This is a genomic window from Erythrobacter sp. SN6-5, from assembly GCF_057364945.1.
The window spans coordinates 2,787,242-2,902,584 of sequence record NZ_CP200282.1; the positions used below are offsets into that span (position 1 = coordinate 2,787,242).

Sequence of the window (115,343 nt, forward strand, 5' to 3'; positions counted from 1 at the left end):
TGATAGCGATTGTGATCAAACTGAGCGCCGGTCAGCTGGTCCTGAATGCTGCGCCGCAGAACCGCGTAATCGATCTGCAAGTCCTGCGGCAATTCATCCGCATTGATCTGATACAGCCGGGCGAGAAAACCCTCCGCCTCGATATTCGCACGGTCATATTCTGCAAGAGAGAGATCGCCCAGCTTGCCATCGCCGCGCCGATCGCCAACACTCGTCGCAAGCTGAGGATCGCTGTCCAGCACCGCCTGCCACACTTCCTCACGCAGCGCTTCATAATCCTCTTTCGGCCCCGCGTAAGCAGGCGCGGTCAGCGAGGTTGCAGCAAGCGCGAAAGCGGCGATCATGGAACGCATGAAAATCTCTCCTGTTTGCGCATTCCATATTGCTTGGACGAGCCATGGTCCAGTAAGACTTAGCCATGCAAAAACCCGCACTTCTGTTCGTCTGCCTCGGCAATATCTGCCGCTCTCCCTTGGCCGAAGGCGCAATGCGCGCTGCGGCGGAAAGGGCAGGACTGGACCTGGAAATCGATAGCTGCGGCACCGGAGCCTATCACGTGGGTTCGCCGCCAGACCCTCGCTCAATTGAGACCGCAGCGGCCCATGGCATCGATATTTCCGGGCTACGCGGACGGCAATTGGCGGCAGAGGACTTCACCCGCTTCACCCATATCTTTGCGATGGATCACCAGAATTTGCGCAATATCGAGGCCGTGAGGCCCGCTGGCGCGAGCGCGCAGGTTTCACTGCTGATGGACGCAGTGCCAGGCCGCGAAGGCGCAGCAATTGCCGATCCTTACTACGACGGCGAAGAGCATTTTGAGTTCACATGGGAGGATGTAAACGCCGCCGCCCATGCGATCGCGGAGCGCATTTCCGCTTAGCCTCCGCGCAGCAGCTGCACGCCCCAATCGCGCTCCATCAGATAAAGCAATTGGCGCGACGCCTCGCCGCGTTTGCTGGATTGCCAGCCGCCGTCTTTGTCTGACCCTTCGATCAACAGCCGCGCATCTGCATGGGCGGCAGGCAGCAGGCGCTGAACCTGCTCCAGATTGGCGATGCGAAAGGCGGCATCGCCTGATTGCCGCGTACCAAGCAGCTCGCCGCCGCCGCGCAGCTCTAGGTCTTCCTCGGCAATGCGAAATCCGTCCTGCGTCTCGCGCATCAGAGCCAGCCGCTTGCGCCCCGTCTCTGACATTTCATTTCCGCGCAGCAGCAGGCACACGGATTTGTCCGCGCCGCGCCCGACGCGCCCGCGCAGCTGGTGCAATTGCGCCAGACCAAAGCGTTCTGCCTGCTCGATCACCATTAGGGTGGAGCTGGGTACATCAACGCCAACTTCAATCACGGTGGTGGCGACCAGCAGTTTTGCTCGGCCACTGGCAAAGGCCTCCATATTGGCGTCTTTTTCCTCTGGCTTGAGCTGCCCGTGGACCATCACGACGTCATCGCCAAAGCGCTCTTTCAGCGCCGCATAACGTGCCTCCGCCGCGGCGATATCGGCCACTTCGCTATCGCGCACCATTGGGCAAACCCAATAGGCCTGTTGCCCGGTCGCAATATGCCGCGCCACCCCGGCAACAACGTCATCCATCCGGTCCTGCGCGACCACGCGCGTATCAATCGCCTGCCTGCCCGGCGGCAGTTCATCGAGGCGGCTCACATCCATCTCACCATATTGCGCGAGGGTGAGCGTGCGCGGGATCGGCGTTGCGGTCATCGCAAGCGTATGCGGCGCGCGCTTGCCCTTGGCGGCCAATTGCAGACGCTGGGCCACGCCAAAGCGGTGCTGCTCATCAATCACGACCAGGCCGAGATCTTTATACCCCACCGTGTCCTGAAAGATCGCATGAGTGCCGACCAGAATATCAATCGAGCTGTCCAGCAATCCCATCAGGATGCCCTCGCGCTCCTTGCCCTTGGCACGTCCCGTGAGCAGCGCGACCTCGGCCCCGGTTGGCCGGGCCATCGTGCGCAAAGTCTCATAATGCTGACGTGCGAGAATTTCGGTCGGAGCAAGCAAAGCCGCTTGCTTACCTGCTTCATTCGCGATCAGCATCGCCTCCAATGCGACCACAGTCTTACCCGCGCCGACATCGCCCTGAAGCAGGCGCAGCATCGGTGCCTCTTGTGCTAAATCGCCTTCAATCTCACCAATCGATCGCGTCTGCGCGCCAGTCAGCGCGAACGGCAGATCGAGCTTCGCCCGCAGCGTTCCGTCGCCCGCCAAAGGCTGGCCTTTGCGCCGTCTGCCATCGGCCCGCACAAGCAGCAGCGCCAGCGAGTTTGCCAGCAGCTCGTCATAGGCAAGCCGGTCTCGCGCACTTGCATTCACATCCTTATGCGCCAGCACCAAGGCATCGCGCCATGACGGCCAGCCTTCGCGTTCAAATTGGCTCGGCTCGATCCATTCGGCCAGCTCTGGCAAGCGCTCCAAGGCCTGCGCCGTCAGCCCAGCCATGCGTGGCTGCGTCAGCCCTTCAGACAAAGGATAAACCGGCTCATTAAGGCGCGTGAGATGCGCCGAGGCGTCTTTCTCAACATGATCGGGATGAACAATCTGCAGCATATCGCCATAGCGATCCACTCGGCCCGCGATCCAGCGCTTCTCCCCGACCGGCAGCAGCTTCTTCGCGGTGTAGGCCGCGCGTCCAAAATAGGTGAGCGCGCAGATATTGCCCGCATCATCCGCCGCCAGCACGCGGTACGGACCGCGCCCGGGATTGCGAGGGGCGCGGTGCTCTGTCGGGGTCAGGGGAATGATGACTTGCTCGCCCTCACCAACCGCATCGAGGTCCTCAACCGTACGGCGCGTCACAAACCGTTCTGGCAGGTGATAGGCCAGATCGCGCACGCGGCTTAGGCCGAGCTTCTCCAGCGGCTTCATCAGCTTGGGGCCGACACCTTCCAGCGCGGTCGCTTCGACAAACAGGGGATTGAGAACCTCGGGGCGCATGCCGCAGCGCTACCATTACTGTTTCGCCATTGCGAGGAGCCAAAGGCGACGCGGCAATCCATCGCCCATTTTTTCAACAATTGGGGGCCTAAGAAGCTGGATTGCTTCGTTTCACTCGCAATGACGAGTTGAAGATGCCGCGCACTACAACTACTGCGCCGGGCATGACCGAAAAACCAGATTTCCAAGAACGCCTAGCCCGCGCAAAATTTCGCAGTTGGCACCGCGGCACGCGTGAGGCCGACTATATGATCGGCGGTTTCTTTGATCGTTACCACGAAAGCTGGGGTGAGACGGAGATGGCATGGTTTGAAGACCTGCTGGCAGAGGACGATGTCGATGTGATGGCCTGGGCGCTGAAGTCTCAGCCAACGCCGCCGCGTTTCCAGGGGCCGCTGATCGAGCTGATGCAGCGCCTCGACTATGTCGATATGAGCCGTTGAGTGCGGTTCGGAACATTCCTAGCTGCCAAGATTTGACCCGACACCATGCCTGATCTCTCGCGCATATTAGCGGCGGATGCACCGCTCACTCTATCCTCGCTGGTGCGGGGCAGCCTGCCCTTGGTGCTGGCCGATCTGGCGCGCGCGGCGCGGCAGCGCGCGGTGTTCATCGCGCCGGATGATGCGGCGATGCGCTCTGCCAGCGATGCGGCGAAGTTCTTCGCGCCCGAAGTGGAAGTGATCGAGTTTCCGGCGTGGGATTGCCTGCCCTATGACCGCGCCAGCCCGGCTCTATCGGTCAGTGCAAAGCGGCTGGCCGCGCTCCACGCGCTGCAAAATCCGGCCTCTGGCTCGCAATTGTTGATCACCACAGTCAATGCCGTGCTTCAACGCGTGCTGACCCCGTTTCGTATTCGCGAGAGCGTGCGCGAGTTTAAGCAAGGCACAACGATTGGGCATGAAAGCCTCGCCGCGCTGCTGACACGCCAGGGCTATTCACGCACAGACACTGTGATCGACCACGGCGAATTTGCCGTGCGCGGATCGATTGTCGACATCTTCCCATCCTCGCTGGATCAAGGTCTGCGGCTCGATTTCTTCGGCGAAGAGCTGGAGAGCCTGCGTCTGTTCGATCCTAGTACTCAGCGTTCGACCGGCACGCTGGGTTCTCACCTGCTGCTGCCCGCCTCAGAGGCGTTGATCGATGAAGACAGCATTGCGCGTTTCCGCAGCCGCTATCGCGAGATGTTCGGCGCGGCCGCCACGCAAGACCCGCTGTATGAAGCGGTCAGCGATGGCCGACGCCTTGCCGGGATGGAGCATTGGCTCCCGCTCTTTGAGGAGCGGCTGACTACTCTATTCGATCACTTTGCGGAAAACGATTTGGTGGTGATCGACAATGGCGCGATTGGCGCGGCGTCAGAGCGGCTTTCCGACATTGCAGACTACTGCAAACAGCGCACCCGCACGGCTGGCGAAGCCGCGGGCAGTTACCGTCCGCTGGAGGCCGAAGCGCTCTACCTATCCAGCGAAGAATTCGACGCAGCCGTCGCCAGCGCCCCGGCGCATCGCAGCCAGATATTTGCCGCACCGGACAGCGATACAAACATCGACTTCGGTTTCAGCTCCGCGCGCGATTTCGCACCAGAGCGTGCCCGCGGCGACAATGTCTATGAAGAGGGCGCAAAGCACTTTGCTGCGCTGGCCAAGTCCGGCAAGCGCGCATTGTTTGCGGCCTATTCCACCGGCAGCCGCTCTCGCATCACCTCAATCCTATCCGAAGCGGGCGTCAAAACGCAGGTCGCCGACAGCTGGCAAGAGGCGCTGGGCGCATCAGTCAAAGGCGGCGTTGTGGCGATGGTCCTGCCGCTCGACACCGGTTTCTCCAACGAGCAAATGGAGGTCCTCACCGAGCAAGACGTGCTGGGTGATCGGCTGGTCCGGCGCAAGAAGAAGCGTAAGGATTCCGATGCCTTCCTCGCCGAACTACAGGCGCTGGGCCGAGGCGATCTGGTAGTCCATGTCGAGCATGGGATCGGCAAATATCTCGGCCTCGACCCTGTCCCCGTGGGCAAGAGCCAGCACGATTGCGTCGCGCTGGAATATCGCGGTGGTGACAAGCTGTTCATCCCGGTTGAAAACATTGATGTGCTGTCGCGCTATGGATCGTCCGAAGATGCCGTCATGCTTGACAAGCTCGGCGGGGAAGCCTGGCAGCGGCGCCGCTCAAATCTAAAAGAGCGCATTCGCGAGATCGCTGGCGAGCTGATGAAAGTGGCCGCCGAACGCGCGCTTAAGAAAGCGCCTTCGCTGGCCGCAGACGAGGCCAGCTACAACCAGTTCGTTGACCGCTTCCCTTGGGAAGAAACCGACGATCAGGATGCGGCCATCGCCGATGTACTGCGCGATCTGGAAAGCGGGCGTCCGATGGACCGCTTGGTTTGCGGCGACGTTGGCTTCGGCAAGACCGAGGTTGCCCTGCGCGCGGCATTTGTTGCTGCCATGAACGGACAGCAAGTTGCCGTGGTCGCACCCACCACCCTGCTCGCCCGCCAGCACTATCAGAACTTTACAGAGCGCTTTGCCGGCTTCCCGCTGAATGTTGGTCGCCTCTCGCGCCTCGTTTCGTCAAAAGAGATGTCAGAGACCCGCGATGGCCTAGCCAGCGGCAATATCGACATTGTTATCGGAACTCATGCGATCCTGTCCAAATCGACCAATTTCAAGAACTTGGGGCTTGTGATCGTCGATGAGGAACAGCGCTTTGGCGTCACCCACAAGGAGAAGCTGAAACAGCTTCGCTCCGACGTGCACATGCTCACCCTCACCGCCACACCGATCCCGCGCACCCTGCAAATGGCGATGGCGGGCCTGCGCGAACTCTCCACCATTCAGACCCCTCCTGTCGACCGCCTTGCGGTGCGAACCTATGTGATGGAGTGGGACGATATGGTGATGCGCGAGGCCTTGCTGCGCGAGCATCACCGCGGCGGGCAAAGCTTTATCGTCGTGCCCCGCATTTCCGACATGGCCGATGTCGAGGAATGGCTGGCCGAGCATGTGCCAGAGGTGAAATCTGTCTCCGCGCACGGCCAGATGAGCGCGGGCGAAATCGAAGAACGCATGAGCGCCTTTTACGAGGGCAAATATGAGGTATTGCTGTCCACCACCATCGTCGAATCCGGGCTCGACCTGCCCAGCGCGAACACCATCATCATCCACCGCGCTGACCGATTTGGCCTTGCTCAACTGTACCAATTGCGCGGACGCGTGGGCAGGTCGAAACTGCGCGCCTACGCGTACCTAACCTATGCGAAAGACGTGCAGCTCTCTGAAATTGCAGAGAAACGGCTTAAGGTCTTGAGCGATCTCGACCTCGCTTGGCGCGGGCTTCCAACTGGCCAGCCATGATCTCGACATTCGCGGCGCTGGCAATCTGCTGGGCGATGAGCAGTCCGGCCATATTCGCGAGGTCGGCTTTGAGCTGTACCAGAGCATGCTGGAAGACGCGATCCTCGCGGCGAAGGCTGGCGAAGCGGGTCTGACCAGCGAACGCAGCGCACTTTCACCGCAGATCACCGTCGATGCCCCGATTATGATCCCAGAGGACTACGTCCCCGATCTGGCCGTGCGTATGGCGCTCTATCGCCGCCTCAACCAAGCGGCCGACAAGGCTGAGATTGAAAGCATGGCAGCAGAAATGATCGACCGCTTTGGCGACCTACCCGATCCGACCAAAAACTTGGTCCGCCTGATCGAGATCAAACACCAAGCAATCGAGGCCAATATCGCCAAGATCGATGTCGGCGCGCGCGGCACTCTGGTGACCTTCCATGAGGACAATTTCCCCGATCCCGCAGGGCTGCTTGCCTATGTCGACCGCTTGGCTGGCACCGCCAAATTGCGGCCCGATATGAAGCTGGTGATCAACCGCGCCTGGGCCGACCCGCGCAGCCGCCTCAACGGCCTGTTCCAACTTACGAAGGGTTTGAGCGGGGTTGTGCGGAAGGCTAAAAGCAAAGCGGCTTAGCTCTGTGCGACAATGTGATGTGAAACTCTGGAAAGGAAAACGATATGATTCCGGAACTGGACCCAATCCCCGACGGTTCTCCTTGGTTATATGTTGATGGCGAGTTGTCCGACGGCATCACTCAAGAATTGAGGAAAGAGGTCAGCCCACAGCACATGCTTTACCCTTGGATTGAAAACTTGGTCGCAATTGCAAAGTGCAGCGCAAATGATGACGTGATTGTTGCTGATAAGGATGACATCCAAAACATGTTTTGGGTTCACCTGACTTGGTCAGGAAAAATCGATCAGTATCCTGACAAGTACCCAAGCGCTGCTCCGATACAGAAAGCCCATCTCCAGCGTTTTTTCTTAGAGTACTAAGTCAGCTTACACCAAACGGCGAGTTTCTACCGCCGCGCCGCTCGTGCAATTCCAAGCATCTCATCGCTCTTCATTGGCTGTGCGCGCAGGAAACCCTGCCAGTAATTGCAGCCTTCGCTGATCACGGTCGCGCGCTGGATCTCGCTTTCGATCCCCTCGGCGACCACGGCAAGGCCAAGAGCCCTGCCCAGCCCGACAATCGCGCGGAACACGGCCAGATCCTTGGCATCGCCAGGAATGCCCTCAACCATCACCTTATCGAGCTTTAGCGCGTCCAGCGGCAGCTCTTTCAAATAGCGAAAGTTGCAAAAGCCCGCGCCAAAATCATCAAGCGCGGTCTTAAAACCGAGGGTGCGCAAAGCGCTAAGCGCCTCTGCCGCTTGCTGCAAATTGCGCAGCAGCACGTCCTCTGTAATCTCCAGCACAAGCCGTGATGGCGCAATTGCACTGCGCCCAATCAGCTCCGCAAAGTCAGCGGCAAAGCGCGGATCGCCCAATTCCTCCGGCGTGATATTGAGCGAAAGATGCAGGTTCGTTGGCCACTCGCTCGCATCCTCCAGCGCCCGCGCCACCACATGGCGAGATAACGGCGCAACCAAAGCAGCACGCTCTGCAATCGCGAACAAATCGCGGGCACCAATTTCGCCCAAAGTTGGATGCCGCCACCGCGCCAGCGCCTCAGCCCCGACAACGGCCCCATCAGAGCAAGCAAATTGCGGCTGAAACAGCACCTCAATCTCGCGCCGATCCAGCGCGCGCAGCAAGTCCGCCTCCAGCATACCAGGCTTTACCCCAGGCAGGGCACCGCGCCCAGAAATTGAGGGCGCACCGCGCAAAGAAGGCCGCTTTGAATCCATTTTCGCCGCCTACCTTAAACTGAGCGTCGCGCCCATGCCAATTGCAATCCGCCCAGATTTGGAACATCAGGACAAGTGACTAGCGCGCCGCTGTGGATAGCCTCGGTTACGAGCGCGAAATTAAGGATGGAAAGCTTGCCAAAAAGACACGAGTTTGAGCGCGTTGCATTGCTTGCCTCAGAGACAGAGCGCGCTCAGGCGGCCTATTCCACTTTGAAAGATGAGCACGATTGGGTGCCGTTGGAAAGCGCCGATGTGGCAATCGTATTGGGCGGCGATGGCTTTATGCTGCAAACTTTGCACGCCATGCTGGATGCGGGCCGAGTGATCCCAGCCTATGGCATGAACCTGGGCACGGTCGGGTTCATGATGAACAAGTATCGCGACGGCGGCAATGTGATGCGCCGGGTGGAGCGCGCGCGGCCGTTCAAGATCGCGCCGCTGCGTATGGATGCGGTGACGCAGGATGGCAGCGAGCACACCTTCCTTGCCATCAATGAGGTCTCGCTGCTGCGTGAAATGCGCCAAACCGCCAAGATTGAGGTTTCGGTCAACGGCCGGGTGCGGATTAAAGAGCTGGTGTGTGACGGTGTGCTGCTGTCCACGCCTGCGGGTTCGACTGCTTACAACCTCTCGGCCAATGGCCCGATCCTACCGCTGGGCAGCGAGCTGCTCGCTCTCACCCCGATCAGCCCGTTTCGCCCGCGCCGCTGGAATGGAGCGATCCTGCCTGACCATCTGCCAGTGAAGTTCCGCATTCTGGAGCCGCAAAAGCGCCCCGTATCCGCCGTGGCGGACCAGCGCGAGCTGCGGGATATTGCCGATGTCACGCTTAGGATTGAACGCGAGACCGAGCTGACCTTGCTGTTTGATCCGGGCCACTCGCTGGATGAACGCATCGTCGCGGAGCAGTTTGCGTTGTAGGTTCCGCACACCCATCCGGGTGTGCGATTTCCTCAGGCCTTACGGCCCTGCGGGCGGCCGCTTGGCCTTGCGGCGGCTTCGCCGCCGTCCTCCGCCACCAAGCCAAAGACATTGAGCATATCCACCTCGAATGTGCCCGAGGTAAAATCACAAAAACACCATCAATCTCTCTTGCATTGCCGAGCACGCGCCCATATAGGGCCTCTTTGCCTATCGGGCTGCTCCCCGATAGCTCAGCGGTAGAGTAGGTGACTGTTAATCACTTGGTCGTTGGTTCGAATCCAACTCGGGGAGCCATTTTCTTACATTGCTGGAATGCTTGAGATACGGCTCGCGTATCACATTGCGCGTGTTTTACAGCCCAACCAGCAACCTCACACCCACCACCATCACCAGCGCGGCGGTTAGCCACCGGATCACGCGCCCGGGTAAGAGCTTAACCGCCATCAAGCTGCCGATTTGTCCGCCAATAGCGACAGCTAGCAGCAGCGGCAGAGCGGCACCCACAGCGCCCCCGAACGCAGCGGGGCCTTGTTTCAGCAGCTGACCCACAAGCCCAAACAGCGAATTGACCAGAATAAAGAAGCTGGCGGTTGCGGCGATTGCTCGCGGGTCTTTCCACCGGGTGAGGTGCAGCAGCGGGGCGAGAAATATCCCCCCCGATACCGACCAACCCGGCAAGATAGCCGAGTGGCGCGGCAACAAACGGCATGGTCTTTGCGAGGCGAGTGGGAACATCCAGCTCCCCTACCTCTGCCGCATTCTCTCGCACAGGGATAAGCATGGTGATCCCGGTCAGCACCAGGCTGATGCCGAGCAACAGCATGAAGGTCTCGCGGTCAATCGGGGTGAGCCCGCCTAACAAAGCTGCTGGTGCGGCCAGAGCAGTCATCACAATCGCGCCGCGCCATGGCGTAATTTTGGCTCGCGCAAAACGCACGCTGCCGCTCGACCACCACGATGATATTGCACGCCAGCGCCACCATTGGCAGCAACCGGTAATCTAACCCCGAAATCGCCAACAATGCGGCGTAGGTCGAACCGCCCCCAAACCCGACCGCTGCATACAGCAGCGCGGCGACAAAGAACGCCGCCGCGAGCAGCACCGGAACCGCGCCCAGCATCATGCCACTGCGCCCGGGTACGCTGCGTTAAAACTTGGCCGAACAGCCGCTGACGTCATGACGTCACGCGCGCTGCCCTCAGCCATGCCTTTATGCCGCGCTCTTGCCGCTCGCTGCGCCGTGGCAATGCTTGTACTTGTTACCAGACCCGCATGGGCACGGCGCATTGCGGCTGACATTGAGGTTCGCATAGGGGTTGTCTGCATTGGACCCACCCGGCCCGGATGCCGCGCGCGGCGAACCAGCCAAAGAGCCAAACATCTCAGGCCGTTCTGCCGAACCATCGCCATCGTTGGAGTTATCGAGTCCAGTCAACGGATCGATATGACCGGTGAGGAAATCGGGCAGGTCAGGCAAAGCCTCCGCCTCTGGCGGGGCCATGCGCAATTCCGCCTGGAACAGAATTTTGGTCACTTCTTCGCGCAGGGTATCGAGCATGGTTTCAAACAGGCCAAACGCCTCTTGCTTATACTCGTTGATCGGCTGTTTCTGCGCGATCCCGCGCATCCAGATCACCTGGCGCAGCGCGTCGAGCGTGGCGAGGTGTTCTTTCCAGTGAAAGTCGAGCTGACGCAGCAGCACGTCCTTCTCAACCACGCGCCACAGCTCCGGATCGCTTTCCGCCATCTTGGCCGCCATCATTTCGTCGGTCTGTTCACGCACGCGCTCTTCGATCAGCTCCGGCTCAACCTGCTCTTCCTCCATCCAGTCATCAAGTGGAGGCGCAATTCCAAACACGTCTTGGAGTTTGGTTTTGAGCGTTTCGATATCCCATTGCTCTGGGTAAGAGCCGGGAGGGCACGCATCGCTGACCAGCGAATTAACCGAATCGTGACGCATATCAACAACGACATCGTCCACGGCCTCTGAGTCCATGATTTCAGAGCGTTGCTCGTAAATAACCTTACGCTGGTCGTTCATCACGTCATCATATTGGACGACCTGTTTACGCACGTCGTAATTGCGCGCCTCGACCTTTTTCTGAGCCGTTTCAATGGCCTTGGACAGCCACTTTGAACCGATCGCCTCGCCATCTTCGAGGTTTGAATTCATCATCTTGGAGAACAGAGTGTCTGGGCCAAAAATGCGTAACAGATCGTCTTCGAGACACAGGTAGAAACGCGACAGGCCCGGGTCACCCTGACGGCCAGAGCGGCCACGCAGCTGGTTATCAATCCGGCGGCTTTCGTGCCGCTCTGTGCCGAGCACAAATAGACCGCCCGCCTCCAGCACCTTGGCCCGTTCCTCGGCCACTTCGGCTTTGATCCGGTCCGCTTCAAGCGCGTATTTGGGATCGTCTTGGGCGATCTCCTTCAGCTCGTCTTCGAGCCGGTATTCCAAATTTCCGCCTAGCTGAATATCGGTGCCGCGGCCTGCCATATTGGTGGCGATTGTCACCGCGCCCAGTACAGCCCGCCTGCGCCACAATATGCGCCTCGCGCTCGTGCTGGCGCGCATTCAAAACCTCGTGCTTCACGCCTTCTTCATCGAGGAATTTACTCAGCAATTCAGACTTTTCGATGGAGACCGTGCCGACCAGCACCGGCTGACCGATCTCGGCCTTCTCAGCGATCGCTTTGGCAATCGCCTGAAACTTGTCCATCGTATTCTTGTAGAATTCATCTTCTTCATCGATCCGCTGGACCGGAACATTGGTCGGAATCTCGACCGTGTTCATTTTGTAGATGTCCCAGAATTCCGCGGCCTCTGTGGCCGCTGTACCGGTCATCCCGGACAGTTTTGGATACATGCGGAAATAGTTCTGGAATGTGATCGAGGCCATCGTCTGGTTCTCTGGCTCGATCTTCACGCCTTCCTTGGCCTCGGCCGCCTGGTGCAGACCGTTTGACCAGCGCCGCCCATCCATCATCCGACCGGTGAACTCATCAATGATCACGACCTTGTCGTCTTTGACAATGTAATCGGTGTCGCGCTTGAACATGTGCACGGCCTTGAGCGCCTGATCCAAGTGGTGAACCACTTGCGTGTTCTCAACGTCGTATAGGTTCTCCGTCTCCAGCAGACCCTTTTCGATCAGCATTTGCTCAACCTTGTCGAGGCCATCCTCGGTCAGCTGGATCTGCTTGGTCTTCTCGTCCTTTTCATACCAGTCTTCCGGGATTTCCTTCACCACCGCATCGAGCGCAACGTAAAGGTCAGACTTATCCTCGGTTGGGCCGGAAATGATCAGCGGGGTCCGGGCCTCGTCGATCAGGATGGAATCGACCTCATCGACAATGCCGAAGTTAAACGGACGCTGGACCATCTGTCCGCGCTCATGCTTCATATTGTCACGCAAATAGTCAAAGCCGAACTCGTTGTTCGTACCGTAGGTGACGTCAGCATTATAGGCATCGCGGCGGGCGTATTCGTCGATATTAGGCACGACCACGCCAACGCTCAGGCCCAGCCAATTGTAGAGTTGCCCCATCCACTCCGCATCACGCGCCGCGAGGTAATCATTGACGGTCACCACGTGCACGCCCTTGCCCTCAATCGCGTTGAGATAGGTCGCGAGCGTCGCCATCAGGGTCTTACCCTCACCCGTACGCATTTCCGCAATCTCGCCGCGGTGCAACACAATGCCGCCAATCATTTGCACATCAAAGTGCCGCATACCGAACACGCGCACGGATGCCTCGCGCACGGTCGCAAAGGCTTCTGGCAGGATTTCGTCCAGTGTCTTGCCACCGTCCAACTGCTCGCGGAATTTGTCGGTCTGTGCCTTTAATTCTTCGTCAGAAAGCGTCTGAATTTGTTCTTCCAAGGCGTTGATCTGATCAACGACCTTGCGAACGGATTTAACGTAACGATCGTTTGAAGAGCCAAACAGAGATTTGGCAATTGTGTTAAACATGGGATGTGGACCTGTTGAAATAATGCGGCGTGGGCGCAGCGGGATCGCTGAGCGCTGAAACCTGGAAGATATGGGGCGTCTGCTTTGCGCAGGTATTCGCGCCGCCAGCAGCATGCGTTACGCGGGACCGAAAATTCGCCTATTCGTAGGCTCGATCAACACCCATCAGGACGGGCAGACGCAGCGCCTTGGGCACACGAACGGGCTTGCCTTTCTTGGCATTCTTGCACTTCGCGTTTTGCTTCTCAGGCTTACCAACAGGCGCGGTCGCCTCGCACGGCTCGTTCGCGTCAGCATCGGCAGCGACGCCGATATCCTGGTTAAGCACCTCTGCAAAAGTCGCATGCGCAGGCGCGCCGATGGCGGCAAACCCGGTAAGCAGAGCGAGAAAGGCGATTAACTGACGGCGCATAGCGATGCTGATATATGCTCTGCGAGCCGGTTCGTCTAGCCCGCACATCTGCTGAGCCTGATCAATCACCAGCGTCATAGGCTGAAATCAGTTGGTCTCGCTGGATGCTGGCGGCGGCGGCTCACTTTTCATTGCAACCGGAAATTCCACCATGCGCGCCTGCGCTCTCCATTGGCATCGCGCCACGGGCCTTATCTTTTTAGCCCTGAGCAGGGCATTTCACCTGGAAAGTTATCAGGCAGTGCTCCGGTTTCTTCAACGACCTCGCACTCGGGCACGGTGCCATCGGCCTCTATCCGTGCACGCATGGTTATGAAGCAGCCGGTCGCATTGCCATCAGCATCAACGGCGATTGCATATCGGACCAAAACCGCTGCTTCCGGAAGATACAGCCCAGTTGGCAGGACCGCATTGCTGAATTTCTCCTATTGCCTCCTAATCGGTCTTGGATTTTCTGGCCCGGACGAGCGGGTCGGGTCGAGGATTATTCTGGGCGGAGGTATAGGCTGAAGCTCGCGTTTGCCTTCAGCTGCCGCCTCGGCGGCTTCCGAAGCGATTAAACCGCTTCAGCTACTTGGGTCATCCTGCGCCGCTAACGAAGTTGCTGAAAGCGCCCCAATAAAGGCTAGGCACCAACAGATATGTGCGGTTTGACCTGCCTATTATTCAAGGTCCTCCAAAACTACATTGATCGTCGCGGTCACCCGCTTCGCAACGGGCACTCCGTTCTCATCACGGTAAGGCGCGCCCGGCCGCGCTTTTGGCCCAGGGCAGAGCCTGCCGCGCTCCCGATCGCGTTCGATCTGCGCCTGCATTCGCTCTGAAATATCGCCTTCAACACTCAGGATATCGCAATCGGTTGTCACGCCTTTCGCGCTGTGAAAATATTGAAACACAACACGCATTTGCGGCATGTCGGGCTCTTTCTTGCGCCAACTATGCCGTCCCTCGAAAACGCCAGCGACGTCTTCGCCGTCTTCATTGCTTGCAGGAAAAAATTCGGCGCGTTCAAACACTAATGGGCAAATTGCTTCGTCTAGAGCAGCAAAACCAGAGCTCTCGGCAACCTCACAGCCAGTGGCGTTTCCAATTGCATCTACCGAAACGTTGTAACGAACAGTTCCTTCCTCATCAGCATTCCATGAACTGATCGGATAATCCGCTTGGACAATCCATCCGCGCGACCCGGTCTTTAGCCTTGGCCGAATAGATTTGTCGCCTGTATGATTGGTCGACGGCACTGGTTGAGCTACCGGAGGGGGCAATCGTTCGGACATTGCATCGGCCGCAGCTTCCACAGCCACATCTTCGACCGCATCAGCAGCGTTTTGCACTGCCCCATCAGTTGATTGCGCAAATGCCGGTCCGCCTATCAGGAGCGCCCCAGCGCTCCCTATCAAGAGTTTGAAATTCATCACGATTCCCCGTCTGGTAATTCAACGCAGCGCCGCACCTAGTAAAGCCATGCTGAACAACAAACAACACATCCCACAATTGCGATGGCCGAGTTTGCGCATTACGGCAGCGGCCATGGAACTTCAGACTTCGCCCTTAGCCCTGCCCTTTCCTGACATGCCGCCGATCGCTGGCGTCACCGTGCGCACGGCCCGCGCACGGTACAAAGATTGGGACCGGGCTGACCTGACCTATGTCGAGCTGGCCGAGGGTACGAGCGTCGCTGGCGTGTTCACGCAAAGCGCCTGCGCCTCATCCGAGGTTGAACTGGGACGCGAAAACCTCGCCAATGGCTGTGCCCGAGCCCTGATCGTCAATGCGGGCAATGCCAATGCCTTCACCGGCTATCGCGGGCGTGAAGCCGTCGAGGCGATCATGGCGCAAACCGCAGAGCATTTGGGATGCTTACCCGGCGATGTGTTTGTCTCCTCCACCGGGGTGATTGGCGTTCCTCTACCGAAGGACAAAGCGCGCGAAGGCCTGGCCGCGGCCTTCACCGCCAATGAAGCGGGGTGGGAAGACGCCGCCAATGCAATTGGCACGACCGACACCTTTGCCAAGGGCGCGCGCACTTCCGCGATCATTGGCGACACCCGCGTGGAGCTGGTTGGGATCATCAAAGGTTCCGGCATGATCGCACCCGATATGGCGACCATGCTCGGCTACATCTTCACCGATGCGGACATCGCCCCTGCATTCTTGCAAGAGCTTCTGAGCGCAGCGAACACGCAAACCTATTCCTGCATCACCGTGGATGGCGATACGTCGACCAGTGACACGGTGCTGGCTTTTGCGACCGGCAAAGCGGGCAATGCCCGGATCGAGAGCTTTGACAGCCCTGGCGCAGAAGCCCTTGCCGCCGCCCTCACCGATCTGTGCCGTCAGCTCGCGCAATTGGTGGTGCGCGACGGCGAAGGGGCGAGCAAATTCATTACTGTGCGCGTGAGTGGCGCCGCTGATAACGCCAGCGCGCGCCGCGTTGGTCTGGCCATTGCAAACTCACCGCTGGTCAAAACCGCCATCGCCGGGGAAGACTCCAATTGGGGCCGCGTCGTGATGGCCGTCGGCAAGGCAGGCGAACCGGCAAACCGTGACACGCTCTCCATCGCATTCGGCGGCGTGTGGGCAGCGAAGAATGGCCTGCCAGTCGAGGATTACGATGAGACGCCCGTCACCGAGCACCTCAAGGGCGATGCCGTGGATCTCGCGGTCGATCTGGGCATTGGCGATGGCCGCGCGAGTGTGTGGACCTGCGATCTCACCCACGGATACATCTCGATCAATGCGGATTACCGTTCGTGAGCGAAGATGGTCTCAGCGCGCTTGATGGCGAAATTCGCGATCTGATGCGCTTTGCCACGCGTGGATCCATGCTGCCCCGCTTCCAGAACCTTGCCGAGGGCGAGATTGAGATGAAGGGCGAGGATGATCCCGTCACTGTGGTCGACCGCGAAGTGGAAAGCTTCCTCACCGAGGCCCTCACCAAGCTAGCGCCCGGCGTACCGGTGGTGGGCGAAGAGGCGGCGCACGCCGATGAGAGCGTGCTCGATCACCTCTCGCAGCAATGCTGGATCATCGACCCGCTCGATGGGACCGCCAATTTCGCCGAGGGCAAAGAACCGTTTGGCATTATCATCGCTCTGGCGGATGCCGGACACGCGGCGGCAGGGTGGCTGTATGACCCCATTCGTGACCGGCTGTGCCACACGCGTGCTGGCGAAGGCGCTTTCGTGAACGGTATCAAGGTCACCGCGAAAACGACTGGGCAAGAGCCCCCCGTAGCGGCGATTTCAAAGCTGTTTTTGAACGAGGATCAGATCGCTGAGGTCGATGCAAAAATCGCCCCGCATTACACATTGACAGACATTCCGCGCTGCGCGGCGGAGCAATATCCGCGCCTCGCATTAGGCGAGAATGACATCTCCAGTTTTGAGCGCACGCTCGCCTGGGATCATGCCGCTGGCGCGTTATGGCTCAATGAAGCGGGCGGCAAAGCAGCGCGGCTGGATGGCAGCGCGTACCGCGTCGATCAGCATGGAATGCCTGGATTGCTTGGCGCATCCAGCCCAGCCATTTGGGACGCATACGTCCAAAGAGTAATGGCGCAGCCGAACTAACAACCACGCCATCTACCCTGCATTCTAACTGCTCGCTGGGCTTACAAAGAACCTTCGATCAGCGCCTTAAGCTGGCTCTTGGGACCAGCGCCCTTCTGCTCAGCGACGAGCTTTCCGCCCTTGTACATCGCCAGATACGGAATGCCTTGCACGCCGAGTTCAGCCGCAACGTCGGTGTTGTCGACGATATCAACCTTGGCGATTTTGACCTGACCAGCGAACTCTTCGCTCAGCTCTTCCAGAGCAGGCGCGATCATCTTACATGGTCCGCACCAATCCGCCCAGAAATCCACCAGAACGGGGGTTTCGCTGTCGAGCACGTCGGCTTTAAAACTGTCGTCGGTCACATTGATGGTGGCCATGGAAATTCTCCTGCTATCATTGTTAAGCCCTACTTAGGCGCAGGCCCGCGCACTCTCAAGCGCTGGGCGAATAGCTTTACTGCGCCGTCCCCAATGCATTTTTGTGTGACTCTATTTGCTCCGTGGATAGCTCCAGGATTTGCGGGGTTTGGGTGTAGAGCACGGCCGCCCTCACCTCGCGCCCGGGATAGATCGCCTCCAGCGCGGCGGCATAGGCGGCCATCTGCTTGATCGTCGCGTTTGGCACATCCTGCGCGCTGCGCGGCGGGCGGCGCGTGGTTTTGTAATCCACCACGGTGATCGCCTCGTCGCTCACCAGCAAGCGGTCCGCCGTGCCCGCCACCACGATCCCGCCGACGGTTGCGGCCAAGGGCACCTCTGCCAGCGCATCGGGCGCGAAGATATGGGCAAACGCCGGATCCTCCAACACGCTCAGTGCCGCCGCCGCCATTTCGGCGCGCGCTTCCTCGGGCAAATCGCTCGCTTGCCGGTCAAGCCAGGCCTCGGCGGCGAATTGGCGCTCGTCCGGTTCCACGTCTGGCAGGCGCTCCAGCAGGCTGTGGATCAAGACCCCGCGGCGCGCAGCGGTCTTCGCGAGATCGGGCGGCAATGGCGGATCGGCGGCCTGATCTTCCCCAGCGGAACTCGGCGCAAGCGGACGCGGAGGGCGCGGCTCTGGCCCGACGGGCGTGCGCGCCCAGCTCGGTAATTCAGTGAGAGCCTGCGTGTCATCACCGGCGCGCGCCTCTGGGAAATGCAGCGCGCGATAGCCCCATTCTCGCCGCGCGCCCCAGATCGGATCGGCCAGCTCCTCGCCGCTTTCCTCACCGCCAAATATCGGCGCAAGACGAGCGTACCAGCTGTCCTCATGCGGGCCCTTTTTTTGCCGCGGCCCAAGCGAGCCGGTGATAAACAGCCCCTCTTCCGCGCGGGTCATGGCGACATACATCAAACGCCAGTGCTCCTGCATTTCGGCAATTTTAGAGGCCTCTTCTGCCTCGCTGACGCGGCCAGCCTTTTCCTCTTTGGATAGGGAGGGCAACGGAACCACGCGGCGGTCAGCCTCCGGTGTTGCCTCGCCCAGCGGCGCTTCATCCAATGCCAGTGATCCGCCCTGCCCCGGATTGCCTGTCGCATCGGCCAGAATCACAATCGGCGCTTGCAAGCCTTTGGAACCGTGCACGGTCATCACCCGCACTTGCTCACCCGCTTCGCCCGGATCGCGTTTCAGCTCCCCCTCTCCAGCGTCAAACCATTGCAGAAACCCGGTCAGGCTGGGCGCAAACGCCGCCTCATAGGCAAAGGCGGAATTGACCAGCTCATCGATCGGATCATTGGCCTCACGCCCCAGCCGCGCGACCAGCTTTGCCCGCGCCTGCCACGGTCCAATCAGTAGCCATGCGAGCAAGGCCTGCGGTGTTTCGTAATCCGCCAGCCTCAGCAGATCGCGCAATCTCTCCGCCGTCTCCGCCACAAACGGATCTTCGTGGCGGCGCAGATGATCCCACAGTGGCACGCCCTTTGCGCGCGGCACAAAGCTGAGTAGATCGTCCTGGCTCCACCCGATCAGCGGGCTCGCCAGCAGGTTTGCCAGCATCAAATCGTCGAGCGGTTGGGCGGCAAAGCGCAGGGCTGCGAGCAAATCCTTCACCGCCAGCGGCGCGCCCAAACGCAGGCGGTCGACCCCCGCCACCGGCACGCCTTTGGCATGCAAGCGCGCAACAATCAGCGCGGCGAGATCCTTGCGCTTGCGCACCAGCACCATAACATCGCCCGCACCCGCCGCACGCGGATTGCCGCCCTTCATCAGAATAAACGGCTCTTCGCGCGTATGCCATTTGCGCACTTGATCGGCGATCTTATCGGCCAGCCTGCGGTCATGCTGAGCCAGCCAATCCTGCTGCTCGCCATCGCCGCGCTCGCTGTCGTCCTCTCCGCCTGTGACCGGGTTCCACAGCGTCACCAATCCGGCCCGCTCTTCGCCAATATGCGGCTTTGGCTCGTCCTTCAGGCCGAATGCGCCCGCCCCCACTGCACCTATCGCGCGGTTCACAAATTCGAGCACGGCGTTGGAGGTGCGGAAACTCTGGCCCAGATCGAGGTCCTGCCAATTGGGCACATGCCGGGCATCGCGCATCTCGGCGGCGTTTTCGCGCGCGGCCTCAATCGCGGCGCGCACTTTGTCCTTGGCCAGCGCGAAATTCTCTGGACTGGTGCCTTGGAAACCAAAGATCGCCTGTTTGTAATCGCCGACGGTAAAGACCGTGCGCAGCTTCTCGCCCGCTGCCCCTTCGCCGGAGAAAAAGTCATCGATCAGCGCGAAGACGATGCTCCATTGCGCAGCATTGGTATCCTGCGCCTCGTCGATCAGGATATGATCAAACCGGCGGTCAAGCTTGTAGCGGATCCAGTCGGAGGCTTCCTTTCGGCTTAGCAGGCTCGCGGCAAGCTGAATCAGGTCATCAAAATCGAGCAGCGCCTCGCGCTCTTTCGCCTCTTCCCAGCGCAGCGCGAATGTGCGCCCCAACTCCAGTGATGGGGTGAGCAGATCAGCAAGATTGAGCAGCGCGCGGCGTTCCGCGACTAGGGCCAGAGCCTCTGCGATCTCTTCTTGGCGGGCCGGGAAATGAGGGTCCTCATCGCTCGGCTTTTTCATGATCCGTGGGGAGCCATCCGCCTTCAACAAAGTCTTGCGGAAACCATCGACCTCAAGCGCCCGCTTAGGCGCATCCAAAGTCAACCAGCGCTCGATAAACGCGCTGCTTTCGCGCCCGCCCTTCGCATTCCAACCTTGCAGAATGGGCAGCATCGCGCGCAATTGATGGTCGGGGAAGACATCGGGCGAAAGGCCCTGCACCGCCCAATCCTCATCCGCGTCCGCAGGCATGCCAAGCAGGCTTTTGACCCGCGGCATCATCGGCGGCTGCCAAGCGCCCGCGCCGTGCCACATCTCGCGTGCGCTGGCGCAGCGCATCAACCACCCGCGCAGGGCATCGGGATCCTTGCGAGTGGCAAACAGACTGACCGCGTCCAGCACGCCCGTGTCCCGCGTCCGCTCAGCTTCGCTGAGCATGTCGGACAGCACTTCACGTGCGAGCAGATCACGCTCGCGGTCTTCCATTGGCCGCGCACCGGGCAGCAATTCTGCTTCACCCGGAAAATTCGCGAGTAGCCACTGGGCAAAGGCGTGGATCGTATCGATCCGCAATCCGCCGCCGGGACAATCGAGCACGCTGGCAAACAATGTGCGCGCGCGCTCCTGCGTCTTTGGGCCAATGTCTGCGCCCAGATGACCCAGCTCGGTCGCTAGCGCCGCAGGCTCCAGCCGCACCCAGCGCGCCAGCACCGCATTGATGCGGTTCGCCATTTCCGCCGCGCCGGCCTTGGTAAAGGTAAGGCACAGGATCTGGCCCGGATCGACATCGGGCCGCAACAGAAGCCGCAGCACCCGCGCAGAGAGCACCTGCGTCTTGCCGGTGCCCGCCGAGGCCGACAGCCAAACATTATCGCGCGGATTGACCGCGTCACGCTGATTGCCTGCCAATGGGAAGACCGCGCCGCTCATTGCGCATCCTCGCTATCTGCCAGCGCGATAATCCACTCATCCAGCCGCATCAGCTGATCATAATCGGTGTAGCCGGGGTAATCCGGGTTTTCCTTGGCCACGAATGGCGCGTTGCCTTTGATAAAGCGGCGAATGGCCTCAGCCAGCTTATCCTCATGTGTGGGCAGAAACTCCTCCGGCGGCAAGCCAGAACGCTTGCCCGGCAGCTTTATCGGCGCCTCTTTATAGCCAAACTGCTTGTCCGCTTTGCTGCGCCCCATCGACCAATATTCAAAGGTTGCCGCATCGCCGCTCAGCCCTTCGAAATCGCCATCGCGTGCGATCAGACCAAGCAATCCAAGCTGCAAGGCGTAACCCGCTTCGACCTGCGCAGCGCTGGGCGGAGCGCCCGTTTTATAGTCCACAATCGCAAGACTGCCGTCTGGCATCCGGTCGATCCGGTCGGCCCGGCCATAGACGCGTACGCCATCGACCAGCATTGAGCCCTTGCGCTCCCACGCGATGACTGGGCGTTTCTCGTCCGCCGCTTCGTCCGCATCGATCCATTCTGCAAACCGCGTGAGCGCCGCGAGCAGTCGCGGCCGCCATAAACCCATGAACAGCGGGTGGCATTGCTCAGCGCGGAAATGCGCATCTGCAATTTCGGTGATATCGGCCGAGGGATCGTGGCTGCGCGCCTCGTGCCACAATTCCAGGATCTTATGTGTCAAAGTACCGCGCAGCGCCGGATCGCTGAACGGGTCCGCCTCCAGCACATCGAGCGCTTTCAGACCCAAAATTTGCTGCGCATAAAACTGGTATGGATCGCCCAACAATCGGTCGAGCGCGGTCACCGCAATATTGACCGCGCGCTGCTCGCTGGAGGGCATAGGCGCAGGCCGCGCATAGGGCTTTGCGCGCGGCGCCATCCGATCCAGCGCGGGCAACATGGCGGGGATGGCATTCTCGCGGTGACTGCCCGCAAGCTCTCCCAGCAAGGCCTCAACCCGCAGCAAAAACCGTGAAGGGATTGTCGGCCCTTCTTTGTCGCGTTCTGCCCGGCTGAGCACCACTTCGGGTGCGCCCATTGCGCCGGCAAGATCATGCGCGGAGAGGCCAATGCGAAACTCAGACGCGGGCACGCCGAGCGCGCGCAACACGCCGGGCGCAAGCAATGGATCGGGACTCGGGCTTTGCGGCCAACTGCCTTCATTCAACCCTGCACAAATCACCAGATCAGCGCGGGCCATGCGCGATTCCAGCAGACCGTAAATCGCCACGCGTGGGTGCCCGCCATAGGGTGGTCGCACGGCAATCTCGTCCATCGCCTCGCGCAGGGCGCTGGCCAAATCTTTTGCCGCGATTTGCGTATCGGTGGCGCGGGCATGCAGGCGCATATCCTCTACCATGGCGGACAATGCGCGGCCGTCCTCGCGCGCCCATACGTCCTCACCTGCCAGCGCCTCGGCCAGCACGGTGAGCGTATCGAGCGCGTCAGCGAACGGCAGCTCCGCCGCTTCACCCGGCAACTGCGCCAGCAATGCCTCAACCTCGGCCCACCATTCGGCGACCTCTGCCTCGCCTGCGATGGCGCGCAACGGCTCAAATCCCGGCGCTGGCGCAGGACCGCGCAGCGCGCGCTCAAACTTACGCAAATTGCTAAGCCAGGCGCCGCGATCATCCCCGCCGCGCACCAATGGATGCCCAAGTGCGCTGACCAATGCGGTTGGCGTGATTGCTCCGCTGGCAAGCTCGCTCAGCAGGCCAAGCAAACGCCCCGCCGGGGTCAGTGACAAGGGCTTAGCCAGCGGTGTCATCCGCCGTGATGTTCCAGCGCGACAAATGCTGCACCACGCGGCGCGCGAGACTGCGGTCCGCGCTGATCACCGCAATGCGTTTCTCAGGCTCATCCAACCCCTGCCGCACGAGCATGGCGATGGCCTGCGCCTCCTCCTCAGCGGTGGCGCTGGTCAGCAGGCGGACGCCCGATAGCCGCCGCTTGTCAGCGGGTAAATCAGCCCAGGAAGAGCTTGCCTCTGGCGGCAGGAATAAGGAGCTGATCGCGTGGCTGCGCACCGGGTCTGCCGCCGCAATCCCGCGCCGGTGCCATGGGCGGACCTCTGCGCGGGCAATGCCCATCCGGCTCAGGAGTAGTTTGAGATGATATTGCGGATGGGTCAGCGCATCGCCGCGCGCAAACACTTCGCCATCCGGCTCATCGCTTTGTCCGACACGGCCCAATTCATCCCATGCTTCCTTAGGCATTTGCAGATCGAGATCAGGCAGGATAACCGCCCCGCTTTCTAGGTCTGCAATGCTGCGCAGCATACGTGTCAGAGCGGGTGCGGCGCTGGTGACACCGGCGGCAACAATGGGCGATTCCGGCGGGTTTGCGCGCCATTCCTGCGCCGCTCGATCGAACAAGAGATTGCGCCGGGTTGCCGCGTCAACCTCTCCGCGTTCATCCAAGGCAAAGCGCCAGCGCGCCTGCACGTTCGCAAACAAGCGGATCGAATCCTGCCAATGCTCCGCCAGACTTGGCTCAAGATTGAGGATCGTCTCATCCAGCAGATCCTCTGGCCGTTTTTCCTCAACCAGCAGCCGATCCATCGTGCGCGCCAGATCGCGCGCCATCCGCAATATCGCCGCGCCCGGCGGCATGCGCTTGCCACTCGCCTCCAGCTCCGCACGTAGCAGATGCGCCAGTTCAAACCAGCGGCGTGTCGGCTCTACGGCTGGCGGAATCTCACTCGCGCCCAGCGGATCGAGCAAACTGCCAAGCTTCTCATCCAAGTCGAGATCGCCCACCGCGACCATACGCGGCATCAACAATCCGGCAGCGTCAGTCTCGCCAGCGTGGCGAATAAACGCCTCGCTAATTGTGCGCGCGGCACGGGTACTGGGCACCAATAAAGTGAGCCGCGCTAGCCCAAGCGCTCCGTCCGAGTAACGCGGGACAAGGCCCGCCACCAGCGCATCAGCAAAGCCGCGGTGCGCAGCGATGGAGAAAATATTGAGTTCGCGGCGCTCAGCCACGCTTTAGCGCGTCTTCGGTCGGCGCGATCGCTTGCGGCGTTCCCACTTCGAACCATTGGCCAGTAAACGCCGCACCGAACAGGCGGCCTTCCTCAATCGCGCGGGTCCATAGGATATTGGTGGAAAACTTACCCTCTGGGGCATCGCGCAGCAGGCGATGCGAAATTAGCTGGATACCGGTGTAGATGAAGGGCGCGATGCGGCCCGGCGCACGCCGTTTCAACCGCCCGATCTGGTTCATGTGAAAATCACCCGGCCCGGTAAAATTCTTCGCATTGGCATGCGGCACCAGAAGCAGCAGCGCATCCATCACATCGGGGTCCCAGCGCTGCGATAGATCATGGAAAGCATCGCGCGGCCCATCGAGCCAAATATTGTCGGCGTTGAGGCAAAAAAACGGATTGGGCAGATGCGGCTGCGCCCTAATCAGGCCCCCACCCGTCTCCAGCAACTCGCTGCGCTCGTCCGAAATCACCACCTGCGGCACATTGCGCTCGGCAACATGTGCCTCCAGCGCGTCAGCCAGGTAATGCACATTGACAATAGCGCGCGCGATCCCAGCATCAGCCAGCCGATCAAGCGCATGATCGATAAGAGCCTTGCCCGCGACCCTCACCAAAGGCTTGGGCTGGCTGGCGGTCAGCGGGCGCATCCGCTTGCCCATGCCAGCGGCCATCACCATCGCGGTGTCACTGGCAAGCGGTTTGTCGCTCATGCGATCTCTCCGCCCATCGCATCACGCAAATGCTGCGGGATATTGGCGTCAAACCACTTGGCCACAGGCGCCAGCGCCGGATGCGCAAGGTCGCGCTCCATCGCCTCCCACACGCGCGGGATAAGCGTGGGATAGCGCGGCTTTCCATCACGCTTGAACAGTCGGGTGAAGATCCCAACGATCTTGGCATTCCGCTGAGCCCCGAGCCGCGCATAATCAGCGGCAAAGTGCTCGTCCGCCCTGGCGCGTTCCTGATAACGGGTCAGCATCGCTGCCTCCAGCTCCGGCGAAACATCGCGCCTTGCATCTTGCAACAGCGAGACGAGATCATAGGCCGGATGCCCAACCAGCGCGTCCTGAAAGTCAATCAACCCCTGCGGCGCGTTCGGCACTCCGTTCAGCAGCATGATGTTCTCCGCATGATAATCGCGCAGCACAGTGACGCCGGGGGATTGGCGCGAAAGCAAGGGCGCAAGAACATCTTCCCATGCCGCAGCATAGCCCGCCTCATCGACCGATAGGCCCTGCGCCGGGCAATACCATTCGGTCAACAGCGCGGCCTCTCGCTGGTACGTTGCCATATCATAAGGCGCGAACGGGCCGGGCGGGCATTTGTGCAGCTCCACCAAGGCATCGATCGCGCCGACATAGGCCTCACTCTCACTCGCCGGATTGTTATCCAGCCAATCGCGCATCCGATCATCGCCGAAATCTTCCAGCAGAACCCAGCCAGCTGCTGCATCGCTGGCGTAAATCTCTGGCGCACGCATTGCATTCTCGCACAGCCACTGCGCTACATCCAGGAACGGGACGGGATCTTCGTGCGGCGGCGGCGCATGCATCAGCATGCCTTTGTCCGGGCCGTCCCCGCCGCTGCGCCCCAGGCGGAAATACCGGCGAAACGAGGCATCGCCAGGGATCGGATCAATCGCGGCGTCGCCCCACCCAGCTTGGGCGAGGAATGCGTGCAGGCCATCGGGAAGCTCACTCATGGCAGACGCTCTAGCCAATCTGCGCCCGCTTCAATAGCCGCGATGCGCCCCCCATCCGCAGAATTTCCGCTGTTTTCTAAAGTGATCGATAAACACGCCGCCTCATGTCCAAATCCGCCCGCATGATCAGGCCATTCGGCGATCAGAGCTGCGCCTTCACGGTAATCATCAAGGCCAATCTCATGTCGTTCATCGGGATGCTCCAAGCGGTAGAAATCGGCATGCACCACTGGCACACGCAGCGGCGGCGCATCGTATGTCTCGATGATCGTAAAGGTCGGCGATGGCACCTCATGCTCACAGCCAAGTGCGGCAATAATCGCGCGGGCCAGTGTCGTCTTCCCCGCGCCCAATCCACCGGTCAGCGAAACCACATCCCCCGGCAACAGGCGCTTTGCAATGCGCGCACCAAAGGCGTCCATCGCCGCCAAATCGCTCAAGGTCTCGCGCATCATCGCCGCGCCCTCACGGTAAGTGGATGATCGCAGCGGTGCCTGCGCCCTCTTCGCTTTGCAGATCGAAAGTGCCGCCGTGCGCTTCAATCAATTGCCGGGCGAGCGGAATGCCAAGTCCCTGACGTTTTTCATCATCGGCACCCGCTGTGCCCAGCGCGCGGGCCAGCTCTTCTGAGCTCATGCCCCGGCCATTGTCGGAAATCGCAATCTCTGCGCCCTGCCCCTTGGCCGCGATGTTGATCAGGATTTTTCCGTCCTCCGGCGTGCCGGCAATGGCATTATCGAGCAGATTGCCAAGCGCACGTCCCAATTGCCTTGGATCGGCCTGAACCACGCAGCCTTTCTTGCCGCGCAGATCGAGGCCCAGTCCAGCGGCGACGATCGCAGTCTCGCGCTCTCGCACCAGTGCGGTCAAAAACGGCAAGAGATCGACGTCCTCTTTGCTGATCGGCATCAGGCCTGCTTCGCTTTGCGAGAGGTCGAGCACGTTCTCAACCTGATCAGTCAGGCGGCCAACCGAGTCGATAATCGCGTCGACATATTCGCCCATCTGCTCGCTAACTTCGCCCGCTGCGCCGCTCTTGATCAGTTCGGCAAAGCCGCCAATCGAGGTCAGCGGAGTGCGGAATTCGTAGGACATATTGGCGAGGAAACGCGCCTTCACCGTATCGGCCTCTTCCAAGGCAACATTGCGTTCGCGTAGCGCGCGCTCTGCATTTTCTGACGCGGTGATATCCAGCACCGTCAGCAAGCCATTGCCATCAGGCAGCGGCACACCGGCAAATTCCAATGTGCGCCCGTCTTTCAGAGCAATTCGTCCGCCCTTTTCCTGACGATCCAGCGTCGCCGCGCGCACCACCGCGCTGATCGATTGCGCCTGTCCGCGCTTCGCGAGATTCTCTCCGATGGCCTCGATTAGCGCCTCTGCGCTGGGGTGCGTATCCAGAAACTCGCTGGTGAGGCCCCATGTCCCGGCAAAGCTGCGGTTCCACAATTGCAAAGAGCCATCGGGCGCAAAGATTGCCAGCGCTTCAAACAGGCTGTCGAGTGTCGCCGCCCGTGTACGCAGCAGGGTGTCACGCGTCGCCGATAGCGAGAGCTGCTCGGTGCGGTCCTCCGCAATCATCACCAGCCCGCCGTCCGGCATAGGCTGAGCCACGATCCGCAAATGCGTGCCGCCCGGCAGAGGCCAGGCCTCCTCCTGCGTCTCCGCCGCTTCAAACCATGTGGCGTGCTCGCGCCGCCATTCCGGGAAGTCGCGCACCTCCGGGGTCAACTTGCGCTCACGCGCATCGGTCAGGAAACGGTCGAAGGAAATCGAGCCGTCAAGCGAACCTTCAGTGAGTTCAAACAGACGCCGAAGCGGCAGATTGGCAAAGGTTAGGCGCTCGCTCGCATCGAACAGAGCGACCCCGGCGGATAGCTGATCGAGCATGGAGCGCTGAGCATCACGGTAGGCGCTGAACTCGCGCCGCTCCTGCTCCTGCTCTTCAATGTCGATGGCATAGCCTGCAACGCCTTCTGTGCCGAGCGGCAGATCGCTGACCCGCATGGTGCGACGCTGGCCATGAATGGTTGCGGGCACGGTCCGCTCAATCTTGCCCTGCTCGCTCAGCGCTTTGCTCGCGATCTCTGATGGCGCTTCACCATCAACCGGCTCGATCAATTCCAGCTGCTGTTTGACGACATCATTGGCATCACTCGCCGCGACCGCATCAACATAGGCCTGATTCACGAGCTGCAGCTTCATATCATCGCCGCGGAACCACATCGGCATAGGTGCGGCCTCTATCAGGCCGATCAGCGCGGCAAAATCGCTCTCTGCCCGCGCCGCCGCGCCGCGCAGCCGGTGCAATTCCTGCTGGCTTTCGGAAAAGTCGAACACCCAGACCAAGGCCGCGCCGCCTGGTGACACCTGCGGATCGGCCAAGGCCCCTTGCAGCGATAGGCTGCGACCGGAGCCTGGCGGCTTTAGCGTGATGTGAAACGGGGCCGCGCTCTTCTGCGTCCGGCGCACTTTCTCCGACAGGTCAGCCAATTGCTCAGCCGACAGTCCCGCGCCCTCGCCGCCGTCCAGCTCACTAAGGAACTTGGGCATGGTCTCCAGCCCAAACCACCGCGCAAGCCGTTCTGGTGCCTCAATCCGGCCATCGACCCGCACCAGCAAAGGAACCGCCGGAGCAACATCGAGCATGCGCTGCATCCGCCGCAGCGAGGTCTGCAAAGTGCCGGTCCAGCTGGCTCTGGCCAGAGGCGCGCAGCATCAGCACCGCAGCGCCCACCGTCCATGCGGCGAGCACGAGGCCAATCAGAGCCAAAGCGGTGGGAGAAAATTCCATTGCGTCCTAGAGAAACTGCCGATGCAACCCAGCTATGCGGAGGGCCGCAATCTTGCAAGCAGCGGCATGCAAAAAGCCCCCGCAGAATTGCACTTCTGCGAGGGCTTGAACCGCGCTCGGGCTGACCCGAGAGAGTTTGCACGTCTTAGTAGCGGTAGTGATCCGGCTTGAACGGGCCGTCTTTCGGCACGCCGATGTAATCCGCTTGCTTCTGGCTCAGCTGTGAAAGCTGCACGCCAAGCTTTTCAAGATGAAGCGCCGCGACCTTCTCGTCCAAGTGCTTCGGCAGGACATAGACCTCGTTCTTATACTCGTCCGCTTTCGTGTAGAGTTCGATCTGAGCGAGCGTCTGGTTGGTGAAGCTCGCGCTCATCACAAAGCTTGGGTGACCGGTGGCACAGCCGAGATTTACGAGGCGACCCTTGGCCAGGATCAGGAGAGATTTGCCATCCGGCATGGTCACCATATCGGTGCCTTCTTTGATTTCTTTCCAATCGTAATTGTCGAGCGCGGAAATCTGGATCTCGCTGTCGAAGTGGCCGATGTTGCACACGATCGCCATGTTCTTCATCAGCTTCATGTGCTCCCCGGTGATCACGTCTTCATTGCCGGTTGCCGTCACGAAGATATCGGCGCGCTTTGCACCCTCTTCCATGGACACAACTTCGTAGCCGTCCATTGCCGCCTGCAAGGCGCAGATCGGATCGATTTCGGTCACCATCACGCGGGCGCCGCCATCACGCAAAGACGCGGCCGAACCCTTACCAACATCGCCGTAGCCAGCGACGCAGGCAACCTTACCGGCCAGCATTACGTCGGTTGCGCGGCGGATCGCATCGACCAGCGATTCCTTACAACCATAAAGGTTGTCGAACTTCGACTTGGTCACGCTGTCATTCACGTTAATCGCCGGGAATGGCAGCTTGCCCTGCTTACCGATCTGATACAGCCGCATAACGCCAGTCGTGGTCTCTTCAGAAACACCTTTGATGGCTTGCACGCTCTTGGTGAGATAGCCGGGCTTCGCCGCGACGAAAGCTTTCAAAGCGCGTTGGAATTCGATTTCTTCTGCGTTCGCCGGAGCAGGCATTTCCTCGCCCGCTTCAATCCGCGCGCCCCATAGCGCGAACATCGTCGCATCACCGCCATCATCGAGGATGAGGTTGGCGGTCAGGTCTGGATCGGCATCTGTCGACCAATCGAAGATGCGGCCAACATAATCCCAATAATCCGCCAGCGTCTCGCCTTTAATCGCAAACACTGGAATGCCTTGATCAGCAATGGCTGCCGCGGCGTGATCTTGCGTCGAGAAGATGTTGCAGGTCGCCCAGCGCACCTCCGCGCCCAGAGCGATCAATGTCTCAATCAAAACAGCGGTTTGGATCGTCATGTGCAGCGATCCAGTGATCCGCGCACCCTTCAACGGCTGCGCCGCACCATATTCCTCGCGCAGAGCCATCAGGCCCGGCATTTCGGTTTCAGCGATGTGGATCTCGTCGCGGCCAAACTGCGCCAGCGCGATGTCTTTAACGATGTAGTCTTGAGTAGCGGCTGCGGTGGCCATGAGAGACTCCTAGGGGAATGTGAAATTGTTCGGTGCGCCCTAGCGTCCACCCGCTAGACAAGCAAATATAAAGTAATCTTTATATGTGATTTCAGCGAACCCAAGGCTCGGATAAGAGCACACCGCGGTAGGCGGCGGCGACAGCGGAGAGAAGTGAGCGGCTGTGCGGGGGCGTGCACAGCCGCCTCCCTTTGCACCAGATATAAATCCGGCGCGGGGGATGGGATCCATCCTGTTCTCAAATGAGCTGAGTACGACCCCGTTTCAACCTACCATGGTCCATCTGCCTTTGCAGAAGGCTGAACCACAACGGTAAAGCCGTCTTAAGCATCATATTGCGCTTGAAGCTGGCCGCACGGGCATTAAATTACGGGTCACAGTTCACTCTTCAATAAAGGACAGCGCGATGACGATTTCAGTAGGGGACAAGCTCCCAGACGTAGCTTTGGTAAAGGCAACCGCAGAGGGCCCAGAGCAAGTTCAAGCCGCAGACTATTTCGCGGGCAAGAAGGTCGCGCTGTTTTCCGTGCCCGGCGCATTCACGCCAACCTGCTCGGCCAAGCACCTGCCTGGCTTCGTCGACAAAGTGGAAGAGTTAAAAGCCAAAGGCGTCGATGAAATCGTCGGCACAGCGGTCAATGATGCCTTTGTTATGGGCGCGTGGAACGATGCGGCAGGCAGCGGCGACATCACCATGCTGGCCGATGGCAATGCCGATTTTGCCAACGCCGTCGGCCTGACCATGGACGGCAGCGGATTTGGCATGGGTAAGCGCGGACAGCGTTTCTCAATGGTTGTTAATGACGGCGTAGTTGAGCAACTGAACGTTGAAGACGGCGGCGAATTCAAGGTCTCCAGCGCAGAATATATGCTCGGCCAGCTGTAATCAGCTTTCCGATCCAGACGTAGAAAGGGCGCCCCGCGAGAGGCGCCCTTTTTTGTTTTACCTGCCAATTTAACTCAGAACCCAAAGGCCACGCCTGCCTGAGCGACCACGGCACCATCACCCGTGTTACCAGCCACCCCAGCGCCAATAGCAAAGCTGTCATTCACTCGGCCAGTGAAGCTGGCAGCAAAGCCCTGCTGACCACGATAGGTCGCGACATTGCCTGCGATTGTGAAGGCCTTGTCCGGCAAGGCTATGGCACTGCCAAGCGCGGCTGCCGCTGCGATACCGCCGCTGGTGCGTTCATCGAGGTCTTGGAGTTGGAAGCTGAGGTCTTGCACCCGTCCTGACAGTGCATCGAACTGAGCGGTTCCCACTTGTGAAACGGTGTTGAGGGCGCGGCGGACATTGTCGACCGAGGCGGCGGTTGCAACGCTCTGGCGGCCAAGCGTGCCATTCGCGTCGACGGTCACTGCATCCACGGGGCCAACCTGCGCCGCTGTACTCGCATCAATGTCGCCAATCCGCACCGAGGATCCATCTCCGCCCAGCGCAACCTGATTGTTCGCAGTGGACGCTGCCTGAAAGCCAACTGCGGTCGAATTGTTGTGCGTCACGCTCGCCTCGCGGCCAACAGCGGTACCAAATTGCGCGGTCACCTCGCTTGAGCTGCCCACCGCTGTACCCGCGCTGCCGCTGACATTGGCTTGAAAACCAACCGCAGCCGCTGAGTTGGCTGTCGCAGCGATGTTCACACTAGTCCCAATGCCGGTCGAGAAAGCGCCCTCAACGCGGGCTGAGTTGCCGATCGCGGTCGCATTGAGCGATCGCGCCTGAGAACCCGTCCCAAAGGCCGATGTCCCGTTTGAGGTCGCGACAGAACGCGCACCCACAGCCGTTGCCAGAGCGCCATTGGTCCGCGCCCTTGCGCCAAACACAGACGCCTCCTGACCAATCGCAATCGTACCCGACCCCACAGCGGTCGCGCTATCACTTCTCGCCGCAGCATCCGCACCAAGGGCAATCGAGTTCACGCCCATGGCCTGCGCGCCGAAGAGGCCAGCTGTATCATCATCGTCACCGTCACCGCCGATGGCAATAGCGCCTGCGGCAGTCGCTTGGGCCGCTTCACCCAGCGCAGCGGCTCCTTCGCCTGTGGCATTCGATCCTACGCCAACCGCTGTGGCCGCCTCTCCGCTAGCGGCAGAGAAGGACCCAAAGGCTTGCGCGAAATCAGCTGTTGCATCTGCACTGAAGCCAATAGCGGTGCCAAATTGATTGGTCGATGAGCCCTGTGATCCGACCACAATCGAACCTGTTTCGCCAGCAAGCACTGATGCGCCAAGCGCAATTGAAAGTGAACCACCCGCACTAGCACCAACGCCGATCGCCGTGGCGTCCACACCAAAGGCGGTGGCTCCTGTCCCTGTAGAGTTGACTTCCAAAAAATCATTTGCGCTTACATCGGCTATGGCGGAGTTTAACTGCGCCAAATTCACCGCGTCCGTATCTTGCGTACCGGCTGCGACATTGACGATCTGCCGCTGGCCACCAAAATCCGTGCTGCCAACCGAAACGGCGCTGTCTCGGTCTGTGTTCGAGCCAGCGCCCAGTGCGACAGAGCGAGTGCCTGAAACAGCCGCGGACGCACCGAGGGCAACCGAGGATTGACCAGTTACGCTGCTTAGTTCGCCAACTGCTACGCTACTTTGTGTGGACGCGGTTGCATCAAAACCGATCGCGACCGAACTGGAACCGCTTGCTTCGCTTGAAATACCAGAAGCAATCGCACCAAACCCGGTCGCTTCCGCGTTTTCACCGGTCGCGATTGATCCATCAGCCGCATTGGCTGCCTGTCCAATTGCAATCGAACTGACGCCATCCGCAGAAGCAAGTGCACCGATCGCGATACCATTTATATCTCGGGCGACCGATTGTCTGCCAAGCGCGATACCATCCGAGTCCTCGACGAGAGCAGATCGACCAATTGCAATCCCGTCATTCGCGATGACTTGCGTCTGACTACCGATCGCCGTGGCAAATTGGGCACTAGCTGCGGCAGCCGTGCCGATGGCCACTGTACTGGTGTTCGAACTTATAGAAGATGCCCCAAGAGCAATTGCATCAGTTCCTGTCGCGTTTGCAGCGGTGCCTGTGGAGTTTACATCAACAAATTCGCTTCCCGAAGCGCTGGCAATGGCGGCGTTCAGTTGTCCAAAGTTGACCGCATCTGTCGTCGCGGTTCCAGCCGCAACATTTACGATGCGACGCTGAAGAGAAATGCTACCAACTGAAACCGTATTGGCTTCGTTAGCAACAGAGCCATTGCCTAGCGCCACAGCACTATCACCAGTTGCACTCGCACTTGGGCCTACTGCGACGGAAAAGAAGCCGAAACCCTGTGCATTCGAACCAATCGCAACAGCATCAGGAGCTCCACTATTCGCTCTGAAACCAACCGCGACGCCTGATGATTGGCCAACCGATGATTCCTGACCGACTGCCACGGCGCCAGCTGAGGTAATGTCCGCCAGCGCATCTTTGCCGATTGCTACGCCGCCAATTCCTGTGACGCTGGCATTGCTACCGATTGCGGTCCCATTGTTTGCAGTAGCCGACGAGGCTCCGCCCACAGCAGTCGAGGCCGTTCCAGTGGCCGTCGCTCCAACGCCGCAGGCAAGCGCAGCGTCCTGGTCGCCAGAATTTGCCCCGCCATCATTGTCTGTAGCAGCGTCGACGACGCCATCGTTGTCGCGGTCGAGCAAGCAATCATCGGCGCGCGCCGTGTCTGCTGAGCCCATTCCCACGGCGATTGCTCCCAATGCCGCTGCTGCCATCAATGTATAACGCATAATTCTACTCCATCCTCGGCCGATGGAGGCAAATCGCGATTCGCAATCGCAGATGTGATGAAACGGCAAGCGAAACGCCTCGCCGATGCCCCCAGTGTTCAGCCCCCGAATCCAAACTACGATCCACCTCGCAGTCTGCCATTTTGGAGCCGAATTACAAGTAGAGCCTACGGACTAATGCGTATTCATTCCCAGAATGATCCAATAGTCATTCTTGTAGGTCGAAGATTTGGTCGCTTGGGCAATTGGAATTTCCTACTCGCGCCGTTTGCGCTAGTCAGGACGAAGCTCTTTTTCATCGTGAGTGTTAGTCAATATCGGCTGCGTGTTTGCGGCGCGCGGGGCATTATTGCGCGCGTTTAGAACGTGCCAAACGCGCGCAAATCCCAAAAGTCACAACGTCACGTTGCATTTTGCGCGCAAACCGCTGGAAACACGCGCTTTCTTGCAAAAGTCACAGATTTGAAAAACGCAAATGCGTTCCAGCGCGGCTCGCCGTCTTGCTAAAGCCTAGCCATAGCCCATCAGAGCCATCACTTCCTTGCGGCTGCGGTGATCCTCCAGGAAACAGCCCAAGAGCCGCGAGGTGATCATGCCGACACCTGGTGTGCGCACACCGCGCCCGGTCATGCAGCCATGCTGCGCCTCGATCACGACGGCCACGCCCTGCGGCTCTAGATTGTCCCAGATGCAGGCCGCGACCTCTGCCGTCAGCCGCTCCTGAATCTGCAAGCGGCGCGCATAACCGTGCAGCACGCGGGCGAGCTTTGAGATGCCGACGACCTTCTTATTGGGAAGATACGCAATCGCCGCCTTGCCGGTGATCGGCGCCATGTGATGCTCGCAGTGCGATTGAAACGGAATGTCCTTCAGCATGACAATCTCGTCATAGCCGCCGACCTCTTCGAACACTCGGCTCATATGGATCGCGGGGTCTTCCTTATAGCCCTGACAATATTCCAGCCATGCACGCCCCACCCGCTTCGGCGTGTCGATCAGGCCCTCACGCGCGGGATCATCGCCCGACCATTCGATCAGCGTGCGGATCGCATCCTGTACATGATCAGGCACATCAGGCTTCGCCATGGGCATGTCGGGATCCATGTCGTGATCGTGCAAGTCGCTCATTCGTATCGCTTTCTGTTGCTTCGGCTGATCCCGTAGAGACCTTTTGCGCAAAATATGAGGCGTTGCAAATGTGAAGATTGCAAGAGTGCGAGGCATTAGGGCTGGGATTGCAGGATCGCAGAATCAGTGCCGAACCTTTGGCATTCATCGATTTGCGAGAGCGGAAACAAAAAAGGGACCGACCTGATGGTCAGTCCCTTTTCATGGCGCACCCGGAAGGATTCGAACCTCCGGCCCCCTGATTCGTAGTCAGGTACTCTATCCAGCTGAGCTACGGGTGCGCTGGAGGAGCGGCACATACGGGCGGTGGCTGCGCTTGGCAATCCCTTTAGCGTGAGAGTGTCATGCTTTTTTGAAAAGCTGCCTGGCCAGCATCACATCTAGGGGTGGTTTATCAAGCTCAGTGATTTGGTGCGGCGTGAACCAACCGACCTCGCCACCCTCCAATGCAGCGGGAAGACCGTGCCATTTGGCTATAGTGTAAAGAAGAATGACAATCGGGCTTTCGTGCGGCGGTCCATCGTCTTGAGCAAAGCCAGCAGGCGCGCAATCCTCTGGCTCGATCGCAATGCCGAGCTCTTCGTGAAGCTCACGAATCAACGCATCCCTAGGGGTTTCTGCCGATTCGACCTTGCCGCCAGGAAATTCCCACAGGCCTCCATGCGCCTTTTGTAAAGGTCGTCGATGCATCAACCACAGACCATCTGCGCCCCTTAAAGCGCCCGCAGCAACAGGTATCCAATTCATCATCATGTCGGAATTTTTTCCATTTCTGTGGCCGCCATCAACCTTTTCTTAACGCGCTGCGACCATTTGTCTGTTCATCGAGAACGTAATCGACGGATGTGAAACATGCTTTTCTTTAAAACTCTGAGAAAAATTCGGAGCGACGAAAATGGTGCCACAGCCGTTGAATACGGTCTGATCGTCAGTTTGGTTGTGATCGCAATTTTAGGTGCTCTCCGCGGTGTCGCGGATGAAAACACCGGGCTTTGGGGCCGCGTTCAAACTGCCGTTACAGATGTTGTGAGCGGTTAACCTTTTAGAAAGCCTGCGAATTAGGGTTTTTTCAATAGCTAACCACTAGCCATGACATGGTCCACTCCGAATCGGGGTGGACATGGGTATCGAAGACTGAACCAGGAGACTACAAATGAAATTCTTTAACAAACTTTTCGCTGATGAGCAGGGCGCAACCGCAATTGAGTACGGTCTGATCGCAGCTCTTATCGCTGTTGCCGCAATCGGCGCTATGCAAGGCCTCGGCTCTCAGCTGAACACCACGTTCTCTGAAGTGTCTACTTCGATGGCCAACGACGGCTAAGTCGAAAGACTTATCGAAAAAGAAAGCGGCGGGGGTTTCCCCCGCCGCTTTTTTTTGCCCCAAATATGTCTAATTGCGAATAATCTAAGACGAAACATCTGCGAACATCCGCAGCAGGCAATAGATTTTAGCACTCCAACGCCCTAGCGTGCACGAACGACCAGCTTCACTTTCTGTCCTGGCCGCACCCCTTCACCAGAGCCCAATGCGTTAAGCACTCGGAACCTTGCTTCTTGAGCATCAGAGTAAGCCATGCGCTTAGCTCAACGATTGCACCGAATCACCTCGACCAACCGTCACCACATCAATGCGCCGCGGGATCACCGCGCTTGCTTCACTTGAACTGATTCTGCCGCATGGAATTGAACATCGCCGTAAACGCATTGCCCCGCCCGGCAGGCGTTATAGCCGTGAAGTGATAGGCCCGGTCAGTCGCAAACTCATAGGCGAATACAACCACATCAACCTGAGAATTGCCGTTTTTGACCCGCGCCGTCCCATAGGCGGCTCTAATTCCGTTAACGGTGGTGCGCTGGATACTGGAAGGGGAAAGCTGCTGATCCTCACCGCCCAAGGCGGTAAATTGCTGGCGAATGTAGCTACTCAGATCACCGGCATAGGGTGCAAGCGTCAGCTGAGCTTGTCCGCCCTGGCCATTAACACTCACCGCTCGCGAGCCATTGACCATGTAAAATCCCTGAGGCGCAGTGAATGATAGCCGCAATTCCGGATGAATAAACTGGCGTCCTTCGATCACCCCTTGCTCGGGATCATCGCCATAAATCACACCATCAATCCGATTCAAAAAAGTATCGCGATTGGTCGTTCCACCGACGTTCGGACCTGCTTTTGAAAGGGCTGTTTGAACCCGGCTGGCTGGGTCCGGGTGAGTCGAAGCCCAAGCAGGTACCTTCGCATCGCCGCGTCCCTGAAGCCGCGCATCGAGCGAGTTTTGCGCCGCTAGGCTGGCCAAAACCGTGCCCATAGCCCGCGTGTCATAACCCGCTCGGCTAAGATATTCGATGCCCAGCTCATCCGCCTGCAATTCCTGGCTGCGAGAAAAGCTTAAGGTAAGCATTTGCGAACCCTGCAAAAAGCCGCGGCTGACGGTGTTTCCAATCTGGCTATCACCCAGAAGTACGCCGGAGAGTACAGCACCAAGAACACCGCCGATCTGATTGCGCTGAGCGTTTCGCTGGCGTCGTTGGGAATGACGCGCAGCCACATGGCCGACCTCATGACCCAAGACGGCCGCCAATTCAGCCTCATTGTTCATCAGGCTGACCAGCTGACGGGTTGTGTAGATATAGCCACCAGGCACAGCAAAGGCATTGTTTACTGAGCTGTTGAGAGTGCTGACTGTAAAGCTTTCGCGAGCGTTACCGAGGCCCGATTGCACCGCAATATTCTTGCCCACCTGTTCAACATAGGCGGCCTGAGATCCGGTCATCGCCCCACCGAATTCGGCAAGCAATTGCGGATGGAATTCAGCGCCTTGCTGCGCTTCGGTCTGAGTGATTGGAGCTGACGCAGAGGGGATTGGCGCCCCGCCCAGGCATCCTGAAAGTGCCAATGCCAAGGGCGCGGCCATGGTCACAGTCAACGCTCGACTCGAACGTATCCTGCGCAGGTTCGCGCTTCTCATGTTGGATGCAATTGTCTGCGACATAGTGGTTCTCCCGGTCCTCAAAAGCAGCATCCCACCAGAAGCTGCACCCTTTCATCCGCGTTCGCAGACTTGGCACGAGAATATCGGGAAAACGACGCGTTGGGCAAGCCCCATGGCCCCTCCTCATCGCGCGATACGTGCAAAAGGGCGCGCATTATGCCGCCCGAGACGGCGCTAACCACCCATTTGCAGAAAGCGTTCCTCGCGCGTTCGGATCAAAGTTTCACTCGGCAGTTCGACCATAGCATCAAGTTCTTTACTGATCGCCTTGCCAAGGTTTGCCGCCGTGGCTGCAGGATCACGGTGCGCGCCGCCAACCGGCTCCTTTACGATCCGATCGATCACGCCAAGGCGCTTGAGATGCTGCGCCGTCACTTTCATCGCTTGAGCCGCTTCTGGCGCCTTATCCGCCGTTCTCCACAAGATCGAGGCGCACCCTTCCGGCGAGATTACAGAATAGACCGCATGTTCGAGCATCAGGACCCGCTCAGCGCTGGCCAATGCGACTGCGCCGCCGGAACCGCCCTCACCTACGATCACAGCAACCATCGGGACGAGCAACGCCAAACACGCTTCTGTCGAGCGCGCTATGGCTTCTGCTTGGCCGCGTTCTTCCGCCTCAACGCCGGGAAACGCACCCGATGTATCGACCAGAGTCACCACAGGTAGACCAAATCGTCCCGCCATCTCCATCAGACGGATCGCCTTGCGATATCCTTCTGGCTTACCCATGCCGAAATTGTGCTTGATCCGGGTTTCGGTGTTGTGTCCCTTTTCATGCCCGATCAGCATGACCCGGCGGCCGTTAAGCCGAGCAAAACCGCCGATTATCGCATCATCATCGCCGTAATAGCGATCTCCACCCAGCGGCACGAAATCATCAAAAACATGTTCGATATAGTCGCGCAAATGCGGGCGATTGGGGTGCCGTGCAACCTGTGTCTTTTGCCAAGGTGTCAGCGATGCATAAGTCGTTGCAAGCAGGTCCGCGCTCTTGGCTTCAAGGCGCGTAATCTCGCTCGCGATATCGACTTCATCGCCTTCTGACGCGCTGCGCAATTCGGCAATGCGTTCGTCAAGCTTGGCAACGGGTTTCTCAAATTCGAGGTAAGCAGTCATAAAATTGCGCTAGTCCGATGTGCTGCGGGTGGCAAGCGGGTGGCGCGAATTGACCAGAGCTACGAGCCTGGCTGCATCCACATGCGTGTATATCTGAGTGGTCGCTATATCGGCATGGCCGAGCAATGTTTGCAGCACGCGCAGGTCTGCCCCGCCTTCCAGCAGATGCGTCGCAAAAGCGTGGCGCAGAACATGCGGACTAATGCCCTTGGGGTCGAGTCCAGCGCGCGCCGCCAGCTCTTTCAGCAATTGGAACAGCCTCACCCGGCTAAGGTGTTTGCCGCTACGCGAGGGAAACAGGTACCTCGGCTCTTGCGGGCGCACCTCCAGCCACATGGACAAAGCCTCCTGCGCGCGCTGACTAATCGGAACCATCCGCGCCTGCCCGCCTTTACCCATGACAGTGAGCAACGGCGCATCTCGCGGGACCGCGCTGAGCGGGAGCGAGACTAGCTCGGTCGCGCGCAGCCCAGATCCATATAGCAGTTCTAGCAACGCCAATTGCCTCACCTTGTCAGGCTTGCCGCTCTCGGCCTCCATTTCGGCGCGGCCAAACAATGCCGCGATATCGTCATGCGAGAGCACTTTGGGCAAAGGCCGCCGAGTGCGCGGCTGAGGCAGAGCGCCTGATGGATCATCTTCACGCCACCCCTCGTCCAACGCAAATCCAAAGAATTGCCGAACGGCTGAGGTTTTGCGCGCGACAGTGGATGGCGCAAGGCTGGTCCAAGCGCTGGCGAGCTGCGCGACATTGTCACGGCTGACCCTGGCCAGATCGCCAATCTCTTCCTCAGCGCCGCTCAAATCGCGCGCATAAGCAGACAAAGTGTTGGGCGCCGCGCCGCGTTCGGCCGCCAGCATATCAAGGAAGGCTTTTGTAGCGGCTGACATCGTATCAGCGCCTCGGCCTCAGCCGCGCGCCACCGCCTCCGCAGCGATCATACGCGCCTCTGCGTCAAGCCCTGCTGCGTTCAGCGCAGAGACAATATGATAGAGATGGCGCGGCGTCATTTGTTCCCAGCTTGACCCTTGCATCCCTAGCCCCGCGAGCAAGGAAACGAGAGCCTGATTCTCCACCTCACCAGCGCGAGCAATCAGTCGAGCCCATTTGCTCTGTCGGTTTAGGTCGAGGCTCAGCTCATCTTCATAGTCCGACTGATCAGCACTGCTGATCCGGCCAAGACCAGCAAGGCCGACGATGAGAAACTGCGATTTGCGCTGTTGAGCGCTTGTATCATTGCCAACAAATTCGCCCAAATCATCGGACGAAGCTGGCACGCCGCGTTCTGCCTGTGACAGCACGATCAACGCCCAGCCGAGGCTTCCGCCGGGCACCACTTCGGCCCAGGCGAGCGCATCACGGTCCAACCCTGCGGCCAGCATAGATGCAATCAACCCGCCCGATTGATCAGCCAGGCTGCTGCTCGCGGGCATACGGGCGGCCGCATAAGCAGTCATGACATAGCCGCTGTAATCCGTAATCGCGCCGCCATCGGATGGCTCGCCCCAGATCGTTTGCATCGCTGCCAAGCGCGCAGATGGATCGCCTCCCACATAGGCCTCACGCAGGCGGGTTGCGGTATCTGCGGCCTCGCCAGTGATATTATCGTCGGCGTAAATCTGACTGTAGAGGCCAACCATGGCCGAAGCGGATAAAATGCCTTCGCTGCTGGCGCGAGCGGCATATTTCGCCCGCTCCCCCAACGGAACCATTGGCCCGGTTGCCGCTGCGCGCTGATAATACGCGCCCGATTGCTCGATCAGAGCCTCTGGCACGGCCTCACCAACCGCATTGGCCAAGGCAAAACGCCATGGGTTGAGGTCTTCCACCCCTTCCCAATCCACATCGACCGCCCTTCGGCCGCTCCCCGCTGCGCCAGCATATCGGCGTGCCAGCAGGATATCGATTTCCGGCGCGATAGAATTGTCGAGAGCACGGTCAAGCTGCGATCCAGCAAGAGCGCTTTCACCCGCATAAGCGTTGCAGATCGCCTGCCACATGACCCAGCGCGGATCTTCCCGCTCTGACCCCTGCAAGCGCACGGCTGGACACGCACCAACGAAATCCGATGTGGCGACATAAGATTGCAAGGCTGCCGTCGTGAGTGGAGTGTTCCAATTTCCGGTGTCGACATCCTGCACCAAAGCGCGAGCCGCCGCGAATTCGCCCAGGCGATTGAGCAAGCCAGCACGCAAGGCAGCAAATTCGACCGGATTCATGCCGTCTGGCGCCTGGAGACGACTCACCGCAGCGCGGCGCAGCAAAATATGGCCCCAGCGCGAGACCAATTGTCCTTTGGTCCCATCAATCGCTGCGCGCACCAGTCCGGCTGGCTGATTAGCCAGCGACGCGGTGGGCAAACCGCCTTCTTCTTCGTTCAGCACGCCAACCCGCGTTAGAGTGCGACGAGCGGCAGGCGGAATATCATAACGCGGCTTCAACCCGAGCAGATCGTCTAGCTCGTCGGTCGACATGCCCTCGAGTTCCGCAACAGTCGGCAAATCACCTAGCGCATCGCTCGAAATGCTCGGCACAGGCGGCAAGTCGCCGCCTCCGGGCAGTGGTGGCGGCGCGACCGGGCCAGAGGGCACTGGGCCGCTCGGTACGCCTGGACTTACACCAGCCGGAGGCGGTGGTGGAGGCGGCGGAGGTGGTGGAGGAGCCGGATCGTCGAACCCTGGCGGCAGCAGCGATTCAGGCGCATCCTGCGCCCCCGCGTAGGCGGCGGCCAGCGCTCCCGTCAGAACGGCCGCGCCCATTGCCGCAGCGACAACACGCGTGCGCTTGCCAACGGCATGCGCTGGAACACCGCGCGTAATCTTCAAACCATGCATCACTGCGCCTCCGGCACATCAATTTCTTGCACAATCGGATGCAGCGGTTCCTCACCGCCATCAACCCAGGCAAGCACTATCACCGCAATTATCACCGCTATCAAATACCATTTCCAGCGCCCGCCGCCACCGGGGCGACCTGCCGGTTTCTCCATAGGTCTAATCGTGCCATGTGTGCGAGCCATATTGCACGCGCCCTACCCCATCTATAGGCCATGCGGCAATGACTGAGCAGCCCATTACAAACCACGATGATTTTGCAGCCGCGATTGCGCGCATAAAACGCGAGAGCACGCGCCCGATTGTGCTGGTCGGATTGATGGGCGTTGGCAAATCCACAGTCGGCCGAAGGCTTGCCAGCATGCTGTCGCGCGATTTTGTCGACGCCGATGATGCGATCGAAGAGGCAGCGCAGCGGAAAATCTCGGAGATTTTTGACGAGTTTGGCGAGGCTTACTTTCGCGATGGAGAACGGCGGGTGATTGCGAGACTGATGGAGGAACACTCTGGCGTAATCGCAACCGGCGGCGGGGCCTTCGTCGATGATGACACCCGCGCGCTGATCTTGGACAAAGCAATCGCGGCCTGGATCGATTGCGATATCGACACTCTGGTGGCACGCACATCGCGGCGCAACACGCGGCCCCTACTGCGCACGGGAGACCCAAAGGAAATTCTGACGCGCCTTTATAATGAGCGCGAACCCTTCTACTCGCAGGCCCAAATCCGGGTCCAAAGCATGGACGGCCCGCATAGCGACGTGGCCCACCGCATTATCGAGGCAATAGACCAATGCATGTAATTCCAGTCGAGCTGGGCGGGCGCAGCTACGATGTCACCATTGATCACGGACTGCTAAATAGTTTTGCGAGCGCCGCTGCGCCCTTTTTCAAGAACTATGCAGCAGCCGGAAACGCACCGCAGCGCGCGGTGCCATTTGTCGCCGATACGGCCACCAAGCGGATTTACGGCGAAACCATCGAACGCTCGCTTCAATCGGCAGGCTTTGCCGCTGACTGGTTTGTGGTCGAGCCAGGCGAAGGCGCAAAAAGCTGGGCAGTGCTTGAGAAACTGACCGATTGGCTGCTCGAGCTTGGCATAGAGCGCGGAGACAATGTGTTTGCGCTCGGCGGCGGAGTTATCGGTGACCTCACTGGCTTTGCCTGCTCGGTGCTGAAGCGCGGATGCGGCTTTGTGCAAATTCCCACCACCCTGCTTGCTCAGGTCGACAGCTCGGTCGGCGGCAAAACCGCCATCAACACAGGCGCAGGAAAGAACCTGATCGGGGCTTTTCATCAGCCCAATGCGGTTCTGATCGACCCCGAAACACTCGCCACCTTGCCGCCGCGCGAGATGGGTGCAGGCTATGCCGAGGTGCTGAAATACGGCCTCCTCGGTGATGCAGAATTCTTTGACTGGCTGGAGGCGAATGGGGCCAAGGTGATCGCCCGCGAGCCAGAGGCCCTTACCCATGCCATCGCCACCAGCATCCGAGCCAAGGCGCGCATCGTTGCCGAGGACGAACGTGAGCTGTCCGGCAGGCGCGCGCTGCTCAATCTTGGCCACACTTTTGGCCATGCGCTGGAGGCAGAAACCGGCTTTTCACAAGAACTGCTCCACGGCGAAGGCGTCGCGCTTGGCATGGTTTTGGCCGCCCGATATTCCGCGCGGAGAGGCCATTTCACCATGCAGGATGCAGACCGCGCCAAACGGGCGTTGGTGAATGCCGGACTTCGGTCAGAAATCAGCGAACTTGGTCTCTCATGCGGCGGAGCAAAGCTCGTCGATCATATGCGGCATGACAAGAAGATGGCGGGCGGCACTTTGCCGTTCCTATTGCTCAATGCGATTGGTGAAGCCTTTGTCGCGCGCGATGTCGACCTGACCGATGTCGCTGTGTTCCTTGATGAGCAGCTTGCATGACACAATTTATCGACCTCTCGATCCCGATCACCAATGATGTGATTTCCGACCCTGAGGTCATGCGACCCAAGATCCAGTACATGACGCATGAGAGCACCTGGGAACAGATCGCGATGTTCTTCCCTGGCCTCGAAAAATCGGATCTGCCCGATGGCGAAGGCTGGGCGGTCGAGATGCTGGAACTTTCGACGCATAACGGCACGCATATGGATGCGCCATGGCATTACCACTCAACCACGAATGAGGGTGCCATCCCTGCTCCAAGCATCGACGAGGCACCGTTAGATCGGTTTTTGCGTCCGGGCGTGAAGCTTGATTTTTCATACCTGCCACATGGGCACGTTGTGAGCGCCGCCGAATTGGAAGAAGCGTTCGCCAAGATTGAATACGAGCTTCAGCCGCTCGACATTGTGCTGATCCAATCAGGCGCATTGTATGGCACTGACAACTTCACCGATCAGGGCGTCGGACTGGGCGCGGAGGCCACTTTGTGGCTCACCCAGCGCGGCGTTGAAGTGGTCGGCACGGATGCCTGGAGTTGGGATGCGCCGTTCAGTCACACAGCCAGGCGCTGGGCCGAGAGCCGGGATCCCTCGATCATTTGGGAAGGCCATAAGGCTGGCCGCATCCGGCCATATTACCAGATTGAAAAGCTCACGAACTTAAAGTCGCTGCCCTCGCACGGCTTCACCTTCAGCTGTTTTCCAGTGAAGATTGAACGAGCGAGCGCGGCGTGGATCCGCGCAGTCGCAATTATCGATGATTAAGCGAGACTGGCTCTGGTCAGCCCCGCGTAGGCAGTTTTGAGACTTTATCTGGTAGGCCTTCTAGCGCAGCTTTGATCCGCTCTTGCTCAATCAGCATGGCATCATGCTCCGTAAACAGCCGCTCAATATCCGCGCGCCGTTTCAGCAGTGTGTGCGCAATCCCTGGCGCCAGGCTCTCGCCATCACCAATTTGCCCAAGCAAAGCAGCCAAGTCACTACACGTCGCCTCATCCGGCGAACGAAAGTAGTGACCTTTGCTATCAAAAAATCCTGTGCCTTGCTTTGCCATTTCGACCCCTCGAATGGCCCCGCTGATTCGGGACGAGGTAAAAGCTTGCCACTAATATTCCAATTGGCCAGCAAATTCGAAAGATTGTCGTGTTCCGACAAGTGCTGCGTCCGAAATTGGTACAGTTAAACCAGACTTGTTTTATAAAAATGGAATAATCTTGCGTAGGAAAGCAAAAGAGGCAGTAAGTTTCCTAAAATGCAACACCCTGATTGTGTAAAGCGATCACGCTTTATTCAAGCTCAAGAATCACTGCATCCACTGCCAAGCTTTCGCCTTCGGCCGCATTGACCTTCGCAATTGTGCCTTCTTTTTCAGCACGCAGGATGTTTTCCATCTTCATCGCTTCAACTGTCGCCAGTGGTTGTCCGGGTTGCACTTCGTCGCCCTCGCCTACATGCAGTTTCACGAGCAGCCCAGGCATTGGGCAAATCAGCATTTTTGACAGATCGGGCGGGATCTTTTCGATCATATGTTCAGCCAGCGGGGCAATTTTCGCCGGTAGAACCAGCGCATCATGCCATGCTCCGCGTGTCGTGATCCGCCAGCGTACGCCGGTGCGCTCGATCTGGATGCCGATCTCATTCTCGCCGGTAACCTCGGCAGAGCGCATGCCCACTTCCCAGTCCCACGTGCCGCGAACTGCGACACGATCAACGGTTGCACCGCCTTCTTCCAGCAGCACATCAAATGAGCGATCGCCAATTTTCACCGACCAGTCTGAGGGCGGATTGGGTAGTGGCGCCATTTGTCCTGAAATCTGCTGAGCCCGGACACGTTCGGTGAACTCAGCCCCGGCAAACAGCGCGGCAAGCTGGCGCATGAGCGCATCATCAGCTGAGCGCACCGGTAAATCCATCGGGATATTCCTCCGCAATGAAGCCGGTGGTTAACTCGCCAGAGCGGAACCGATCATGCTGCATGATCGCGCTTAGAAAATCGACATTGTGCCCCAACCCCTTGAGCCGGAAATTGTCGAGTGCTTTGATCTGCTTATCTGCCGCCTCATCGCGCGTCTCGCCCCATGTGATCAGCTTGGCGATCATTGGGTCATAAAACATCGAAACCTCGCCGCCTTCATAGACACCGTCATCGATCCGCACGCCGTCAACGCCGCGGCGGCCATTGGCACTGCCATCATCAGTCCACCCGGCAAGCGGAGGTTGATATTCGACCAACCGCCCCGTGCTGGGCAGGAACCCGCGATAGGGGTCTTCGGCATAGACCCGGTTCTCAATCGACCAGCCTTCAATACCGATGTCATCCTGCGTCATCGCCAGCTCCTCACCAGCGGCAACGCGGATCATCTGTTCAACCAAATCGACACCTGTAATCGCTTCTGTGACCGGGTGCTCGACCTGCAAGCGGGTGTTCATTTCGAGGAAATAGAAGCTCTCACCGGTCGGGTCCGCTCCGCTCACGATCAGTTCAACCGTACCTGCTGAGTGGTAATCTACCGCGCGCGACAGCGCGACGCATTGCTCGCCCATGACTTTACGCATTTTAGGCGTAACGAATGGCGACGGCGCTTCTTCCACAACCTTTTGATGACGGCGTTGAATGCTGCACTCACGCTCGTTCAGATAGAGGATGTTGCCGTGCCTATCGCCCAATATCTGGATTTCGATATGCCGCGGGTTCTCAATGAATTTCTCGATGAAGACGCGATCATCACCGAAGGAGTTGAGCCCCTCACGCTTGGTGGCTTCAAACCCCTCTCGCACGTCCTTTTCAGACCATGCGAGGCGCATGCCCTTGCCGCCGCCGCCAGCGCTGGCCTTCATCATCACCGGATAAGTGATCTCATTGGCGATACGCACGGCGTGCTCAGTGTCTTCGATCTCACCGACAAAGCCGGGGACCACATTAACACCCGCTTCCATCGCGAGCTTCTTCGATTCGATCTTATCGCCCATCGCTGCGATCGCGCCAGCTGGCGGCCCGATAAAGGCGATGTTCTCTGCAGCGAGCGCCTCGACAAAGCTCGCTCGCTCAGACAAAAAGCCATAGCCAGGATGCACAGCCTCTGCTCCCGTCTCCTTGCACGCAGCGATGATTTTTTCCGGGATCAAATAGCTTTCCGCCGCCGGAGCAGGCCCAATATGGACCGCCTCATCCGCCATTTTTACAAACGGCGCGCGCGCATCCGCATCGGAATAGACGGCAACCGTCGCAATACCCATCCGGCGCGCAGTCTTGATAACTCGGCAAGCGATTTCACCGCGATTGGCAATCAGGATCTTGGAAAACAAAGTAGGCCCCCGGGCGTGAACAATAATGACAGGCGCTATGCCGTCTTGTGCCGCGCCAAGCAAGACGGCGGCGGTGTTGTCTTATGCAGGTTCCTCTGCAAGCGAGCGCAATTCCTGTGTTCGCGCTTCGGTCAGGCTGGTCTTACAAGTCGACACTAGCAGCGGCTCCAGCGAGCCACCGCGCACCGCATATCCCTCCACCCGGCAATGCGCATCGCGATATTTCAGCCAAGCGCGCTGAGATGCGAGCAAACTATCGAAATACCCGGGGCGCTCATCCCATTCGGACTTCCAGCTTTCATCGCGCGATTTCATCACGGCTGAGGTAATCGCCCATTGCTCGTTGAGCTGTTTATCGGCGGCAAGAAAGTCATTGAGCGCGCAGATATTCATCTCTTGCTGAATGCCTTGGTCGGCCTTTTCTTGGTCGCAAGCCGGGACGTAATCAGCCTGGAGCAGCATTAAGAGAGCTTCGATCATGCCTAATCCTTTCGCGCGGCGAATGCGCTGAGGCTTGCTGCATAATGCTGGGCGCCCCGGCGGTCACCCTCATTTGTCGTCAAGGTCTGAGCCGCCACCGCAAGTCGAGCGATATTGGCGTTGCTCAGCACCCCAAGCGGCTCAACATAAATGCCAATGGTGAACAGGATCACGCCGGTTTTCGGCAGTCTACGCAGTGTCTGCCGCTCTGATCGGACAAACAAGGTTTCACCCGCATTGTTCGGCGTAACATGGGCAAAAGCAATTGACGCGGGATTGTCCGCGAGCCAGCGTTTTTCACCCGTCGGCGCGATAAACCAATTGCATCGGCCATAAATTTGGCCTGGCTGGAGCTTCGACATAAAGTGATCGACGCCGCTGGCCAATTGCTCTTCATAGCCAGCAATCGGCGCATGCAGCACGCGTAAAGGCAGCCCCATTTTGTCGGCTGGACGCCAATCGCTCGGCCACGCCACCGCCGTTCCGATCAAGCGATAATGCTCCTCACCATCAAACCGGGTGAGCAGGCACATATCCTCATGATGTGCCATTGCGGCCTCGATCAGGCCGCCTTTGATGCCCAGTATTTCGGCCAGTTCTTCTCCCGGCTCCAAGGCCTTTGCGGTGAGCTGAGCGCCTTCTGGAAATTCCGCAAAGCCTTGACGCCGCGCAGCTATATCAGGGTTTGGTTGAAGCCAGTTTTCTTCGGATAGTTTGCTAAGGCCCATCTTGAGTTGCCCGCCGCCGCGTGCCTTGGGCAGAAGCTCATCGACGGAGAAGCCGAGGGTCAAAAAGGCGAAACGATCGCTCTTGAGTTGCTGCTTGAGAAACTCAGTCCGCGTTTCAATCAATTCAATTTCGCATTCAATATAAAACATGTGCCGACCGGAACCTTGGCCAGCAAAGGCAACTATGGTGTCCCAATCACACTGTCGATCCTTGAGCTCTGCCCACGCGGCCTGCATTTTATCAAAGGAGTCGGTGAAATCCGACAGACCATACGCCGTGGTCAGCATTCGCTCAGGGTCATTAGGATCATCGCGCGCACCCATATCCAGACCTTCTTGTCTGGTAGCTTCGCGGACCAGCTTCACCGTCTCTTCAAGTTCAGCTGTCGCCGCTTCCAAGTCTTCTAGCAAACACGCGGTCAACGCATGGTCGTTGCCCTTTCTGTCACACTTTTCAAACGGCCATTCTTCTTGTTCGCTGCCCTGCAAAGACACGGCTGCCTCAGTCTCTTCAATGACCAAACTAGACGGGCTGTCAGCGGGGGCGGAACAACCGGCGACCAGTATTGCAAGAACGAGAGTAAAGCGTTTCACTCGGCAGGCTCCGCTACCTTACAGGCGCGCGCAGGCTCCTCTTGCTGAAGCGCAGTCAGACCCAGCTTCGCAAACAAAGCGCCATCGCAGTCATCGCCTGCATTGGGCGCAGTCAGCAGCTTGTCTCCGGTGAAAATCGAATTTGCTCCAGCGAGGAAGCACAAAGCCTGTGTCGCCTCACTCATGCTTTCCCGCCCAGCAGACAGTCGCACCATGCTCATCGGCATCGTAATCCGGGCCACAGCAACCGTGCGAACAAATTCAATGTCATCAATCTTGGCGAGCGGCGTGTCCGCCAGCATATCGCCCAGCACTGTGCCCTTTACCGGGACCAGCGCATTTACTGGCACGCTCTCAGGATGGGCCTCCAAAGTCGCCAGCGTGTGGACGAAGCCCACGCGATCTTCGCGCGTTTCGCCCATGCCGACGATCCCACCAGAGCAAACATTGATCCCGGCATTGCGGACATGATCCAGCGTCTCAATCCGCTCATCAAAGCCGCGCGTGCTGATCACTCGCTCGTAATATTCCGGACTGCTGTCGATGTTGTGATTGTAATAATCGAGGCCCGCCTCGGCCAGCATATCGGCCTGTTTCGGGGTCAGCATGCCCAGCGTCATGCAGGTTTCAAGACCCATCTCACGCACGCCTTTCACGATCTCGACAATCGCGGGCATGTCGCGGTCTTTGGGATTGCGCCAGGCGGCGCCCATGCAGAAACGCTGGCTGCCGTGATCCTTGGCCTGAGCCGCCGATTGCAGCACAGCCTGCACATCCATCAACTTGGTCGCCTCTACCCCGCTGTTCGCATGCACCGACTGGCTGCAATAGCCGCAATCTTCCGGACAGCCGCCAGTCTTGATCGACAGCAAAGTGCACAGTTGCACCTGTTCTGGCGGATGGTTTTCGCGGTGAACGCTCGCCGCTTGGAACAACAGCTCAGTAAAAGGCAGGTCGAACAGGTTCGCGATCTCTTCGCGGGTCCAGTCGGTGCGTATCAGGGTCACTTATCTTACCTCACGGGTATAGGTTTGGAGCTGCGCAGTGCGCGCATCGGTTATTGCAATCATGCAGCCATTTTTGATCTGCGGCCATTCAGCAGAGCTGCCCTGTTGTGGGCCAGCCATCGCCGCGCAGTGGGCTTCGCGAAAGCGCGTCCATTGTTCTTGCGCCTCGGTCAACAGGCTGAGATCGGTCACCGCGATATCAATTTTGCCGCGCCGCCTGTCGTTGGAAACTGCCTGAGCAGCGGCATCACCGAACGCATTTTCAAGGTTTTCTTCCGCTTCGCCCAAATCGAAAAAAGAGCATGCATTGAGGGCCTCCTGAACGCCCGCCTGCGCAGCCTCTCGGTCGCAGTCATTCGTGCCGATTAGCCCGGTGGTGCTGGCCAAAAGTGTTATCCAGATCATTCTGCAGCTTCCTCAAGTCCCTCGCCCAATGGCGGCATATTGTGGCCAAGCAGCGTCAGAATATCCGCTGCACATTCGACCACGTTGGAGCCGGGGCCATAGATGCCCTGCACGCCCGCTTCGCGCAGGAAGTCGTAATCCTGCGGCGGGATCACCCCGCCAGCGGTCACTTTGATATCGGCGCGGCCAGCCTCTTTCAGCAAGTTGATGAGTTCAGGGATCAACGTCTTGTGCCCAGCAGCAAGTGAACTCGCCCCGATCACATCAACGTCATGCTCCAATGCCATATCGCATGCCTCTGGCGGGGTTTGGAACAGCGGGCCGCTGATCACTTCGAACCCCAAGTCATTAAAGGCGGATGCGATCACATTGGCCCCGCGATCGTGCCCATCCTGCCCCATCTTCGCGACCATGATGCGCGGTTTACGGCCAAGGCGCCGTTCAACCGCCGACACTCCTTCCGTCACCTGCGCCCAGCGTTGGTCAAACTCATAGGCGCTGGCATAAACGCCGCTGACCGGCTTTGGAGTCGCATCGTGGCGACCGAACACTTGCTCCATCGCGGATGAAATCTCACCAAGTGTCGCATCGTGCCGAGCGGCTTCGACAGCAAGCCCCAGCACGTTGCCACCCGATGTGCAGCCTTCGGTGAGCGCCTTTAGCGCAGCCTGACAAGCCGCTTCATCGCGGCCAGCGCGCACCTGTTTCAGGCGTTCGATTTGCCCGGCTCGCACTTTCTGGTTGTCGATGTCGAGCGTTTCGATCTGCTGCTCTTCAGCCTGTCTGTATTTATTCACCCCGACAATGACGGTTTCACCCTTGTCGATGCCGGTCTGTTTCTCCGCCGCTGCGCGTTCAATCGCGGCCTTTGGCGCGCCGGTATCAACATACGCGGTCATACCTCCCGCTTCGTCCACTTCAGCAATCAGTTTTTCCGCTTCGTCAACCAGGGTCGCGGTCAGCGCCTCGATGTAATGCGAGCCGCCCAGCGGATCGACGACATTGGTGATCCCGCTTTCTTCTTGCAGGACGAGCTGAGTGTTGCGCGCGATCCGCGCGGAGAAATCGGTCGGCAATGCAATCGCTTCATCCAGCGCATTGGTGTGCAGGCTTTGCGTCCCACCCAGCGTAGCGGCCATCGCCTCAACAGTGGTGCGGATCACATTGTTGTACGGGTCTTGCTCTTGCAGGGATACGCCAGATGTCTGGCAATGCGTGCGCAGCATTTTGGAGCGTTCGGACTTCGCGCCCAGCTCGTCCATGGTGCGATACCACAGGGTCCGCGCCGCGCGCAGTTTCGCGATCTCCATGAAGAAGTTCATGCCGATGCCGAAGAAGAACGACAGCCGCCCGGCAAACGCATCGACATCAAGGCCAGTCGCCATCGCGCGTTTCACATATTCCTTGCCGTCGGCGATTGTGAAGGCGAGCTCTTGTACCGCCGTCGCGCCCGCCTCATGCATGTGATAGCCGGAAATCGAAATGCTGTTGAATTTCGGCATATTGGCGCTGGTGTAGCCAATGATGTCCGACACGATCCGCATGCTCGGCTCGGGCGGATAGATGTAGGTGTTGCGGACCATGAACTCTTTCAGGATGTCGTTCTGAATAGTCCCTGAGAGCTTGTCCTGGCTCACGCCCTGACGCTCTCCTGCAACGATGTAGAACGCCATCACCGGAATCACCGCGCCGTTCATCGTCATTGAAACCGACATGGTGTCGAGCGGGATCTGGTCGAACAGCACCTGCATGTCCGCAACCGTATCAATCGCGACGCCGGCCTTACCAACATCGCCAACGACGCGAGCATGGTCGCTGTCATAACCGCGGTGGGTCGCAAGATCGAAAGCCACCGACAGACCCTTTTGGCCCGCCGCCAGATTGCGCCGGTAAAACGCATTCGATTCCTCGGCGGTGGAGAAGCCAGCATATTGCCGAATGGTCCATGGACGCCCGGCATACATACTGGCCTTTACCCCGCGCGTGAACGGCGCGAAGCCCGGCAGGCCGGGATCGAAATCGGCATGATCTTCGCCGGTGTAAAGCGGCTTAATCGCAAAGCCCTCTGGCGTTTCCCACGTAAGATCGCGGCCCTTGGACTCTTTGTCCGCAAGCGCTTTCCAATCTTCGGTTGTTGGTTTGTTGGTCATACTCAATTCCGTCATGCTGAACTCGTTTCAGCATAACAATGTGCCTACAGTGAGGGTTATCCTGAAACAAGTTCAGGATGACGTGGAGAGGGTTACGCCCCCTTAAATTCGGCCTTGCGCTTTTCGAGGAAAGCCATGCCGCCCTCTTTCGCGTCTTCACTGGCTCCTGCAATGCGCTGAGCCTCGGCCTCTTGGACAAACACCTGTTGGACTGTGCCATCAAGCGCCAGATTGAGGTTCTCTTTGATCATGCTGATCGCTTGAGTCGGCCCATTGGCGAGCTTTTCTGCCAAGGTGCGCGCTTCGCTCATCAGTTGATCCGGCTCCACAGCCTTATAGACTAGACCCCATTCTTCCGCCTGCTCACCGCCGATTTTTTCGCCCAGCATCATCATGCGGGTCGCGCGAGCGCGGCCAATCGCGCGGGACAGAAGCCAGGTCGAACCGCCGTCAGGCACCAGGCCGATATTGACGAAAGCCTGAAGGAAGTAAGCGGACTTGCTGGCGATGGTAAAATCCGCTGCCAAAGCAAGCGAGCAGCCGACGCCAGCCGCCGGACCATTGACCGCACAGATCACTGGCACAGGCGCGCGCAGCACTTGGCTGATCGCGGGGTTATAATGGTTTTGCAGCGCCTTGTGGCTACCGCCCTTCTCGCCGGTTGAGCGCGCAGATAGGTCCGCACCAGAGCAAAAGCCCTTACCCTCACCCGTGATGAGCACCGCACGAGCATCGCCCAGATCGTAGAACACATCGCAAATCTCATCGGCCATTTGCGGCGGCATCGCGTTGAGCCGATCTGGCCGATTGAGCGTGACCGTCAGCAATGGGCCATCACGAGTCACGAGGATTGTTTCGTAGGTCATGTCGCTGTTCTCTCCGATTTTCCATCATGCTGAACTTGTTTCAGCATAACGCGTTGTTCTGTGTGCTCGTTATCCTGAAACGAGTTCAGGATGACGAAGGAATTTCAATGCGCGCCCTTGGGCGTTTCCATAATCTCGGTCAGCATACCCTGCATATCCTTGGGATGCACAAAGAAGATCGGCGTGCCGTGCGCTCCCGGGATGGTTGGGCCAAGGATGCGCTTGCCCTGCCCTTCAAACCATACGCGAGCCTCGTCAATGTCCTCCACCTCAAAACAGACGTGATGCTGTCCGCCCAACGGGTTTTTCGCCAGAAATGCACTGATCGCGGTCTCGCCGGGTTTCAGCTCTTCGATCAGCTCGATCTGGGTGCCATTCATGCCAGAGTGGGTGGGCGTATCGACAAACACGACCTTGAGGCCGCGATCTTCCAGAATGATCTCATCGGAGATCGACGTTGCGCCCATCACATCTCGGTAATGCGCGACTGAGTCTGCGATAGAAGGCGTTGCAACGCCGACATGGTTTAGACGGCCTAGTTTCATTACATTATCCGTATTTCAAATGTGACAAATGTCATGGAAGTAAAGATGACTGCTACAATAAGCGACAGCCAAGCGAACAGCTTGTAGTCAGCCCACCTGCCTCGCTCCCATTCTTCTTTTGATTTGAAGACAGGCTGAGAAACAGCAGCGAGACCCGCAAAAATAGTCGAAAGATCAGTCATCGCCTGTTTGCAAAGCCAACGTGGTTAAGTCGTCCGAGTTTCATTTCCTACACTTGCAACAAAGACCAAAATCCCATGCTCACTGCCAGAAATCCATTTACTATCGAAAACAAGCATGTGGACCAAAACAGACTAGGTGTCTTGCGCCGGGAAACTTCGGGAACCCGATTAATGACACCAAGTTTGGCAAACCGAAAACCAAGAGCAATTAGCGCTAGACCAAATAGCAACGAGGCCCAAGCTTGGAGGTCGGTCAAAGTATCTTGCGGTTCAACGAAGATCGATATGGCGCTCAGCGAGAACATCCCAGTGACTATGATTGCCAAGGTGTAGTGGTAGAAACTATTAAGCGAAGCCTTCCTCATAGCGGAATGTTGTCATGCTTCTTCCACGGGTTCTCGAGCTGCTTTGTACGCAGTTTTCTGAACCCCAGAGCAACCCGGCGCCGGGTTGAGTGCGGGTAGATCACTTCGTCAATATAGCCGCGCGATGCCGCTACGAATGGGTTCGCAAAGCGGTCTTCATATTCCTTGGTTTTCTCAGCGATCTTTTCCGCATCGCCGCGGTCCTGACGGAAGATAATTTCCACCGCGCCCTTCGCGCCCATCACTGCAATCTCTGCCGTAGGCCAGGCGTAATTAAGGTCTCCGCGCAAATGCTTTGACGCCATGACGTCATACGCTCCGCCATAGGCTTTGCGCGTGATAATAGTGATCTTGGGAACGGTCGCCTCGCCGTAAGCGAACAGCAGCTTCGCGCCGTGTTTGATGATGCCATTATGCTCCTGATCGGTGCCCGGCAGGAAGCCCGGCACGTCGACCAAAGTGAGGATCGGAATCTCGAACGCATCGCAAAACCGCACAAAGCGCGCGGCCTTCTTCGACGCATTAATGTCGAGCACGCCGGCGAGCACCATTGGCTGGTTCGCGACCACACCAACGGTGCGCCCTTCCACCCGGCCAAACCCGCAAATGATGTTCGCCGCATGGGCGGGCTGAATCTCGAAAAAATCGCCCTCGTCCAGCGTCTTCGCGATCACCTCATGCATGTCATAGGGCTGGTTCGCATTGTCAGGGATCAGCGTATCAAGCGATGGTTCTTCGCGGTCCCATGGATCCCTGGTGACATATTCCGGCGCCTCTTCGCGGTTGGACAGCGGCAGGTAGTCAAAGAACTTACGGGTCGCGAGCAGGGTCTCAATGTCGTTTTCAAACGCATTGTCGGCAACGCTGGTCTTGGTCGTGTGCGTCACCGCACCGCCCAATTCCTCCTGCGTCACCTCCTCATTCGTCACCGTTTTGACCACATCAGGCCCGGTCACGAACATATAGGAGCTATCCTTCACCATAAAGATGAAGTCGGTCATCGCTGGCGAGTACACCGCGCCGCCTGCGCATGGCCCCATGATCAGCGAGAGCTGAGGCACAACGCCGCTTGCAAGAATGTTCTTTTGGAAGACATCCGCATATCCGCCGAGCGAGGCAACGCCTTCCTGAATACGTGCCCCGCCGGAATCGTTGAGGCCGATGACAGGCGCGCCGACCTTCATCGCATTATCCATCACCTTGCAGATTTTCTCCGCATGGCGTTTCGACAGGCTGCCACCGAAAACGGTAAAATCCTGACTGTAAACATAGACCAGGCGGCCATTGATCGTGCCGCTGCCCGTTACCACACCGTCGCCCGGGATCTTTTGATCCGCCATGCCAAAATCGACGCAGTCATGCTCTACATAAGTGTCGAGCTCTTCAAAGCTCCCTTCATCCAGCAGAACGTCCAGCCGTTCGCGTGCGGTCAATTTGCCCTTGGCATGCTGCGCGGCAATCCGCTTTTCCCCGCCACCCATTTTGGCGGCATCACGGCGACGTTCCATCTCAGCGATATTGGCAGACATCTCTTGCCCCTGAAGTTGCTTAAAATTACGCTGCGGTCGTTGCCGGAGCGACGCGGCAGCGTCAACGTATCAAAACCGCAGCATCACTTTGCGAGCAAGTGCGGGGGAGATCGAGTCCACAATTCTGAGTGCTTTTGTCATGCCAACATTTGCCTCGTCCCGCCCGTTCTCCAGCGCGGTGATAATCTGAGCGGCGCATTCTTCTGGCGATAGCTTGCTCATATCATTGTCCGCATTCATTTGCGTATCAACAACCGGAGGCAGCGCCTCAATCACGGAAACATTGGTTCGAGACAGCTGCTTTCGCAGAGCAAGCGTGTAGGAGCGTAGCCCGGCCTTGGTCGCGCAATAAACCGGGGTGCGTGCGGCAGGCGCAATAGCAAGGCCGGAGGTGACGTTGACGATCGCTGCGTCCGTTCGCGTTTTCAGGCGCGGAGCAAGCGCAACCGTCAGGCGAATTGGCGCGTTGAGATTGGCATAGATCGCATCATCTGCGGCATCGGCATTCGGCGTCCCACCGCGAAAATCATGGTCAACCAATTGCCCGGCATTGTTGATCAAGACATCGAGATCGCGCTCGCCCCATTCCGCCAGCAGCGCATCCACACCGCCAGCATTGGAAAGGTCAGCTGAGAGCACCTCAAAGCCCTCTGCCTGCATCGCCGCTATTCGCTCAGAATTGCGACCGGTAAGCACGGCATGCGCCCCTTTGCCTTTGAGCTGACGCGCCATTGCGCGCCCAATCCCAGCGGTCCCGCCGGTGAGCAATATGGTTTTGTTGTTCAGATCCATGAAACGCAGACTAGCGCGCCAATATCGGCAGCACCAGTTCCCGGCCTTACTTCAACAGCACCAATTCCTCAGCCATGGTCGGGTGGATAGCGACCGTCGCGTCGAAATCTGCCTTGGTCAAACCGGCTTTGATGGCCACTGCCGCTGCCTGCATGATTTCAGGCGATTCGGGTCCAATCATATGGATTCCAACAATCTGATCTGTCGCCGCATTGACGACCATCTTATAAAGGCCGCGCTCATTGCGACCAGCCACAACGTTTTTCATCGGGCGGAAATCAGACTGGAACACCTTGATGTTGCCAAGTGCGTTGCGCGCATCGCCTTCTGTCATGCCAACCGCGGCAATAGGCGGATGGCTGAAGACTGCGCTCGGTATGCAAGAATGATCGACCGTACGCGGATTGTCGCCGAACACAGTGTCAGCAAATGCGTGCCCCTCACGGATGGCAACCGGGGTCAGCTGCACGCGGTCGGTCACATCACCCACCGCATAGATATAATCGACGTTGGTCTGACTGAAATCGTCGACCTTGATCGCCCCGCCCTTGCCCGTTTCAACGCCGATCGTCTCTAGACCTAGCCCGTCGATATTCGGCCTGCGACCGGTCGCGAACATCACCATATCGACGTCGACATCATCGTCACCGTTCAACTCAACATGGAGCGAACCGTCATCGTTTTTGGTGATCGCCTCAAAGGTCGTGTTGAAGTGGAATTGAATGCCCTTCATCAGGCTGATCTGAAGCAAACGGTCACGCAGGCTTTCATCATAGCCACGCAGCAATTGGTCCGATCGATTGACGATGCACACCTTGCTGCCAAACTCGTTAAAGATGCCAGCGAACTCGTTCGCGATGTAACCGCCGCCAGCGATCATCACGCGTTTCGGCAGCGCGTCGAGATGGAACGCCTCATTGGAGGTGATCGCATGTTCAGCGCCTGGAAATTCCAATCGTTGCGGCGTCGCACCAGTGGCAATCAGGATATATTTTGCGGTGACGACCTTGCCGCTCGCCAAAGTGATTTCGTGATCGCCCGAAATTTCGGCGCGCTCCCGGAACACTTCAACTCCATGATTGCCGAGCGTTTCGCCGTACAGGCCCTCAAGCCGGTCAATATCGGTCTGCACATTGTCGCGCAGCTTCACCCAGTCGAAGCTCTTGCCCTCAATGGTCCAGCCAAATTGCTGCGCATCCTCAAGGTCTTCGGCGAAATGCGCACCATAAACGAGCATCTTCTTCGGCACACACCCGCGAATAACGCAGGTGCCGCCGACGCGGTATTCTTCGGCAACGGCAACGCGCGCGCCATGCGCGGCGGCTATGCGGCTGGCGCGGACGCCTCCGGAACCCGCTCCGATGGTGAAGAGGTCGAAATCATACTCAGCCATTGCGGCGATACTCCTTTATGCTGCGCGCGATATGACGACCCACAAGGGTGTTGCCAAGCGTGCAATTCATTTGAGGAACTATTCGCGCACGAACGCCGCTTGGTTACCCTTACGAGGTGCGAGCGCCAGTGCGCCCACCACCGGGCCGACCGCCTCCGCCTGAGCGACCACGGCCACCACCACCTGGACGACCTCCGCCGCCACCGGGACGGCCTCCGCCACCGCCGCCGCTGCGATTGGGACGGCCTTTGCGCGCGCCATGCTTTTGCTTGGGCTTGCCTTGTGGGCGGCCATCTCCGCCGCCTGCTGCGCCATCGCCCTGCGGCCTGCCACCGCCGGAGCGCTGGCCACCAAAGGGTTTCGGACGCACCTTTTTCTTTGCAACACGGTTTTGACCGCGCGGCGCAGGCTTGGTCGGGCCAACACCTTCTACGACAGCGCGAAAGTTTTCAGGCAAGTCGAGCCGCTCAAATTCGGCATCGGTAACGCGGGTAATGTCTTTGAGGTAAGCACGCTCGTCCTCAGCGCAGAATGCGATCGCGACGCCGTCTTTGCCAGCGCGCGCGGTGCGGCCAATGCGGTGGACATATTGCTCTGGCACATTGGGCAATTCGTAGTTGATGACGTGGCTGACACCCGGAATATCGATCCCGCGTGCGGCCACATCGGTCGCCACCAGCACAGGAGTTTTGGCGCGTTTAAATTCGCTAAGCGCCCGCTCCCGCTGAGGCTGAGACTTATTGCCGTGGATCGCGTTGGCGCCAATGCCGGCTTGGGCAAGCTTCTTCACGACGCGGTCTGCGCCGTGCTTTGTCCGGGTAAAGACCAGCACACGCTCAATCTTACCAGGTACCTGATGGCGACCAGACAGAACCATTTCGATCAGCGATTGCTTCTCATTCTGCTGCACCATGAAGAGGTATTGATCGATCCGCTCCGCCGTACTCGATTCCGGAGTGACAGAGACCTGCACCGGGTTGTGGCAATAGCCCTTGACCAGCTCCTTGATCTGCTTCGGCATGGTGGCGGAGAAAAACAGGGTCTGGCGCTCTTTCGGCACCAATTGGCTGATCCGGCGTAGGGCGTGAATAAAGCCGAGGTCGAGCATCTGATCCGCTTCATCAAGAACCAGGATTTCGACGCCGGACAGGTTGAACGCTTTTTGGTCAATCAGATCAAGCAAACGGCCCGGTGTCGCGACCAGAATATCGGTGCCGCGGTGCAGCTTGTTCCGGTCCTTATTGACGCTGGTCCCGCCGACGATTGAGTGGACTTTCATGCCCGCCATTGCGCCATAATCCTTGGCGCTTTGGGCGATTTGCCCGGCCAGCTCGCGGGTCGGCGCGAGCACCAACATGCGGCAGGATTTGAATGGGATCTGATTATCGCTTGTCCGTAGCCGGTCGATGCTGGGCAGCATAAATGCCGCCGTTTTGCCGGTGCCCGTTTGCGCAATGCCCAGTAAGTCGCGGCCCTCCAACACGGGTGGGATCGCCTGCGCCTGGATCGGGGTTGGCGTGGTATAGCCCTTCAGGTCCAATGCCTGAAGAATGGGTTGTGACAGGTCGAGGTCTTCAAATTGGACCGACTGTTCAGATGGATTTGTCATTGATAGTTCGCAATATATTTGCGGCGCGCAGAGTCAAAGCTCGCGCGGCGCGGGGGTAAGGTAACCCACAAAAGTACTACTTTTGTGGGACCGGTGATAACCACCCGCGTGAAAAGGGAAGTCTGTGAAATAAACCGAGGCGCGGCCGGGGCGGATTGTTTAGATCAATCGCCGCTTCACGCTGGCTCGCGCGCTTCGCTAGTGCAGCATTTGGGGTAGAAACGGCGGAAAGTCAATTAGCGAGACAAGAAAGAATCCGCTGCGCTCACTGCTTCCAGCGTATAATCGAATACTTTTCTCGCTTCGCTTTCGGTATACAAATCACCCGCATGCATGACATCATTTCGCCACACGAGCCTAATCGCGTTGAGAAGAGCGGAGAGTGATGCGAGCTTTTTGCGTTTCAGCCTTTGAGGATTTGTTTTCTCCGGCATGGATTTGATGTGACCATCGATACGTCCACACATGTCTTGCCAGTTATTTCGCTGAGTAATGCCCTTCAACCGGAGCCGTTTGCAAACCTCTCTTGTCACTAATTCCAAACATCTCGCTTGATGGAATATTGAAGCAGTGGCCAAACCTACTCGGAGCGCGTTCAACGCCTCAAAGAGGTCAGGCTTTACGCCTTCAAAGTTCAAATCATTTATCGCGTCTTCGAGATTGATACCTGGTGCAGCCTCAAAAAACATCAATTTGCTCAATGGCTCTTTGATCTTTTTGGGTAGAGCGGCGAACCGTTGTATTTCGTCAAGGGATGCAACGACATCGGCTGAGTAGCCGTGCTCGATTAGCGGCATCAAATCGTTCAGAAGCGCGATCGCCTCGTTGCCTTGCTCGAACTTTGAGTAGCGACTCATATTATCGCAAGCATCTCTTAGATCTTCGACAATATTCACCCACGTTCTCTTCGGAGCAAGCGCATTGCGATTGCGCTCACCAACCTCCTTCCATAGCTTTTCGGCCAGCCGACCAGCTTCATGGACAAAATACAGATTCCTCAGCTTAATTGGCTCACCTTGGTCATGAATACCCATCACCCCATCCCAGCCGCTTCCATCAGCGCTTTAGTGCTGGCGTCGAAGTCGCCCTCGCCTGCATCAATGTCTTTCGCCATTTTCTTGCCCAGCTCCACGCCGAATTGATCGAACGGGTTAATGCCCATCAGCACTGCGTTGGCGAAAGTGCGATGCTCGTGAAACGCGATCAGTGCGCCAAGCGCAGCGGCATCCAGATCATCGACCAGGATCATCGCGCTGGGTCGGTCCCCGGGGAAGGCTCGCGCAGGATCTTTGCCATCGGCGGACATATTGCCGCCCGCCATCAGAGCGGCGCCTTGCGCGAAGCAATTGATCAGCAAGCTCTTGTGATGCGCCGGGTCTAGCTCGTCACCGGGCGCTATGCTGGCGATGAAATCGACCGGGATCAGATGTGTGCCCTGGTGCAGCAGCTGAAACACCGCGTGCTGCGCATCCGTGCCCACTCCGCCCCAAGTCACGGCGGCAGTTGGGCGGTCCACTGATTCGCCCTTGGCCGTCACGCTCTTGCCGTTCGATTCCATTTCAAGCTGCTGCAAATAGTCCGGCAGCAGATCGAGACGCTCGTCATAGGCGAACACCGCGCGGGTCTGGCACCCTCTGGCGCGGGTGTAATATTGGTCAGCAAAGGCGGCGAGCAGCGGCAGGTTCGCCCTGCCCTGCGCCTCGCGAAAATGCGTGTCGATCGCCTGCGCCCCGGCCAGCATCGCCTGAAAATCATCCATGCCGACCGCCAGCGCGACCGGAAAGCCAATGCTGGACCACAGCGAATAGCGCCCGCCGACGCTCTCCGGAAATGGCAGGACGCGCGTTTCATCAACGCCCCATTCCACCGCGCCTTCTGGATTGGCGGTGAGCGCGATCACGCGGCCGCTGGGATCATCCACGCCGTTGTCGCCGAGCCATTTCAGCGCGCTCGCCGCATTCGTCATGGTTTCGATGGTGGTGAAGGTCTTTGACGCGATCGCAATCAGAGTGGTCGCTGGATCGCAGGCGGCAAAGGCTTGCTCCAGGGCGAGACCGTCGATGTTCGAGACCACGTGAACGTCCACCAGGGTGAGGTCGCGGGCCAAAGCATCGACCGCCAGATCTGGTCCCAGGGCAGAGCCGCCGATCCCGATATGGATCAGATGGTTGACCTCTCCCAGCGCGCCTTGGTGGATCGCCTCGACCAGCATTCCCATCCGCGCTGTCAGAGCCTCCGCTTCCTCTACATCCGTCTCGGTTCCGCTGCCGCGCATTGCGCCGTGCGTCGCCGCGCGACCCTCGGTTGGGTTGACGATCCCGCCGCCAAACAACGCCTCGCGCTGGGCATCAAAATTCACCGCCGCAGCCAAAGCCTCAAGCTGATCGAGGATCGCGTCATCGAGATGCGTTTTTGACCAGTCAAACCGAATGCCCAGATCGCCCAACTCGCCGAAAGATGCCTCTAATCGCTGGCTCAACTTCTCCAATCGATTGGGATCAGCGGCAAACAATTCGCTCAGTTTAGGTTGCGGCAGGGCGCAAATAGCATCCCAAGTGGTGGAAATCGGATCAGTCATGGGCAAATATCCTTGGCGTGATGGGCCACTCGCGACTAGGGACGCACGCGATGAATGTTAAGACCCAAACTGATGCTGCGCCCCATTCTGGTGACGTATGCGCGGCCGCCAGCGATGGTGCTGGCGATGGTGCAGCCCCAAAAGCGCCCATAGAGGAACAGCCGGAGAGCCTCGGAAGCTTTGCGTTTTTCCTGTTCAAGCTGGTTTTTGTCGTCCTGATCTTTCGCAGCCTGGTGTTCTCGCCGTTCTCGATTCCATCCGAGAGCATGCTGCCGCATCTGTGGAACGGCGACTATTTGCTCGCGGCCAAATGGCCATACGGCTATTCCGACAACTCTATGCCGTTTGGCGCACCGATTTTACCCGGACGGGTGCTCGCAAGCCCTCCGAAGCCAGGCGATGTCACGATTTTCAAACATCCGATTGATGGCACTGACTACATTAAACGCGTGATTGCCTTGCCCGGTGACAGTGTGGCGATGGTGGACGGTCAAATCGTGCTCAACGGCGAGACCGTGCCCAAGGTACAGATTGAAGACTTTGTCATTCCCGTATCAGGAAACACCAGCTGCGCCTGGGGCGCAGAAGTGCGGACGGACACGGATGGCCAGGATGTCTGCGTCTATTCCCGCTTTCGCGAAACCCTGCCCAATGGCGTCAGCTACGAAGTGCTCGATTTTGGCCTAACCGGGGCCGACAATATGGATGCAGTCATAGTGCCGGAAGGCCGGATGTTCGTGATGGGCGACAACCGCGACAATTCACAGGATAGCCGCTTTCCCGCCAGCGCTGGCGGCGGTGTTGGGCTGGTCCCGCAAGACAATCTGGTCGGGCGTGCGACGATCCTGATGTGGTCCACCGATGGCGGATCGGAATGGATCAAACCTTGGACATGGTTCAGCGCGGCGCGCTGGAGCCGATTGGGCAGGACATTATGAGCGCCCCACCCCTTGATCGTCTTGGGCCAGAAACGACCGACTGGCTGAGCAAGCTTGGTCTAGACGTAGACAAAGAGGCGGCATGGCTGGAGGCGCTCACCCATGGCAGCGTGCAAGGCAATCTGCCAAATGGCGCGCCGGTGCCCAAGGATTACCAGCGGCTCGAATTTCTGGGCGACCGCGTGCTTGGCCTCTCGGTGGCCGATTGGCTTTACCGCGATGGTGATGCGCCAGAAGGCAAGCTGTCGCAGCGATTGAACGCCCTCGTCAGCGGCGCAACCTGCGCCCGCATTGCCCGCGCAATTGGCCTGCCCGATCATTTGCGTCTCGGCAAACAGGCGCGCGATGATGGCGGAGCAGACAGCGACAATATCCTGGGCGATGTGATGGAGGCGATGATCGGCGCGTGCTTTATTGAGCACGGGTTCGAGACCGCACGTGATTTCATCTATCGCGCATGGGCAGAGGAACTCACCGGAAAGGCTGGCGAGGCAAAGCACCCCAAATCGGCCCTACAAGAATGGGCCGCAGGCAACCGCCACCGCACGCCAGAATATGAAGTGATCGACCGCAGCGGGCCAGACCATGCCGCGCGCTTCACCGTCAAAGTTAGCGTGCACAAGGTGGGCGAGGCCGAGGCGATCGCTGCGAGCAAATCAGAGGCCGAAAAGCAGGCCGCAAAGGCATTTATGGAGCGCTTCGGATGAGCATTCGTACAAAAAGACGCGGCGAGGAAGCAGTCCAATGACTAAGCAGAAATGCGGCGCCGTCGCCGTCATCGGCGCTCCCAACGCGGGCAAATCCACGCTGGTCAATCAATTGGTCGGCCAAAAGGTCGCGATCACATCATCCAAGGCGCAAACCACCCGCGCCCGCATGCTCGGCATCGCCTTGCATCAGGACGGCGATGAGAGCACCCAAATGATCCTGGTCGATACGCCCGGCATTTTTGAGCCGCGCCGTAGGCTGGACCGCGCGATGGTCAGCGCCGCATGGGAAGGGGCAGAGGCCGCGGATGCAGTGCTGCTGATCGTCGATCCAATCAAGCAGCGCCGGCATGAGCTTATGCCACTTCTAGAGGCGCTGGCAAAACGTCCCGAGCGCAAGATCCTGGTCCTCAATAAGGTTGACCGCGCGAAGAAAGAACCGCTGCTGGCGCTTGCACAGGAGCTGGGCGAAATCGTTGATTTTGCAGAGATTTATTTCATCTCGGCTTTGAATGGCGAAGGCGTGGATGAGCTCAAATCAAAGCTCGCCGATATGATGCCAGAGGGGCCATGGCATTACCCCGAAGACCAAGTCTCAGACGCATCAGAGCGCTTGCTTGCGGCAGAAATAACGCGCGAACAGCTCTATCTGCAACTGCACGAAGAGCTGCCCTATGACGCTGCGGTTCGGCCAGAAAGCTATGAAGTGCGCAAGGACGGTTCGGTGGAAGTGCGCCAGCAGATCGTTATCGCGCGCGACAGCCAAAAGCCTATCGTGCTCGGTAAAGGCGGCCAACGGATCAAAGCCATTGGCGAGGCAGCGCGCAAAGAGCTTGCAGAGATCCTTGGTGTGAAGGTGCATTTGTTCCTGCACGTGAAGGTCTCAGAGGGCTGGTCCGAAGACAAAGAAGTGTTTGAAGAAATGGGGCTCGACTGGGTCAAATGAGCCCCCGGCCCCTCAGGAAGTTTGTGAAGCGCTACACGACCTTGTCGAGCGCGCTGCAAACCTTGAGGCAAGAAAAGCTGGTCCTGCTCAGCCCGTCGAAATGGGACGATGCGAATGATGCCTATTTCATGGACCTCTATCGATCACAAATAGCATCGCAATCTGTGCTCGCGCTGTGCTGCACCATGGCGAAAGAGACCTATCACCACTGGCGGGTTTTCACCCAAGGCATGGATGGGATCGCAATTGAGTTTCACCGCGAGCCCTTGGAGCAAGCGATTGAAAAAACAGCAGGGTTTCGGGCGGGCGCAGTGAATTATATGAGCGTACAGGCACTCAAAGGTCAGGCGTCATCCGGCATCAAAACACTGCCTTTTGCCAAACGCGAAGGCTATGCCGACGAGCGTGAATGGCGGATAATCGCCGAATGCGAGGATGTGCGTGAGTATGCCGATCTTCCGATTGAGCTATCCTGGATCAGCAGCATCACCTTCAACCCATGGATGCCGCCCAGCCTCAGCGACAATTTGCGCAGCATCATCAAGGAAATCGTGCCCGAGGCAAAGATTTCGCTGCGCGCCAGCAGCCTAACCAACAGCAAGGCATGGAAAGACGCAGGGCGGGATCTAACCGCTCGATAAAGCGCTGAAGTCTAGCGCTTTTTCGCGATTTTGATCTTCTGTTGCTTGGCGAAGCTCTTGGTTGAATCTTCGCTGCGGTTCAGGGCCTTTGCAATCTGCTTTAAGCCCTGCCCTTTGGATGCAAGCAGTTTTAGCTAAGCCCGCCTCTTCAGCGTTCCAGGGTTGCTTGTGCCGTTCAAATCGTTCTTTGCCCATGGCTGCTGAATAGCCGCATGCCCTCGCAATAGCGAGGGCTCTAGCGCGCAATTACCTTGTGGCGATTACTTGGCAGCGAGCTGTTCGAGCTTGGCGCGAAGGCCTGGCTCGTCGAATGGCTTGACGATGTAGTCATCCGCGCCCGCATTGATGCCTTCGTGAATGTCGGCAACATCGCCTTTAGACGTGCAAAACACGATCGTCGGCGCATGCGGGGTTGGGATCGCGCGAAGTTTGGTGACAAACTCAAGGCCATCCATTTCCGGCATTTCCCAATCGGTCAGAACCAATTGCGGCATTGCCTTCTTGCAGCGGGCGAGAGCTTCCTCGCCATTTTCCGCCTCAATCGGCGAATAGCCTAGGCTTTTGGCGATTTTGCTGGAAACCTTGCGGATCACGCGGCTGTCATCAACGATCAGACACGTCTTGGTTGCAACCTGCTGCGGTGCGGCACCTTCGCGCTGGGCCTTGGCGGCCCGAACAATCGCAGCGGTATCGCTGGCGTCCTGCGCCGTAGGAGCCTCTGGTGCTGCAGCAGCGGTGCTCGCTTCTTTAGGCACATCGGCCTCAACCTGGGGTTCGACTACGTCATCTTCAGACACAGGAGTGCCCTTGGCTTGCGCGAGCTTTTCAGCCAGCGTTTTGCCTTCCATTGAGCGTTTAAGCCGTGCCTCGCCCGAAGGTGACTTCGGGCCGGTGGTGCGTTTGATTAGATTTTGAATGGCTCAAGCTCCCCGTCTTGCGCTGAGACGGCGCCTTGAAATTGCGCCTCCATCGAAGCGACAGCTGGCGCAGCGAGTGGAACACTGGCGGGTTCATCGGCGGAATCGCCTTCGCCCGGCGTCATGCAAACGTGCAGATACGGCATCCAGACGTCGCCAAATTCAGCCTTTTGATACCACACGTCCAGCACATCGTAGCTTGCCCAGATCCCATCGGGTTCGCGCAGGCGCAAACCCTCACCAATACGCGGCACAGCAGCGAAGCGCATGCGTTCCTGAGATTGATGCGTCTCGTTTTGAACTTCGATTTCGATCACGTGGTTCGGCCTCTAACTGTTGGCCTGTGCACGCTCGCGCCTTGGCCGTTGAGACTCTCATAAGGGACAATACTTGACGATTTGCAAACGACGGATCGTAAACCAAAGTTTGTCCGTCACATCAGTGGGAATACGTGTTTAAACAGCGATTTACCCTATTTGCCGTTTACCAAAGGCGCGCAGCTGACTGGTAAACCGGCGGGAAACCACCCGCTTATTCCCAGAATCGACGATGGAGTGAGGCGCCGCAAGGGCGCGCGCCTCTCTACTTCGCAGCGGCTTTTACCGGCTTCTTCGCAGGAGCCTTCTTCTTCGCTGCTGCCTTCTTCTTTGGCGCGGCTTTCTTGCGCTTCTTCTTAGCCGGACCTTTGGCCGCCCGCGCATCGATCAACTCAATCGCTTGAGCGGCCTCAATATCCTCTGGCTTCACGTCCTTTGGAATAGTCGCATTGACGTTTCCATCGGTAACGTAGGGACCATAACGCCCCGGCATCACCTTGATCTCGCCGCCGCTAGTCGGATGCTCACCCAAGGTCTTGATTGGCTCCGCCTTTTGCCTCCCGCCGCCCTTGCGATTGGCAGCCTCAGCCAGCAACGTCACCGCCGCGTTCATGCCGGTTTCAAACACATCGACCGTGCTTGTGAGCTTGGCGTATTTGCCATCGTGACGCAGATAAGGACCATAGCGACCAATCGCCGCTTCAATTTCCTTGCCGGTTTCCGGATGCGCACCAATGATCCGCGGCAAATCGAGCAGCTTAATCGCCCATTCCAGATCGAAATCATCGAGATCTTTGGGAATGGAGGCACGCTTCTTTTTCTCCTCGTGCTCCATCTCAACATAGGGGCCAAAGCGCCCCGTCTTGCGATGGATGTCTTCACCCGTTTCCGGGTGCTGTCCCATAACGCCATCCGCGCTGCCATCATCGCCATCACTGCCTGGTTGGGCAAAGCGGCGGGTAAACTTGCATTCGGGATAATTGACGCAGGCGATAAACGCGCCAAACCGGCCACCGCGCAGGTTCAGCTTACCGTTTTCCCGTCCCTCTGTTGCGCAAAGCGGGCAACGGCGGGGATCTTCGCCATCGTCGGTTGGCGGGAAGAGATAGTCTGACAGATATTCGTCGAGCGCCTCGGTCACCTCAGAGGGCAGCTTCTCCATCACCTCTTCGGTTTTGGGTTTGAAGTCCTTCCAGAACTTGGCGAGCAGCTCCTTATAATCCTCACCGCCATCAGAGACGGTGTCGAGCTCGTCTTCCATGCCAGCGGTAAAGTCATAAGCGACATAGGTGGGGAAGAAACGTTCTAGGAACGCTGTTAGAAGGCGGCCTGAATCCTCTGCATGGAAACGATTTTTCTCCATTCGGACATAGTCACGATCACGGATCGTCTGGATCGTAGAAGCGTAAGTGGAAGGCCTGCCAATGCCGAGCTCTTCCAAGCGCTTGACCAATGACGCCTCGGAGAAGCGCGGCGGAGGCTGGGTGAAGTGCTGGTTGGCTTCGACACCTTTCTTGGCCGGAACCTCGCCCTTCGACATTGCCGGCAGCAATCCCTCTTCGTCATCATCAGACTTATCGTCAAAGCCCTCTTGATAGACTGCGAAGAAGCCAGGAAATTTAACAACCTGACCGGTCGCGCGCAGCTCGTGCTGCCCGGTCGCATCGCGCAAGGTGATCGTCGTGCGCTCCAATTGCGCAGCCGACATCTGGCTCGCCATGGCGCGCTTGAAGATCAGAGAATAAAGCTTTGCCTCATCACCAGAGCCCGCCTTATCCTTAGAGAAATTGGTTGGTCGGATTGCCTCGTGTGCTTCCTGAGCATTCTTCGCTTTAGTACTGTAAAAACGAGGTTTTTCCGGACGATAATCATCACTAAATCGCTCTGTGATTGCATCACGTGCGGCCATGATGGCCGACATATCCATCTGCACGCCGTCGGTCCGCATATAAGTGATTGCACCCGCCTCATAGAGCGATTGCGCACACCGCATCGTGTGGCTGGCTGAGAAGCCAAGCTTTCGTGAGGCCTCTTGCTGAAGCGTCGATGTGGTGAACGGCGGTGATGGGTTGCGTTTCAGCGGTTTAGTTTCGATCTCTTCAACCGTGAAGCGCCCGCCCTCAACCGCCGCCTTGGCAGCCATGGCAGAGCCTTCATTGCCAAGGTCGTGCTTACCCAGCTTCTTGCCATCGAACTGGACCAGGCGCGCATCGAATGCTGTGCCATCATGCTCCATCTTGGCCAGGACCGACCAATATTCGACCGGATTGAACGCTTCGATCTCACGCTCCCGATCGACAACCAGCCGCAAGGCAACCGATTGCACACGGCCAGCAGACTTTGCCCCGGGCAGCTTGCGCCACAGCACCGGCGACAGAGTGAAGCCAAACAGATAATCCAGCGCCCGTCGCGCTAGATAGGCATCAATCAAATCGGTATCGAGCTCTCGCGGAGACTTCATTGCGGTCGTGACGGCAGATTTGGTAATCGCGTTGAAGGTCACCCGGTCAACCTTGGTCGGCAGCGCCTTACGCTTCTTCAGCAGTTCCTGAACGTGCCAGCTGATCGCCTCCCCTTCCCTGTCAGGGTCAGTCGCGAGGACAAGGCGGCTCGCGCCTTTCGCTGCATCTGCGATTTCTTTGAACCGCTTCTGCTTGTCGCGATACAGCTCCCAATCCATTGCGAAGTCTTCGTCGGGCCGCACGCTGCCATCTTTGGGCGGCAAATCGCGGACGTGGCCATAGCTCGCCAAGACCTTGAAGTCTTTGCCGAGATACTTTTCGATAGTCTTCGCCTTGGCTAAGCGATTCAACGATAACAAGCTGCATGGTGGTTCTGTCTAGTTCCTAGTCGGTGCCTTCACGTGTGCACGTACGCGCGAGGGTGGAGCCGCGCAATTAATTCCGTCAAGTGGGCAATTATTCGAAAACTTCGTTAAGCGAAGCCGAGTCGTCACGCAGCAGCGAATAGCTGGCAATGCCTATCGCGGTTATAGTGAGCGACCCAAGGCCGGAGAGCATTGTCGTCACAACGAGATAGATCGCTGGGGTTTCCACATAGTCTTCCGAGAACTCGTCGAGGAAGATAGACAAGAGATCATAGTAGAACAGCGTAAAGAATGGGATGGCTAGCAACGTCATGGGCGCAAAGATCGCAACCAATAGGGGCCAGAACTTGCCCGATGTGGCCTCCCAAGATTTGCTGAGCGCTTCAGTGCCAGGCTCACCATCGGCCAAGACAACACCGTAAGCTGGCAGCCACCGAACCAGCAGAATGACTCCTGGGACAATGAGCAGGATAAAACCAAACGAAATCGCCAATCCGCTTATCAGTGAAACCAAGAAATACCCGCCAATGGTCCCCTTGAGGCCGCCGGGCGCCAATCCCCCCTTTGTGAGCAAGCCAATTGTCAGAAGATAGGCCAAGACAAAATCGACGATCATTGCCGGCACCAACAGGCCGTCGCCGAGCACTTGCAGATCAATGAGAGTCCAGACCGTCACCGTAACCGCAAAATAGGCAAGCGCCTCAGGCCACGCCGCCGCAAGCAGACGAATAGCTTCGCTCCAAACCTGCTTCGCACCTTCAAATGCACCGTCTGATAGCTCCATAATTCCCTAGCCTGCCAAGCTTACGCGGCCGCCGGAATGCCGCTCAAGATCGCCGGTGATTTCCAATTCCAACAACGCCATCTGCACCAGAGCCATCGGCGCGCCTGATTGCCGCACCAGCTCATCCACGGCGACAGGCGCGGTCGATAACAGGGCGGTTATCGCGCCTGTGTCCTCCAGGCTGACATCTGCGCCGTCCAGCTCTGAGAAATCGTATTCCTCGCGCCCTTCGGCCACCATGTTGAAGCGCGAGCGCGGCGTGCCCTCGAAGCTTTCGAGCAGCTCGGTCACCTCCTCAGGCGACTGAACCAAGACCGCTCCATCGCGGATCAATTGGTTGCAGCCCAAACTTCGCGTGTCGAGCGGCGAACCAGGGATCGCCATGACCTCACGTCCGGCCTCACCAGCCAACCTTGCCGTGATGAGCGACCCAGACTTCGGCGCGGCCTCGACAACCAAAGTACCCGCCGAAAGCCCTGCGATAATGCGGTTGCGGCTGGGGAAATGGCTGCCACGCGGCTGGGTGGCGGGCGGCTGCTCAGCGATCAGCAGGCCTTCGCGCGCGATCTGTTCCTGCAAATCGGCATGTTGCGAGGGATAGGCGATGTCGATCCCGCTGGCGATCACGCCGATGGTCGCGCCAGCACTCGCAGACAGCGCGCCCTCGTGGCTCGCGCCGTCGATCCCTCGTGCAAGACCGGACACGACAGAGTAGCCGTGTTCTGCCAGATCGCGCCCAAATTGCCGAGCGAGCTTCACCGCTGCGGCGGATGAATTGCGCGCCCCGACCATCGCCACGCAGGGCTTCGATGCCAACTTCACGTCTCCGCGATAGGTGATGATTGGCGGCGCGCTTTCTATCTCCGCAAGCAGAGGCGGAAAGTCGGATTGATCATGGAACAGATAGCTAGCTCCTGCTCGCTGGATCCCATCAATCTCTCGCTCAATTTTGTCGCGCGATGCCGGGCGATAGCTGCGCTTTCCGCGCCCTCCCAGCTCTGGCAGAATTTCGATCGCTGCGACCGCATTGCCGAACCGCGCCAGCAGCTGACGATAGCTGACCGGGCCGATATTGGGCGATCTGAGAAGACGAATGCGGGCAAATGCCTCAAGCTGGGTCAGCCCTTTGTCGCCGCCCGCAGACGCGTTCATTTTGAGCTGCCGATCTTGGGCTCCTCACCCTTTGCCAGACGCCCAATATTCTCGCGGTGGAGATAAATGATGAGGCCAGCAATCGCCGCCAGCACGGGAAAGAACTGAGGATAGCCAAACAATGGGGCAGCCGCAGCAGCAGCGACCACCGCGCTCATCCCTGCCAGCGAAGAAATGCGGAAAATTGCCAGCATCGCGATCCATATCCCGGCATATGCGAGGCCGATCGGCCAAGCGAGACCGAACGCAACGCCTGCATTGGTGGCAACGCCCTTGCCACCCTTGAACTTCAGCCAGACGGGATAGCAATGACCGATCACCGCGCCCCCGGCCGCAAAGGCCATCGCGACCTGTCCGCTTTCACCCGGCCATAGCATTCCGGCGAGGAACACCGGGGCAAATCCTTTGAGCAGGTCGAGCAGCAATGTGCCCGCCGCCAGCCCTTTATTGCCCGTGCGCAAAACATTGGTCGCGCCGATATTGCCGCTGCCAATATCGCGCACATCGCCCATGCCAGCCGCTTTGGTGAGCAACAGGCCAAATGGGATCGAGCCAAAGGCATATCCCAACAACGCGGCTAGCAATGGTTCCATGGTCGTAGTGCCCCTTTTCACGAGCATAAGTCGCCCGCCGCTTCCCTTTTCGCAAGGCCTAAGTAAAAGGCGGCAGTTCGAAAAGCTATAGCAACAAGGTCCAATCCGATCACCAATCCTGATGCCCCAATCCTGCTGCTCGACACCGGCGTTGGTGGACTGACGATTTATGATGCGGTGCACCGCGCATTGCCAGATGCACCGATCATTCTGGCGGCCGACTATGCTGGCCTGCCCTATGGCAAGAAGACCGAGGCAGAGGTTGCCGCGCGGGTCGCCGGGCTGCTTGGTCGGATGAGCGAGCGCTACCAGCCGCGCCTCGCCTGTATCGCCTGCAACACCGCCAGCACGATTGCGCTCGATATGGTACGCGATGTGCTGGAAATTCCGGTTGTGGGAACCGTACCGGCGATCAAACCCGCTGCTCTAACCAGCAAGACCGGGGTAATCGGAATGCTGGGTACACAAGGAACTGTGCGACAGCCCTATGTCGACCGGCTGGAGGCAGAATTCGTGCAAGGTGGCAAACTGCTGCGCTTTGCCGCCCCTGACCTAGTGGATGAGGCGGAAAGCAAGCTGCGCGGGGGACCAGTGAATCGCTCGGTGCTGAAAGCTGCACTCGAGGGGCTACGCGAAAACGACCACGAAATGAAGCTCGACCGGATTGTGCTCGGCTGCACCCACTTCCCCCTTCTCGAAGATGAGTTGATCGATGTCGCAGTCAACGATCTGGGAATGCCGCCAGATATTCGCTTTTTGGACGGAGCAGAAGGGATCGCGCGCCGCATCGTTCACCTACTCGATGGGCAAACATTCAAGCGCAGCGGCCCGAACCGAGCGGTGACGACCGGCAGCATCGAAGCGCTAGAAGCTCTGCGCCCAGCTTTAAAGTCCTACAAAATCGATCAGATTGACCAGTTTTAATCGCGAATAGTTCGCAAAGATCGTGCTAGAAAAGTGCATTGGAAATCCCTAGATCACCGCGACCAATTGAGGCTAGCGATGGTCTCCACTGACAGATGGGCACAACGCGTGAATTACGGAAACGTCTTCGATAAAGCGATAGACCGCCTTCATGAGGAAGGTCGCTACCGCGTGTTCATCGACATTATGCGGAACAAGGGCGCCTATCCCAACGCCCGCTGTTTCCATGGACATAATGGACCGAAGCCGATCACGGTTTGGTGCTCCAATGATTATCTGGCGATGGGGCAGCACGAAAAAGTCATCACCGCGATGGAAGACGCGCTGCACGATGTTGGCGCAGGCTCTGGCGGCACGCGCAATATCGGCGGCAACACCCACTTCCATGTCGAGCTGGAGCGAGAGCTTGCTGACCTTCATGGCAAGGAAGGCGCGCTGACCTTTACCAGCGGTTATGTCTCCAACGATGCGACATTATCCACGCTGGGCAAATTGCTGCCTGGCTGCGTGATTTTCTCAGACGCCCTGAACCATGCCAGCATGATCGCCGGCATCCGCAATTCCGGCTGTGAGAAGCGCGTATTCCGCCACAACGACATGGCGCATTTGGAAGAACTCCTCGCCGTTGAAGACACTGAAACGCCCAAGGTAATCGCGTTTGAAAGCGTCTATTCCATGGACGGTGATATCGCACCGATCCACGAGATCTGCGACCTCGCCGAAAAATACAACGCCCTCACCTACATCGACGAAGTGCATGCGGTGGGCATGTATGGAGAGCGTGGGGGCGGCATCTCGGAACGTGATAAGGCCGCGCACCGGATCGACATTATCGAAGGCACCTTAGGCAAGGCATTCGGTGTGATGGGCGGCTATATCGCGGCCGATACCCGCATTATCGATTGCATCCGCAGCTATGCCCCCGGTTTCATTTTCACCACGTCGCTGTCTCCAGTGCTGGTCGCGGGCGTGCTCGCCTCGGTGAAGCACCTCAAGAGTTCCAGCGAAGAACGTGATGCGCAGCAAGCCAATGCTGAGTTGCTGAAGCAAAAGATGCGCGATGCGGGCCTGCCAGTGATGGACAGTGTCACCCATATCGTTCCGCTTATGATTGGCGATCCTGTGCGCGCCAAAAAGATCAGCGACGTTCTGCTCGCTGAATATGGCGTATATGTACAGCCGATCAACTTCCCCACCGTGCCGCGCGGGACAGAGCGACTGCGCTTTACCCCCGGCCCGATGCACACGGTGGAAATGATGGACGAACTGACCGAAGCCCTGGTCGAAATCTGGGACCGGTTGGAGCTGGAGCTCAAAAAAGCGGCTTGATCGCCCTGCACGCTTCGCCCACACTCGCCCGCGCTTTGGGAGAGGCATGATGGCGACGGTTTTTGATACACCACTAGACAAGAACGCATTGGATACTGGCGCGCTGGATATCCGTCCGATGACGCCTGCAATCGGTGCGGAGATCCTAAATATCGATCTCGGCGCGCCTGACATTGGCGAACGGATCGACGACATTCGCGCTGCCCTGCTCAAGCACGGGGTTATCTTCTTTCGCGATCAGGACTTGAGCCAAGAACAACACATCGCCTTTGCTCGGCATTTTGGCGATTTGGAAGTCCACCCTGCCACCCCCAAAGATCAGCCCAATCGCGAAGTTCTGCGCATAGCCCATGGTCCCAAGAGCCGGGGCCAAGAGAACTATTGGCACTCCGATGTCACCTGGCGCGAAAAGCCCTCGCTCGGCTCTATCCTGCTGGCGCGCGAAGTGCCCGAATGCGGCGGCGACACCTGCTTTGCCAATATGCATATGGCGTATGAGCGGCTGTCCGATCAGATGAAGCGCATGTGCGAAGGTCTGACCGCGGTGCACGATATCGCCCGCGTGTTTGCAGGGCGCCTCGACAAGGCCCCGGAGGACCTACACGAAAAATTTCCGCCGCAGCGCCATCCCGTAATCCGCACTCATCCCGAAACGGGTGAGCGAGTGATCTATGTCAACACCGCCTTCACCTCGCATATTGAGGGCTTGAGCGGCGAGGAAAGCCGCTGGCTACTCGCGCATCTCTATAAGACCGCGATGGATGTAGAGGTGCAATGCCGACTGCGGTGGCGCAAAGGCACTATCGCCTTTTGGGACAATCGGGTGACACAGCACCTTGCGGTCTCCGACTATTTCCCGGCAAGGCGGGTGATGGAACGCGTAACGATTGCGGGCGACAAACCTTACTTCTCTGAGTGAAAGATCCAAACAATATGAATTATGATGATGTGGTGCTCGGCCGCCGCTCTATCCGTGGCTATCTTGATAAGCCAGTACCGCAGGAACTGATCGAAGAAGTTTTAGCGATGGCGATGCGTTCGCCTTCTTCGATGAACACCCAACCGTATCATTTCCACGTGATCACTGGTGAGCCGCTTGACCGGATCCGCAAAGGCAACACCGAGCGTATTCTTGCCGGAGAGCCGGACAGCCGCGAGTTTCGCAAAGGCCGCGCATTCGCAGGTATTCACCGCGACCGGCAGGTTGGCTGCGCGATCCAATTGTTTGAAGCGATGGGAATCGAGCGCGACGATAAGGAAAAACGGCAAGACTGGGTGCTGCGCGGCTTCCGCCAATTCGATGCGCCTGTTTGCGTGATCGTTACGTATGACAAAGAGCTATCCGATGCGGACGACACCGTCTTTGATTGCGGGGCTGTGACAACGGCGCTCGTCAATGCGGCATGGAGCAGGGGCCTCGGCTGTGTGATCAACAGCCAGGGAATTATGCAATCGCCGGTCGTGCGCGAGCATGCCAGCATTCCAGATGATCAGGTCATCATGAAGGCCGTGGCATTGGGCTGGCCCGATCCCGACTTTCCCGCCAACCCCGTGAAGATTACACGCCGCGAGGTTTCAGATGCGGCGAGGTTTGTGGGGTTTGAGGCTTAATCCTCGTCTGGAGATGCCGCAGCCGACGATGTAAAACGCACCCCGGGGCGCAGCGTTTCGTCAACGGTCAAATCGAAGATATCTGGCCGCGAGTAATGGCCCACCACATCAAAGTCGTAACGCGCCTTTACCAGCTCTGACGTGTCAATCTCACGCATGATGAGGCCCTCGCCGAGCCTCATGCGGCCCGGCGAGAACATCACCAAGTGGGCCGGCAATCAAACTGCCTCCAGCGATTAAATCACGCGTATCATCCCAACCATCGACCTTAGCGCCCAGAGCTTCGGGGCTGGGTTGATACTGGCACGAACTCACCACAAAGCACCGGCCTTCATGGGCGATATGACGCATGGAACTGCGCCAGACATCGCGGTGATCCACTGTTGGCGCGCACCATATATCGACGCCCTTTGCGTACATGGCTGCCCGGAACAGCGGCATGTGGTTTTCCCAGCATATCGCAGCGCCTAACGTGCCGAACCGTGTCTCGACCACAGGCAAGGTCGATCCATCGCCCAGCCCCCAAATCAGGCGCTCACTGCCCGTAGGCATCAATTTGCGATGTTTGGCGACCAAACCGTCGTGTGGAGTGATAAATATAGCGGTGCAGTAGAGCGTGTTGCCCCCGCGTTCGATTACGCCGAGCACCAACGTCGTCCCGGTTCTCTGCGAGAGAGATTCCAGCTCGGCGACCTCAGAGCCATCTAGGTCAATTGCATTTTCGTAATAACGGGCAAAGTCTTCTCGGCCTTCGGGCAAGCGGTATCCAAGCCGAGTGCCAAAATCACTTCCCTTAGGATAACCGCCAAGAAGTGCTTCGGGCATTACAAGCAGATCAAGCCCTGCCCCTTTGATCTCAGCTTCGTGAGACAGGACTTTTTCGAGGCTTGCTGCCTTACCAGAGGGATCAGAGCCGATCTGAAGCGCGGCGATAGTTGCAGTTGTCATGACCCAGTCGGTAACGTGAGACCGCTGATCGGCCAAGTCCTTTGGTTGCGTCACTTACAAGAGGTTTGCCGAGATGCGCTCAATGGACAGGTGTATTATGTCCACTGATTGTAATATATTAAGCATTAACACTGCCGCATGCAATTGTTATGCACAGCAAGGTTTCGGCATGTTGGGAGATTACAAGTGTTAGAATTCATCGTTGCCGCAGCGCTTTTGCAATCCAGCGCGACAACACCGCAAGAATCTGAAGGGTCCGAGACACCGCTTGCTGGCGATGCGGTCAGCCGGTCAGAAGAAGTACCCCAGACAGAGGAGAAAACGATAAGAATTGGGGGAAAATTGTACGGCCCGACTGATAAAGTCTGCAAGAGAGAGGCTCCCACCGGCAGTCGAGTAAAAAAACGAACATGCGCCACCGCCATTCAATGGCAACGCTTCGAACGGCAGTCCCGTGAGACGGGAGAGCAATTGCAAGGAGCCGTCAATAGCACGCGATCTGAGTGATTAAGCAAGGTTAGAACGCCTTAACCAAGCGTCATCGCAAGCTAACCACATTATCGCTTTCAGGCCGCTGTCTGTCGCCGCGGAACAGGCTCAGCATTGGTTCGTCAGCGACAGTGAATTCTTCCGCATTGCCAAAGCCGTTAAAGCCGGTTTTCATCGCGGCACCATAGGCCCCGATCATGCCGATCTCGATATAATCGCCTAGCCTGAATATCACCCGGCAGTGGGAACGGCCCCTGCATATAATCCGCATCATCGCAGGTCGGACCGTAAAAGGCGAAACCGACCTCTGGATCACGCAGATTATCGGCCAGCGCCTTCACTGGGAAACGCCAGTCAACATGCGCCGCATCATATAGCGCGCCATATGCGCCATCATTGATGAACAGCTCTTCGCCACGACGCTTATCGACTTGCACGACAAGCGAGGAATACTCCGCCGCCAGCGCCCTGCCTGGCTCGCACCAAAGCTCCGCATTGTAAGCAATCGGCAGCGCTTCGAAGTGCTGGGCGATCAGAGCGAAGTAATCCTCCAAAGGAGGCGGTTCCATACCCGGATAGATACTGGGAAAGCCTCCACCAACATCGATCATGTCGATCACCACACTGGCATCGGCAATCGCGGCGCGGGTGCGGTCAAGCGCCTGGACAAAGGCAAACGGCGTCATCGCCTGACTGCCGACGTGGAAACACGCACCCAGCCAATCGCAATGCTGACGCGCTTCCTGAAGCAAAGCCGGGGTCTCCAACAGGTCACAGCCAAACTTGCTCGCCAGGCTCAGCTCAGAAAACTCGCTGGATACACGCAAACGCACGCAGAGCCGCAAATCATCGGCGGTAGCACCCGTCTCCGGGTTGCGGCAGGCCTCAACGATCTTATGCAGCTCTTCGGCGGTGTCGAGGCTAAATGTGCGCACCTTGTGCGTGTGGTAGGCCTCTGCAATCGCGCGCCGGGTCTTAATCGGATGCATGAAGCACAGCTCCGCCTCGGGCAGTTCTGCACGAACCAGACGCACTTCAGCAATCGACGCGACGTCGTAATGCGTAACATTCGCCTCCCACAGCACTCGCAAGAGCGAGGGCGCAGGATTGGCTTTCACAGCATAGAGCGTCTTGCCCGGAAACTTCTCTGTGAAGAAGCGAGCTGCGCGAAGGGCCGCATGCGGGCGATTAAGAATGATCGGTTCGTCAGGCGTAACCGCGCTGACTACCGCCGCCGCATCGGAAAATATCTCATCAGGATAGCTGTGCAACTCAAGGGACCCCCAGAAGGATGCGAGCCAAACCACCGACCTGGCCCAGGTTCTGAACAAGGCTGCCTTACGGTCTTGCGATCAAGAGTCCCCGCCCTCCTAAGAGGGATCGGCAGCGGAAGCGCGCATATAAGCCTAAATCGCGCTTCCGCAACTGAAAATGTGCATCTGAAGGGGTGGATTTTGCCCGCCCCACTGGCGACAATTTAGAACGCAATCTGCGGTGCCTGATCGACAGTACCCTTCTCGCTATCATCGAGGCGGTGGAAATCCGCCTCTTTAAATCCGAGCATTCCAGCGAACAGAACAGCTGGGAAGCTCTCACGCGCTGCGTTGAACTGAGCCGCGGCGGCATTCAATGCACGGCGAGCGGCGGCCAGCTTATCTTCCGTCTCGGCAAGCTCGCGCTGAAGCTCTTGAAAGTTGGTGTTCGCTTTAAGGTCTGGATAGGCCTCTCCCAGTGCCAGCAGGCGATCAAGCGAGAGTTTGAGCTGTTGCTCGCTGCCAGAACTCGGCTCGCCAGATGCCGCGGCGTTGCGCGCGCTGATCACACTGTCGAGCGTCTCTTTCTCGTGGCTGGCATAACCCTGAACGGTGCTGACAAGGTTCGGGATCAGATCGTGGCGTTGACGCAATTGGGCATCAATATCGGCCACGCCCTGGCGGACATTCTGACGCAACGCGACAAGCCGATTGTAAATCCCAATAAGAAGCAGAACCCCGCCAACCGCGAGGACCACAATTGCCGATGTCCAAAACCATCCAAAAATCTCGACCATCTCACACCTCTTTCTTAACTGTATATTCCTATATTAGCGTCAAATAGTTAAGGGATAGCGACGGAGCCACGGGGCCTCGCGCAAATATAGGTTAAGGGAGCCGAGCGTAGCGATGCGTGCCGATGTTAACAAGCTAATGGGTGGGGAGCTGGGGAGCTGGCTCGACGCGCAGCAAGGCATGCGCACCGACGCTAAAGAGAAAGCCTCAAACCGCGGCGTTAAATGCGCCTTTATCCTGCTGCCTTTGCTGGCATTGATGTGGTTTGGTCCCAGTTGGGATGGCAGCATCAAGTTCTTCATCACACTGTTTTTGGGAATTAGCGCTGGGTCTTGGATTTATGCTCCAATTCAAAAAGCGAAAAAAGAGATCAAGATCGGCATCAATTCCGCCATTGCTGCCGAATTGGATGTGCATTACGACCATGATGTTGAACCAGGCCATGAGTTCGAAGCCGCCAAGCAATATGGCCTGGTCCCTCACTACAACCGCGATGGTTTTGAAGACCATTGGTACGGCGAGATCGAAGGTCACGATTTCCGCCTTTACGAGGCGCATTTGGAACAGCGCAGAGGCTCCGGTAAAAACCGGCATTGGGTAACTGTGTTTCGCGGAGCAATCATCCAAATGGAATTTGGCCGCAAGTTCCATTCAACCACGCTTCTACAGCGCGCCGGCAAGCACAAGAAATGGTTTGGCCTGGGCGGCCGGGCTGACCATGCGAGCTTTGACGGACACCGGTTGGATTATGTCGATCAGGTCCACCCTGCCTTCGAAGATGTGTTTGAACTGTGGAGCGATGATCAGGTTGAGGCACGCACGCTGGTCGATCCGACCTACGTTGAACATTTGATCGGGATTGAACGGGCATTTTCCGGCGACGCCGTTCGCGCGATCTTCCGCAAGGGTGAAATGATCATCGCAGTTGAAAGTGGAAACCTGTTCGAAAGCGGTAGCATCGATGCATCTGGCGACCGCGAGCGTGCAGAAGAGACAGCGAAGCAATTTGCCTCACTCGCGCGACTGGCCATGGCCATCAATAAAACTGAACGTGGCCATGACAGCACTGGTCCCAGCTCTAGCGGCGTCATTGTCGATGATGCGCGAAATCTGGGCGCTGGCGGCTCCGCTCGTGGTGGCGGGTTCGGTCGCAAAGGCCTGTAAGCCGTCAGCTCAGGCGGTCCTTGAAATCCTCATATTCAAACCGCTTCACGCACTCCAAATTATCCGTCTCGCTGTCCCACAGCCAAATGCTGGGCAGTTGCACACCGTTGAAAGTGTTCGTCTTGACCATGGAGTAATGCGCCTGGTCGAGGAATGCGAAGCGCGCGCCAGGATCGGCCTTTACCGGCAGACGATAATCACCAATCACATCACCCGCTAGGCAGGACGGCCCGCCCAGGCGAATGGGCACGCTTTCATCCTGAAGTTCGCCCAGCATCGCCGGTCGGTATGGCGCCTCCAGAACATCGGGCATATGGCACGTGGCCGACACATCGGTGATCCCTATTGGCACCTCATTAAAGCCTGTGTCGAGCAATGTTCCAACCAATATCCCGGCATCAAGGGCGATTGCTTCGCCCGGCTCTAGGTATATCTCAGCACCTGTGTCCTCGCGGGCATCTTTTAACAATTGGATCAGCTCATCACGTTCATAGTCGGCGCGGGTAATATGGTGCCCACCGCCCATATTGATCCATTTCAATTGCCCAAAATAGGGCTCAATCGCATCAAACACCCGGTCCCAGGTCTGGCGCAGCGGCTCAAAGGTCTGCTCGCACAGATTGTGAAAGTGGATACCATCGACGCCCTGCATGTGCTCATCGGTCAGCTGGTCGATTGGAAAGCCTAGCCGTGAACCGGGCGCGCTGGGATCATATTTCGCCACCTCGCCGGTTTGCACCATCGGATTAATCCGCAGGCCCACATCAACATCGCCGCCCGTGTGCCGCGCGTGCTCCAAGATCACAGCCGCGCGGGCCATTTGGGTTGGCGAATTGAAGATCACATGATCGGAGAGGCGGCAGATTTCTTCCAACTCATCTGGCTTGTAAGTTGGCGAATAGGTCGCAATTTCACCATCGTAATACTCGCTCGCCAGCCGCGCTTCCCACAGTCCGCTGCAGGTCGCGCCGTCGAGATATTCGCCGATCAACGGCGCGACCGCATGCATAGAAAACGCCTTCAGCGCCGCCAGCACTTTGATGTCTGCCTCATCGCGAATTTCCGCCAGCACCTGGCAATTCGATCGCAGCTTCACCGCATCCACGACGAACGCCGGGCTTTCAACGCGGCTCAAATCAAAATGGGCGAAAGCGCCCGGATCACCAGCTTGAGTTTGCATCTTTCGGTTCGTCCTTAGTGGTTTCGCGCAGAGACGCAGAGAATGCAGAGACGCCAAGAATCATCGCGGTTTGTAGTCATTTACGAGCCGACGGATACCGTCCTTCATTGTAGCTTGCGAGAAATTGAGAAGCAGCCCAACGGGCTGCTTGTATAGCCTCAGGTATGTAAGCAATTGCTTTGCATGAGCCTTGCTCAACTGTTCGGTCGCTTTGATTTCTAGGATCAGTCGGTCTTCAACCAATATATCAATCCGGAAAGCCGCATCGAACCGATGACCATCGAATTCGACAGCTATCGGAACCTGACGTGCAACATTCAACCCTCGCGCCTCTAGCCGCCCAGCCAATACAGTTTCATATACATTCTCGAATAAGCCCGGTCCGAGCTCGCGATGAATTGCGATGCATTCATCTATGACGATTGCAGTGATCGCATCGATATCCACTGGCACGCCCTCTCTGCGCCTTAGTTTTCTCTGCGCCTTTGCGCGAAACTATACCTAAAACCCTACTGGCCCATCGAGCTCTTTCACATTCCATGGCAGGCCATGCAAATTCAGCATTTCCATAAAGGGATCAGGGTCCATTTGCTCCATGTTGAACACGCCCTCACCCGACCACGTGCCGCCAAGCATCATCGCGCTGCCAATCATCGCGGGCACGCCTGTGGTGTAGCTCACGCCCTGATTGCCGGTCTCTTCGTAGGCCGCCTCATGGCTACAGATATTGTTGATATAGAATGTCTTTTCGCCTGAACCATCCAAGGCCTCGCCGGTCGCGATCACACCGATATTGGTCTTTCCTGTGGTGCTTTCACCCAGCGTTTCCGGCTTGGGCAAAACGGCCGCGAGGAATTGCAACGGGATGATTTCCTTGCCTTGATATTTGATCGGCTCAATCCCGGTCATGCCAACATTCTGTAGCACTGTGAGGTGCTTGATATATTCATCGCCGAACGTCATCCAGAACCGTGCTCGCTCCAGCTCTGGAATGAATTGGGAGAGGCTTTCCAGCTCCTCGTGATACATCAAATAGGCGTTGCGCGGCCCAACCGCTTCAAAGTCGAACTCAGTCTTTATCTGCATCGCCGGGGTCTCGACCCAGCCGCCATTTTCCCCCGGTTTCTTCTCCCAATGCCGCGCGGGAGCGGTCACTTCGCGAATGTTGATCTCTGGGTTGAAGTTAGTCGCAAACGCCTGACCATGATCGCCGCCATTGCAATCCAGAATATCGAGCTGGCGGATCGTCTTCAGCTTATGCTTGCGCAGCCACATCGTGAAAACGCTGGTCACGCCGGGGTCAAAGCCTGATCCTAGCAACGCCATGATGCCAGCCTCTTTGAACCGGTCATGATAGGCCCATTGCCAATGGTATTCGAACTTGGCCTCGTCCTTCGGCTCGTAATTGGCGGTGTCGAGATAGTGCACGCCCGTTTCCAGGCAGGCATCCATGATTGGCAAATCCTGATAAGGCAGCGCAAGATTGACAACCAGGCTCGGTTTAATCTGATGGATCAGATTGACCAATGCGGGCACTTCTTCAGCGTCAATTTCATAAGTGTTGATGTCCGCGCCCTCGCGGGTTTTCACGCTGGCGGCGATGGCATCGCATTTCGATTTTGTGCGACTGGCCAAGTGAATGTCCGTGAAGATATCGCCAAGTTGCGCCATCTTGTGAACACAAACAGAACTGACCCCGCCTGCCCCGATTACCAAAACTGTCGACATAATTCCGACCTTTCAAATTCGAATCTTGCGCTCACTAGGGCAATGCGAGAGCAGCGTAAATCGATCCCGCCCTTTCCTACTATGCCGCATCGGGCCATAGCGACAGGATGTGTAATTCCAGCCTTTACCTGTCCTCTTTCTCTACGAGAAATGCGGGCGCTCTTTCTTCCCCCAGGACTGTGTTCCAAGTATTCCAGCGCATAGGGTTTGCCATATGACCGACGCTCTACGGATGCCGACCCGCGATGGCGTTTTGGACGCCGCTCGCAAGATCGCTGCTATCCTGCCGCCGACACCGCTATTGCAGATCGAGATCGATGGCACTCGGTGCTGGGTGAAGGCAGAGAATCTGCAGCCGATAGGCGCCTTCAAGATACGCGGTGGATGGCACAGGCTTTCGGCAATGACGAGCGAAGAGCGCGCTGGCGGCGTTGTGGCTGTGTCCAGCGGCAATCACGCGCAAGGCGTCGCATGGGCTGCGCGCAGACTTGGTATCAAAGCCACCATCGTCATGCCGCGCGATGCGCCTCAGATAAAGCTGGAAAACACGAGCGCGCTCGGCGCTGAAATTGTGCTGTATGAGCGCCCTGGTGAAGACCGTGATGAGGTCGCGGCCAAGCTGATTTCAGAGCGCGGTGGCACCTTGGTCCACGCCTTTGGCGACCCCTGGGTGATAGAGGGGCAAGGCAGCGCAGGCATTGAAATCACCGAGCAATTGGGCGGTGAGCCAAGCGCTGTTCTCGCCTGCTGCGGCGGCGGAGGGCTTGCGGCGGGCCTCGGTCTCGCCTGCCTAAAGGCGAAGATCTACGCCGTTGAGCCGGTCGGATGGGACATGGTCGGGCAAGCAATCTCCTCTGGTGAGCTGGTTACGGCCGCCGAGGACGCCCCCAAGACGATCTGTGACGCGCTGCAACCCACCGCGACCAAACAGATGAACCTCGATCTCTTGTCTGGGCGGGCGGAGGCAGGTGTCACCGTCACCGATGACGAAGTGCGCAGCGCCCAGCGCTGGGCATTCGCGAACCTACGCCTCGTCTTGGAACCCGGTGGAGCAGCCGCTCTTGCCGCCGCTTTGGCAGGCAAAGTGCCGCTTGATGAGCGCACGGTCATCATGCTGACCGGCGGCAATGCAGACCCAGTGGAATTCGCGAAGACTATTGCCGGATAGACCTCCCCCAACCGCCCAGCTCATTGCGCCATATTTGACAATCCGAATTGGCTCTCGCAGGTAGAGGTCAAGAGGGAGACTATCATGCAAGCGCAAATGCTCGCACCCGCCGCGGTCCTGGTGGTTTGGACATTGATCGTCCTGATCTGGATCATACCGCCGCGCTTTGGCTCACTTGCCAAGGTCGACAAGTCCAAACTATCCGGCAAGCCGGGTGGGCGCGGACAAGATCTCGAAGGGGTCATACCAGACAAAGCCAACTGGCCTGCTCACAATCACACTCACCTGCACGAGCAACCGACGTTGTTTTACGCAACGGTGATCATCCTTGCGATCATGGGAGCTGGCGCAATCGATATCCTGCTGGCCTGGGGCTATGTGGGAATCCGTATCCTGCATTCACTGTGGCAAATTCTGGTGAATAAACTGCCAGTTCGTTTTGGCCTGTTTTTCGTCAGCACGCTAATCTTGATAGCGCTCGCCATTAGAGCCGTCATGGCCACACTATTCTACAATCCCGGAGCTCTTCCCACATGATTGATACGATGATCCTTCAACCCGCTGTCGCGCTGATGATCTGGACGATGATCATGTGGGTATGGATGTATGCGACCCGCATTCCCGCGATGAACAAAGCGCCTGATATTGAGGCACCTGCCAAGCTGGTCGGCACCACCGGTTCAGAGCTGCGCTCCAAACTTCCAGAGAAGGTCAACTGGAAGGCAGACAATTACAATCACCTGCATGAACAACCGACCCTGTTTTACGCGGTCACAGTGGTTCTCGCCATTATAGGCGCGGGCGACGGCCCGAACGCCCTACTCGCGTGGATTTACGTCGGGTTGCGCGTTGCACACTCGCTGGTTCAGGTGACCGCTAACAAGGTGATGGTGCGTTTCGTGCTGTTCGCTCTGTCGAGCGTTGTGCTTATAGCCCTTATCGGAAAAGCGACACTGATCCTGTTGGTCTAAGCCGCCCACGTATCCACACAAAAAGGGGCTCCAATTGGAACCCCTTTTCGCTTGTCACTAGCCCCCGGCGGAGCGTGTGCTGTTTACTCAGCAGCTTCGCTGACGGCTTCCTCTGCATCCTCGCGTGCAGCCAAGAACCGCTCTCCATCCAATGCGGCCATGCAGCCCATTCCCGCTGCCGTCACAGCCTGGCGGTAGACGTGGTCGGTCACATCGCCTGCGGCAAACACACCGGGAATGGCGGTTTTCGGCGTGCCCGGTTCAACGTCGAGATAACCACTCTCATCCATCGCAAGTTTGCCCTTGAACAATTCGGTCGCAGGTGCGTGACCAATCGCCACAAATGCGCCATCGACTTCGAGCGTCGAGGTCTCGCCGGTCTGCGTGTCTTCCAGCACAAGGTGGTGCAGCGCGCCATCCTCGCCCGCTTCGAAACTCTTCACAGTCTTGTTCCATAGCGTGGATATCTTGGGCGACTTCATCAGACGGTCTTGTAGGATCTTCTCTGCACGCAATTCGTCACGGCGGTGGATCAGCGTCACGTCGTCAGAATGGTTGGTTAGGTAAAGCGCCTCTTCAACGGCGGTGTTGCCGCCGCCAATGACAGCGACCTTCTTGCCGCGATAGAAGAAACCGTCGCAAGTCGCGCAGGCAGACACACCCTTGCCGCCCAGCTCTTGCTCGCCCGGCGCGCCCAGCCATTTGGCTTGAGCGCCGGTGCAAATCACCAGCGTCTCGCCGATATATTCATCGCCGCTATCGCCAATGGCCTTGAACGGTGCGCCGCCTTCCAGATCGACGGAGACAATGGTGTCCCACATCATCCGCGTTCCGACATGCTCGGCCTGCGCCTTCATCTCTTCCATCAGCCATGGGCCCTGCACCACCTCGCGGTAGCCCGGATAGTTCTCCACATCGGTGGTGATGGTCAGCTGACCACCAGGTTGAAGCCCCTGTACCACAATCGGCTCCAGCATGGCGCGCGCGCCATAAATGGCTGCGCTGTATCCGGCAGGGCCTGAGCCAATGATCAGCATTTTTGTGTGATGGGTAGCCATAATCGTATCTTTCAAATTTCAAATTCGTTGGCTTCGGATATGGGGATCGTTGGCTCGCTTGTCACGCCACCAAGCGTTCAATCAGGCGAGCTTTCCTTGCCTCATCCACACCTAAAGTTTGCGCAAGATAGGTATCGAGGGAGCCGTGATCGCGGGTCACTTCGGCAAAGTAGGTGTCGATATATTCGGGCAGCACGCCCATCAGGTTGCGCCGCGCTTCAATCGGAATATCGCCATAATGCGCGAGCATTCGCGGCAGCGACTGGCGTTCAAGAATGTGAACGGTGGGTGCATCGTTGGTGCGCAGAAACTCAGCCACCACGTCATCGCGGTGCACGCCCAGTACATGCAGCAGCAAGCTGGCGGCGATCCCAGTACGGTCCTTCCCGGCAAAGCAATGGACCAGATTGCCACCCTCGCGGTTCGCCAAGGCCTCAAAATAGCGCGTGAACATATCGATCATCGCGGGATTGACTGGCATCCGGGTGTAAACGGCGATCATCCGGTCACGCGCTTTGTCCGATGTCATTTTGGCCGCGCTAGCCGCTTCGTGTGGAGGCGAATTGCTCGTCTCACCATCATAGGCGATCACATCCGCTGAGAAATCATCATGGCGCCGACAAGGAAACCCGCCGCGTTCGCTGCTGCCGCGCAGATCAACAATGGTGCGAATATCGAGGCGTTGGATCAGCTCCAAGTCGGCATTGCTTGCCTCCATATGCTGGCCAGAACGAAACAGCAGGCCCGTACGAACCTGCCCTCCGCCAGCGACGGCATAGCCGCCATAATCGCGAAAATTGTGAATGCCGTCAGTCTGCTCAAACGGGATTGGATCATGCTCTCGAATCATGCCGCGGACAGTGGCAGGCGCGCTCTCCATCGGCAACGTCCTCGTTTTGCCAAGGCCGCGAGATCCAGCGCCTTTGCGCATTCCATTAGGTAATATCGCTGGGGGCCTCGCCAATCTGGTTTTGAGGATGGGAACGTAAGTCCGGTCAATGATGGATAAAAGACGAAACGGAACACACTATGGCTTATGTGCTAATCGCCGATGACGATGAAATCGTGGCTAAGCCTAGCTTCAGAAGCGCTCATTGACGCTGGCCACCCGTGCGGATGGGTCACCAATGGAACGGAGGCTTGGGACCTTTTGCAAAAGCGCAGGCCGGACGTACTTCTGCTCGATCAGAACATGCCAGGCATGTCGGGCTGTGCCCTACTGCGGAAAATTCGCAGCTCTGCCTCCCTGTATGATCTGCCGGTGATTATGTTCACCGCGCTGACCGGTATCCGCGACGAAGAGCAGGCGATTTATGCTGGCGCGCAGGATTACATTCGCAAACCATTTCAACCCAGCAAGATCGCGAGGCGGATTGAGCGTCTGATCCAATTGCGTGCTGGACGCGGGCATACCGATCTACGGACATATCTTGAACAAAGCTCTGGTTGGGCACCAGAGCCAAATATGGCGGTGCGGCGAGCGATCTAGGCTATTTATGCATAGCCAGGAACTTGCCGCTGTTATTCGACGATATACCGGACGCGCAGAGTGAATGTGCTGTTGCCCAGCATCGCGCCGCTGGGGCTCAAGCGGAAATCAGTAACCGCGCTATCGCAGCCGTCCGTGTCCGCACTTGGCGTGTACCCATAATTGCTTCCGTCAGTGTCGGAAAATTCCAGGTCGTCTGTTCCCGATCCAATGCTGGCAAAACTGTATGTCAGGCCCGTGCTTGCGCCAGGTTCAGAAAAGATAACTGGGCCGCTTCCCACTGAGATCAAACATATTTTTGCATCGGCTGGACCATCATCGGTCACAACAACGCTGTCCGCATCCGTCGCGCCTGGACCTGTGTTGGAAACCGTGATCAAATACTCGACCAATGCGCCAGGAATAGCCTTGGGGTTGGTCGTGCCGTTCACTGGATCAGAAATGACCGAGCTGATTTTCGTCACCGAGAGATTGGGCAATGGCGGTGTACAGAATGTAAAATCATGGATCGCAATGCTCTGGTTGCCCGGATTGGCGGGCGCGCCGGAGCCCGAGCCGTATTCAATCACAATTGTGTCAATTGGGTTGAGGAAGGTGAATGTGCCATCACCGTTGCTCGTGGTGTCACCCGCGCCCCCATTACCAATCAGGGAAGGGCCGCTGATCGTATTCGAGTTACCATTTGTAAGCACCGCGTTCACCACCACACCGTTTAGCCGACCAAAGACAGTAACGCGGTCCTGAAAGACAGCGGCCTGGTCGATATCAAAGACGGTAAACTGTGCACCAGTTACAACTCGCGGTAACGTGACGGTGGTTACGACCTCTTGGCTCTGATTGGCGTTGTTCATATTGAAGGCGAGCGCATCTTGAGCCGGGCTGAGGCCGCCGGAGACTGCGGTGGTCAAGATCGGGGTCTGGCCGCCGAATGATGCACGCGAGGTGAGGTTGCCGGTGGAGACGATATCAAATTCAATCGTTCCCCATGTGCTAAGCGGATAGGTATTGTTGAGGCTGCCAGCGGCCCATGCAACCGCATCCCAATCAAATACTGATTGGCTTAGCCGGGCAGGCCAAAACGGGCGGCGTGCTGGGCGGATTGGCCGCAACAACAAAGCTCTCTGACGCAAAGTCATCTTCGCTCGTCACCCCATTGTTCACGGTCGAATCTGGGTCTGGCAGGCTGCTAGAGATGATCTCTGCGGTGTTGATAATGGTGCTACCCGCGACGGCAGAGATGAAGCCCTGAATATTGATCGTCGCGCTGGCCCCCGGGGCCAATGTTCCAACGGTCCACTCTCCGGTTCCGGAATCAAAACTGCCGTCTCCGCTAGACCCATCAAAGGTAAAGCCAGCGGGGAGATTGTCATCCACCACAATTCCTGTGGCCGAAGCTCCGGAGGACGCCGCGCTGGTGACGACCAATTGCCACGTCACGAAACCACCATTGCTAGGGGGTGAGCCGAGCAAGGTCTTGGTGAGCGACAAGTCTGCCGTAAGACCATCGTAATCAAAGTCTGAGATCGTCGAGAACTGGTTACCGGGATCACCAGTGCCGCTGTTGCTGAAATAGACGATCTGAATTCGGCGTACTTGCTGCGTGTTAAAGTCGAACGTCAGGTCACCATCCGTAGCGGCCTGGGCAGAAGGCGCAATTCCAGTCCAACCATTGACGGTCGCATTGTTTGTACGCGCGATTGCAGAGCCGACTGTCCAAAAAGCGGTGTTCGTCGCCGCATTACTGAATGCGCCCGTTAAGTCATCATCGTAGTAGACCTCCATCGCATCGCCGAAATTGCCATTATCGATATCGTTAATGGAGAAATTGAGATTGGTTACAGCACGATTGAGCGTAATCGTAACAACAATGCGATCATCTGGATCAAAAGCCTGGTTATTAAAGCTCATCAATAATGGAGATGTCGACGCGCCGACATTGCCTGCAAAAAAGCTTACAAAATCAGCGCCAAAGGCCGGTGCAAATGTGCCATCACCGTCATCCGTGACGGAAAAATCGACCTGCGCGGTAGTCCCATCAGACCCTGTAACGACCGTGCCGCTGGGCCAAGCGCCAAAACTAGCAACACCCGCATCGGCCCAATCAATATCCGCGTCTTGCGCCAAAGCCGCGCCAGGCATGAGCGCGAAGAATGCCACCATCAAGGCAAGCAATGTCAGCTTCGCGCGAGTGATCAAGCTCGCAGTGACGCTCATCGACCCAGCCCCAAGAAACTGAATGTGTCGGCATCAAACTTCGCTTTGATCGACGCAAACACACCCTTGTCGGTGTTGCGCGCGGCCGAGAAATCTTCATCTCGGAAACCTTCGACATTGTAACCAACGGTCAACAAGATGCCATCTGCCGGAACAAAGCCAATGTGCGGGCCATATGAGAAACTGGTGACATCATCTTCCAGGTTTGCGCGAACGGTGCCGGTCGCACCGATCTCAAATCGCTCGCCGATACCGATGCGCGCATCAAGCCCGGCTAGTACACTTGTCCCAGAAAATTCTGTGCCTTCGAAACGATCGAGATTGTAGCGGCCGCCCACAAACAGCGAGAATTCATCGCGGCGGGTCTGGTGCAGATTGCCATTGTCATCGCGGTCCCAATCGCTTGGCGACCAATTGGTCGAGACGCTTGCAACCAGGCGACGCGAGCGCGCATCGCCAGTGACAGTCAATGCTGTGCGGCCAGCACCGCCCGCTTCACCAGCGATCGCTCCGCGAACGGTATCGCTGCGATATTCAAGCTTACCCAAGGTCGCGAATTCGGAGGAGTCCGGACGGTGCGCAAAAGCCAGGCTTGCATCAAAGATTTCAGTGGTTGCACCGTTTTCAGCGGTCGCTTCGGTCCATGTCGCACCAGAGCCGACAATGCTGCCCTGGCCAAGCTGACGGATTGCCCCGACTGTCAGGCCTTTGCGCTCAGCAAACTCGCCATCACGATATTCACCGCGAGCCGTCGCGCTCCAGCGATCCTTGCGCCATGCAGCGCCAAGGGTGACGGCAGTAAAGTCTTCGAACTGAGAATTGCCTGTCAGCTGACCGCCGCTGGCAACAGGTTGCTCAGGGTTGATCACATTGATCGCAGCCGGTTCACCGTTGAGCGTACGGCTGCCGTCAATCGTTGCGTCCAGCGTCAAGGCCGGGCTCACTTGCAATGACTGAGACAGGCCAAAGGCTGCAAAGCTGCGATTGCCAAACTCACCAATATTTTGCTGCCCCAGCGTCGTGACAACTTGCGCGCCCCGCCATGGGGTCACCTCGATGCCGCCGCGTACAGTACGTGCATTGATGTTCTCGCCATTGGCGATCTCGTACTGACCGACCAGGCGAATATCACTTGTGATGGCGTAACGAACGCCAAACCGGTGACGGGTCGGCAGATCAATGCTCTCCGTCGCGTCCAGAGCGATGGCGCTGGTTGCGCTAAGCTCCAGCTTGTTATCCAGCAAGCGCTGACTGATGCCGCCTTCCAGAACGGTTGATTTGTTGCGCGTGCCATCGGCCAGGCGATCGTTGAAATGCGCCAGGCCCACAGTAAGGTCGGTGCTTTGCGTGGTATAGCCCAATTGCAGCTGGGCCGCACGGCGCCTGCTGTCGTCGGTCAGGCTATCATCTTGCCACACGCTGGCGACGAGATTGAGATCATCGCTGATCAACAGGCGTCCATCGGCGCCAAATTTGCGGCGGCCCTGCTCTGCGCCGTTTTGCTGGCCGACACCGTAATCGGCATCGAGCGAACGAGCATATGCCAGCAAGTCTACCTTGCCGGTTTGATGCTGCGCCTCAACCAACCAGCCATTCGAGGTCGTGCCCTCGGTACGGCTCAGGCCAAGCTCAGCGCGCAGTTCGGTGTTGTCGTCCAACTGAGCGCGCAAATCGATTGCGCCCAGATTGGTGCGAGCACCCTCGCCCTTGTCAGTGATCGCGCTGGCGCCGACGCGGATGTTACCACTCTTGCTCGTCCAGTCGACCCGTACGCCAGCATTCAGTTCACCTTCACCAAAACCATCAATTTCATAATTAATTACAATGAATTGAGGGTTTAAGTTAAAGTCACGGCTAAGCACTGGTTCGGAGAAGGTGATCGTTCCCGACAACAGGTCAATATCATAATCGATGAAGCGAGATAATTCTCTTGAAGAAACAACGAGTTCAGATCGAAATCTATCACGTACTTCAAGTGTGACGCGCTCGCTATTCGCAAGAATGCTGCGGCTAGAGAGACGATACGGACCGCTGATGCCCTGCCCTTGAATTTCGTCGCGGCGAAGCCGGGTTGAAATTTCAGCGGCAAAGGCCTGAGCTTTCACTTGGCCCAGGCGAGCCTCGCCTTTCAGGCCAGTTGCTGTGCGGTTGTAGCGTGCAAGCTGGGTCTGATCAAAGCCCGTTTCGAAATCGCCGTACAGCGCATAGAAGGTTGAGCTTTCAATGCGGACATAAAGGTTCTCGCGGCTGGCCGCATCAAACCGGCGGCTCGAGCCATCGGCGAAGACCGTGTAGTAAGCCTGCGGATCAATCGCGCCGAGCACGCGCTGATCGTCGCGCTGCTTTGCACTGTCATAGGCCAGCGTCAGCAAGTACCGGCCCAGCACCCGGCCCTTGGCATAGAGTGCGACACGTGCATCATCGCCCAGATCGCTGGCAAAGTTACCTGCCCGCTCCATGTTATCAGCCACGCTCTTCGCGCCAACGGTGCCCTCAGCAAGACCAATAATGGTCCATTCGATATCACCTGGCTCAATCCATGCTTCCAGCTCCTGAGTGCGAACAATGTCGCCATCATCGAAACGGAAATCCAAACGGAGCGAGCCAGAAACCATGGTCGGTGCCAGCTCGATATGCGCAATACCATCGCTGCCCTTAACGACCCAGCGCGCTGAGCTTGGCGCGAGACCGGTAAGCTGGTTCAATTGCTGGCGATCAATCTGCTCGGCGCTCTCATACGGCGCGTTCAACACAAATTCGCCTGAGACGCCTTCGCGCAGTGGGCGATTATTGCGGTCCAGCACGCGCACTGCGATGACAGGACGGGTCCGACCATCAGCAATCAGGTTCGATTGCTCTGGTACGAATTGAACTTTTGCAGGTGAGGTCGTGAAGAACACCTCGCGCGTGATCGTCTCATTGATCTCGCCAAAGGAATTGATCACATCCGCTTCCAACACTGTGCGCTCGCCGTCCAATGGGACGCCGCGCCAGGTGCTGACGGCAAACTTGCCGCGTTGAGGTTTTTCGGTGCCGTCAAAGGTGAGCGGGCTCACAGGTTCGCCATCTACGCGCAGGACGATCTTCTGGCCCTTACGGTGGCGAATAGCCACACGGATGGCTCGGCGCACGCGGGTTGTGACCGACTTCCGGCGTCAACCAGCCGTCTGGCCCATCGCCCAAGGCGATCCAATCGGTCACTGGCGAAGGAGCCGGTGTGCTTTCTTCCAGGACAGCGCCAAGCGTTGGGCGTTCTGCCCGCAGAGCACCGCCGCCACCGAGAGCGTCTTCGCCGCCAGTAAGCTGAGCAGTGCTCGCTGTATTCGCGTCAGAAGCCGCCTGCTCGTCAATTTCGCGTGCGATTGCGCCCTCTGGCGTCGTTTCAGCCAAAGGTGCAACTGGTTCGAGCGCTCCCTCAGGCACGATGGCATGGAAATCTGCGACCATCAGGCTGCCGCCTTGACCGATGATGAAGCGCGAATTGGCGCTGCCAGCACTTCGGGTTGAGCGATGGCAATCAACGAAGCGCGCACCCTCAGGCAGCGTCATCCGTGAGGCTTGGACCACATGAGTGCCTGGAACAACACCCTCAAAGTGATAGCGACCATCGGCATCCGTGATGGCGAAACTGCCGTCTTCAAGCATTACACGAACGCCGGGAATGCCGCGGCGCGGATTGCGCAGCGAACATGGGCCAGCGGTGATGCGTCCGATGATTGTCATGCGGTCAGCAATGCCATCGCGCTCAATGTCAATAACAGCGCTTGCCCGTGCAATTCGGCCAAGTGAATCAATAGTTTGAGCATTGTTCGCGGCGCGTCCTGGGGACGCATCTGCGCGAACAACCATCGCATATGTTACGCGGCGTGAGCTGCCTGCGGCAATATCCCCCAAGGCGATGGACAGAGCGCTGCCATCAGCTGCGAATGTCACTGCATCGGGATCCTCAGCGCCATCAATCCGGACGCTATCCGGGCGCAGGCGCAGCGACGACGATGGAACATCGCTCAGCGTCACATCCCGCTTAATCCGCGCAGGATCAGGGTTGGCCGCTGTAAGCGTGTAGAACACAACATCACCCGGCTGCACGCGCTGACGTGAAGCGGTTTTCGTAAGGCCTATATCAAGGCTTGGACGGTCGAGCGGAATGTCAATTTGAACTGGAGTTTGATCGATCAGTTCAAATGCACCGCCAAATGAGCCATCCTGGATCACAAATGTGCGGCCATCAGGCCGGGTCAACTGCGCGAGCGCATCACGCGAGACCGCAGAAGGCGCTGTGAAAGGCTCCGGCGGCTCTATAACTAGGCGATAGCGACCCAGCGCAGTCAGCGGGAACCAGTATTCGCCGGGTCCAACCGGGAACACATTGCCAGCGCCATCAGTGATTGGCTGTCCAGAAATTACCGTTGAAGGCCAAGTGGTTACGCCATCCTCGGCAAACACCGTTGCTAAGCAGACCCGTCGCATCATCAACCAAAGTGACTACTGCGCCATCGACTGGCTCACCGGTTTCGCTGTCGAACACTACACCAAATGGATCAGCCAGAACCTCGACATCGGTTTGAACGATAATATCGTCTTGCCCGATGAATGATGCGGCAATCTGGATCATCTCGCCATCAGCAATACTGAGACGGCAATCGCCTTGAACGGCAGCGGGCGGGGCCCGGCGCGTTGGGATCTGACCAACGAAAATGCCCGTATTTGGGCCAGTTTCGAAGATTGTTTCGGTCTCTCTGTCGCCAGAGCTGGTGGTAATCACGACATTTAGGCTGTCAATCGCGTTAGAATCGACGTTTGCAGCCGTCGCTTGGACCTCAAACAGCAGATCTTGGCCCGGACGCAGCACAGTTGTGGGCTCTGCGCCGGTGATCTGCACCAGTGTTTGATCTTCACCACCAATGCCTTGCACCCCTTGACCCGCGACATTGCAAAGTGGCGCCTGGAAAGAGAGGTCGACCACGCCGCTCGGCGCAGACCTTAAAGCACGAATTTCTGGTGGTGCCTGTGTTACCTCAATGGTCACTTCGTTTGAGCTGATGCTCGCCGACGTGCCATTAAATTGCCAAGTCGCCTCGGCAATATTGGTAATCGTATTGGTAGTGGTTGTGGCTGACTGCGCGCGTGCCCCCTCTCCGAGCACGACAAATGGCAGCAGCACTAACATGAGTGCTGCTGCCAGTCGGCTTAGAGAGAGGGTTACACGCAAAGTCTAAGTCCGCTCTATCAGTCGATTTCGACGCGGAAGTAGAGCGAGCGCGTTTGGCCAGCTGCGATATCGCTCAGCGTGCCAGAGACTTCGTCTTCGCCGCTTGGGCCTGAGGCCGCGCTAAACGAAGCGGTGCCGCCTGTTACGCCATTCGAACCGCCGGTGCATGCGGCATCGCCATCAACAATGATGCCGAAAGCCGGGACGAAAGTCACATCGCCTGGCAGCAAGTCGTTCACGTTGACGCTGGTGGCAGTCGCCGCGCCCGAACCGTTGGCCACGGTGATGCAATATTCAATAATTGCACCTGGGATGGCTTTCGGATTGGTCGTGTTGTTGACTGGATCGCTGATGATCGAGCTGGTCTTGGCGACAGTAACAGCAGCAGCAGCCACTTCATATGTGCCAAGATCCGAGAAGTCGCCTTGGTTGGCGCCATCGGTTGTACCAGCACCGTCAGCCAGAACCGTATCGATACCTGCTGTGTTTGCACCAGCAGTGGAAGTCAGTTCTGTTGCACCAAGCGAGCCAACATCGCCGCTGTTGAAGGCATTTGCCGTAAGAACAACGTCAAACGTATCGCCGTCATCTGCAGCTAGTCCGATATCGGCAACCACAAGGACTTCGACGACCTCATCTTCAGCAACCTCGTCGAGGAAGGTGATAGGGCCAGCAGCAAGTTCAGCGGCACTCAATGCGCCGTTGCCGTCCGTATCGAGATAAATCTCGAAGTTGGCGATATTCGCGGCGGTACCTGCGTTCAGAGCAGTGCTCAGATCGAGGTCGACCACGTCGTTCGACAAGTTAGTCACATCAAATGCGAGCACAGCATTCTGCTCACCAGGCGACACGCCGGTGTTGCTGGTGCCCGTGAAATCAACAAGCACGTTGACCCTACGGTCGACCGTGAACGTGTCGGATGCGGTTGCTTCAGTTTGATCAACGCCGCCGACCTGATAGGCGACGGAGACGTTATTGGTGATCGTGTCACCAGCTGTCGTACCTGCAGCAAAAGCTGGCGCGCTGCTCATCGCAACGAGCGCAACCGAACTGACGGCACCCAGCAATTGGGTGATTGGTCTCATTTTAGAGTTCCTCTGCGTGTGCCCCGCGTCAAAATTTCCGCCCGCAAGGCTTGGCGGTTATCGCTCGCTGTTCAGCGAATGATTGCTGGATATTCGAGGCGGCCTGTTTCGCCCGGTGCAACCGAGGCAAGCGTCCATCGAACATGTGTGACATCACCGTGCTGCGCAGCGCGGCTTGCGCCGTCCTCGCCAGTCACGGTCAAAGAGCTAAGCACTCCCCAAGTGTTGCCGCCGTCAACTGATACGGTCAGCGCGCTATCGGCATCAGATGCCAGCGCAACGGCGCCTGGGAGTGGGTTGGTGACAACAAAGTCAGTCACCGTCTCAGAGCCAGAATTGTTGTAATCGGTGCCGAAGATCAAACGATCGCCCGGTACGATAACATTAGGCTCGACCAATTCAGTCTGTTCGTTTCCAGCAGCGTCGGTGCTGGTTTTCACGGCCATAACGTCGCCCGACAAGACAATTGGGTTGCCTTGAGCGAATGCCGGAGCAGCTGGGACGGCAAGAACCATCAGAGCTGCGCAAATTTGTCCAAGAAATTTCATTATATCAGACCCTTGTCTATTTTCTTATTGATCGATAGTGACATCGAAAGTGATTGCCTGGGTGGTACCGCCAGCGACCGTGCCGAGATCGACACTGATGCCGGTTGCGCTGGCCTCGCCTGCGTCATCTCCGCTGGCGTCGGTCAAAGCGCCGCCTGCTAATGTGAGAGAGCCTGCCACGTAAGTTGTGTCCGCCGGGAAAGCGTCGGTGACGACCAGATCGTCGACAGAGCCGCTACCGGTGACTTCAGCGGAAATGGTGAAGGTCACGACTGAACCTGGAACCGCGCTGGTGCCGCCAAATGGGTCCGCGATGGTCGCTGACTTGACGAGATCGACCGTTGTGATCCCGACCAGCAGTGAACCCGTTGCAGTTGCATCCGCGCCGGTGCTGCCGACGATGGCATCGCCGCCGCTCACACCTTGTCCAGAGAAGCTGGTGCCGGGTGCGCCCGTTCCGGTGACCGCTTCCGCCGTCAGCTCAACATCGCTCTCTTGTGTGTCGGTTGCGCCAGCAGGCACGGTGACCAGCACGAAAACCGTCAGCGTGTCATCCGCATTGAGCACAGCGGTTGTTTCCGGACCGGTCAGGATTTGATCGACGCCCGGATCGTATGTGCCATTGCCGTTCGTATCGACCGCAATGCCATCGACCGTCGTATCGAAGTCGTTGCCAGCAACCACTGGATCAGCGGCTAGTTCAAACGCCTCTGGGCCATTGCCCTGATTGGTGAGCTCAAACGTGAGCACCGCATCGCCAGGCGTTGCGCCCACCGGACCGGAATCCAGCGAGGTGACCGTCACGTCCAGCAATTCGTCGACCAGCACCGTGACGGTGTTGGAATCGACCGTTTGCGGGCCAGTTCCGTCCTCATAGGTCGCCGTCGCAGTGTTCTCGATCAGCGTGCCTGCATCGACGCCAGCAGCGTGCGCCGGCGCCAACGCAACAAGCGAGAATGCACCTAGGACGAGAGCCGAGGTGAACGTGTTAGCCAAAGTAGGCTTAAATGGGTTCTGTGTATTCATACGTAGGACGAATACCCAGTAATGGTTAACGAACTGTTTGGAGTCCGCGAAAAACCGCGGTTTCCCGCCATTTGAAACAAGTTTTAACACTTTAGCGAAGCAGTTAATCTGGCGTTCAGCGCTTTGAGCCCGATCTTCACTCAGAATTTACCAAAACTCACCTGATATCCGGTGTTTGAGGCACATTTTCAGCGAGACTAACCGCGCCAATGGCCTTGCGCGCCCAAATCGCTTACAATCGACGCAAATGGGGACCGCAGAAACTGAATCGTTCCTGGGACGAGCACGGAATATGCAAATCAAGCATAAACTCCTGATTTTGCTTGCTTTAACTGTCACTTTGATAGGCTTTGGCGTGGCCTATCTCATTTGGTTCCACATTCGGATCATTGAGGCTCCCGCTCCGGCCCGTATGGAGCCTGCGGCACAATATCCGACCGAAGAATCCGTCTTGGTCACAGAACTTGGCGTCCCTCTGGAAACGATCCGCCGCTCGCTGGAACGTGAGGTATCTCGCACGCTCTACACGATCGATGAGCAGATTGACGAGTGCATTCCGCGCGAAACGATCCGGGTGCTCGGCCGAGAGATCGGGAGAACTCCAAAGATCAGCTGTCAGTTGGTTGGACAAATTCAGCGCGGTCCGATGCGGTTGTCCGGGCGCGGCAACACCTTGAACGTTAGTTTTCCGGTCACAGCAGAAATACAGGCACGCGATGTCGGGGGGATCATCAAACGTGAGACTGCAACGGCTGCGGCCAATATTCGCCTGACTGCGCAGGTTGCGATCGCGCACAACTGGCGTCTAAAACCTGATGTTCGCGTTTCTTATCAATGGTCTAAAGAGCCTGGAATTGATGTTTTGGGGCAGCGCATCCGCTTTACCAGGCGCGCCAATTCCGAACTCGCCCCTATTCTCGCCAAAGCAGAGAAAACGCTTGAGCGTGAGCTTTCAGCGCTCAATCTGCGTCCCCAGGTGGCTCAGCTCTGGAAACAAGGTTTCACAACACTGTCGCTAAACGCCGATAACCCGCCGGTTTGGATGCAGCTCAACCCCACCGCGATCGGAGCTGGCAATCTGCGTGTATCGGCTCGCCGCGTAACCGCTCAAGCAATGCTGCGTGCCAAGCTTGGAATTTTTGTCGGCGATAAGCCATCCGTGCCTGCGCCGAAAAATTTGGGCACCAACGCCGGTATCACTCGTGATACCGGCTTTGAGGTCACCTTGCCTGTGCTGGCCAATTACGATCAGCTTGAGCCAGTGATCCTGCGCGCACTCAAACGAGTGGCTGAACGCGGCATAGCAAAAGAGAAACTCGGCAAGCTCGATCTCGAATTCGAGCAGGTCACACTTTATGCAGCTAAAGGCGGCAGACTGGCAGTTGGGATAGAGGCTCAGGTGGAACCCGTCGGCAATTTGACCGACCGGATTTGGGGACGATCAAAAGGGACCATTTGGCTAACCGGATTGCCGGTTAGTGAACCAGACAGCGAGGTCGTGAGGATTGAAGATCTGCAAGTGTTTGGAGACATGGATACAGCAGTTGGAGACTTGCTGGTCCGGATCATGGCCAGTAAGGACGTGAAAGAGGAGATAGAACGATCACTGATTGATGATTTTAGCAATGATTACAATTCTGTGATTAGCAAAGCTAAATTAGGTGTAAGATCGATTAGAGCTGGTGATTTCAACCTATCCTTCGATATCTCAAACCTATCCCATGGCCAAGTTACGCCCACCGCAGAGGGGCTGTTTATGCCTGTCACCGCATCCGGATCGGTGACTACCGCCCTAACTCCTGAGTAGGCATGATTATCTACTATTATCAAATACTAAATTTAATTATCTCTTAAATTTTCAAAGAATCGACGCAACGGACGTGAGCTTGCACTCGGATCGCTCAAAACCCCAACCGCATGAGCCCCGAGAAAGTTTTTGCAAGCCAAACTCCGAGAAGGCGCGTATGGGCGAACCCTACAGATTGCGGGCGCCATGCGCCCATTACCCACAATCCCCTCTTAACCGGCCAATCAGCGCCGCTGCGCGCGCCTTCGCGCGCATTTGCATTTGAGATCAATTCATGAGTTTTCCAAGTCTCCCAACCTGCCTTCAGGCGGCCCTATCCGAGCGCAACTATGATGCTCCAACCCCAGTGCAAGAGGCGGTCCTAAAGCCAGATGCGCAAGGCCGCGATCTCGTCGTCTCAGCGCAAACCGGCTCTGGCAAAACTGTCGCGTTCGGCCTCGCGATGGCGGGCGAATTGCTTGACGAAAGCGGTGCATTGCGCGGCGTGCCCTCACCTCTGGCGCTTGTTATTGCCCCAACCCGCGAACTTGCGCTGCAGGTAAGCCGTGAGCTTGGCTGGCTCTACAGCAAGGCTGGCGCGCGCATCGCAACCTGCGTTGGCGGGATGAATCCATCTCAGGAACGCCGCTCCTTACGCGCAGGCGCAACCATTGTGGTTGGCACCCCTGGCCGCCTGCGCGATCATTTGGAGCGCGGCGCGCTTGATCTCTCAGCCCTGGCTACCATCGTACTCGATGAGGCCGATGAAATGCTCGATATGGGCTTCCGTGAAGAGCTGGAAAGCATCCTCGATGCAACACCAACTTCGCGTCGTACTCTATTGTTTTCAGCCACAATGCCACGCCCAATCGAAACTTTAGCCAGGCGTTACCAAATCAATTCCTTGCGGATTGCAACCATTAGCCAACAACGCGGGCACGGCGATATTGAATATCAGGCGATCACCGTCTCTCCGACTGAAATTGAAAACGCAGTGGTCAATCTGCTCCGCTATCACGAAGCGGAAACGGCGATCCTTTTCTGTGCGACACGTGACAAGGTTCGGCATTTGCATGCCACCCTGCAAGAGCGTGGATTTGCCGTTGTTGCCCTATCAGGCGAACATTCGCAGCAGGAACGCAATCAGGCGCTTCAGGCACTGCGTGATAAGCGCGCCCGGGTCTGCGTCGCCACGGACGTAGCCGCACGCGGTATCGATCTTCCGACGCTCAGCCTGGTCGTTCACGTCGAAATACCGCGCGACGCACAGGCGCTACAGCATCGTTCTGGCCGCACAGGACGCGCTCGAGCAAGAAGGGAACGGCAGTCCTGATCGTGCCGTTCTCTCGCCGCCGCAGGGTCGATTCCATGCTGAAATCCGCCAAAATTGAGGCTGATTGGACCGACGCCCCTCGCCCAGAGGCAATCAGAGCGAAGGATCATGAACGTTTACTCAAGAAACTACTGCAACCCATTGAAATCGATGAGGTGAATAAAGATCTTGCGAGTAAGCTTCTGGCCGAACGCACCCCAGAAGAGATTGCAGCCATGCTGGTGCAGGCGCACCGTTCAAAGTTGCCCGAACCGGAGGACTTAATCGAGAACACCCCAGAGGCTCGCCGCGCCGCCCAGAAAGACACACATCGCCCCGGTTTCGAGGACACCGTCTGGTTTCGCATGAATATTGGCCGCAGGCAGAACGCTGGCCCCCGCTGGGTGATGCCCCTGATTTGCCGCCGCGGGCATGTCACACGCAACGAAATCGGAGCGATCCGTATAGGTCAAAGCGAGACGTTCTTCCAAATCCCTCGCGCTATTGCGGACAAATTCGCCTCAGCTGTGGCGCGTAGCGCTGACTCAGTGAACGATAACGGCGACGATCAAGACAACATTCTGATCGAGGCATCTGAACATGGGCCGCGAGACACCGCTCGGCGCAATCGCAAGTCGCACTCTGGCGCACGCGACAGCGATCGCGGACCTCGGATCAAAGCGAAGCCTTCCCATGGCGGCAAAGAAAAGAACAAAGGAAAACCCAAGAAATTCCGCAAAGGCGGCGAAGACCGAAAGGCCGAGGGCTTTGACAAAAAGCCGCAAAGTCGTGGGAATGGAGCCTCAGACAAGGCTCGTAAACCAGGTAAGCCAAAACGTGCCGCAAATGCGCCTGGAAAGCCGTCAAAGAGACAGAAGCGTCATAATAACGGTGATTGAGCCCAAGGACCTTCGACGCTTGCCGTTCATCCGCATTCCCACCAAGTCAGGATGTGGCGCTTAGCGCACTTCGATACTTCGCTGGCGTAATGCCAACATTCCTGCGGAACAACTCCGTCATATGTGATTGGGATGAGAAACCAGAACCGTAGGCAACATCGGCAATCGAGTCAGTTGTTTCCTTGAGCAAGCGCCGCGCATGGGCAATGCGTCGATTGAGAATGTACTGATAGGGTGACTGGCCAATCGCGGATTTGAACTGACGAGAAAAGTACGTGGTGGACATATGACAAATGTCCGCCAGATCAGATAGCCTAAGAGGCTCGTAGATATTTTCATTTATGTAATTGTCGATCTTTGTGATCATTTTCGCCGACAGACTAACGCAAGACCTAGCTCGATTTTGAAGAACCGCAATTGTCTCGGCTGCGGCCATGACACCCAGCGCCTTAACGGCGGCTAAAGTGGTGCCGACTGGAGATAACAGGAGCCGTCTTGCGGTGTTCGCAAACTTCAACAGTTCCTGCGCATTTGGAAGCATCAGTGCACGTTTAAACAGGTTGCGCTGCGGCGATCGATCGGTGCCCATTAACTCGGATCTGATCGATTCATCGATGTCGAACATCATGAACTCACCACTTCGAATATCTGTTATCTCAATTTCGCTGAACCTGTTCGGGATAAAGAAGCCTTGACCAGGCGATAGCTCAACGCTGGCCGATTGACCGTCAATACAATAGGTCATTTCCAGGTTTGAGAAAGGGACTATGACTTTATCGCATGAAGCAAGTGAGAAGTCTTCACAGGGTGTTTTTACCTTTTCGAACAGCCGTATCGTGACCGTGTCGCTTTCGAAACGAAAGCTCGGTTCAGCATGAATTTCGTCAGCTGAAACACTTTCTCCCGCATAAGAACGGCCTGCATTCTCACCTTGGTTGACGTCCGCAAAACTCAGTATTGGCTCGACTGCCAAAGATGTTACGGGCTCTATCAGATCAGTCATGCAAACCCCCTCACACTTGGTCGTTGTCGCGATCAGGCTTTGCTCCGAATGGGCAAACTTGCCTTGGCTCGCGATGAGCAAGGTTCACCGGCTTTGGGCCGTCAGCGCAAACGTAGAAAACTGAAGAATCCGGTACATGAAGCCGTCTTCAGGTATCTGCAGGTCGATGGATGAGACGCTTAACTCTGGTAAAGCATTAATAAGACATCACAAATATGCATTCCAGCGTCCTATGACAGGCGAATGAGCATGGACGTGTGATATGGGTTAAGCGGGTCCACTGGGCACTGGCAAGCAGTTCAATCGCCATGGATTTGGACCGGCGAGGGAAATTTTCATGTTGGAAGATACGTTTGAGCGCAAGAATTTTAACGTCGCTGAGAATGCTGGTTAAGCAATCCACATGGTCTTAACATCCGCAGTCGGACACCCGACAAAAACCTGGTCCATATCAAAACAAGGGTCTCGATCAGTGGTTAGAAGCATGGGAACAAGCTGTGAGGGCTTCCATCCTGCCACGACCGTCCCGCTGCCGCTCGATAAAATCAGACAATGATGGGTACAACGCAGCCAGTTTGAGCCTGCGCCGGAGCCGGTGGTGGGAGGTTCCCGTGAGTTGGGTTAGCGATGTGATGTTTGGCGAGATTGATTTATTCCTATGCGCGTCAGTCAAGTTCTAGTGGCGGATTAATTGATCTCAGAAAATGAGGAAAACGGCGGTATCTTTGTTTGCAAATTCTGCAGAATTAGTGAAACACCATGATCGAAAAACAGGGGGTTCGATGAAGCAAGCACTCAATCCAATATGTAAGTCGCTCTTTTTGGGCGCTGCTACCGGTATTGCTGCGATTAGCCCCGCTAGCGCGCAGGAAACAAAGACCTATACCTATGACGCCTTGGGCCGCCTCGTCGAAATAAAGCGCGATAAGTCCAACGGCGATGAAGAGAAGGTTGATTACGCGTACGATGCCGCTGGCAATCGCGTAACATATACGAGTGATGGAGCCGCGACTGGGAATGCCAATGGCGGTGGAGATGGTGGATCGACCACGCCACCAGAAGAGCCCCAATACACCTTTCGTCCCGTCTTCAACGGCCGATTTATGGTGATGCAGAAGTTCCCCACCAACTAGTATAAAATAGTGCATATCTGATTGATTTTATTGGAAGGCTCGTCTGTGTCGGGAGTAAGAATGTCCAAAAAACGGAAAATCGCCATGGCTGTTTTAGCTGCGTGCGCAATAACCAGTACGCCAGCATCGGCGGCCGTTAACTGCGTCGGCACTGTGACAGACTCGTATGTGACGGTTGATGGCTCGGTTGTATTTCGACCCAGCTATGCTCCGAGCCTTACGCAGATATGTAACGTGCGGGAGACTTGGAAGGGCGTGCCGCCAGATGTTTGTATTACCTGTCTGGCCAAGATCGATGCTGCGGCCTTTCTGGGGCTAACGGTAATCGTGAGATACCTAGGCGACGCAACTTGCAGCACGCTTCCGACCTATGGAGCAGCACCTTCGCCTTACTACGTTTTGCTTAAATAGATTTGAACTAACCAATCTCGGGGAATGTGAATGTTGAAGAAAATGGGTTTGCGCTGCGCAGCAGCAATGGCGGTAGCAGCTTCAATGGCGACACCTGCACATGCTGATGCATGGTGTAACGGCACGATAAGCAGTTCTTTCATCCGTGCCAACGGGAGTGTTATAATAAGGGGTAGCTGGGCCCCAAACTACACCCAAATTTGTAACATCAAGGAGAATTGGAAGGGCATCACTCCTGACGTGTGTGTGGCGTGGCTCGCCAAGGCTGATGCTGCAGTCACAATGACTAGGGCAGTCACCTTGTATTACGTTGCTGACGTAGCCTGCGCGACACTGCCAGGCTATGGAGATGCCCCTGCTCCGGGTTATGTGATGCTCCGCTGAGGGGTGTCTATTCTTTCAATCTCCCTAATTCGGGATCGTACCATTGATCACAAGTAACAGCCTGTTTGAGCCCGCGCCGGAGCCGGTAGTGGGAGACTCCGTGGGCTGGGTTAGCGATGTGATGTTTGGCGAAATTGCGTTGGTGTTATCCGCGCTGGCGGTGGCGTTTTTGGGGCTGATGTTGCTCTCGGGACGGCTGCCTGTGCGGCAAGGCATGCGCGTGGTGCTGGGGTGCTTTGTACTGCTCGGCGCGCCGGTGATCGCGAGCGGGTTTATGCAGATGGGCGAGAGCGCACCAGTCTACACGCCGGTTAGCCAAGTGATTGAGGCGCAGCCGGGTCTTGGCGCTCGGGGCGATCTGCCACCTTCGGACTATGATCCCTATGCCGGGGCCTCGCTTAGGAGTGATTGAATGGCGCCGGCGGGGCGCTGGAACACCTATGCGTTTTTCGAAAGTGTGACTTTTGAGCGCGGCGGACGAGTATCCGCTTTGAAGGCGGATCTGACAGCTGCGCGCGAGGCGAATGACCAGGCAGCGCGCAAAGCCGCGCTCGCTTTTCGAAGGCGGGTTTATTGACGGTGTGAAAGAGCCATCAAAGATTTATCCGAAGGCCGCACAGTAAGAAATCGAAGACATCTGCCACGCTCGGTAGCTTGAGACCGCGTCCCACCAATCACCAACTGAAAAAGAAGATCGGGGCTAGCGATTGCCGCGCTGGCCTATGCGGGGGTAGGCCTAGGATTGATGAAATGCACAAGTCCGATCATGACAAAGACGCTAGGCTCGCAAGCTAACGCTATCAATGAGTATACTGTCCCCTGAAATCTCCGGAAATCTCTACTGTCCCCGGAAGTCTCTATCTTGAAAACGACTCAAAGCGGATAAATGTTGTCGAGGCAGCTCTCCAAGATTGGCTCACAATTCTTCATCCGAACGAGATAGCCAGAATCTCCAGTTTGCCAAACGAGTGCTATCGCCTTGGTCTCCGACTCCCTTGAGCACCTTAAGAGCGAATATGAGCCTTCAGGCGCCTCGATTGCCTCGATACTCTGCAATTCATATTTTTGCTCGATAAAGCAACTTTTGACTGTCTTGCTAAAAGTAGCGTCAAGTGAGGACACTGGCTCGGCGCCAACGATCTCGAAACACCTTCCGTCTCCTATACATCCAGACAAGATATCAACATCCGTTCTTGCTTCCGAGCACCCAAGGCTAATAGTGCAAAAAATCACCATCACCACCAAGGTCAGAAATCTCATTGGTTTGCCGTCGCTACGGTTTCCACCGCCCATGAAACTCTCCAGATATTGTCCTGTTTGCGCGTAAATTGAAGTTTCCTCCTGGCATCGTTGTTTGACGTTTTGCCGCAGTACCCAAGTCCCGAATTACACCAGCTACTGTGTTGCCGCGGATCCTAATGGAGCTATCCTGGCCCCAATCATAGGCTGAAGGAGCGATTTGCCCGGTAGCAATTATTGCGTATCGACCGTCAGTCGCATCAATCTGTCCTGTCCAGTTTATAATGTAGTTTCCAACACCAGACAGACTAGTGGCTATTGTTTGGAACGACACATCGATTGCCCTCCCTTCTTGAAATGATATTTGGGCAGCAGTCGCGAGATTTTTGTTCGCAAGCTGCCCATTTACAGCTTGACTCACAATAGAACCATGGCGTGATTCTGTGCCGATTCCATACACTTCCGGATCGAAGTAAACGGTCCCTTTCCCTTGATTGTTACCACCCCATGCCCGAACTTGATAGTTGTCTTCCAAAGCACCTGAACTTGCGCCTTCTGCATCGGCTGCACGAACTGGTTCGTTGTAAACAATATTACACCCATCATTGATTTCTCCAACCCCGCACAACCCAGTCGGATCAACGCCGTTAATCGGATCATTACCGACGTAGGCGTAGATATTGTAGCCATCGTCATATCCGATGGGATCGGTTTGGAGGAACCGGCCCAGGGTTGGGGAGTAGAACCGGGCCTTGTAGTAGTAGAGGCCGATCTCGCCGAGCCACGCCTGGCCGGTGTATTGGAACCGGCCGAGATTGTTTGAGCCCGGGATGCCATATTCGTCATAGGTGTTGGTGCGGATCGAGACCCCGCGATAGTCGGTGATCGCCACAATGCTTCCGCGCGGATCAGCATGGATGTACCTGCGTTCAAGCGCGACACTTGGCCCAGCATACCAGATTAGCGGATCATCGGCCTCAGCATTGGACCCGTGGACGTAACGCGATGCGACATAGCCGTTGCTGAGATACTCCAAGACCAGCGCGTTGCCATCGTAAACGTAGGAAACAGTGCCATGACCAGGTTTACTAGAGCTGGTCCGGTACATCCGGCCCAGAGGATCGTAGTAAAGGTTGGTCGCATAGCTGCTGTTAGCAACCCGCACCAAGCGGTTCTCAACATCATAGGTATAAGTGTTGGTACCATCAGAGGTTAGATTGCCATTGGCATCATAGGTGAAGCTGGCAGAGCTAAGCGCTCTCATATTGATTGAGACCATTGGTCGTGTAGCTGCGGTTGAGATTAACGTGACCATCCCAGCTGTAGGCATCATTGCTCTGCGTCTCACTGATGATCTGCGAGGCAGGATTGCGGGCATAGTTCCAAGTGACGTCAGTGCTTGGTGCATGAAGGTTGAGATTAATCTCATCTAGGCGGCCAACGGGGTCATAACCGTAAGACTGAGAATTGTCGGACAAAGTTGCAAAGTGCCAGCTTCGGCCAGACATTAGGCCTCTTTCATTATAGCTGAGCGTGCCGATATTGGTGGCATTGCTCCCGATATCAGTCATCCGGTTGAGTTTGTCATATTCAAAGAACCATGCATGTCCGTCAGGGTGGGTAATGCGTGTCCGGTTGCCGTTGGCGTCGTATTCGTAATGAATGGTCCGACCTGGTCCAGCGGAGCTATCATAGGTTCTATCAAGACGCCCGAAGCCATCATAGAAATTGGTCTGCCCAGGTCCAGTATCAAACGTCGTTGTCTTCGGCAGACCACGCAGATCATAGGTGTATATTACATCGCGGGTGTGGATCGTGTTGAGACCAGATCGTGCAGGCACGAGCTTCTTGGTCATCCGATTGAGGGCATCGTATTCGTAATTGATGACCGAGCCATCGCGCTTGCGCAAGGATAGCCGGTTGCCGTTGTTATCGTAGGTGTATTGCTCAAAGTCGCCCGTATTGAGCGAGCCAGCACTCGCCAGCGCGGCCCCTGGGTTCGTATCGTTGAACGCGGCTGGCCGGGTCTTCGATGGAAAGATCCATTTGATCTGACGATCAAAGCCGTCATATTCGAGTCTAGCCCGGTTGCCGTTGGCATCAATCACCTGCTCAAGCTGGCCATTGAGCGTGTAGGAATAGGTTGAATCAGCGATCTCAATCGGCGTCCCTACGCCTTTGCGCACCTGCAGCACCTGACCCGCGGCATCATAGACCGACTTGGTGATGCGGTCCGGGCCTTGCGTGCCCTCAGCCCCAAGCGTGCACGCGCTAGCCGGTAGATTGCCATAGATCTCCGGGTTCATACGCACCGCGGTGCATGCAGCGCGCCCTGCTTTGTCGAAATTCGTCTGGGTAACACTAACCTTCTGACCGTCGCTACCAAACACTTCCGATCGAATCGATTGACCGAGTGTGTCGTAATAGTTCCTAACGGTCTGAAGGATCGTGAAATTCGGCCAGTCTGCAGGAGCGACATCGTTTGGCTGCCAGTTCGCTAACTCACCCGTCTCTACGCGCAGCACGAGCCCATTGGCGTCATAGACCGTCCGAGTTGCCGGATAGTGCAGTGGACCCCCGTCATCAGGATCGGGGCCAATTTGGCCGACAGCCCGCCCCTGCCCATCATAGCGAAACGATGTGGATCGGGGATCTTCCTGAGCCTGAAGGGCGGTTGCCGTGCCAGCGATCGCCAAGATAGAGAGCGAAGCTGCGAACTTTCGGAGGCTTTTGAACATAAAGTCAGCCTTTGATTTAAACTGGTTAGGCATCATTCGCAAAACACGTTATTTGGTGAGTTGCCGCAGTCATCGTCACCGGGGTCGACGCCTCCACCACCACCAGGCGGAGACCCACCCCCAGCTACACCTGGAAACGTTGGCGTTACCTTTTGCGGACCGGCTTCTGGTGGGTTGGATGTTGCGCTAACCGCCGCAACCGTGCCGGTTGGGCATGATGACAGACCCGCTGATGGAGGCGTGGTGCTTATGACGCGCCCTAACGAATCAATTCGGCTGCAAGTTCGAAGTGTTTCGCCATCAGCGGTAACAGCAGCCTCTGTTGGTGCATGAAAACTGCCTCTCATATTGATAGAACCTGGAGAAGCTGCCGAGAAACCCTCATACTTTGTGGTCGTTACAACTGCGTCGCTGGTACCGACGCACGACTCAAGAGTGCGGCAAACCGTGCTTTTCACCAGCAGGCCATCGGCCGAATATTCATTGGTCACTGTCGCTCTTGGCGCTCCGGGGTCCGCAGCTGGGCTGCTGACCTTAACTGGCGCATGAATGCCGTTCACATATTCGAAGTCGGTTCGATTTCCTTTCGGATCGATGGTCCAACGGGGTTTGTTGCAATTCATTCTGTTGGAGGCATTGCAGCTTGGGAAACCACCCGCTTGCGAAGTGAGCGGAACACCCCCGCCCTTTGGGTAGTCTCGGCGAAACAAAACATTTCCACGAGCGTCATAGGTGAAGGTCGTGTAGTTTCCTTCTGGGTAGGTCACGCGATCAAGGCGCTTGGTAGTCAGGTTCCACTGATACCTCGTGAGGCGATTGAGCGGATCTCTGTGCTCCGTGACAAACCCGTACTCACGGTGGTAACGAACATATGTCACCTCTCCGAGCGGATTTGTGCGTGTCGTCGTCCCATAATCGCCCGGGCGGGTGTAGGCGTACGTAGTTGTACCAGCCTGTGTCGAGATGGTCTTTACACGTCCTCTGCTATCGTATGTGGCAGTGACAGGCGCAATCCCGCCGGGGCTCTGAACCCGCGTTAATTCCCTGTCGCTATTGAATGTGTAACGCCACTGTTTCCCGTAATCGTCCGTTACAGTTTGCGTGGTCCCTTTTGGACGCAGATAGTGCTCATCACGTTTATTGTTATTCGGCGTATCGAGCCTGAGCTGCTGATTACCAAGCCGCAAATAGTAGATCGGTTCATCGTAAGATTGGTCCGCACGGTTCGCCCCAAAATACCTTACGCGATAGCCATAACGCTTGTTGCCAGCATCAGTGGGATTAACGGTGCTGGTTTGTGGGAGCGGAGGCGAGCCAAAGGCTGCCTCACTGACGAAAATGCCGCTAATTGCAAGATTGCCATAACGCAAAGCTGATAGACCAAAATCTGACCCAAAGCTGGCTAAGCTGGAATAGATACCTCCGAAATAGACTTCGTCACCATCTCGGTTAACAAAGGTGCAAATGTTAACGATATTCGGTGGCTCCATCTCACAACTTAGAGACGAGCCATCAATTGGCTCTCGCTTAGCAAAGCCCTTCTTGCGCCCTTTGAATTCGTGAGACTGACCATTGTAGCTGACGATATACTTACCATCGTCGCGCCAAATCTGAGGAACCCCAACATGACGCCAAGCCTTTCCAGTCCACTCCAAGCCTTCGGTTATTGGACTCTCGCGAGGATCTCCCGCACCACCAACAATAACTGGCGTCCGAATGCGCCAAGTTCCAGTGCTTAGGTCGACACCATTGGAGTCGACGCTATTGTAAATCGGGACAGCAAAAGAGCTGGCATAGGTTTGAGCCTCATCCTGAGCTCCCGCCTCTCCATTACCAAGAACGGCGCCTAAGACGCTCACAAGAAACGCATAACTAGTGAATTTTGATCCGCAGATCGAGCTCATTTTTGAAGTTCCCCAAAGTCCGAATACGTTGTGATACCTGCAATCAAGGCGTTGCGCGCTGCGCACGCACTTGGCGGGCTAGAGGTGAAGATCAATTGCTGGGAGGAGGTGGTGGCGGGGGACAGGTTGGCTGCGATGTGCCGCTGGCCGCCTTATATTCTTGACGGTTGCCCGCTTGGTCGTAGCAAATCACCGCCTTTTTCTTATCGTTGCTGCCGCCAGTGGTCTCAACCTTAGTCAAGCGACCAAGCGCGTCATAATTGTAGGTCTCTTTGCTCGATTGAGCATTTGCAGCGCTTATCGCCGCTAGACTGACCGCACCCGCGGATGCGCTTGCCACTAAGTATTTGAGCAGCGATTGGTGCATATTCCCCGGCCCCTGTTTGCGCGCTCGAATCGAACGCCTAATCTGCCGAAAAACAACACACTAAAGGCCTGCAAAACAAGAGGGCCATGTGGAAAAAGCCCAGACTCACTCTATAAACCTAAAGAAAAAAGTAAGGGTAAAACCCAAAGGTCTTTACGAAAAAGATCACTGGCATCCAGTGAATTGGCTAATGCCAGCAATTGGTTCGTGACCAGCCAGTCTGCTTTTCCATTCTCAAGGACTAGAGGCAGACAATTCGCTCACGCCCCATCTTTAGACATCAAGTAAATAAGAAGCGGTGACGAGGACTTTGAACCAACAAAGCTCTCCATCCGGTTGAGGTACGTCCGCAGGCTAGTCCGCGCCGCCGTTGGCAACGCCATTCACCCAGTCGCCAACTTCAGCTTCCACGCAGACAGAGCATCTTGGCCCTAGCGACCGAGGTTGCGGGAATTCACCATGCTTAATGCGATCATAGATTGCGGTGCGTCTGAGACCGACCCGGTTCATGACTTCAGGCAACTTGATGAGCCTCGGTGATTTCTTAGCCATAATAATCCCTCGCATTTCTAAGCGCGAGACAAATGCCATCTTCAACGTCTTCCAGATGGTTCCACTCAATGAGAAGCGCTAGTCCGGCTTGTGTGTATTCAAGGATGTTGAGAGCGCGCTTTGCGTTGATTGCTATCCCCAAATTTAGAAGGGGGAAGTCCAACTCCTATGGAAGCCCATATCACTGCTGCCCGGGAAATGCCTTTCGCGTCGGCGAAGGCGTCGAGCTCCTTTATAAATTCTTCCGGTAGCGCAACGCCACCGCCTACTAATTTTTTAAGCATCCACACAGCGGGTTTGTTGGAACGGATCATTTGCTCGTAAAATCGTTGAGTGAAATTGCGTCTTCGACCGCGAACTTACCCTCATACTCTGGAACCATAACAGTCGAAAAGTCTTGGAGGTGCGAAGGAGCGACCCAGATAAACACAAACTCTTTAGGGTGCTCCCCCATTAGTTTCAAGACATCAAGATGTTGTATCTTTCTATCATCAAACCCCAAAGCACGTGAGAACGCATCCATCAAAGCCTTCGTCATGTTATCAAGGTCGCTATTCCTACGCTTCGTTAAGAGCACATAAGTTAGGGCAATGCATAGATGGTTTAGCCTTTCGAGCTTCAATTCTCGTGAAACGAACCATTTCTCAATTGCCATTTGAAACGCCGCCCATTTGGTTTTGTCCAAACTTTGCCTGGATTTTGGACCAATCCTGACAGGTATGACATAAACTGGGAACTGTGCATCCGTCTCCAAGAGTCCGGAACAAGTATGGCAACCGCGCTGGGCAATGCTCGATGCCTTTGACATCAAATTTAACTGCAAGAGCGCTTGGGGGGACGGGAATCGGCGAAAAGCGATGTCGCCATTCTCGACCTGAAAATACCACCACTTTCGAACAAAATCGCCGTATCTTCCGACCAGTCGCTTGGATCAAACTCTAAGCCAGACTGGTCCTGAAACTACTCGACAACCCAGGTACGAAGCTCCGCGCCAAGCAATTGATCTGCAGGAACGACAGCCTGCAATTCAGGAGGGAACACCTCGAAAGAGAGCGGAACCCAATTGAGTTCGAAATCAAACGCCATCAACTGATTCCAAAAAACTTGGTAGCGGAGGAGGGACTTGAACCCCCGACACGCGGATTATGATTCCAACGGAAACGGCTGGTAGACGCGTCTACGTAGACGTATAGGGTTAGAAATACTGATTGCGCCTCCGAGGTCCGGCAACGGGACTTCGGTTTGATATTAGAAACTATGGGTCAGCGTAAGCGAAGGTGCGAAGAAAATTCGGTCGCTTTCGGCAGTAGGATCGTTCGACCACACCCGCTGGTATTGGACCCCGACCTCCAATGAAGGTCCATCCAACAACTCGCTTAAATCGACCCCTAGAGTTAAACGGAGCCTTTGATCTTCCCTATCATCGCCACTCGGCAACGGTCGGTCAGTATAGAATTTGAGGTCTCCGCGAGCCTCCCCAAAGACTCTAGTCCCACCCCAAATCGGCTGACTCACCAGCTTGGCCCGAACACTGGGGATTAGCTGTTCGCGTTGGTCGGAAGTTGACCAAACTTTCTGCACTTCCCCTCGAAATTCGGTGTAGACCCCTCGTTGAGGCCGCTGGGTGCCTGTCATAACAGTGCGGACATCGCGAAACCGCATTCCAACGGTAATAGTGTGATCGTCGCTTGTCCGTGCGTCGACAAAACCAGAGTAAACCCTCGTAAATTGGTAACTAGCGTACGGTCGCCACTCGTCAGGCACGGTTGAGCTGCTCAACCCTGCTGACCGACGGGCAACTTCTCGGAACGGCACATACCGGTCGCCGATGGTCGCCTTTAGATACAGCGAGCTTTCCTCATCATTGTCGTCCAACAGCTGCGGAGCTGATGTTACACCGACGGTAATTGCCAAATCAGTGAGACCACTCCGCCCTTTTCTCTCGACGGTAAAGGAACCGTCAATACCGCTATTGTCGACAGGATCTAGTTCGGTAGACAGTGGTAGAGATGTACCTACCTTCGGAGAGATATTGACTGAAAATTCACTAGTCCAGTCGTCCTCCGATGTTTCCTCAGCGAGCGCCATCGTAGATGAACAAAACAAGGCCGGTGTAGCTACGAGCCTTACTAGCTTTCGTCCATGAAGGGTCAATTTCCGCTCCTAAAGAATGGTGAATTCAAATTGGCTGGTGTCTTTTTCCAGTGGGAGCCATCAACTGCATGACAGGTCGCGTCTCTTGGCACGAGAAGTCCATCGTTAGGAAGCGTGCAGTTAGATGGATGGGTATCCCGGACTCGCTAATCCGTTAGTTCTCACCCTTAGCAAGAATTGTGTGCGAAACCTCTAGATCATCAGGTTCTAGATCAAACTTCTTCAAGATTGATGAGTGCAACTCGGATCGATACGCATCTTTGCGAGCCTCAAAAAAAGCCTTGTCGTACCACATTACTCCAAACTTGATGCTTAAGCCCTTCACCAAAACTTTCTGCCAATCATAGGGATCACTTGTTCTAGCAATGATCTCAGCATCGGTCACAGAAGCGAGCTGAGCGGTCGGATTCTTCGATTACTCGAAGCATGCTTTGTAGATGTTCATCACTACTAAGCTCGACGATCACCTGGGTCGAAGCATAGCGAGGCAATTCCGGCGACCGGCGCGACGCTTCGCCAGGCATCACAACAGTGTAGCCGTCCTCATCTTTGTAATCAGCTGATGTAATTACACCCAACGGATCAAAATATTCCTGCATACTCACCCCCCTTTTTCACATCTGTCGATTATTTAACTATTCAATAAAATTCAATACCGCAATAAATTTATGATCTGATGGACTATTAATATGATTCTAGATTTTCAAGGATAGTTAGCAAATGATACTTCGCTCTTCACACTGTTGCAGAACCTGTGGTCAAAAGCATACGCTTCGTTTGGGCATGGGTCAGGAGACGAAGCACGTGTATCGCTTCCCTTGCGTCAATTGTGGCGAAGAAATGTCAGTCACTATGCACGTAGACTACGAAAAGGTCGCGGCATGGATCGAAGAAGCCGATAACGCGGAACCCGTCACCGAGGATACTGATTGCGAGATCGTAAATCTTCACGCAAACTTCGTGATCCCAGAAACAGAGCGTCATGAAGATGCTGCGTTCCCGCACTTCGAAGCCATGGGAAAGATGATTGCCAAGAGCGAAAAAGCCGGAAGTTTCGTTCTGGCAAGTGACGCAATTGCTCGCCAAAATGAACGCCCCTATCGTCGGCCAGACTTCGATGCTGAATGGAAAATTCTCA

96 protein-coding genes, 2 tRNA genes and 9 pseudogenes (2 of these 107 running past the window's edge) are annotated in these 115,343 nt (G+C 57.3%); 33 read left to right on the forward strand and 74 right to left on the reverse strand.

Features of this window, described 5'->3' with window-relative positions; genetic code table 11:
- Positions 1 to 353, reverse strand: partial view of a DUF885 domain-containing protein gene (locus tag AC0V6Z_RS13975; RefSeq protein ID WP_472639039.1) — the 5' end (the start) only. It extends 1,300 nt beyond the left edge of the window; only the first 353 of its 1,653 coding nucleotides appear in the window; it begins with the start codon at positions 351 to 353; its stop codon lies off the left edge, out of view.
- A gap of 65 nt (positions 354 to 418) precedes the next feature.
- Between AC0V6Z_RS13975 and AC0V6Z_RS13980 the strand changes: the two genes are divergently transcribed.
- Positions 419 to 883, forward strand: a complete 465-nt coding sequence (locus AC0V6Z_RS13980; RefSeq protein ID WP_472639040.1) for a low molecular weight protein-tyrosine-phosphatase — start codon at positions 419 to 421, stop codon at positions 881 to 883.
- Here AC0V6Z_RS13980 and recG read toward each other — a convergent pair.
- The gene (gene recG, locus AC0V6Z_RS13985) at positions 880 to 2,955 is read right to left on the reverse strand and encodes an ATP-dependent DNA helicase RecG (RefSeq protein ID WP_472639041.1); all 2,076 of its coding nucleotides are present in this window, start codon (positions 2,953 to 2,955) and stop codon (positions 880 to 882) included. The genes AC0V6Z_RS13980 and recG overlap by 4 nt on opposite strands.
- A gap of 164 nt (positions 2,956 to 3,119) precedes the next feature.
- On the opposite strand from recG, the gene AC0V6Z_RS13990 reads away from it, so the two are divergent.
- From AC0V6Z_RS13990 to AC0V6Z_RS14000, 3 genes and pseudogenes are all read left to right on the forward strand, one after another.
- Positions 3,120 to 3,398: an FAD assembly factor SdhE gene (locus AC0V6Z_RS13990; RefSeq protein ID WP_472640924.1), complete on the forward strand. Its 279-nt coding sequence runs from the start codon at positions 3,120 to 3,122 to the stop codon at positions 3,396 to 3,398.
- Positions 3,399 to 3,443: 45 nt separating this feature from the next.
- Positions 3,444 to 6,927 (forward strand): annotated as a pseudogene (gene mfd, locus AC0V6Z_RS13995) (transcription-repair coupling factor).
- A gap of 44 nt (positions 6,928 to 6,971) precedes the next feature.
- Positions 6,972 to 7,289, forward strand: coding sequence for a hypothetical protein (locus tag AC0V6Z_RS14000; RefSeq protein WP_472639042.1), 318 nt, complete (start codon positions 6,972 to 6,974; stop codon positions 7,287 to 7,289).
- A 26-nt stretch (positions 7,290 to 7,315) separates the two neighbouring features.
- On the opposite strand, the gene AC0V6Z_RS14005 is transcribed toward AC0V6Z_RS14000, so the two are convergent.
- On the reverse strand, positions 7,316 to 8,146 hold the full coding sequence (locus tag AC0V6Z_RS14005) for an EAL domain-containing protein (protein WP_472639043.1): 831 nt from the start codon (positions 8,144 to 8,146) through the stop codon (positions 7,316 to 7,318).
- A 126-nt stretch (positions 8,147 to 8,272) separates the two neighbouring features.
- Here AC0V6Z_RS14005 and AC0V6Z_RS14010 point away from each other — a divergent pair, with 126 nt between their 5' ends.
- Entirely contained in the window at positions 8,273 to 9,070 is a 798-nt protein-coding gene (locus tag AC0V6Z_RS14010) for an NAD kinase (RefSeq protein WP_472639044.1), read from the forward strand.
- 222 nt (positions 9,071 to 9,292) lie between these two features.
- A tRNA-Asn gene (locus AC0V6Z_RS14015) sits at positions 9,293 to 9,367 on the forward strand.
- A gap of 57 nt (positions 9,368 to 9,424) precedes the next feature.
- On the opposite strand, the pseudogene AC0V6Z_RS14020 reads toward AC0V6Z_RS14015, so the two are convergent.
- The 4 genes and pseudogenes from AC0V6Z_RS14020 to AC0V6Z_RS14035 form a co-directional block, all read right to left on the reverse strand.
- Positions 9,425 to 10,194 (reverse strand): annotated as a pseudogene (locus AC0V6Z_RS14020) (sulfite exporter TauE/SafE family protein).
- Positions 10,195 to 10,284: 90 nt separating this feature from the next.
- A pseudogene (gene secA / locus AC0V6Z_RS14025) lies at positions 10,285 to 13,051 on the reverse strand (preprotein translocase subunit SecA).
- Positions 13,052 to 13,190: 139 nt separating this feature from the next.
- On the reverse strand, positions 13,191 to 13,541 hold the full coding sequence (locus tag AC0V6Z_RS14030) for a hypothetical protein (RefSeq protein WP_472639045.1): 351 nt from the start codon (positions 13,539 to 13,541) through the stop codon (positions 13,191 to 13,193).
- Between the two features lie 584 nt (positions 13,542 to 14,125).
- Positions 14,126 to 14,878, reverse strand: a complete 753-nt coding sequence (locus AC0V6Z_RS14035; RefSeq protein WP_472639046.1) for an energy transducer TonB — start codon at positions 14,876 to 14,878, stop codon at positions 14,126 to 14,128.
- 115 nt (positions 14,879 to 14,993) lie between these two features.
- Between AC0V6Z_RS14035 and argJ the strand changes: the two genes are divergently transcribed.
- On the forward strand, positions 14,994 to 16,220 hold the full coding sequence (gene argJ / locus AC0V6Z_RS14040) for a bifunctional glutamate N-acetyltransferase/amino-acid acetyltransferase ArgJ (RefSeq protein ID WP_472639047.1): 1,227 nt from the start codon (positions 14,994 to 14,996) through the stop codon (positions 16,218 to 16,220).
- Positions 16,221 to 16,264: 44 nt separating this feature from the next.
- Positions 16,265 to 17,035, forward strand: a complete 771-nt coding sequence (locus AC0V6Z_RS14045) for an inositol monophosphatase family protein (RefSeq protein WP_472640925.1) — start codon at positions 16,265 to 16,267, stop codon at positions 17,033 to 17,035.
- Between the two features lie 41 nt (positions 17,036 to 17,076).
- Here the strand turns inward: AC0V6Z_RS14045 and trxA are convergent, their stop codons facing one another.
- From trxA to ahcY, 10 genes are all read right to left on the reverse strand, one after another.
- A complete protein-coding gene (trxA, locus tag AC0V6Z_RS14050; protein WP_472639048.1) occupies positions 17,077 to 17,397 on the reverse strand; it encodes a thioredoxin in 321 nt (106 codons plus the stop codon).
- Between the two features lie 76 nt (positions 17,398 to 17,473).
- Positions 17,474 to 20,962, reverse strand: a complete 3,489-nt coding sequence (addA, locus tag AC0V6Z_RS14055; protein WP_472639049.1) for a double-strand break repair helicase AddA — start codon at positions 20,960 to 20,962, stop codon at positions 17,474 to 17,476.
- Complete coding sequence (locus AC0V6Z_RS14060) at positions 20,959 to 22,758, reverse strand: PD-(D/E)XK nuclease family protein (protein ID WP_472639050.1); 1,800 nt, start codon at positions 22,756 to 22,758, stop codon at positions 20,959 to 20,961. Before AC0V6Z_RS14060 ends, addA begins: the two co-directional genes overlap by 4 nt.
- Positions 22,742 to 23,977 (reverse strand): hypothetical protein, encoded by a 1,236-nt coding sequence (locus tag AC0V6Z_RS14065; RefSeq protein ID WP_472639051.1) that lies wholly within the window; start codon positions 23,975 to 23,977, stop codon positions 22,742 to 22,744. Before AC0V6Z_RS14065 ends, AC0V6Z_RS14060 begins: the two co-directional genes overlap by 17 nt.
- On the reverse strand, positions 23,970 to 24,692 hold the full coding sequence (locus AC0V6Z_RS14070; RefSeq protein ID WP_472639052.1) for a nucleotidyltransferase family protein: 723 nt from the start codon (positions 24,690 to 24,692) through the stop codon (positions 23,970 to 23,972). The genes AC0V6Z_RS14065 and AC0V6Z_RS14070 overlap by 8 nt, the downstream gene beginning before the upstream one ends.
- A complete protein-coding gene (locus AC0V6Z_RS14075; RefSeq protein WP_472639053.1) occupies positions 24,689 to 25,684 on the reverse strand; it encodes an aminoglycoside phosphotransferase family protein in 996 nt (331 codons plus the stop codon). The genes AC0V6Z_RS14070 and AC0V6Z_RS14075 overlap by 4 nt, the downstream gene beginning before the upstream one ends.
- The gene (gene tsaE / locus AC0V6Z_RS14080; RefSeq protein WP_472640926.1) at positions 25,681 to 26,136 is read right to left on the reverse strand and encodes a tRNA (adenosine(37)-N6)-threonylcarbamoyltransferase complex ATPase subunit type 1 TsaE; all 456 of its coding nucleotides are present in this window, start codon (positions 26,134 to 26,136) and stop codon (positions 25,681 to 25,683) included. The genes AC0V6Z_RS14075 and tsaE overlap by 4 nt, the downstream gene beginning before the upstream one ends.
- A 13-nt stretch (positions 26,137 to 26,149) precedes the next feature.
- Complete coding sequence (locus AC0V6Z_RS14085) at positions 26,150 to 28,333, reverse strand: sensor histidine kinase (RefSeq protein WP_472639054.1); 2,184 nt, start codon at positions 28,331 to 28,333, stop codon at positions 26,150 to 26,152.
- A complete protein-coding gene (locus AC0V6Z_RS14090) occupies positions 28,278 to 28,478 on the reverse strand; it encodes a hypothetical protein (RefSeq protein WP_472639055.1) in 201 nt (66 codons plus the stop codon). The genes AC0V6Z_RS14085 and AC0V6Z_RS14090 overlap by 56 nt, the downstream gene beginning before the upstream one ends.
- A 145-nt stretch (positions 28,479 to 28,623) precedes the next feature.
- Positions 28,624 to 30,042: an adenosylhomocysteinase gene (gene ahcY, locus AC0V6Z_RS14095; protein ID WP_472639056.1), complete on the reverse strand. Its 1,419-nt coding sequence runs from the start codon at positions 30,040 to 30,042 to the stop codon at positions 28,624 to 28,626.
- Between the two features lie 406 nt (positions 30,043 to 30,448).
- Between ahcY and AC0V6Z_RS14100 the strand changes: the two genes are divergently transcribed.
- Entirely contained in the window at positions 30,449 to 30,928 is a 480-nt protein-coding gene (locus AC0V6Z_RS14100) for a peroxiredoxin (RefSeq protein ID WP_472639057.1), read from the forward strand.
- Positions 30,929 to 31,002: 74 nt separating this feature from the next.
- Here AC0V6Z_RS14100 and AC0V6Z_RS14105 read toward each other — a convergent pair whose 3' ends face one another.
- The 4 genes from AC0V6Z_RS14105 to AC0V6Z_RS14120 form a co-directional block, all read right to left on the reverse strand.
- Positions 31,003 to 33,780, reverse strand: a complete 2,778-nt coding sequence (locus AC0V6Z_RS14105; RefSeq protein WP_472639058.1) for a hypothetical protein — start codon at positions 33,778 to 33,780, stop codon at positions 31,003 to 31,005.
- Between the two features lie 510 nt (positions 33,781 to 34,290).
- Positions 34,291 to 34,908, reverse strand: a complete 618-nt coding sequence (gene folE, locus AC0V6Z_RS14110) for a GTP cyclohydrolase I FolE (protein WP_472639059.1) — start codon at positions 34,906 to 34,908, stop codon at positions 34,291 to 34,293.
- Positions 34,909 to 35,112: 204 nt separating this feature from the next.
- Positions 35,113 to 35,189 (reverse strand) — tRNA-Arg (locus AC0V6Z_RS14115).
- A gap of 61 nt (positions 35,190 to 35,250) precedes the next feature.
- The gene (locus AC0V6Z_RS14120) at positions 35,251 to 35,661 is read right to left on the reverse strand and encodes an NUDIX domain-containing protein (protein ID WP_472639060.1); all 411 of its coding nucleotides are present in this window, start codon (positions 35,659 to 35,661) and stop codon (positions 35,251 to 35,253) included.
- Between the two features lie 99 nt (positions 35,662 to 35,760).
- Here AC0V6Z_RS14120 and AC0V6Z_RS14125 point away from each other — a divergent pair, with 99 nt between their 5' ends.
- Together AC0V6Z_RS14125 and AC0V6Z_RS14130 are read left to right on the forward strand one after the other, a co-directional pair.
- A complete protein-coding gene (locus AC0V6Z_RS14125) occupies positions 35,761 to 35,946 on the forward strand; it encodes a Flp family type IVb pilin (protein ID WP_472639061.1) in 186 nt (61 codons plus the stop codon).
- A gap of 115 nt (positions 35,947 to 36,061) precedes the next feature.
- Entirely contained in the window at positions 36,062 to 36,232 is a 171-nt protein-coding gene (locus AC0V6Z_RS14130) for a Flp family type IVb pilin (RefSeq protein WP_472639062.1), read from the forward strand.
- A 143-nt stretch (positions 36,233 to 36,375) separates the two neighbouring features.
- Here AC0V6Z_RS14130 and AC0V6Z_RS14135 read toward each other — a convergent pair.
- From AC0V6Z_RS14135 to AC0V6Z_RS14155, 5 genes and pseudogenes are all read right to left on the reverse strand, one after another.
- Positions 36,376 to 37,823 (reverse strand): annotated as a pseudogene (locus tag AC0V6Z_RS14135) (M48 family metalloprotease).
- A 252-nt stretch (positions 37,824 to 38,075) separates the two neighbouring features.
- A complete protein-coding gene (locus AC0V6Z_RS14140; RefSeq protein ID WP_472639063.1) occupies positions 38,076 to 39,020 on the reverse strand; it encodes an acetyl-CoA carboxylase carboxyltransferase subunit alpha in 945 nt (314 codons plus the stop codon).
- A gap of 9 nt (positions 39,021 to 39,029) precedes the next feature.
- On the reverse strand, positions 39,030 to 39,911 hold the full coding sequence (locus AC0V6Z_RS14145) for a tyrosine recombinase (protein WP_472639064.1): 882 nt from the start codon (positions 39,909 to 39,911) through the stop codon (positions 39,030 to 39,032).
- An 18-nt stretch (positions 39,912 to 39,929) separates the two neighbouring features.
- The gene (locus tag AC0V6Z_RS14150) at positions 39,930 to 41,855 is read right to left on the reverse strand and encodes a hypothetical protein (protein ID WP_472639065.1); all 1,926 of its coding nucleotides are present in this window, start codon (positions 41,853 to 41,855) and stop codon (positions 39,930 to 39,932) included.
- Positions 41,855 to 42,040 carry a hypothetical protein gene (locus AC0V6Z_RS14155; RefSeq protein ID WP_472639066.1) on the reverse strand — a complete coding sequence of 62 codons (186 nt, stop codon included), beginning with the start codon at positions 42,038 to 42,040 and terminating at the stop codon, positions 41,855 to 41,857. The genes AC0V6Z_RS14150 and AC0V6Z_RS14155 overlap by 1 nt, the downstream gene beginning before the upstream one ends.
- Positions 42,041 to 42,078: 38 nt before the next feature.
- On the opposite strand from AC0V6Z_RS14155, the gene AC0V6Z_RS14160 reads away from it, so the two are divergent.
- The 3 genes from AC0V6Z_RS14160 to AC0V6Z_RS14170 are packed head-to-tail and all read left to right on the forward strand — an operon-like array spanning position 42,079 to position 44,545.
- Complete coding sequence (locus AC0V6Z_RS14160; protein ID WP_472639067.1) at positions 42,079 to 42,657, forward strand: shikimate kinase; 579 nt, start codon at positions 42,079 to 42,081, stop codon at positions 42,655 to 42,657.
- Complete coding sequence (gene aroB, locus AC0V6Z_RS14165; RefSeq protein WP_472639068.1) at positions 42,648 to 43,778, forward strand: 3-dehydroquinate synthase; 1,131 nt, start codon at positions 42,648 to 42,650, stop codon at positions 43,776 to 43,778. The genes AC0V6Z_RS14160 and aroB overlap by 10 nt, the downstream gene beginning before the upstream one ends.
- Entirely contained in the window at positions 43,775 to 44,545 is a 771-nt protein-coding gene (locus tag AC0V6Z_RS14170; RefSeq protein WP_472639069.1) for a cyclase family protein, read from the forward strand. Before aroB ends, AC0V6Z_RS14170 begins: the two co-directional genes overlap by 4 nt.
- A gap of 16 nt (positions 44,546 to 44,561) precedes the next feature.
- Here the strand turns inward: AC0V6Z_RS14170 and AC0V6Z_RS14175 are convergent, their stop codons facing one another.
- The 15 genes and pseudogenes from AC0V6Z_RS14175 to pgi form a co-directional block, all read right to left on the reverse strand.
- Positions 44,562 to 44,834, reverse strand: coding sequence for a hypothetical protein (locus AC0V6Z_RS14175; protein WP_472639070.1), 273 nt, complete (start codon positions 44,832 to 44,834; stop codon positions 44,562 to 44,564).
- Positions 44,835 to 45,066: 232 nt separating this feature from the next.
- Positions 45,067 to 47,086 (reverse strand): annotated as a pseudogene (locus tag AC0V6Z_RS14180) (ATP-binding protein).
- A gap of 81 nt (positions 47,087 to 47,167) precedes the next feature.
- Positions 47,168 to 47,566, reverse strand: a complete 399-nt coding sequence (locus AC0V6Z_RS14185; protein ID WP_472639071.1) for a lysozyme inhibitor LprI family protein — start codon at positions 47,564 to 47,566, stop codon at positions 47,168 to 47,170.
- A 2-nt stretch (positions 47,567 to 47,568) separates the two neighbouring features.
- A complete protein-coding gene (locus AC0V6Z_RS14190) occupies positions 47,569 to 48,888 on the reverse strand; it encodes a heme-dependent oxidative N-demethylase subunit alpha family protein (RefSeq protein ID WP_472639072.1) in 1,320 nt (439 codons plus the stop codon).
- Positions 48,885 to 49,895, reverse strand: a complete 1,011-nt coding sequence (gene bioB / locus AC0V6Z_RS14195; RefSeq protein ID WP_472639073.1) for a biotin synthase BioB — start codon at positions 49,893 to 49,895, stop codon at positions 48,885 to 48,887. The genes AC0V6Z_RS14190 and bioB overlap by 4 nt, the downstream gene beginning before the upstream one ends.
- Positions 49,896 to 50,300 carry a lysozyme inhibitor LprI family protein gene (locus AC0V6Z_RS14200; RefSeq protein WP_472639074.1) on the reverse strand — a complete coding sequence of 135 codons (405 nt, stop codon included), beginning with the start codon at positions 50,298 to 50,300 and terminating at the stop codon, positions 49,896 to 49,898.
- A complete protein-coding gene (gene scpA / locus AC0V6Z_RS14205) occupies positions 50,297 to 52,450 on the reverse strand; it encodes a methylmalonyl-CoA mutase (RefSeq protein ID WP_472639075.1) in 2,154 nt (717 codons plus the stop codon). The genes AC0V6Z_RS14200 and scpA overlap by 4 nt, the downstream gene beginning before the upstream one ends.
- A 92-nt stretch (positions 52,451 to 52,542) precedes the next feature.
- Entirely contained in the window at positions 52,543 to 53,316 is a 774-nt protein-coding gene (locus AC0V6Z_RS14210) for an enoyl-CoA hydratase-related protein (protein WP_472639076.1), read from the reverse strand.
- Between the two features lie 104 nt (positions 53,317 to 53,420).
- Positions 53,421 to 53,861, reverse strand: coding sequence for a VOC family protein (locus AC0V6Z_RS14215; RefSeq protein ID WP_472639077.1), 441 nt, complete (start codon positions 53,859 to 53,861; stop codon positions 53,421 to 53,423).
- A 543-nt stretch (positions 53,862 to 54,404) separates the two neighbouring features.
- Positions 54,405 to 55,937, reverse strand: coding sequence for an acyl-CoA carboxylase subunit beta (locus AC0V6Z_RS14220; protein WP_472639078.1), 1,533 nt, complete (start codon positions 55,935 to 55,937; stop codon positions 54,405 to 54,407).
- A gap of 69 nt (positions 55,938 to 56,006) precedes the next feature.
- Positions 56,007 to 56,729, reverse strand: a complete 723-nt coding sequence (locus AC0V6Z_RS14225) for an SDR family oxidoreductase (RefSeq protein WP_472639079.1) — start codon at positions 56,727 to 56,729, stop codon at positions 56,007 to 56,009.
- Between the two features lie 46 nt (positions 56,730 to 56,775).
- Positions 56,776 to 58,122, reverse strand: a complete 1,347-nt coding sequence (gor, locus tag AC0V6Z_RS14230) for a glutathione-disulfide reductase (protein ID WP_472639080.1) — start codon at positions 58,120 to 58,122, stop codon at positions 56,776 to 56,778.
- A 109-nt stretch (positions 58,123 to 58,231) separates the two neighbouring features.
- Positions 58,232 to 59,731 carry a DEAD/DEAH box helicase gene (locus tag AC0V6Z_RS14235; RefSeq protein ID WP_472639081.1) on the reverse strand — a complete coding sequence of 500 codons (1,500 nt, stop codon included), beginning with the start codon at positions 59,729 to 59,731 and terminating at the stop codon, positions 58,232 to 58,234.
- A gap of 236 nt (positions 59,732 to 59,967) precedes the next feature.
- Positions 59,968 to 60,765, reverse strand: a complete 798-nt coding sequence (locus tag AC0V6Z_RS14240; RefSeq protein ID WP_472639082.1) for a hypothetical protein — start codon at positions 60,763 to 60,765, stop codon at positions 59,968 to 59,970.
- A complete protein-coding gene (pgi, locus tag AC0V6Z_RS14245) occupies positions 60,765 to 62,309 on the reverse strand; it encodes a glucose-6-phosphate isomerase (protein ID WP_472639083.1) in 1,545 nt (514 codons plus the stop codon). The genes AC0V6Z_RS14240 and pgi overlap by 1 nt, the downstream gene beginning before the upstream one ends.
- A 50-nt stretch (positions 62,310 to 62,359) precedes the next feature.
- Between pgi and lepB the strand changes: the two genes are divergently transcribed.
- Genes lepB through AC0V6Z_RS14265 form a run of 4 tightly spaced genes read left to right on the forward strand, consistent with a single transcriptional unit; the run spans position 62,360 to position 65,541 of the window.
- On the forward strand, positions 62,360 to 63,247 hold the full coding sequence (lepB, locus tag AC0V6Z_RS14250; protein WP_472639084.1) for a signal peptidase I: 888 nt from the start codon (positions 62,360 to 62,362) through the stop codon (positions 63,245 to 63,247).
- Positions 63,244 to 63,954: a ribonuclease III gene (gene rnc, locus AC0V6Z_RS14255; protein WP_472639085.1), complete on the forward strand. Its 711-nt coding sequence runs from the start codon at positions 63,244 to 63,246 to the stop codon at positions 63,952 to 63,954. The genes lepB and rnc overlap by 4 nt, the downstream gene beginning before the upstream one ends.
- 37 nt (positions 63,955 to 63,991) lie before the next feature.
- Complete coding sequence (era, locus tag AC0V6Z_RS14260) at positions 63,992 to 64,900, forward strand: GTPase Era (RefSeq protein ID WP_472639086.1); 909 nt, start codon at positions 63,992 to 63,994, stop codon at positions 64,898 to 64,900.
- Positions 64,897 to 65,541 (forward strand): DUF2971 domain-containing protein, encoded by a 645-nt coding sequence (locus AC0V6Z_RS14265; protein WP_472639087.1) that lies wholly within the window; start codon positions 64,897 to 64,899, stop codon positions 65,539 to 65,541. The genes era and AC0V6Z_RS14265 overlap by 4 nt, the downstream gene beginning before the upstream one ends.
- A gap of 11 nt (positions 65,542 to 65,552) precedes the next feature.
- On the opposite strand, the pseudogene AC0V6Z_RS14270 reads toward AC0V6Z_RS14265, so the two are convergent.
- The 7 genes and pseudogenes from AC0V6Z_RS14270 to plsY form a co-directional block, all read right to left on the reverse strand.
- Positions 65,553 to 65,736: pseudogene (locus tag AC0V6Z_RS14270) on the reverse strand (hypothetical protein).
- 65 nt (positions 65,737 to 65,801) lie between these two features.
- On the reverse strand, positions 65,802 to 66,389 hold the full coding sequence (locus AC0V6Z_RS14275) for a response regulator (RefSeq protein ID WP_472639088.1): 588 nt from the start codon (positions 66,387 to 66,389) through the stop codon (positions 65,802 to 65,804).
- A gap of 56 nt (positions 66,390 to 66,445) precedes the next feature.
- Positions 66,446 to 66,775 (reverse strand): hypothetical protein, encoded by a 330-nt coding sequence (locus tag AC0V6Z_RS14280; protein WP_472639089.1) that lies wholly within the window; start codon positions 66,773 to 66,775, stop codon positions 66,446 to 66,448.
- 265 nt (positions 66,776 to 67,040) lie between these two features.
- Positions 67,041 to 69,603, reverse strand: a pseudogene (gene topA / locus AC0V6Z_RS14285) (type I DNA topoisomerase).
- 90 nt (positions 69,604 to 69,693) lie between these two features.
- Positions 69,694 to 70,386 (reverse strand): glycerophosphoryl diester phosphodiesterase membrane domain-containing protein, encoded by a 693-nt coding sequence (locus tag AC0V6Z_RS14290; RefSeq protein ID WP_472639090.1) that lies wholly within the window; start codon positions 70,384 to 70,386, stop codon positions 69,694 to 69,696.
- Between the two features lie 6 nt (positions 70,387 to 70,392).
- Complete coding sequence (gene dprA, locus AC0V6Z_RS14295; protein ID WP_472639091.1) at positions 70,393 to 71,538, reverse strand: DNA-processing protein DprA; 1,146 nt, start codon at positions 71,536 to 71,538, stop codon at positions 70,393 to 70,395.
- Positions 71,535 to 72,131, reverse strand: coding sequence for a glycerol-3-phosphate 1-O-acyltransferase PlsY (gene plsY, locus AC0V6Z_RS14300; protein ID WP_472639092.1), 597 nt, complete (start codon positions 72,129 to 72,131; stop codon positions 71,535 to 71,537). Before plsY ends, dprA begins: the two co-directional genes overlap by 4 nt.
- 87 nt (positions 72,132 to 72,218) lie before the next feature.
- Here plsY and murI point away from each other — a divergent pair, with 87 nt between their 5' ends.
- From murI to AC0V6Z_RS14320, 4 genes are all read left to right on the forward strand, one after another.
- Complete coding sequence (gene murI / locus AC0V6Z_RS14305; protein ID WP_472640927.1) at positions 72,219 to 73,055, forward strand: glutamate racemase; 837 nt, start codon at positions 72,219 to 72,221, stop codon at positions 73,053 to 73,055.
- 108 nt (positions 73,056 to 73,163) lie between these two features.
- Positions 73,164 to 74,384, forward strand: a complete 1,221-nt coding sequence (gene hemA / locus AC0V6Z_RS14310; RefSeq protein ID WP_472639093.1) for a 5-aminolevulinate synthase — start codon at positions 73,164 to 73,166, stop codon at positions 74,382 to 74,384.
- Between the two features lie 49 nt (positions 74,385 to 74,433).
- A complete protein-coding gene (locus AC0V6Z_RS14315; RefSeq protein WP_486176497.1) occupies positions 74,434 to 75,303 on the forward strand; it encodes a TauD/TfdA dioxygenase family protein in 870 nt (289 codons plus the stop codon).
- Positions 75,304 to 75,317: 14 nt separating this feature from the next.
- Entirely contained in the window at positions 75,318 to 75,995 is a 678-nt protein-coding gene (locus AC0V6Z_RS14320) for a nitroreductase (protein WP_472639095.1), read from the forward strand.
- Here AC0V6Z_RS14320 and AC0V6Z_RS14325 read toward each other — a convergent pair.
- The 4 genes and pseudogenes from AC0V6Z_RS14325 to AC0V6Z_RS14340 all read right to left on the reverse strand — a co-directional run bounded on the left by AC0V6Z_RS14325 (position 75,992) and on the right by AC0V6Z_RS14340 (position 79,482).
- Entirely contained in the window at positions 75,992 to 76,153 is a 162-nt protein-coding gene (locus tag AC0V6Z_RS14325; protein ID WP_472639096.1) for a hypothetical protein, read from the reverse strand. The two genes, AC0V6Z_RS14320 and AC0V6Z_RS14325, sit on opposite strands and share 4 nt — an antisense overlap.
- A complete protein-coding gene (locus tag AC0V6Z_RS14330; protein ID WP_472639097.1) occupies positions 76,146 to 76,943 on the reverse strand; it encodes a carbon-nitrogen hydrolase family protein in 798 nt (265 codons plus the stop codon). Before AC0V6Z_RS14330 ends, AC0V6Z_RS14325 begins: the two co-directional genes overlap by 8 nt.
- 538 nt (positions 76,944 to 77,481) lie before the next feature.
- Positions 77,482 to 78,703, reverse strand: a pseudogene (locus tag AC0V6Z_RS14335) (type III PLP-dependent enzyme).
- A 206-nt stretch (positions 78,704 to 78,909) separates the two neighbouring features.
- Positions 78,910 to 79,482, reverse strand: coding sequence for a LemA family protein (locus AC0V6Z_RS14340; protein WP_472639098.1), 573 nt, complete (start codon positions 79,480 to 79,482; stop codon positions 78,910 to 78,912).
- 112 nt (positions 79,483 to 79,594) lie between these two features.
- On the opposite strand from AC0V6Z_RS14340, the gene AC0V6Z_RS14345 reads away from it, so the two are divergent.
- On the forward strand, positions 79,595 to 80,644 hold the full coding sequence (locus AC0V6Z_RS14345; protein ID WP_472639099.1) for a DUF3137 domain-containing protein: 1,050 nt from the start codon (positions 79,595 to 79,597) through the stop codon (positions 80,642 to 80,644).
- Between the two features lie 4 nt (positions 80,645 to 80,648).
- Here the strand turns inward: AC0V6Z_RS14345 and AC0V6Z_RS14350 are convergent, their stop codons facing one another.
- Genes AC0V6Z_RS14350 through AC0V6Z_RS14360 form a run of 3 tightly spaced genes read right to left on the reverse strand, consistent with a single transcriptional unit; the run spans position 80,649 to position 83,552 of the window.
- Positions 80,649 to 81,824 carry a carboxynorspermidine decarboxylase gene (locus AC0V6Z_RS14350; protein ID WP_472639100.1) on the reverse strand — a complete coding sequence of 392 codons (1,176 nt, stop codon included), beginning with the start codon at positions 81,822 to 81,824 and terminating at the stop codon, positions 80,649 to 80,651.
- A gap of 60 nt (positions 81,825 to 81,884) precedes the next feature.
- The gene (locus AC0V6Z_RS14355) at positions 81,885 to 82,271 is read right to left on the reverse strand and encodes a GxxExxY protein (RefSeq protein WP_472639101.1); all 387 of its coding nucleotides are present in this window, start codon (positions 82,269 to 82,271) and stop codon (positions 81,885 to 81,887) included.
- A gap of 54 nt (positions 82,272 to 82,325) precedes the next feature.
- Positions 82,326 to 83,552 carry a saccharopine dehydrogenase family protein gene (locus AC0V6Z_RS14360; protein WP_472639102.1) on the reverse strand — a complete coding sequence of 409 codons (1,227 nt, stop codon included), beginning with the start codon at positions 83,550 to 83,552 and terminating at the stop codon, positions 82,326 to 82,328.
- Between the two features lie 214 nt (positions 83,553 to 83,766).
- Between AC0V6Z_RS14360 and AC0V6Z_RS14365 the strand changes: the two genes are divergently transcribed.
- The 3 genes from AC0V6Z_RS14365 (at position 83,767) to AC0V6Z_RS14375 (ending at position 85,691) form a co-directional block, all read left to right on the forward strand.
- Positions 83,767 to 84,720 (forward strand): threonine ammonia-lyase, encoded by a 954-nt coding sequence (locus AC0V6Z_RS14365; RefSeq protein WP_472639103.1) that lies wholly within the window; start codon positions 83,767 to 83,769, stop codon positions 84,718 to 84,720.
- 84 nt (positions 84,721 to 84,804) lie between these two features.
- Positions 84,805 to 85,257, forward strand: coding sequence for an MAPEG family protein (locus tag AC0V6Z_RS14370; protein WP_472639104.1), 453 nt, complete (start codon positions 84,805 to 84,807; stop codon positions 85,255 to 85,257).
- Positions 85,254 to 85,691, forward strand: coding sequence for an MAPEG family protein (locus AC0V6Z_RS14375; protein ID WP_472639105.1), 438 nt, complete (start codon positions 85,254 to 85,256; stop codon positions 85,689 to 85,691). Before AC0V6Z_RS14370 ends, AC0V6Z_RS14375 begins: the two co-directional genes overlap by 4 nt.
- A gap of 83 nt (positions 85,692 to 85,774) precedes the next feature.
- On the opposite strand, the gene trxB is transcribed toward AC0V6Z_RS14375, so the two are convergent.
- Positions 85,775 to 86,749 (reverse strand): thioredoxin-disulfide reductase, encoded by a 975-nt coding sequence (gene trxB / locus AC0V6Z_RS14380; protein ID WP_472639106.1) that lies wholly within the window; start codon positions 86,747 to 86,749, stop codon positions 85,775 to 85,777.
- A gap of 61 nt (positions 86,750 to 86,810) precedes the next feature.
- Positions 86,811 to 87,629, reverse strand: coding sequence for a tyrosine-protein phosphatase (locus AC0V6Z_RS14385; protein WP_472639107.1), 819 nt, complete (start codon positions 87,627 to 87,629; stop codon positions 86,811 to 86,813).
- Between the two features lie 177 nt (positions 87,630 to 87,806).
- Here AC0V6Z_RS14385 and AC0V6Z_RS14390 point away from each other — a divergent pair, with 177 nt between their 5' ends.
- The gene (locus tag AC0V6Z_RS14390) at positions 87,807 to 88,238 is read left to right on the forward strand and encodes a response regulator (RefSeq protein ID WP_486176498.1); all 432 of its coding nucleotides are present in this window, start codon (positions 87,807 to 87,809) and stop codon (positions 88,236 to 88,238) included.
- Positions 88,239 to 88,270: 32 nt separating this feature from the next.
- On the opposite strand, the gene AC0V6Z_RS14395 is transcribed toward AC0V6Z_RS14390, so the two are convergent.
- The 8 genes from AC0V6Z_RS14395 to AC0V6Z_RS14430 form a co-directional block, all read right to left on the reverse strand.
- Positions 88,271 to 89,347 (reverse strand): hypothetical protein, encoded by a 1,077-nt coding sequence (locus AC0V6Z_RS14395; RefSeq protein WP_472639109.1) that lies wholly within the window; start codon positions 89,345 to 89,347, stop codon positions 88,271 to 88,273.
- The gene (locus tag AC0V6Z_RS14400; protein WP_472639110.1) at positions 89,283 to 90,452 is read right to left on the reverse strand and encodes a DUF11 domain-containing protein; all 1,170 of its coding nucleotides are present in this window, start codon (positions 90,450 to 90,452) and stop codon (positions 89,283 to 89,285) included. Before AC0V6Z_RS14400 ends, AC0V6Z_RS14395 begins: the two co-directional genes overlap by 65 nt.
- Positions 90,449 to 93,508, reverse strand: a complete 3,060-nt coding sequence (locus AC0V6Z_RS14405; protein ID WP_486176499.1) for a hypothetical protein — start codon at positions 93,506 to 93,508, stop codon at positions 90,449 to 90,451. The genes AC0V6Z_RS14400 and AC0V6Z_RS14405 overlap by 4 nt, the downstream gene beginning before the upstream one ends.
- Positions 93,509 to 93,545: 37 nt before the next feature.
- Positions 93,546 to 94,925, reverse strand: coding sequence for a hypothetical protein (locus AC0V6Z_RS14410; protein ID WP_472639112.1), 1,380 nt, complete (start codon positions 94,923 to 94,925; stop codon positions 93,546 to 93,548).
- Positions 94,834 to 95,622 carry a hypothetical protein gene (locus AC0V6Z_RS14415; RefSeq protein WP_472639113.1) on the reverse strand — a complete coding sequence of 263 codons (789 nt, stop codon included), beginning with the start codon at positions 95,620 to 95,622 and terminating at the stop codon, positions 94,834 to 94,836. Before AC0V6Z_RS14415 ends, AC0V6Z_RS14410 begins: the two co-directional genes overlap by 92 nt.
- Before the next feature lie 59 nt (positions 95,623 to 95,681).
- The gene (locus AC0V6Z_RS14420; protein WP_472639114.1) at positions 95,682 to 96,749 is read right to left on the reverse strand and encodes a hypothetical protein; all 1,068 of its coding nucleotides are present in this window, start codon (positions 96,747 to 96,749) and stop codon (positions 95,682 to 95,684) included.
- Positions 96,750 to 96,820: 71 nt separating this feature from the next.
- Positions 96,821 to 97,297: a hypothetical protein gene (locus AC0V6Z_RS14425; RefSeq protein ID WP_472639115.1), complete on the reverse strand. Its 477-nt coding sequence runs from the start codon at positions 97,295 to 97,297 to the stop codon at positions 96,821 to 96,823.
- 24 nt (positions 97,298 to 97,321) lie between these two features.
- Positions 97,322 to 98,323 (reverse strand): hypothetical protein, encoded by a 1,002-nt coding sequence (locus tag AC0V6Z_RS14430; RefSeq protein ID WP_472639116.1) that lies wholly within the window; start codon positions 98,321 to 98,323, stop codon positions 97,322 to 97,324.
- A 292-nt stretch (positions 98,324 to 98,615) separates the two neighbouring features.
- Here AC0V6Z_RS14430 and AC0V6Z_RS14435 point away from each other — a divergent pair, with 292 nt between their 5' ends.
- A complete protein-coding gene (locus AC0V6Z_RS14435) occupies positions 98,616 to 100,130 on the forward strand; it encodes a DUF4403 family protein (protein ID WP_472639117.1) in 1,515 nt (504 codons plus the stop codon).
- A 274-nt stretch (positions 100,131 to 100,404) separates the two neighbouring features.
- Positions 100,405 to 102,320: pseudogene (locus AC0V6Z_RS14440) on the forward strand (DEAD/DEAH box helicase).
- A 46-nt stretch (positions 102,321 to 102,366) separates the two neighbouring features.
- Here AC0V6Z_RS14440 and AC0V6Z_RS14445 read toward each other — a convergent pair.
- Entirely contained in the window at positions 102,367 to 103,323 is a 957-nt protein-coding gene (locus AC0V6Z_RS14445) for a helix-turn-helix transcriptional regulator (RefSeq protein WP_472639118.1), read from the reverse strand.
- A gap of 782 nt (positions 103,324 to 104,105) precedes the next feature.
- Between AC0V6Z_RS14445 and AC0V6Z_RS14450 the strand changes: the two genes are divergently transcribed.
- Positions 104,106 to 104,456 carry a hypothetical protein gene (locus AC0V6Z_RS14450; RefSeq protein ID WP_472639119.1) on the forward strand — a complete coding sequence of 117 codons (351 nt, stop codon included), beginning with the start codon at positions 104,106 to 104,108 and terminating at the stop codon, positions 104,454 to 104,456.
- 392 nt (positions 104,457 to 104,848) lie between these two features.
- Here the strand turns inward: AC0V6Z_RS14450 and AC0V6Z_RS14455 are convergent, their stop codons facing one another.
- Positions 104,849 to 105,010 (reverse strand): hypothetical protein, encoded by a 162-nt coding sequence (locus AC0V6Z_RS14455; RefSeq protein ID WP_472639120.1) that lies wholly within the window; start codon positions 105,008 to 105,010, stop codon positions 104,849 to 104,851.
- A 329-nt stretch (positions 105,011 to 105,339) separates the two neighbouring features.
- On the opposite strand from AC0V6Z_RS14455, the gene AC0V6Z_RS14460 reads away from it, so the two are divergent.
- Complete coding sequence (locus AC0V6Z_RS14460) at positions 105,340 to 105,663, forward strand: TrbC/VirB2 family protein (protein ID WP_486176500.1); 324 nt, start codon at positions 105,340 to 105,342, stop codon at positions 105,661 to 105,663.
- Positions 105,664 to 105,828 (forward strand): hypothetical protein, encoded by a 165-nt coding sequence (locus tag AC0V6Z_RS14465; RefSeq protein WP_472639122.1) that lies wholly within the window; start codon positions 105,664 to 105,666, stop codon positions 105,826 to 105,828.
- Between the two features lie 696 nt (positions 105,829 to 106,524).
- On the opposite strand, the gene AC0V6Z_RS14470 is transcribed toward AC0V6Z_RS14465, so the two are convergent.
- The 7 genes from AC0V6Z_RS14470 to AC0V6Z_RS14500 all read right to left on the reverse strand — a co-directional run bounded on the left by AC0V6Z_RS14470 (position 106,525) and on the right by AC0V6Z_RS14500 (position 114,804).
- A complete protein-coding gene (locus tag AC0V6Z_RS14470; RefSeq protein WP_472639123.1) occupies positions 106,525 to 107,754 on the reverse strand; it encodes an RHS repeat-associated core domain-containing protein in 1,230 nt (409 codons plus the stop codon).
- Entirely contained in the window at positions 107,741 to 109,228 is a 1,488-nt protein-coding gene (locus tag AC0V6Z_RS14475) for a hypothetical protein (protein ID WP_472639124.1), read from the reverse strand. The genes AC0V6Z_RS14470 and AC0V6Z_RS14475 overlap by 14 nt, the downstream gene beginning before the upstream one ends.
- Before the next feature lie 32 nt (positions 109,229 to 109,260).
- Positions 109,261 to 111,132 (reverse strand): hypothetical protein, encoded by a 1,872-nt coding sequence (locus AC0V6Z_RS14480; protein WP_472639125.1) that lies wholly within the window; start codon positions 111,130 to 111,132, stop codon positions 109,261 to 109,263.
- Between the two features lie 721 nt (positions 111,133 to 111,853).
- Entirely contained in the window at positions 111,854 to 112,090 is a 237-nt protein-coding gene (locus AC0V6Z_RS14485) for a helix-turn-helix transcriptional regulator (RefSeq protein WP_472640928.1), read from the reverse strand.
- A gap of 271 nt (positions 112,091 to 112,361) precedes the next feature.
- A complete protein-coding gene (locus tag AC0V6Z_RS14490) occupies positions 112,362 to 112,859 on the reverse strand; it encodes a RusA family crossover junction endodeoxyribonuclease (protein WP_472639126.1) in 498 nt (165 codons plus the stop codon).
- Between the two features lie 152 nt (positions 112,860 to 113,011).
- Positions 113,012 to 113,137, reverse strand: coding sequence for a hypothetical protein (locus tag AC0V6Z_RS14495; RefSeq protein WP_472639127.1), 126 nt, complete (start codon positions 113,135 to 113,137; stop codon positions 113,012 to 113,014).
- A 1,439-nt stretch (positions 113,138 to 114,576) separates the two neighbouring features.
- Positions 114,577 to 114,804, reverse strand: a complete 228-nt coding sequence (locus AC0V6Z_RS14500; protein WP_472639128.1) for a hypothetical protein — start codon at positions 114,802 to 114,804, stop codon at positions 114,577 to 114,579.
- A gap of 184 nt (positions 114,805 to 114,988) precedes the next feature.
- Here AC0V6Z_RS14500 and AC0V6Z_RS14505 point away from each other — a divergent pair, with 184 nt between their 5' ends.
- On the forward strand, positions 114,989 to 115,343 hold the 5' portion of the coding sequence (locus AC0V6Z_RS14505; RefSeq protein ID WP_472639129.1) for a hypothetical protein. It continues 806 nt past the right edge of the window; only the first 355 of its 1,161 coding nucleotides appear in the window; the start codon lies at positions 114,989 to 114,991; its stop codon lies beyond the right edge, outside the window.

Excerpts from the sequence above, each read along its gene's own strand:
- argJ (WP_472639047.1), top strand. The coding sequence starts at position 14,994 with ATGGAACTTCAGACTTCGCCCTTAGCCCTGCCCTTTCCTGACATGCCG.
- AC0V6Z_RS14210 (WP_472639076.1), bottom strand. The coding sequence starts at position 53,316 with ATGACCTACGAAACAATCCTCGTGACTCGTGATGGCCCATTGCTGACG.
- recG (WP_472639041.1), bottom strand. The coding sequence starts at position 2,955 with ATGCGCCCCGAGGTTCTCAATCCCCTGTTTGTCGAAGCGACCGCGCTG.
- AC0V6Z_RS14170 (WP_472639069.1), top strand. The coding sequence starts at position 43,775 with ATGACACAATTTATCGACCTCTCGATCCCGATCACCAATGATGTGATT.
- AC0V6Z_RS14325 (WP_472639096.1), bottom strand. The coding sequence starts at position 76,153 with ATGCGTGAGATTGACACGTCAGAGCTGGTAAAGGCGCGTTACGACTTT.
- AC0V6Z_RS14240 (WP_472639082.1), bottom strand. The coding sequence starts at position 60,765 with ATGGGTATTCATGACCAAGGTGAGCCAATTAAGCTGAGGAATCTGTAT.
- AC0V6Z_RS14480 (WP_472639125.1), bottom strand. The coding sequence starts at position 111,132 with ATGAGCTCGATCTGCGGATCAAAATTCACTAGTTATGCGTTTCTTGTG.
- AC0V6Z_RS14345 (WP_472639099.1), top strand. The coding sequence starts at position 79,595 with ATGCGTGCCGATGTTAACAAGCTAATGGGTGGGGAGCTGGGGAGCTGG.
- AC0V6Z_RS14010 (WP_472639044.1), top strand. The coding sequence starts at position 8,273 with ATGGAAAGCTTGCCAAAAAGACACGAGTTTGAGCGCGTTGCATTGCTT.
- AC0V6Z_RS14215 (WP_472639077.1), bottom strand. The coding sequence starts at position 53,861 with ATGAAACTAGGCCGTCTAAACCATGTCGGCGTTGCAACGCCTTCTATC.
- AC0V6Z_RS14400 (WP_472639110.1), bottom strand. The coding sequence starts at position 90,452 with ATGAGCGTCACTGCGAGCTTGATCACTCGCGCGAAGCTGACATTGCTT.
- AC0V6Z_RS14125 (WP_472639061.1), top strand. The coding sequence starts at position 35,761 with ATGCTTTTCTTTAAAACTCTGAGAAAAATTCGGAGCGACGAAAATGGT.
- AC0V6Z_RS14425 (WP_472639115.1), bottom strand. The coding sequence starts at position 97,297 with ATGAAATTTCTTGGACAAATTTGCGCAGCTCTGATGGTTCTTGCCGTC.
- AC0V6Z_RS14450 (WP_472639119.1), top strand. The coding sequence starts at position 104,106 with ATGAAGCAAGCACTCAATCCAATATGTAAGTCGCTCTTTTTGGGCGCT.
- addA (WP_472639049.1), bottom strand. The coding sequence starts at position 20,962 with ATGAGCGGCGCGGTCTTCCCATTGGCAGGCAATCAGCGTGACGCGGTC.
- AC0V6Z_RS14490 (WP_472639126.1), bottom strand. The coding sequence starts at position 112,859 with ATGTCAAAGGCATCGAGCATTGCCCAGCGCGGTTGCCATACTTGTTCC.
- AC0V6Z_RS14145 (WP_472639064.1), bottom strand. The coding sequence starts at position 39,911 with ATGTCAGCCGCTACAAAAGCCTTCCTTGATATGCTGGCGGCCGAACGC.
- trxB (WP_472639106.1), bottom strand. The coding sequence starts at position 86,749 with ATGGCTACCCATCACACAAAAATGCTGATCATTGGCTCAGGCCCTGCC.
- lepB (WP_472639084.1), top strand. The coding sequence starts at position 62,360 with ATGAATGTTAAGACCCAAACTGATGCTGCGCCCCATTCTGGTGACGTA.
- AC0V6Z_RS14185 (WP_472639071.1), bottom strand. The coding sequence starts at position 47,566 with ATGATCGAAGCTCTCTTAATGCTGCTCCAGGCTGATTACGTCCCGGCT.
- AC0V6Z_RS14070 (WP_472639052.1), bottom strand. The coding sequence starts at position 24,692 with ATGAGCGACAAACCGCTTGCCAGTGACACCGCGATGGTGATGGCCGCT.
- dprA (WP_472639091.1), bottom strand. The coding sequence starts at position 71,538 with ATGAACGCGTCTGCGGGCGGCGACAAAGGGCTGACCCAGCTTGAGGCA.
- AC0V6Z_RS14100 (WP_472639057.1), top strand. The coding sequence starts at position 30,449 with ATGACGATTTCAGTAGGGGACAAGCTCCCAGACGTAGCTTTGGTAAAG.
- AC0V6Z_RS14350 (WP_472639100.1), bottom strand. The coding sequence starts at position 81,824 with ATGCAAACTCAAGCTGGTGATCCGGGCGCTTTCGCCCATTTTGATTTG.
- AC0V6Z_RS14495 (WP_472639127.1), bottom strand. The coding sequence starts at position 113,137 with ATGGCGTTTGATTTCGAACTCAATTGGGTTCCGCTCTCTTTCGAGGTG.
- ahcY (WP_472639056.1), bottom strand. The coding sequence starts at position 30,042 with ATGGCCACCGCAGCCGCTACTCAAGACTACATCGTTAAAGACATCGCG.
- AC0V6Z_RS14200 (WP_472639074.1), bottom strand. The coding sequence starts at position 50,300 with ATGATCTGGATAACACTTTTGGCCAGCACCACCGGGCTAATCGGCACG.
- AC0V6Z_RS14140 (WP_472639063.1), bottom strand. The coding sequence starts at position 39,020 with ATGACTGCTTACCTCGAATTTGAGAAACCCGTTGCCAAGCTTGACGAA.
- AC0V6Z_RS14090 (WP_472639055.1), bottom strand. The coding sequence starts at position 28,478 with ATGGAATTTTCTCCCACCGCTTTGGCTCTGATTGGCCTCGTGCTCGCC.
- AC0V6Z_RS14035 (WP_472639046.1), bottom strand. The coding sequence starts at position 14,878 with ATGAATTTCAAACTCTTGATAGGGAGCGCTGGGGCGCTCCTGATAGGC.
- AC0V6Z_RS14150 (WP_472639065.1), bottom strand. The coding sequence starts at position 41,855 with ATGCATGGTTTGAAGATTACGCGCGGTGTTCCAGCGCATGCCGTTGGC.
- AC0V6Z_RS14365 (WP_472639103.1), top strand. The coding sequence starts at position 83,767 with ATGACCGACGCTCTACGGATGCCGACCCGCGATGGCGTTTTGGACGCC.
- AC0V6Z_RS14430 (WP_472639116.1), bottom strand. The coding sequence starts at position 98,323 with ATGAATACACAGAACCCATTTAAGCCTACTTTGGCTAACACGTTCACC.
- tsaE (WP_472640926.1), bottom strand. The coding sequence starts at position 26,136 with ATGCGCGAGACCTTGAGCGATTTGGCGGCGATGGACGCCTTTGGTGCG.
- AC0V6Z_RS14485 (WP_472640928.1), bottom strand. The coding sequence starts at position 112,090 with ATGGCATTTGTCTCGCGCTTAGAAATGCGAGGGATTATTATGGCTAAG.
- AC0V6Z_RS14370 (WP_472639104.1), top strand. The coding sequence starts at position 84,805 with ATGCAAGCGCAAATGCTCGCACCCGCCGCGGTCCTGGTGGTTTGGACA.
- AC0V6Z_RS14000 (WP_472639042.1), top strand. The coding sequence starts at position 6,972 with ATGATTCCGGAACTGGACCCAATCCCCGACGGTTCTCCTTGGTTATAT.
- plsY (WP_472639092.1), bottom strand. The coding sequence starts at position 72,131 with ATGGAACCATTGCTAGCCGCGTTGTTGGGATATGCCTTTGGCTCGATC.
- era (WP_472639086.1), top strand. The coding sequence starts at position 63,992 with ATGACTAAGCAGAAATGCGGCGCCGTCGCCGTCATCGGCGCTCCCAAC.
- AC0V6Z_RS14220 (WP_472639078.1), bottom strand. The coding sequence starts at position 55,937 with ATGTCTGCCAATATCGCTGAGATGGAACGTCGCCGTGATGCCGCCAAA.
- AC0V6Z_RS14045 (WP_472640925.1), top strand. The coding sequence starts at position 16,265 with ATGCGCTTTGCCACGCGTGGATCCATGCTGCCCCGCTTCCAGAACCTT.
- AC0V6Z_RS14330 (WP_472639097.1), bottom strand. The coding sequence starts at position 76,943 with ATGACAACTGCAACTATCGCCGCGCTTCAGATCGGCTCTGATCCCTCT.
- AC0V6Z_RS14030 (WP_472639045.1), bottom strand. The coding sequence starts at position 13,541 with ATGACGCTGGTGATTGATCAGGCTCAGCAGATGTGCGGGCTAGACGAA.
- AC0V6Z_RS14060 (WP_472639050.1), bottom strand. The coding sequence starts at position 22,758 with ATGACACCGCTGGCTAAGCCCTTGTCACTGACCCCGGCGGGGCGTTTG.
- AC0V6Z_RS14275 (WP_472639088.1), bottom strand. The coding sequence starts at position 66,389 with ATGGAAGGCAAAACGCTGGCTGAAAAGCTCGCGCAAGCCAAGGGCACT.
- AC0V6Z_RS14235 (WP_472639081.1), bottom strand. The coding sequence starts at position 59,731 with ATGACAAATCCATCTGAACAGTCGGTCCAATTTGAAGACCTCGACCTG.
- AC0V6Z_RS14420 (WP_472639114.1), bottom strand. The coding sequence starts at position 96,749 with ATGAGACCAATCACCCAATTGCTGGGTGCCGTCAGTTCGGTTGCGCTC.
- AC0V6Z_RS14415 (WP_472639113.1), bottom strand. The coding sequence starts at position 95,622 with ATGTTAGTGCTGCTGCCATTTGTCGTGCTCGGAGAGGGGGCACGCGCG.
- scpA (WP_472639075.1), bottom strand. The coding sequence starts at position 52,450 with ATGACCAACAAACCAACAACCGAAGATTGGAAAGCGCTTGCGGACAAA.
- AC0V6Z_RS14120 (WP_472639060.1), bottom strand. The coding sequence starts at position 35,661 with ATGATGATGAATTGGATACCTGTTGCTGCGGGCGCTTTAAGGGGCGCA.
- AC0V6Z_RS14105 (WP_472639058.1), bottom strand. The coding sequence starts at position 33,780 with ATGCGTTATACATTGATGGCAGCAGCGGCATTGGGAGCAATCGCCGTG.
- AC0V6Z_RS14085 (WP_472639054.1), bottom strand. The coding sequence starts at position 28,333 with ATGCTCGATGTTGCTCCGGCGGTTCCTTTGCTGGTGCGGGTCGATGGC.
- AC0V6Z_RS14315 (WP_486176497.1), top strand. The coding sequence starts at position 74,434 with ATGGCGACGGTTTTTGATACACCACTAGACAAGAACGCATTGGATACT.
- AC0V6Z_RS14455 (WP_472639120.1), bottom strand. The coding sequence starts at position 105,010 with ATGAAAGAACTGCTTATCGTGCCGTTACACCATGCATCAGCATGTGCA.
- AC0V6Z_RS14360 (WP_472639102.1), bottom strand. The coding sequence starts at position 83,552 with ATGTCGACAGTTTTGGTAATCGGGGCAGGCGGGGTCAGTTCTGTTTGT.
- AC0V6Z_RS14320 (WP_472639095.1), top strand. The coding sequence starts at position 75,318 with ATGAATTATGATGATGTGGTGCTCGGCCGCCGCTCTATCCGTGGCTAT.
- AC0V6Z_RS14465 (WP_472639122.1), top strand. The coding sequence starts at position 105,664 with ATGGCGCCGGCGGGGCGCTGGAACACCTATGCGTTTTTCGAAAGTGTG.
- AC0V6Z_RS14385 (WP_472639107.1), bottom strand. The coding sequence starts at position 87,629 with ATGGAGAGCGCGCCTGCCACTGTCCGCGGCATGATTCGAGAGCATGAT.
- aroB (WP_472639068.1), top strand. The coding sequence starts at position 42,648 with ATGCATGTAATTCCAGTCGAGCTGGGCGGGCGCAGCTACGATGTCACC.
- AC0V6Z_RS14445 (WP_472639118.1), bottom strand. The coding sequence starts at position 103,323 with ATGACTGATCTGATAGAGCCCGTAACATCTTTGGCAGTCGAGCCAATA.
- AC0V6Z_RS14390 (WP_486176498.1), top strand. The coding sequence starts at position 87,807 with ATGAAATCGTGGCTAAGCCTAGCTTCAGAAGCGCTCATTGACGCTGGC.
- AC0V6Z_RS14375 (WP_472639105.1), top strand. The coding sequence starts at position 85,254 with ATGATTGATACGATGATCCTTCAACCCGCTGTCGCGCTGATGATCTGG.
- AC0V6Z_RS14225 (WP_472639079.1), bottom strand. The coding sequence starts at position 56,729 with ATGGATCTGAACAACAAAACCATATTGCTCACCGGCGGGACCGCTGGG.
- trxA (WP_472639048.1), bottom strand. The coding sequence starts at position 17,397 with ATGGCCACCATCAATGTGACCGACGACAGTTTTAAAGCCGACGTGCTC.
- AC0V6Z_RS14475 (WP_472639124.1), bottom strand. The coding sequence starts at position 109,228 with ATGTTCAAAAGCCTCCGAAAGTTCGCAGCTTCGCTCTCTATCTTGGCG.
- AC0V6Z_RS13990 (WP_472640924.1), top strand. The coding sequence starts at position 3,120 with ATGACCGAAAAACCAGATTTCCAAGAACGCCTAGCCCGCGCAAAATTT.
- AC0V6Z_RS14160 (WP_472639067.1), top strand. The coding sequence starts at position 42,079 with ATGACTGAGCAGCCCATTACAAACCACGATGATTTTGCAGCCGCGATT.
- AC0V6Z_RS14340 (WP_472639098.1), bottom strand. The coding sequence starts at position 79,482 with ATGGTCGAGATTTTTGGATGGTTTTGGACATCGGCAATTGTGGTCCTC.
- pgi (WP_472639083.1), bottom strand. The coding sequence starts at position 62,309 with ATGACTGATCCGATTTCCACCACTTGGGATGCTATTTGCGCCCTGCCG.
- AC0V6Z_RS14075 (WP_472639053.1), bottom strand. The coding sequence starts at position 25,684 with ATGAGTGAGCTTCCCGATGGCCTGCACGCATTCCTCGCCCAAGCTGGG.
- AC0V6Z_RS13980 (WP_472639040.1), top strand. The coding sequence starts at position 419 with ATGCAAAAACCCGCACTTCTGTTCGTCTGCCTCGGCAATATCTGCCGC.
- AC0V6Z_RS14005 (WP_472639043.1), bottom strand. The coding sequence starts at position 8,146 with ATGGATTCAAAGCGGCCTTCTTTGCGCGGTGCGCCCTCAATTTCTGGG.
- AC0V6Z_RS14470 (WP_472639123.1), bottom strand. The coding sequence starts at position 107,754 with ATGAGAGCGCTTAGCTCTGCCAGCTTCACCTATGATGCCAATGGCAAT.
- AC0V6Z_RS14435 (WP_472639117.1), top strand. The coding sequence starts at position 98,616 with ATGCAAATCAAGCATAAACTCCTGATTTTGCTTGCTTTAACTGTCACT.
- AC0V6Z_RS14410 (WP_472639112.1), bottom strand. The coding sequence starts at position 94,925 with ATGATGCGACGGGTCTGCTTAGCAACGGTGTTTGCCGAGGATGGCGTA.
- rnc (WP_472639085.1), top strand. The coding sequence starts at position 63,244 with ATGAGCGCCCCACCCCTTGATCGTCTTGGGCCAGAAACGACCGACTGG.
- AC0V6Z_RS14500 (WP_472639128.1), bottom strand. The coding sequence starts at position 114,804 with ATGCAGGAATATTTTGATCCGTTGGGTGTAATTACATCAGCTGATTAC.
- AC0V6Z_RS14155 (WP_472639066.1), bottom strand. The coding sequence starts at position 42,040 with ATGGCTCGCACACATGGCACGATTAGACCTATGGAGAAACCGGCAGGT.
- gor (WP_472639080.1), bottom strand. The coding sequence starts at position 58,122 with ATGGCTGAGTATGATTTCGACCTCTTCACCATCGGAGCGGGTTCCGGA.
- AC0V6Z_RS14290 (WP_472639090.1), bottom strand. The coding sequence starts at position 70,386 with ATGGAGCTATCAGACGGTGCATTTGAAGGTGCGAAGCAGGTTTGGAGC.
- folE (WP_472639059.1), bottom strand. The coding sequence starts at position 34,908 with ATGAGCGACTTGCACGATCACGACATGGATCCCGACATGCCCATGGCG.
- AC0V6Z_RS14130 (WP_472639062.1), top strand. The coding sequence starts at position 36,062 with ATGAAATTCTTTAACAAACTTTTCGCTGATGAGCAGGGCGCAACCGCA.
- AC0V6Z_RS14175 (WP_472639070.1), bottom strand. The coding sequence starts at position 44,834 with ATGGCAAAGCAAGGCACAGGATTTTTTGATAGCAAAGGTCACTACTTT.
- AC0V6Z_RS14265 (WP_472639087.1), top strand. The coding sequence starts at position 64,897 with ATGAGCCCCCGGCCCCTCAGGAAGTTTGTGAAGCGCTACACGACCTTG.